The sequence below is a fragment of the Streptomyces sp. NPDC039424 genome (genome assembly GCF_055639495.1).
The window spans coordinates 1-84,611 of sequence record NZ_JBVKAI010000031.1; the positions used below are offsets into that span (position 1 = coordinate 1).

79 protein-coding genes and 11 pseudogenes are annotated in these 84,611 nt (G+C 68.9%); 41 read left to right on the forward strand and 49 right to left on the reverse strand.

Translation table 11 applies throughout. The features are described 5' to 3' along the window. Window positions 1-431: 431 nt before the first annotated feature. From ACZ7L0_RS41245 to ACZ7L0_RS41260, 4 genes are all read right to left on the reverse strand, one after another. A complete protein-coding gene (locus tag ACZ7L0_RS41245) occupies window positions 432-809 on the reverse strand; it encodes a WhiB family transcriptional regulator (protein WP_471247738.1) in 378 nt (125 codons plus the stop codon). A 250-nt stretch (window positions 810-1,059) separates the two neighbouring features. Further along, complete coding sequence (locus ACZ7L0_RS41250; protein WP_471247739.1) at window positions 1,060-1,680, reverse strand: hypothetical protein; 621 nt, start codon at window positions 1,678-1,680, stop codon at window positions 1,060-1,062. Beyond that, window positions 1,677-2,057: a hypothetical protein gene (locus ACZ7L0_RS41255; protein ID WP_471247740.1), complete on the reverse strand. Its 381-nt coding sequence runs from the start codon at window positions 2,055-2,057 to the stop codon at window positions 1,677-1,679. The genes ACZ7L0_RS41250 and ACZ7L0_RS41255 overlap by 4 nt, the downstream gene beginning before the upstream one ends. A 61-nt stretch (window positions 2,058-2,118) precedes the next feature. Then, the gene (locus tag ACZ7L0_RS41260) at window positions 2,119-3,183 is read right to left on the reverse strand and encodes a hypothetical protein (protein ID WP_471247741.1); all 1,065 of its coding nucleotides are present in this window, start codon (window positions 3,181-3,183) and stop codon (window positions 2,119-2,121) included. A 259-nt stretch (window positions 3,184-3,442) separates the two neighbouring features. Here ACZ7L0_RS41260 and ACZ7L0_RS41265 point away from each other — a divergent pair, with 259 nt between their 5' ends. Continuing rightward, window positions 3,443-3,595: a hypothetical protein gene (locus ACZ7L0_RS41265; protein WP_471247742.1), complete on the forward strand. Its 153-nt coding sequence runs from the start codon at window positions 3,443-3,445 to the stop codon at window positions 3,593-3,595. 660 nt (window positions 3,596-4,255) lie between these two features. On the opposite strand, the gene ACZ7L0_RS41270 is transcribed toward ACZ7L0_RS41265, so the two are convergent. From ACZ7L0_RS41270 to ACZ7L0_RS41280, 3 genes are all read right to left on the reverse strand, one after another. Beyond that, window positions 4,256-4,387 (reverse strand): hypothetical protein, encoded by a 132-nt coding sequence (locus ACZ7L0_RS41270; RefSeq protein WP_399412269.1) that lies wholly within the window; start codon window positions 4,385-4,387, stop codon window positions 4,256-4,258. Window positions 4,388-4,881: 494 nt separating this feature from the next. After that, the gene (locus tag ACZ7L0_RS41275) at window positions 4,882-6,603 is read right to left on the reverse strand and encodes an MFS transporter (protein WP_471247743.1); all 1,722 of its coding nucleotides are present in this window, start codon (window positions 6,601-6,603) and stop codon (window positions 4,882-4,884) included. A 442-nt stretch (window positions 6,604-7,045) separates the two neighbouring features. Then, entirely contained in the window at window positions 7,046-7,339 is a 294-nt protein-coding gene (locus ACZ7L0_RS41280; RefSeq protein ID WP_471247744.1) for an SH3 domain-containing protein, read from the reverse strand. Between the two features lie 437 nt (window positions 7,340-7,776). Here ACZ7L0_RS41280 and ACZ7L0_RS41285 point away from each other — a divergent pair, with 437 nt between their 5' ends. The 3 genes from ACZ7L0_RS41285 to ACZ7L0_RS41295 all read left to right on the forward strand — a co-directional run bounded on the left by ACZ7L0_RS41285 (window position 7,777) and on the right by ACZ7L0_RS41295 (window position 11,029). Further along, window positions 7,777-9,846, forward strand: a complete 2,070-nt coding sequence (locus ACZ7L0_RS41285; protein ID WP_471247745.1) for an NACHT domain-containing protein — start codon at window positions 7,777-7,779, stop codon at window positions 9,844-9,846. Between the two features lie 218 nt (window positions 9,847-10,064). Further along, on the forward strand, window positions 10,065-10,520 hold the full coding sequence (locus tag ACZ7L0_RS41290; protein ID WP_471247746.1) for a hypothetical protein: 456 nt from the start codon (window positions 10,065-10,067) through the stop codon (window positions 10,518-10,520). Window positions 10,521-10,693: 173 nt separating this feature from the next. Further along, entirely contained in the window at window positions 10,694-11,029 is a 336-nt protein-coding gene (locus tag ACZ7L0_RS41295) for a hypothetical protein (RefSeq protein WP_471247747.1), read from the forward strand. 282 nt (window positions 11,030-11,311) lie between these two features. On the opposite strand, the gene ACZ7L0_RS41300 is transcribed toward ACZ7L0_RS41295, so the two are convergent. After that, on the reverse strand, window positions 11,312-13,111 hold the full coding sequence (locus ACZ7L0_RS41300) for a pentapeptide repeat-containing protein (protein WP_471247748.1): 1,800 nt from the start codon (window positions 13,109-13,111) through the stop codon (window positions 11,312-11,314). 296 nt (window positions 13,112-13,407) lie between these two features. Here ACZ7L0_RS41300 and ACZ7L0_RS41305 point away from each other — a divergent pair. After that, a pseudogene (locus ACZ7L0_RS41305) lies at window positions 13,408-14,025 on the forward strand (recombinase family protein). Window positions 14,026-14,088: 63 nt separating this feature from the next. Here ACZ7L0_RS41305 and ACZ7L0_RS41310 read toward each other — a convergent pair. Next, complete coding sequence (locus ACZ7L0_RS41310; protein ID WP_471247749.1) at window positions 14,089-15,351, reverse strand: hypothetical protein; 1,263 nt, start codon at window positions 15,349-15,351, stop codon at window positions 14,089-14,091. Between the two features lie 628 nt (window positions 15,352-15,979). Here ACZ7L0_RS41310 and ACZ7L0_RS41315 point away from each other — a divergent pair. Beyond that, window positions 15,980-16,672 (forward strand): NUDIX hydrolase, encoded by a 693-nt coding sequence (locus ACZ7L0_RS41315; protein WP_471247750.1) that lies wholly within the window; start codon window positions 15,980-15,982, stop codon window positions 16,670-16,672. Between the two features lie 75 nt (window positions 16,673-16,747). Here the strand turns inward: ACZ7L0_RS41315 and ACZ7L0_RS41320 are convergent, their stop codons facing one another. Next, window positions 16,748-18,310: a hypothetical protein gene (locus ACZ7L0_RS41320; RefSeq protein ID WP_471247751.1), complete on the reverse strand. Its 1,563-nt coding sequence runs from the start codon at window positions 18,308-18,310 to the stop codon at window positions 16,748-16,750. A gap of 830 nt (window positions 18,311-19,140) precedes the next feature. Continuing rightward, window positions 19,141-19,287: a hypothetical protein gene (locus ACZ7L0_RS41325; RefSeq protein ID WP_471247752.1), complete on the reverse strand. Its 147-nt coding sequence runs from the start codon at window positions 19,285-19,287 to the stop codon at window positions 19,141-19,143. A 227-nt stretch (window positions 19,288-19,514) separates the two neighbouring features. Between ACZ7L0_RS41325 and ACZ7L0_RS41330 the strand changes: the two genes are divergently transcribed. The 4 genes from ACZ7L0_RS41330 (at window position 19,515) to ACZ7L0_RS41345 (ending at window position 23,562) form a co-directional block, all read left to right on the forward strand. Continuing rightward, a complete protein-coding gene (locus tag ACZ7L0_RS41330) occupies window positions 19,515-20,621 on the forward strand; it encodes a hypothetical protein (protein WP_471247753.1) in 1,107 nt (368 codons plus the stop codon). Window positions 20,622-20,811: 190 nt separating this feature from the next. Continuing rightward, entirely contained in the window at window positions 20,812-22,122 is a 1,311-nt protein-coding gene (locus tag ACZ7L0_RS41335; RefSeq protein ID WP_471247754.1) for an ISL3 family transposase, read from the forward strand. After that, complete coding sequence (locus tag ACZ7L0_RS41340) at window positions 22,065-22,409, forward strand: transposase (RefSeq protein ID WP_471247807.1); 345 nt, start codon at window positions 22,065-22,067, stop codon at window positions 22,407-22,409. Before ACZ7L0_RS41335 ends, ACZ7L0_RS41340 begins: the two co-directional genes overlap by 58 nt. Before the next feature lie 283 nt (window positions 22,410-22,692). Next, the gene (locus ACZ7L0_RS41345; RefSeq protein ID WP_471247755.1) at window positions 22,693-23,562 is read left to right on the forward strand and encodes an IS5 family transposase; all 870 of its coding nucleotides are present in this window, start codon (window positions 22,693-22,695) and stop codon (window positions 23,560-23,562) included. 107 nt (window positions 23,563-23,669) lie between these two features. Here ACZ7L0_RS41345 and ACZ7L0_RS41350 read toward each other — a convergent pair whose 3' ends face one another. Beyond that, a complete protein-coding gene (locus ACZ7L0_RS41350; RefSeq protein ID WP_471247756.1) occupies window positions 23,670-24,659 on the reverse strand; it encodes a GlxA family transcriptional regulator in 990 nt (329 codons plus the stop codon). A gap of 103 nt (window positions 24,660-24,762) precedes the next feature. Here ACZ7L0_RS41350 and ACZ7L0_RS41355 point away from each other — a divergent pair, with 103 nt between their 5' ends. Then, the gene (locus ACZ7L0_RS41355) at window positions 24,763-25,080 is read left to right on the forward strand and encodes a putative quinol monooxygenase (protein ID WP_471247757.1); all 318 of its coding nucleotides are present in this window, start codon (window positions 24,763-24,765) and stop codon (window positions 25,078-25,080) included. A gap of 448 nt (window positions 25,081-25,528) precedes the next feature. Here ACZ7L0_RS41355 and ACZ7L0_RS41360 read toward each other — a convergent pair whose 3' ends face one another. After that, complete coding sequence (locus ACZ7L0_RS41360) at window positions 25,529-25,825, reverse strand: hypothetical protein (RefSeq protein ID WP_471247758.1); 297 nt, start codon at window positions 25,823-25,825, stop codon at window positions 25,529-25,531. Window positions 25,826-26,521: 696 nt separating this feature from the next. On the opposite strand from ACZ7L0_RS41360, the gene ACZ7L0_RS41365 reads away from it, so the two are divergent. Next, a complete protein-coding gene (locus ACZ7L0_RS41365; protein ID WP_471247759.1) occupies window positions 26,522-26,794 on the forward strand; it encodes an integrase core domain-containing protein in 273 nt (90 codons plus the stop codon). Between the two features lie 181 nt (window positions 26,795-26,975). Here the strand turns inward: ACZ7L0_RS41365 and ACZ7L0_RS41370 are convergent, their stop codons facing one another. The 3 genes from ACZ7L0_RS41370 to ACZ7L0_RS41380 form a co-directional block, all read right to left on the reverse strand. After that, window positions 26,976-27,464: a methyltransferase domain-containing protein gene (locus ACZ7L0_RS41370; protein ID WP_471247760.1), complete on the reverse strand. Its 489-nt coding sequence runs from the start codon at window positions 27,462-27,464 to the stop codon at window positions 26,976-26,978. Continuing rightward, the gene (locus ACZ7L0_RS41375; protein WP_471247761.1) at window positions 27,461-28,078 is read right to left on the reverse strand and encodes an IS5 family transposase; all 618 of its coding nucleotides are present in this window, start codon (window positions 28,076-28,078) and stop codon (window positions 27,461-27,463) included. The genes ACZ7L0_RS41370 and ACZ7L0_RS41375 overlap by 4 nt, the downstream gene beginning before the upstream one ends. A 349-nt stretch (window positions 28,079-28,427) precedes the next feature. Beyond that, window positions 28,428-29,237, reverse strand: a complete 810-nt coding sequence (locus tag ACZ7L0_RS41380; RefSeq protein ID WP_471247762.1) for a DUF6585 family protein — start codon at window positions 29,235-29,237, stop codon at window positions 28,428-28,430. Between the two features lie 328 nt (window positions 29,238-29,565). Between ACZ7L0_RS41380 and ACZ7L0_RS41385 the strand changes: the two genes are divergently transcribed. After that, window positions 29,566-30,615: a protein-L-isoaspartate O-methyltransferase family protein gene (locus ACZ7L0_RS41385; protein ID WP_471247763.1), complete on the forward strand. Its 1,050-nt coding sequence runs from the start codon at window positions 29,566-29,568 to the stop codon at window positions 30,613-30,615. A 172-nt stretch (window positions 30,616-30,787) separates the two neighbouring features. Next, window positions 30,788-31,810 carry an NAD-dependent epimerase/dehydratase family protein gene (locus ACZ7L0_RS41390; protein WP_471247764.1) on the forward strand — a complete coding sequence of 341 codons (1,023 nt, stop codon included), beginning with the start codon at window positions 30,788-30,790 and terminating at the stop codon, window positions 31,808-31,810. A gap of 95 nt (window positions 31,811-31,905) precedes the next feature. Here ACZ7L0_RS41390 and ACZ7L0_RS41395 read toward each other — a convergent pair. Next, window positions 31,906-32,780 (reverse strand): annotated as a pseudogene (locus ACZ7L0_RS41395) (glycosyltransferase family 2 protein). Between the two features lie 86 nt (window positions 32,781-32,866). Here ACZ7L0_RS41395 and ACZ7L0_RS41400 point away from each other — a divergent pair. Further along, window positions 32,867-33,562: an LbetaH domain-containing protein gene (locus ACZ7L0_RS41400; RefSeq protein WP_471247765.1), complete on the forward strand. Its 696-nt coding sequence runs from the start codon at window positions 32,867-32,869 to the stop codon at window positions 33,560-33,562. A gap of 1,493 nt (window positions 33,563-35,055) precedes the next feature. Here the strand turns inward: ACZ7L0_RS41400 and ACZ7L0_RS41405 are convergent. Beyond that, the gene (locus ACZ7L0_RS41405; protein WP_471247766.1) at window positions 35,056-36,012 is read right to left on the reverse strand and encodes a proline dehydrogenase family protein; all 957 of its coding nucleotides are present in this window, start codon (window positions 36,010-36,012) and stop codon (window positions 35,056-35,058) included. 140 nt (window positions 36,013-36,152) lie between these two features. Here ACZ7L0_RS41405 and ACZ7L0_RS41410 point away from each other — a divergent pair, with 140 nt between their 5' ends. Together ACZ7L0_RS41410 and ACZ7L0_RS41415 are read left to right on the forward strand one after the other, a co-directional pair. Beyond that, on the forward strand, window positions 36,153-37,112 hold the full coding sequence (locus ACZ7L0_RS41410; protein WP_471247767.1) for a GlxA family transcriptional regulator: 960 nt from the start codon (window positions 36,153-36,155) through the stop codon (window positions 37,110-37,112). Between the two features lie 33 nt (window positions 37,113-37,145). After that, a complete protein-coding gene (locus ACZ7L0_RS41415) occupies window positions 37,146-37,346 on the forward strand; it encodes an alpha/beta fold hydrolase (RefSeq protein ID WP_471247768.1) in 201 nt (66 codons plus the stop codon). Window positions 37,347-37,604: 258 nt separating this feature from the next. Here the strand turns inward: ACZ7L0_RS41415 and ACZ7L0_RS41420 are convergent, their stop codons facing one another. Together ACZ7L0_RS41420 and ACZ7L0_RS41425 are read right to left on the reverse strand one after the other, a co-directional pair. After that, complete coding sequence (locus tag ACZ7L0_RS41420; protein ID WP_471247769.1) at window positions 37,605-38,141, reverse strand: hypothetical protein; 537 nt, start codon at window positions 38,139-38,141, stop codon at window positions 37,605-37,607. A gap of 1,103 nt (window positions 38,142-39,244) precedes the next feature. Further along, a protein-coding gene (locus tag ACZ7L0_RS41425; RefSeq protein ID WP_471247808.1) for an IS5 family transposase occupies window positions 39,245-40,050 on the reverse strand; the annotation gives its coding sequence in 2 pieces (ribosomal slippage) (window positions 39,245-39,717 and window positions 39,717-40,050; 807 coding nt in all). A 123-nt stretch (window positions 40,051-40,173) separates the two neighbouring features. Here ACZ7L0_RS41425 and ACZ7L0_RS41430 point away from each other — a divergent pair. Continuing rightward, window positions 40,174-40,994: pseudogene (locus tag ACZ7L0_RS41430) on the forward strand (IS5 family transposase). On the opposite strand, the pseudogene ACZ7L0_RS41435 reads toward ACZ7L0_RS41430, so the two are convergent. The 4 genes and pseudogenes from ACZ7L0_RS41435 to ACZ7L0_RS41450 all read right to left on the reverse strand — a co-directional run bounded on the left by ACZ7L0_RS41435 (window position 40,984) and on the right by ACZ7L0_RS41450 (window position 43,749). Next, a pseudogene (locus ACZ7L0_RS41435) lies at window positions 40,984-41,340 on the reverse strand (hypothetical protein). The pseudogenes ACZ7L0_RS41430 and ACZ7L0_RS41435 sit on opposite strands and share 11 nt — an antisense overlap. A gap of 710 nt (window positions 41,341-42,050) precedes the next feature. After that, window positions 42,051-42,182, reverse strand: a complete 132-nt coding sequence (locus ACZ7L0_RS41440; RefSeq protein ID WP_471247770.1) for a hypothetical protein — start codon at window positions 42,180-42,182, stop codon at window positions 42,051-42,053. 487 nt (window positions 42,183-42,669) lie between these two features. After that, window positions 42,670-42,999 (reverse strand): hypothetical protein, encoded by a 330-nt coding sequence (locus tag ACZ7L0_RS41445; RefSeq protein WP_471247771.1) that lies wholly within the window; start codon window positions 42,997-42,999, stop codon window positions 42,670-42,672. 192 nt (window positions 43,000-43,191) lie between these two features. Then, on the reverse strand, window positions 43,192-43,749 hold the full coding sequence (locus ACZ7L0_RS41450) for a winged helix-turn-helix transcriptional regulator (protein WP_471247772.1): 558 nt from the start codon (window positions 43,747-43,749) through the stop codon (window positions 43,192-43,194). A 92-nt stretch (window positions 43,750-43,841) separates the two neighbouring features. Between ACZ7L0_RS41450 and ACZ7L0_RS41455 the strand changes: the two genes are divergently transcribed. From ACZ7L0_RS41455 to ACZ7L0_RS41465, 3 genes are all read left to right on the forward strand, one after another. Continuing rightward, complete coding sequence (locus ACZ7L0_RS41455; protein ID WP_471247773.1) at window positions 43,842-44,603, forward strand: methyltransferase domain-containing protein; 762 nt, start codon at window positions 43,842-43,844, stop codon at window positions 44,601-44,603. A 645-nt stretch (window positions 44,604-45,248) separates the two neighbouring features. Continuing rightward, on the forward strand, window positions 45,249-45,674 hold the full coding sequence (locus tag ACZ7L0_RS41460) for an IclR family transcriptional regulator domain-containing protein (RefSeq protein ID WP_471247774.1): 426 nt from the start codon (window positions 45,249-45,251) through the stop codon (window positions 45,672-45,674). A 146-nt stretch (window positions 45,675-45,820) separates the two neighbouring features. Then, the gene (locus tag ACZ7L0_RS41465) at window positions 45,821-46,435 is read left to right on the forward strand and encodes a hypothetical protein (RefSeq protein WP_471247775.1); all 615 of its coding nucleotides are present in this window, start codon (window positions 45,821-45,823) and stop codon (window positions 46,433-46,435) included. Here the strand turns inward: ACZ7L0_RS41465 and ACZ7L0_RS41470 are convergent. The 4 genes and pseudogenes from ACZ7L0_RS41470 to ACZ7L0_RS41485 form a co-directional block, all read right to left on the reverse strand. After that, window positions 46,371-46,712, reverse strand: coding sequence for an ISL3 family transposase (locus ACZ7L0_RS41470; RefSeq protein WP_471247809.1), 342 nt, complete (start codon window positions 46,710-46,712; stop codon window positions 46,371-46,373). The genes ACZ7L0_RS41465 and ACZ7L0_RS41470 overlap by 65 nt on opposite strands. Before the next feature lie 562 nt (window positions 46,713-47,274). After that, a pseudogene (locus tag ACZ7L0_RS41475) lies at window positions 47,275-47,991 on the reverse strand (ISL3 family transposase); the annotation flags it as partial. Window positions 47,992-48,574: 583 nt separating this feature from the next. Further along, the gene (locus ACZ7L0_RS41480; protein WP_471247776.1) at window positions 48,575-49,420 is read right to left on the reverse strand and encodes a caspase family protein; all 846 of its coding nucleotides are present in this window, start codon (window positions 49,418-49,420) and stop codon (window positions 48,575-48,577) included. A gap of 359 nt (window positions 49,421-49,779) precedes the next feature. Beyond that, window positions 49,780-50,376: a PadR family transcriptional regulator gene (locus tag ACZ7L0_RS41485; RefSeq protein ID WP_471247777.1), complete on the reverse strand. Its 597-nt coding sequence runs from the start codon at window positions 50,374-50,376 to the stop codon at window positions 49,780-49,782. A gap of 96 nt (window positions 50,377-50,472) precedes the next feature. Here ACZ7L0_RS41485 and ACZ7L0_RS41490 point away from each other — a divergent pair, with 96 nt between their 5' ends. Beyond that, a complete protein-coding gene (locus ACZ7L0_RS41490; protein ID WP_471247778.1) occupies window positions 50,473-51,339 on the forward strand; it encodes an SDR family NAD(P)-dependent oxidoreductase in 867 nt (288 codons plus the stop codon). Then, a complete protein-coding gene (locus tag ACZ7L0_RS41495) occupies window positions 51,339-52,166 on the forward strand; it encodes an SDR family NAD(P)-dependent oxidoreductase (protein WP_471247779.1) in 828 nt (275 codons plus the stop codon). Before ACZ7L0_RS41490 ends, ACZ7L0_RS41495 begins: the two co-directional genes overlap by 1 nt. 115 nt (window positions 52,167-52,281) lie before the next feature. On the opposite strand, the gene ACZ7L0_RS41500 is transcribed toward ACZ7L0_RS41495, so the two are convergent. Beyond that, a complete protein-coding gene (locus ACZ7L0_RS41500) occupies window positions 52,282-54,435 on the reverse strand; it encodes an MMPL family transporter (protein WP_471247780.1) in 2,154 nt (717 codons plus the stop codon). A gap of 125 nt (window positions 54,436-54,560) precedes the next feature. Between ACZ7L0_RS41500 and ACZ7L0_RS41505 the strand changes: the two genes are divergently transcribed. The 5 genes from ACZ7L0_RS41505 (at window position 54,561) to ACZ7L0_RS41525 (ending at window position 57,157) form a co-directional block, all read left to right on the forward strand. After that, the gene (locus ACZ7L0_RS41505) at window positions 54,561-55,367 is read left to right on the forward strand and encodes an AfsR/SARP family transcriptional regulator (RefSeq protein ID WP_471247781.1); all 807 of its coding nucleotides are present in this window, start codon (window positions 54,561-54,563) and stop codon (window positions 55,365-55,367) included. A gap of 208 nt (window positions 55,368-55,575) precedes the next feature. Next, window positions 55,576-56,181, forward strand: coding sequence for a TetR/AcrR family transcriptional regulator (locus ACZ7L0_RS41510; RefSeq protein WP_471247782.1), 606 nt, complete (start codon window positions 55,576-55,578; stop codon window positions 56,179-56,181). Beyond that, the gene (locus ACZ7L0_RS41515) at window positions 56,175-56,498 is read left to right on the forward strand and encodes a hypothetical protein (protein ID WP_471247783.1); all 324 of its coding nucleotides are present in this window, start codon (window positions 56,175-56,177) and stop codon (window positions 56,496-56,498) included. Before ACZ7L0_RS41510 ends, ACZ7L0_RS41515 begins: the two co-directional genes overlap by 7 nt. Before the next feature lie 210 nt (window positions 56,499-56,708). Next, window positions 56,709-56,939 carry a M20/M25/M40 family metallo-hydrolase gene (locus tag ACZ7L0_RS41520; protein WP_471247784.1) on the forward strand — a complete coding sequence of 77 codons (231 nt, stop codon included), beginning with the start codon at window positions 56,709-56,711 and terminating at the stop codon, window positions 56,937-56,939. Further along, complete coding sequence (locus tag ACZ7L0_RS41525) at window positions 56,936-57,157, forward strand: hypothetical protein (protein WP_471247785.1); 222 nt, start codon at window positions 56,936-56,938, stop codon at window positions 57,155-57,157. Before ACZ7L0_RS41520 ends, ACZ7L0_RS41525 begins: the two co-directional genes overlap by 4 nt. Window positions 57,158-57,244: 87 nt before the next feature. Here the strand turns inward: ACZ7L0_RS41525 and ACZ7L0_RS41530 are convergent, their stop codons facing one another. Next, complete coding sequence (locus tag ACZ7L0_RS41530; RefSeq protein ID WP_471247786.1) at window positions 57,245-57,670, reverse strand: MarR family winged helix-turn-helix transcriptional regulator; 426 nt, start codon at window positions 57,668-57,670, stop codon at window positions 57,245-57,247. Between the two features lie 41 nt (window positions 57,671-57,711). Here ACZ7L0_RS41530 and ACZ7L0_RS41535 point away from each other — a divergent pair, with 41 nt between their 5' ends. Next, the gene (locus tag ACZ7L0_RS41535; RefSeq protein WP_471247787.1) at window positions 57,712-58,227 is read left to right on the forward strand and encodes a hypothetical protein; all 516 of its coding nucleotides are present in this window, start codon (window positions 57,712-57,714) and stop codon (window positions 58,225-58,227) included. Between the two features lie 114 nt (window positions 58,228-58,341). Here ACZ7L0_RS41535 and ACZ7L0_RS41540 read toward each other — a convergent pair whose 3' ends face one another. The 5 genes from ACZ7L0_RS41540 to ACZ7L0_RS41560 all read right to left on the reverse strand — a co-directional run bounded on the left by ACZ7L0_RS41540 (window position 58,342) and on the right by ACZ7L0_RS41560 (window position 63,705). Beyond that, entirely contained in the window at window positions 58,342-58,656 is a 315-nt protein-coding gene (locus ACZ7L0_RS41540; protein ID WP_471247788.1) for a hypothetical protein, read from the reverse strand. Beyond that, a complete protein-coding gene (locus ACZ7L0_RS41545) occupies window positions 58,653-60,269 on the reverse strand; it encodes a transposase (protein WP_471247810.1) in 1,617 nt (538 codons plus the stop codon). Before ACZ7L0_RS41545 ends, ACZ7L0_RS41540 begins: the two co-directional genes overlap by 4 nt. Window positions 60,270-60,587: 318 nt before the next feature. Next, window positions 60,588-61,085, reverse strand: a complete 498-nt coding sequence (locus ACZ7L0_RS41550) for an AAA family ATPase (protein WP_471247789.1) — start codon at window positions 61,083-61,085, stop codon at window positions 60,588-60,590. Window positions 61,086-61,165: 80 nt separating this feature from the next. Then, window positions 61,166-61,672: a hypothetical protein gene (locus tag ACZ7L0_RS41555; RefSeq protein WP_471247790.1), complete on the reverse strand. Its 507-nt coding sequence runs from the start codon at window positions 61,670-61,672 to the stop codon at window positions 61,166-61,168. 590 nt (window positions 61,673-62,262) lie between these two features. Further along, window positions 62,263-63,705, reverse strand: coding sequence for an aldehyde dehydrogenase (locus ACZ7L0_RS41560; RefSeq protein WP_471247791.1), 1,443 nt, complete (start codon window positions 63,703-63,705; stop codon window positions 62,263-62,265). Between the two features lie 198 nt (window positions 63,706-63,903). Here ACZ7L0_RS41560 and ACZ7L0_RS41565 point away from each other — a divergent pair, with 198 nt between their 5' ends. Continuing rightward, the gene (locus tag ACZ7L0_RS41565; RefSeq protein ID WP_471247811.1) at window positions 63,904-64,476 is read left to right on the forward strand and encodes a TetR/AcrR family transcriptional regulator; all 573 of its coding nucleotides are present in this window, start codon (window positions 63,904-63,906) and stop codon (window positions 64,474-64,476) included. Between the two features lie 10 nt (window positions 64,477-64,486). Here ACZ7L0_RS41565 and ACZ7L0_RS41570 read toward each other — a convergent pair whose 3' ends face one another. From ACZ7L0_RS41570 to ACZ7L0_RS41585, 4 genes and pseudogenes are all read right to left on the reverse strand, one after another. Continuing rightward, the gene (locus ACZ7L0_RS41570; protein WP_471247792.1) at window positions 64,487-64,672 is read right to left on the reverse strand and encodes a ricin-type beta-trefoil lectin domain protein; all 186 of its coding nucleotides are present in this window, start codon (window positions 64,670-64,672) and stop codon (window positions 64,487-64,489) included. Window positions 64,673-64,747: 75 nt separating this feature from the next. Continuing rightward, window positions 64,748-64,978, reverse strand: a pseudogene (locus ACZ7L0_RS41575) (transposase); the annotation flags it as partial. Further along, a pseudogene (locus ACZ7L0_RS41580) lies at window positions 64,964-65,649 on the reverse strand (helix-turn-helix transcriptional regulator); the annotation flags it as partial. The pseudogenes ACZ7L0_RS41580 and ACZ7L0_RS41575, both read right to left, overlap by 15 nt. 168 nt (window positions 65,650-65,817) lie before the next feature. Then, on the reverse strand, window positions 65,818-66,306 hold the full coding sequence (locus ACZ7L0_RS41585) for a TetR/AcrR family transcriptional regulator (protein WP_471247812.1): 489 nt from the start codon (window positions 66,304-66,306) through the stop codon (window positions 65,818-65,820). A gap of 199 nt (window positions 66,307-66,505) precedes the next feature. Between ACZ7L0_RS41585 and ACZ7L0_RS41590 the strand changes: the two genes are divergently transcribed. The 6 genes and pseudogenes from ACZ7L0_RS41590 to ACZ7L0_RS41615 all read left to right on the forward strand — a co-directional run bounded on the left by ACZ7L0_RS41590 (window position 66,506) and on the right by ACZ7L0_RS41615 (window position 70,749). Further along, window positions 66,506-68,053, forward strand: a complete 1,548-nt coding sequence (locus tag ACZ7L0_RS41590; protein ID WP_471247793.1) for an MDR family MFS transporter — start codon at window positions 66,506-66,508, stop codon at window positions 68,051-68,053. 257 nt (window positions 68,054-68,310) lie between these two features. After that, a pseudogene (gene tpg, locus ACZ7L0_RS41595) lies at window positions 68,311-68,718 on the forward strand (telomere-protecting terminal protein Tpg); the annotation flags it as partial. A 65-nt stretch (window positions 68,719-68,783) separates the two neighbouring features. Then, window positions 68,784-69,499 (forward strand): annotated as a pseudogene (locus ACZ7L0_RS41600) (IS6 family transposase). Between the two features lie 110 nt (window positions 69,500-69,609). Next, on the forward strand, window positions 69,610-70,083 hold the full coding sequence (locus ACZ7L0_RS41605) for a hypothetical protein (RefSeq protein ID WP_471247794.1): 474 nt from the start codon (window positions 69,610-69,612) through the stop codon (window positions 70,081-70,083). Further along, entirely contained in the window at window positions 70,083-70,220 is a 138-nt protein-coding gene (locus tag ACZ7L0_RS41610; protein ID WP_471247795.1) for a hypothetical protein, read from the forward strand. The genes ACZ7L0_RS41605 and ACZ7L0_RS41610 overlap by 1 nt, the downstream gene beginning before the upstream one ends. Further along, window positions 70,205-70,749 (forward strand): annotated as a pseudogene (locus ACZ7L0_RS41615) (GNAT family N-acetyltransferase). Before ACZ7L0_RS41610 ends, ACZ7L0_RS41615 begins: the two are co-directional and overlap by 16 nt. 201 nt (window positions 70,750-70,950) lie before the next feature. Here the strand turns inward: ACZ7L0_RS41615 and ACZ7L0_RS41620 are convergent. From ACZ7L0_RS41620 to ACZ7L0_RS41650, 7 genes are all read right to left on the reverse strand, one after another. Next, a complete protein-coding gene (locus tag ACZ7L0_RS41620) occupies window positions 70,951-71,910 on the reverse strand; it encodes a hypothetical protein (protein WP_471247796.1) in 960 nt (319 codons plus the stop codon). Window positions 71,911-72,190: 280 nt separating this feature from the next. Further along, window positions 72,191-72,982 (reverse strand): replication-relaxation family protein, encoded by a 792-nt coding sequence (locus ACZ7L0_RS41625; protein ID WP_471247813.1) that lies wholly within the window; start codon window positions 72,980-72,982, stop codon window positions 72,191-72,193. Between the two features lie 62 nt (window positions 72,983-73,044). Beyond that, on the reverse strand, window positions 73,045-73,320 hold the full coding sequence (locus ACZ7L0_RS41630; RefSeq protein ID WP_471247797.1) for a sulfurtransferase TusA family protein: 276 nt from the start codon (window positions 73,318-73,320) through the stop codon (window positions 73,045-73,047). Continuing rightward, window positions 73,317-73,982 (reverse strand): class I SAM-dependent methyltransferase, encoded by a 666-nt coding sequence (locus ACZ7L0_RS41635; protein ID WP_356685790.1) that lies wholly within the window; start codon window positions 73,980-73,982, stop codon window positions 73,317-73,319. Before ACZ7L0_RS41635 ends, ACZ7L0_RS41630 begins: the two co-directional genes overlap by 4 nt. Window positions 73,983-74,140: 158 nt before the next feature. Next, entirely contained in the window at window positions 74,141-74,863 is a 723-nt protein-coding gene (locus ACZ7L0_RS41640; RefSeq protein WP_471247798.1) for a cation efflux transmembrane domain-containing protein, read from the reverse strand. After that, entirely contained in the window at window positions 74,863-75,198 is a 336-nt protein-coding gene (locus ACZ7L0_RS41645; protein WP_356685786.1) for an ArsR/SmtB family transcription factor, read from the reverse strand. The genes ACZ7L0_RS41640 and ACZ7L0_RS41645 overlap by 1 nt, the downstream gene beginning before the upstream one ends. 108 nt (window positions 75,199-75,306) lie before the next feature. Beyond that, entirely contained in the window at window positions 75,307-75,774 is a 468-nt protein-coding gene (locus tag ACZ7L0_RS41650) for a hypothetical protein (RefSeq protein WP_471247799.1), read from the reverse strand. Window positions 75,775-76,034: 260 nt separating this feature from the next. Between ACZ7L0_RS41650 and ACZ7L0_RS41655 the strand changes: the two genes are divergently transcribed. Further along, entirely contained in the window at window positions 76,035-76,499 is a 465-nt protein-coding gene (locus tag ACZ7L0_RS41655; protein WP_471247800.1) for a hypothetical protein, read from the forward strand. Between the two features lie 499 nt (window positions 76,500-76,998). Here the strand turns inward: ACZ7L0_RS41655 and ACZ7L0_RS41660 are convergent, their stop codons facing one another. Both ACZ7L0_RS41660 and mobF read right to left on the reverse strand, forming a co-directional pair. Then, entirely contained in the window at window positions 76,999-77,346 is a 348-nt protein-coding gene (locus ACZ7L0_RS41660) for a hypothetical protein (protein ID WP_471247801.1), read from the reverse strand. Continuing rightward, a complete protein-coding gene (gene mobF, locus ACZ7L0_RS41665) occupies window positions 77,343-79,157 on the reverse strand; it encodes a MobF family relaxase (RefSeq protein ID WP_471247802.1) in 1,815 nt (604 codons plus the stop codon). Before mobF ends, ACZ7L0_RS41660 begins: the two co-directional genes overlap by 4 nt. 441 nt (window positions 79,158-79,598) lie before the next feature. Here mobF and ACZ7L0_RS41670 point away from each other — a divergent pair, with 441 nt between their 5' ends. Further along, window positions 79,599-80,027, forward strand: coding sequence for a hypothetical protein (locus ACZ7L0_RS41670; protein WP_471247803.1), 429 nt, complete (start codon window positions 79,599-79,601; stop codon window positions 80,025-80,027). Between the two features lie 408 nt (window positions 80,028-80,435). Here the strand turns inward: ACZ7L0_RS41670 and ACZ7L0_RS41675 are convergent, their stop codons facing one another. Then, the gene (locus ACZ7L0_RS41675; RefSeq protein WP_471247804.1) at window positions 80,436-80,966 is read right to left on the reverse strand and encodes a hypothetical protein; all 531 of its coding nucleotides are present in this window, start codon (window positions 80,964-80,966) and stop codon (window positions 80,436-80,438) included. 359 nt (window positions 80,967-81,325) lie between these two features. Between ACZ7L0_RS41675 and ACZ7L0_RS41680 the strand changes: the two genes are divergently transcribed. The 3 genes and pseudogenes from ACZ7L0_RS41680 (at window position 81,326) to ACZ7L0_RS41690 (ending at window position 83,840) form a co-directional block, all read left to right on the forward strand. After that, complete coding sequence (locus ACZ7L0_RS41680) at window positions 81,326-82,642, forward strand: metallopeptidase domain-containing protein (RefSeq protein WP_471247805.1); 1,317 nt, start codon at window positions 81,326-81,328, stop codon at window positions 82,640-82,642. Window positions 82,643-83,398: 756 nt separating this feature from the next. Then, window positions 83,399-83,548 (forward strand): annotated as a pseudogene (locus ACZ7L0_RS41685) (IS1380 family transposase); the annotation flags it as partial. Further along, complete coding sequence (locus ACZ7L0_RS41690) at window positions 83,505-83,840, forward strand: hypothetical protein (protein ID WP_471247806.1); 336 nt, start codon at window positions 83,505-83,507, stop codon at window positions 83,838-83,840. The pseudogene ACZ7L0_RS41685 and the gene ACZ7L0_RS41690, both read left to right, overlap by 44 nt. Window positions 83,841-84,611 lie beyond the last annotated feature (771 nt).

The window sequence follows — 84,611 nt, forward strand, 5'->3', positions numbered from 1 at the left end:
CGCTGCGCTCACTGCCCAGTTCGCCTGCTCCGCAGGCGAACTGACACTCCCTCCGCTGCGCTCCGGGAGTGAGTCGGACTGCATTGCAGTCCGATGCTGGCCTCCGTCCGGCCAGAGGCTTCCGCTGCGCTCCAGCCTTCACCGCGCTGCGCGCGGCAAACGGGCCTCCGGCCCTTGCGGCAGCAAGGGGGGAGGGGTCGTGGGTTGGGGGAGGGAAGGAACGTGACGATGAGTCGGAAGGCGGCTTCGGAGGGAAGAAGCCCTGGGGTGCTCCCGTCCCGGTACTGTGGAGACCTGGGTTGGGTGCTCAGATTTGTGCTTCAAAATAGAATCCGGATCGAATCTGGATCACGTTTCCCCTGCCGCCCCGCCTCGCACGGCTCCCGCCGACCACTGAAACTGCGCAGTAACCAATAACCCTGCACAGCCCATCAGCCCGTTGCGGCTGAGCGCTCGCCGCCCGGGGCGGAGTGTCGGTCATGCTCCGTGCGCGCTGCCTCCAGAAGGCTGCGCCAGGAGCTTACCGTGGGCCGGCGCCGCAACAGTGCGCGCCGTTCCCGTTCGGTCATGCCGCCCCAGACTCCGTGTTCGATCCGGTTATCGAGGGCGTAGGCCAGGCACTCGGTCCGCACCACGCAACCAGTGCAGACGGCTTTCGCTCTGCTCTGCGCGACGCCTTCGACGAACAGCTCATCGGGGTCGGCTGCACGGCATGCCGCGTGCTCGCTCCACTCCTGATCCGTGCCCACCCCTGATGCCGTCCTCTCCCCGAACCGGCCTGCCACCGTTCCCATTTGCGGGACATGCATTCGAGACCGTACGCCAACCACCCGCGCGCAGGGAACATCGTTCCCGGGCGGCCATCCCATCGGGTGACGCGCGCCTCGGTCCCGCGGATGTGGCGGGACCTAGCCGACAGCCACGAGGCCACCGACATCTCCTGCTGCGCTACTGCGCAGAGCAGACGCCGAAGTGCGAGCGCCGGATCAGCGAGTAGCCCGACACCCGGATTCGCGACGACGAGGACTGACCGTGGCGACGGTCGACGCCCGTCTCGGGTCAGGCGCCGCCCAGGGCCCAGCCGCCGTCCTGCGGCACCGCGAAAGCGAGCTTCCAGAGCTTATGGCCCGGAGCGGTGCACTCCGCCCAAAGCCGGATGGGGGCGGCGCGGTACTCGTCGCGCCAGCGCTCGTCGCTCTGGTACCAGGAGGGTCTCAGGGAAGGGTCGACGGCGAGCCGGTGACGGTCACCGGCGAGAAGCGGGAAGGCCGGGACCGAGCGGCCCAGCTCGTCCGCGTCATCGACTCGGGGCCGGAACCGGTACGGGCCCCAGATCACTTCCGATCGCTCCTCGGGCGTCGGAGTACCCGCCAGGTGAGGAAGCCGAGAGCGGTCGAAGTCATCCCGGATGGTCAACTGGACGGCGAGTTCGCCGAGCGTCGCCGGGCCGTCGAAACGGACGTACAGCACCTCTTGGGGATCCGTCTGGAGCTTGATCCGCAGCTGGGGCGTCAGTTCCCTGTGCCAGCGGTCCCGTTCGATCTGTGCGACGGCGGCCGCCGTCTCATTTGCGTTCCAGGCCGCCCTGTTCGCCTCGCGGGCGGCCTTCCATGCACCGTAGGCCGCAGCACCGCTGAGCGCTGCTGAGGCCGCGGCTATGGACGTGTCGACGATGCTCATGCCGGACTGTATAACTCAGCCACTCCCTGACCGAAGAGGCTTTCACTGCCGAGCAGCGCAGGCGCGTCCTGGACCTGGTCGCGGCGCAAACGCCCGTTGCCGAGGCGGCGAGGGAGGCCGGGGTCACGCTGCACCAGGTCTACGGGCGGGCGAAAGAGCCCGAGTTGACCGCGACCGGCTTTACCGGCCGACGGCCATCTTGGGGCGGTCAGGTAGATGCCCGAGGGAGTTCTCCAGCGCTGGGGCCGCAGGATTTTGTGTCCGGGAACGGGCTTCACCGTGCCGGTGAGACGGATGATGTTGCTTTCGACGAGCGCGGCGAGCGCGGTGGGCGTGGTGGTGTCCGCGTCGAAGGTTTCGGTCCAGCCGTTCGGCATGACGTCGCGGCTGAGGTAGGGGGTGTGGCCGGCTTCGCGCAGGTGCTGAAGGCAAGCCTGTTCAACGGCGTGGGCTTCGGCGCCTGTGGCGAAGTGCCAGTCCTGGACGAGTGTCCATCAGTGGTGCCAGCCTGTCCTGGATGGCGCGTGCGTGGGAGTCTTCCGGTGCCGTGTGCGGGTGCGTTTGGTCTGTGGCCGTGCCGGCTTGCGAGTCCTGTGCCGTGCCGGTGTGCTCGGCCCCGGGGAGGGCAACGAGAAACTGCCGTTTGGCTTCCAGGCCTACCCAGGGGTCCGAGATCCCTGCCGATCCGTCCTGGGTCACCCAGAAGACTCCGTCGGAGTCCGGCGGGAAGGAGACGGGGCCGGAATCCGGCACGTCCGGCTGCGTCCCGCGCAGCTGCCTCCATGCCGCCTGGTAGGACCGCCCGCGGTCAAGCGCCTCTTCGCTGAGAGCTGTTGGCTCGGCCGGAGTTGTGGTAGGGGTGAGCGACTCCCCCGCAGCCCATTCTTGCGCGAGGGCTTCTGCCCGGTGGTCCGTCTCGCGCGGGATCCAGGCCGGCTCCCAGATCTGCTGGGCCTGCCAGGACGGGGATTGCACCCGCCTGGCGATCGGCCCCGGCGTGTCCGGTCCGTTGTTATCCATCGCCGCGGGCGCCGGCATGAAGCCCGCTGCCGTGATCTTGCGGAACCGGGTGGTGTAGGTGTCGAGGCTGTCGCTGCCGTAGGGGTGGCGGGCGACGACGAGATGCCCGTGGAGGCTGGCGTCCCGGGCCGCGGCGCGCAGCGGCTCCACCATGTCCTGGCTGCGCAGGACGTCCCCGTAGACGGCCAGCACTCCGTCCGGGTCGAATCCTGTCGGCCAGCTCGCGGCCTGCGCGGGAGACAGGAAGGTGTGCTCGGCCAGACCAAGCTGCCCGGCCAGGCGGGCGGTTGCCTCCCTGAGGAATTCGGCGTCGACGATCGTCAGGGTCTTGCCGGTGGTCGCCGCGATCCCCACGGCAGCCGCCACGAGCGTCTCCCGGCCCCCCAAGCCCTGCCCGTAGACGACCAGTCCGCCCCGGCCGTCGACGAGCGCATCGACACAGCCGCGGATCACGGGGTGCTTCAACAGGTCGGCGTCCAGCATCTGCCTCTCCCCCTCTTTGTGGCTGCGTTGTGCCGGTGGGCTGTGCGGCTGCCAGCATTGCAGGTCATCGGGCGTGCGGATGCCGGGCCGGTGAGTTGTCCCCTGGTACGGACTGGGATCGCCCACCAGGGTCCGCGCCTTGGGAGGCTGGACAGGGCTTTCAAGGCGGCGTCTGCTGTGGGTACGCGGGCGGCAGGGGACCTCATTGGTCGGCCAGGTGCGGTGGTGCCGCTGGGCGTGGTGGCCGGGGGCATCGCTCATGGTCACCCGCTGGACGCAAGTGCCGGCCGACACGGTGGAGCGGCGGATCAGCAGCGTGCCCACCACTGGCGCCGCCGCCATCACCGGAGTCGAGCAGAAAACATGGAGCGCCTACGTCGCGCGCGGCCAGGCACCACCGACGATTACGTAGGCCGTGAGCCGGTCTGGCACCTCTCGACCGTGCTACGCCACATTGACACCCGTCCCGGCCGCCCCGGTCGCCCGTCCAAGCACGTCTGACACGTTGGCCCCGGATCCCCCGGCCGCTGCCACGCCACCTATCCCAGAGCGGCCACAACGGGGGGTATCAGCGGGCCGACCACGGCTGAACCGTGGGGTGGCCTGCACAGGGGACGCTCCTGGTCGCCCAAGGCGTGCCGTCTCGTTCGTCAGGTACCAGCGCATGGCCACGACCGGATCGTTGATCAGCAGCCCGGGTCCGTCGGGGCCGGACAACCAGGGGTGCTTGTACGTGCTGGACAGGGCGTAGAGGCGGTCGGTGTCGGGCACGCGGCGTCTCCCTGGTCCTGGTGGTGTGCCGTCTGGCTGGGCTGTCGGTTCAGGCTGCCGCGCGCCGTGCCGCGCCGGGCTGTCGCGGGCGGCCGTTCCCGTGGTGCGGGAGCGCGGCACGCGCGGCTGCCTGCGGCGATCCGCCAGGCGGTCCGCAGGCGGCGTTCACCGCTGTGGCGGCCCGGGGGCGAGGCTGGACGCAGTGGCCGGGGAGGGAGCCGCGTGGGGCCCCGGACGCGTCGGCGCCCGCCCGGGATGTGTTGAGGGCCCGGGCGGGCGCGTGGACTGGAGGGGCGTCGTCTTACGGGCGCGCCGCGGACGAGGTGAACGGGCGCGCGGCGAGGTCCTCGGTGGGGCGGGCACACGGCTGGGCGGACTCGGCGGGGCGGATGACGGAGAGCGGGCGGGAGGTGGACGGGCGGCGCTGGTTCATCGAAGGCTCCTCGAGAGGGTGACGCATCGGTCGGACAGAGGTGATCTCAGCAGCAGCGGCCCCGGATCGCCAGGGACAGAAGCGGGCAAAATTCGCTTATCCCTGGGGGTGGGAAAAGAGTTGGTGCAGCGGTCTGGGATGCGGGACAGATCCGCGCTCACGCTCCCGGCCGGTCCGTACGGCGAACCTTCCGACAGGCCCGCCGCTCCCGGTGTGTTACCGCCGGGGTGCCGCCGTTGGCCATCTCGGGCATGCCTGCTTCCGGCGGAACTCGGGCGGGCGGCCGTCAGCCGCCGCGGGCACTGCGCGTGGGCGGTTCGCGGGGGCACGGCGCGCAGGCGGCAACGCAAGGGCCCGCGCCTCGGCACCCGGAGAGGGTGTGCCAAGGCGCGGGCCCCGTGCCGGCGGACGGTGTCAGTCGGTCTGCATCGGCACGTCGATGTAGTCGCGGCTCACCCAGCCCCACTGGCCCTTGTGCGCGCCGTAGTACGGCTTCAGGTAGCCCCAGCCGCCCTTGTAGCAGGCCCAGTAGACGCCCTGACCCTTGTTGAGCAGTCCCAGGCTGGTGTAGCCCTTGCCCGGCCCGGAGCGGAAGTTGACGGTGGCGGTGACCCGGGTGTCGAGCTTGACCTGATGGGTGCACGCCTTGGAGCCCGTCGCCGCGCTCGCCGGCGCGGCCGCGGCGAGCGACAGTCCGAGAACCGAGGATGCGGCCACGGCAGAGGCCACTGCCATGGTCCGGACACGGTGCGCGGGTGCGGTGCGGCGGAGGACGGACGGAAACGGCACGGCAATCTCCCCTTGCTCGGTGGTGGTACAGGGAGCCTCCAGCCGGGCAGCGGTCCACAACCGGTGCGGCGCCCAGACGTGCCAGGGCCCGGCATGGCGATCGGGGACGCCGTTGCGCGAGGTGGGACCACTCCCCCGGCAATGCGCCCCAACTCAGGCGGCGGCCGGTGCAGCCGCAGCAGGGGGGCCGAGAGCAGGAGCGCGCACAGGGCGGCGGCCACCAGCGGGACGGCGAAGTGCCCGCCGAGCGGACCGGCCAGAGCAGTGCCGCCGGCCACGCCCAGGCGGAGTGCGCTGGACATCCAGCCGACCGCCTCCGTCGAGGTGCCCGGCGGCGCGAGCGCGGTGACGGTCAGACTGGCCACGGTCAGCAGCGGGACGAACAAGGCACCCGGCGCCGCCGACAGGACGAGCACGGCCGGGGCCGGGAGCGGGGCGAGCAAAGGGAGCCACCCGGCCGCGAACAGGGCCGCCAGCACCAGCAGGTGCCGTGACTGAGGAGCGGTCGCGCTCTGGAGGCGGGCGAACAGCACGCCGCCGAGCAGTCCGGCCGCGGAGAACGTCGCCGGCAGCGCGCCTGCCAGCCATGCCGCGTCCTGCCGCCCGGCCACGGCGATCGAGGCGATGTCGAGGGCCCCGACCGTGCCGCCGAGAAAGACCAGCGCGCACAACAGCAGGCGCATGGCGGGCGGGCGCAGCACGCCCAGCGGGTCTGGGCGGCGGCTCACCGCGCGCCAGGCCCGGGCGGGGCGTGCGGTGGCGAAGACGAGGGAGCCGGCCCAGGTGGCGGCGGCCGCCAGGGCGAGGGCCGCCGCCGGGGTGAGCCAGGTGGCCGTGACGACGGCGAGGGCGGGGCCTGCGACGTAGACGATCTCCTGGGTGGAGGAGTCCAGGGTGTAGGCGGTGCGCACGTGGGCGGCATCGGGCAGCACCGCCGGGTACAGCGATCTCAGACCGCCTTCGAGGGGCGGGCATCCGGCTCCGGCCATGGCGACGCACACGGCCGTGAAGGGGAGGCTGGTGGTGCCCACGAGGGCCAGGGCGCTCAGCGCTGCCGCGACCAGTACGGCTCCCAGGTGGCAGGGCAGTGGCAGGCCGCGCCGCTCGGCCAGCCGCCCCAGCAGGGGCAGCCCGAGCGCCGGACAGACGCCGTACAGCGCGGCCAGCAGGCCTGCGGTCGCCAGGGAGTGGCCGTCGGCCTGCGCCTGGAGGATCAGCGCGACGGGCACGATACCCAGAGCCAGGCGTCCGGTCACCGAGGCGATCAGCAGGCGGCCGCAGTATCGGTGGCGCAGCACGGCGCGGAAGGTCGGCCCCTTGCCCGGTGCGGTCGCGGGGCGGGCCGGAACCTGGTGGGTGGGCGGCTGGGGTGCGAGGTCCGCCACTTCGGCGGTGCGGGGGACGTCGCGGACCTGCACCTGGGCCATGCCTGCCTGCCTCTGCAAGAAAAGTCGGGGTGTTAGGCGGAGGGCCCGCCCGCACGGCGGCCTTGTCAGGGGTGCACGCCGTGCGGGCGGTGGGATGCAGCCCGGGGAAGAGCTGCTGGTGGCACAGCCCAACAGGCCCACGGGCACCGCCTCAACGCCGCGTCCCCGACAGCGGTCGGTGCCTGGTGCCAAGTCCCAGCATCTGGTGCGGCGTTCCCTCTCGCCGGTCCGCCTCGCGGCCCCGCAAGGGTGGCAACGCCGGTGGGCGGCCTCCGCGAGGGGCGCCAGTGTCGGGGCTGCTCGCCCACAGCAGCGGCCGGTGGCCAACCGGCCGGCACGGGCTCACCGCGGCGTGCGCCCCGGGCATGGCACACGGCGGCACCCCCCGAGTGGGGTGCCGCCGCGGTGATGGCGCACGGTCGCGCTGCTGCGACGAGCAGGATCAGCCGGCCAGCTCCAGCAGCCCGTCCTGACGCACCCAGCCCTTGGCGCCCTTGGGCAGGCCGGACACCGAGCGGCGCGAAAGCTGGGTGTACACCCAGTCGTTGCGGCTGCAGAGCACCGTCAGCTTGTCGCTGCGGTAGAGCAGCCCGCGGCTGGCGTAGCCGGTGCCCGGGCCGCTGCGGTAGTTCCAGCCGTTGTCCAGCTTAGGGAGTGCGGAAACGTCGGTGTTGGCGCTGAACTGCGGTGACACGTCGCGTATGTGTCCGTGACGTTGGAGGGTGCTGGTGTTCAAGACTGCAACCGTGAACGCCGCACACCCGCTCCCGCGCCGCAAGCGACCCGAGGCTGGCTCTCTGCCACCTCGCCGACATCGAGGCGGCGGAGGACTCGCTGCGGGCGGCCGACCATGCCTTGACGGTCACGCTGTCCGTACTGACTGATCCCGCCCATACCTCAGTTTGGGACGGTGGCGGCTGGGCCGGCAATTGCCAGCGTCGGGACGGGAGCGAGACCGGCCTCGGGACTGGCAGAGTCGCGTATTAAACCGTCGCGCATACCCCTCCTCTGCTCGAACCCCTGTTACAGGCCGTGATCCGTCCCTCGGCAGCGTGGAATCCACGACGTTCGAATACGCGACTCTGCCAGGCCCGAAGCCGTCCACGCGTCGTCCACCGGCTAAAGGTTGGAAAGGACTGTGGGATGGGGTGGGTGGGGGCCATCATCAGGTTCATGAACATCGGGGGGCGCCGGGACCGGCTGGTGTGGCGAGCGGTGAGTTGGCTGGGCGGGGCCGCAGTGGCGACGAGCGTGCTGTACACCCTGGTGCAACTGTCCCGGGGCGGCTTCCAGCCGCAGGACGCCGCGAGCCTGCTGGGCTTGCCGATCGGTACTGCCGCCCTGCTCCTGTCGGGCCTGGCTCTGCGCAAACCACCAGACGGCAACTCTGCCAACCTGGTCCGCGGCTGGGCCGAGACCCTAGCCGACCAAGTGAAAACCGGTGAAGGCCGTGTTCACGGCCAGCTCCTCGGCGATGACCATGTGCCCATCAGCCTCACATTCACCCTTCATCCGGCCCCCGGCCGCAACGCCACCGCACCCCCGCGGGGCCGCCTCCAGCCCACTCCGACGGCAGCGGGTGTACCGCACGTGGCCGCGTACTGGCGGGACACCCGACCCCGCCGACTGGTGATCACTGGCCCACCCGGGGCAGGCAAGACCGTCACTGCCCTCACGCTCATGCTCGCGCTCCTCAAAGACCGTGCCGCCGATGACCCGGTGCCGGTCCGCATCCCCGTCTCGTTGTGGGACACCAGGGACTCCCTGGACGCCTTCCTCACCCAGCATCTGGCCCGGGCCTACGGCTGGCCCAAGGCGTACGCGGCCGCCCTGGTCGGGCACGGCATGGTCCTGCCGGTGCTGGACGGGCTGGACGAGATGGACCCGACCCTGCCTGACGGTGCCCCAGACCCGGCCGCGCCGCGGGCCCGGGCGGCGCTGGAGCATTTGGACGGCTATCGAGTCCAAGGTGCGCCAGGGCAGGTGGTACTGACCTGCCGCACCACTCACCTGGAGGCGCTGGATGGCCGCGGCGGCCTGCGGGATTCCGCCCAGGTCACCATCGCCCCCGTCACCCGGTCTGATGCCGTGGCGTACCTGTCCGCACGGGCTAATAACCTGGCCCGCTGGCAGCCGCTGATCCACCACCTGATGGCGCATCCGGCCAGCGCCTTGGCGACGTGGCTTTCGACACCGTGGCGGTTGTGCCTGGTCGCCACCGTGTATCACCTGGTCGGCGACCCCCACGAACTCACCGGCCACACCACGGCGCAGGCCCTGGACGAACATCTGTTGGCCCGCTTCATCCCCGCCGCCAGCCGCCTTCATCCCCACCCCCGCTCCAACGGCAGATTCCGCCGTCAACGGACCTACCATCCCGGCCAGGTCCACCAGTGGCTGCACCACCTCGCCCACGCCCTCACCCCCACAACCGGCACCAGCCCAGCCCCCGGCACGCCCGGCTTGGCCCGTGCGGGCACGGACCTAGTCCTCCACGAACTGTGGCCGCTGGCCGGCCGCACCCGCGTCCTCATCGTCGACGCCACCCTGACCGCCGCAGCCGTTCTCCTCACCCTGCCCCTGGCCTGGAGCACCGGGGACCCCGCGCTCCCGGCAGGCGTGGTCGGTGTGACTGCCGTCATGGCCGCGCTTCTAGTGTTGGAGCAGCCAGAGCCAAACCGGCTGGGGCTCTCCGGGCATGCCAACCCGAGCGAGGCACTGGTGTACGGGTTGGTGTTCGCGCTGCCGGTTGGGTTGGTGTTCGGGCTGATGGTCGGGATGGTGTCCGGGCTCAGCATCGGACTAGTGACAGGGCTGGCGGCCGCCAGCGCGACCGGGCTGGTGGGCGTGCTGGGGACCGGGCTGGAATCTCCGCCCTCCAAGGAGGCGCGTCCCTGGGAACTTCTGCGAGACGATCTTCCGGTCGCCGTGGTGTACACGCTGCCTGTTGGGTTGGTGTTCGGGCTGATGGTCGGGTTGGTGTCCGGACTGAGCGTCGGGCTAGTGGCCGGGTCGGCGTTCGGGCTGATGTTCGGGCTGGCGTCTGCCGTGGTGCGTCGATATGTAGTGTTCCTGTTGTGCTCCACGGGACGGCTGCCGTTCCGTTTAGTGGTGTTTTTGGAATGGGCGTGCGAGGCCGGGCTGCTGCGCTACGCAGGCTCTGCCTATCAGTTCCGCCACCGTGAGCTCCAGCAATGGCTGACCGCACATCCTGAGCACGTAAGAGCACCGTCCGCGCTCTGACCAGGCGCTTGGAACATCCGCCCGGAAACCGGCGCTAAGCCGTCCGCCACTCAAGCCAGATCGTTCTCAGCGCCAACCACGGTTCCGTTGATCCCCGGGGCCGCCATGGCGCCACACTTGAACCGCCCGGGTGCGGGTGGCCAGAGCTGTGTGTGGCGCCTGGCAGTGAAGATCCCCCTACGACATCGTGTGCCTCGGAGAGTAGCGGGGAGCTTGCAATGTCGCGTTCCTACTGGGACTTCGTCTTGGCCATGGCGTATGGCACGAGCACATTGGGCCCAGCGATCGACGTATGGCAAACGGTGCGTGGCCGGACGCCTCAGCGGCTCGTCGCCGCGCACACGTCGCTTTCTGAGCTGGCCGGGGAGACCGGAGGCCTGACACTGGCCGGCCTTGGATTCGCGGTAACGGGCTGGATTTGGATCCCGACTGACGACGCCGTTGAGGATTGGGCTGCGTTGGGTGGCACCTTCGGCCTTCTCGCAGGCTTGTGGGTGTGGAGCGTACGGCGGCTTGCCCCGGACCCATGGGCACCGGGTTTCGAGGAGGGCCTAACCAAGCTCAGTGTCCTGCTGCGACGTGGCTTCGTGTTCGCCGCCTCTGCTGCGTTCATCCTTGGCCTGAGCTGGCTGCAGATGTGGGCCTCCCGCTTTGTTTGGTGGCTCTTTGGCTGATGAGGCACCCAGCTCCATCCGCCGCCTATGGCGCAGAAGAGGCCAGCTGGCTACTGCGTGGCCTGCCGAGGGCGACCTCCAGCAATCGCGGCTTCAAGATCATTTAACTTAGTGCTAATGGCTGTTCCGTTGTTCTGGGTATGGGTGAAGGCCCCGGAGAAGCCGGAGTTGCCGTGGAGCTTCGTGATATCACGCTACTTGCCCAGCCGCCAGCTCGTCCCGATCGACGGCGCGCTGCTGATTGGGCGCTGCGCAGCGGCTGCCCCGCGCGGATCGGGACTGCAGAGCCCCTGCTGCAGTTGTTGGGCGTCTATCTCATGGCGCACAGCGATCCGTCTTCAGGCGACGGGCTGCGCGAAATCGACCGGGTCATTCGCGAATGCAGCATTCCTGAGCAACTGCTCGCCGACGGTCTGGACAATCTGAGGGATAGCGGTGTGCTGGAACGGTGGCGGATCTGTCCGGATTCGGAGGACGTGCACTGGACTCTTGTGCCGGGGCGCCGATGAGCGTCCGGCGACCTTGACGATGGGGCCCTGCATCGTGGAGGCAAGGGTATCGCCGGAGGCCAAGGGGCCGGGCCTCTTGGCGGCACGACGCTTGGCGCGGCCCTCCCTGCCAGGTCTCGCACTTCAGCTGACGACGCCGAGGACGTCGAGGCATCCCGACCATGATCGCGCAGTACAGTCGGAGGGGCGGACGGAGCGAGCTGCAATGGCTCTCCTCCAGCGTGGGCGTGGGTGCAGGATCCTCGGTCAACGACTGGGAGTTCTCGCCCGTTCCCTGGCCCGCTACCGCTTGATGCGGCCCCGGATGGCAAGGACGGCGAGACCGAGCAGGACCGGTTCGCTAATGCGGGAGGCCATTTCGGTGTAGGTGCCGATCGTCGTAAGGTCTTGCCCGCTGCTGCGGAAGACCACAGAGTTGATGACGACACGCAGCGACTTCTCGAAGCGTTCGGTCGTCAGGCGCTGGTGCAGGGGGCCGTCTGGGTTGACAGGGTCGGGGGTCTTGGTTGTGAGGGAGATCTCGGTGCCCCTGAGCGTTCCTCTGCTCTGCGGTTCCGGATTGTCCCTGGCCAGGCCCCAGAGCATCATGGCCAGGGTGGTGGCGATCATGGCCAGCAGTAGCCAGGCCAGGGCCCGTGAGGCGCGCAGTCCATACCCGGACAGGGCCCAGTAGCAGGCCAGCAGCCACCGCTCCGCCCGTGGCGTCTCACTATCGGCGCGGCGCATCTCCATTTCTCCGTAGTAGAAGTCCGCCGCCCCCGGCTCGTTCTTCCCGTCCTCGAAAGCCTTGCGCAACGATCTGTACAGACTTGCCAACGCGGTCGGCCCCACCGGGTCGGCTCCTTCCAGTGCCACTCCCCAACCAGGGACCCCTGTCGGCTGGGCGGCGCGCCAGTGCTGTTCTTCAGCAAGGATTCGCCGCTGGGTGAACCGCACCGGCAGCCATCGGTGCCAGTGGAGCCCATTCGGTACCTGGGCGAACGTCGTGCGTCCCTCCAGACGCAGTTGGTCCAGGTGGACCGCACCCGCGAATCGGCAGCTGCTCATGTCGAGGTCAGTGAGGACCATGTGGGCTGCGTCCACTCCCTGAAGGGACAGCATGCGTGCAGTCGCGGGTACTCCGGAAAAGGAGGTTTCCTGCAACACCCCGCCGCCCTCGGGCAGGGCGAAGCGGCGGGGGTGAGTGGCGATGCTCAGCGGATACTCGAAGACTGCATCGGTGAAGTCGACCTCGGCGTACCGCAGCCTCAGGCTGGCCGATGACGACCAGCGTGTGCGATGGCACACCACTAGCCGTGCAGCCGCCTCGACCGTGACCGGGCCCCCGAACGACGCGGACGACAGATCGAGCTCGCCGCATGCCAGCGGGCCTATTTGCGGGGACCGCTCAAACACGGCCGACTCGAACCAGGCCCTGTCGGTGAAGGTGGTGGAGTCGAAATGGGCCTTGCGGGTGAAGGTGGTTCCTCTGAATATGGCGCTGCCAGCGAATTTTGCCGAGTCGAACCTGGCGTCGTCGGCGAAGGTGGCAACGGTGAACTCGGTGTAGCCGCTGAAGGTGGCCGATGGGAACCCGGTATAGCCAGTGAAGGTTGCCAAAACGAACGAGGCGCCGCCAGCGAAGGTGGTGTATCCGAACGAGGCGTCGCTGTGGAACGTTGCCGAGTGGAACGTGGCCTTGCCGGTGAAGGTTGCCAAATAGAACGAGGCGTCGCCAGCGAAGATGGTGCAGGGGAACGAGGCATCACCGAGGAAGGTTGCCGAGTTGAACTGGGCGTCGCCAGTGAACGTGGCCCAGCCGAATGAGGCGTTGCCGATCCTCGGACTTCGGGTATCGGAATCGAATACAGCGTCGAGGAGTCGTTGGAGGAGGGGCTCCGCGAGTTCTGTGCCGCGGTGATCGAGGTCGCTGCCGGGGGCGAGAGTAGCGAGATAGGTGTCTCGCTGGTTGGCAGCGAGGTGAGCCAGGCACGCGGCGTAGGGCTCCACGCGACGGCCGCGGCAGCCGACCGGATCGCCAGCGGTCAGGTCGGCTCCATCGCCGCAGTGCGGCCAGTCCGGCGGATCGGCAGCTGAGGTCATGAACTGAGGGACACGCGGCAGACGTGGGTGGTTGCATGTCTGTCCTCGGGACTTCTCCCCGGCGACCTGCGTCCGCTGCTGTTCTTCAATCGACCGATTGATGAGCAAGATCGATAAGCGGCGGCGCGCGGCCAGATCGGCGTCGGGTCATGCCCATAAAACGGTGTCAGAAAGCCGGTGTGCTCAAGAACTTGAGTAGCACCCTTTTCTGTACGATCTGGCAGGTGCAGCAGCCTCCGGACGACGACACCGCCGATCTCCTCGCCCCCGTTCCGGCCGTACGGACCGGCGGCCTCGTGGGATACGCCCGCGTGTCCACCAAGGGGCAACTGCTCGACCGGCAGATCCACGCACTCACCGAAGCAGGGTGCATCCGGATCTTCTCCGACAAGAAGTCCGGCAAGAACGCCGAACGCGAGGAGCTATGAAAGGCCCTCGACTACCTGCGCGAGGGTGACACTCTCGTCGTTCCGTCGCTGGACCGGCTCGGACGTTCCATCCAGGACCTCATCGCCATCGTGTCCGGCCTGCGCAAGCGCGGTATCACCTTCACCTCACTGCACGAGGCGCTCGACACCTCCACGCCCGGCGGGCGCCTGGTCTTCCACGTCTTCGCGGCCCTGGCGGAGTTCATCCGAGAACTCATCGTCCAGGGCACGAACGAGGGCCTCGACGCCGCCCGCGCCCGCGGTGCCCGACTCGGCCGCCCGCCGGCGATGACCGAGGAGCAGGTACGTCACGCCCGCGACCTACTCGCCCGCCCGGAGAACACCGTCACCTCGATCGCGAAGCTCCTCGGCGTCTCCAGGAACACGATCTACAACTACGTGCCCGAGCTGAAGGGCGGTCGCCTCGCACTCGCCGAGACGACCAATACGCCGGAACTGCCCCGACCTGCCAGGGCCAAGGACTGATCACCGCCGCTTGCGGCTGGTGACAGCGTTCTTACCGGCACCCCAGCTCGTGACCTCAGCCGCTCACGGACTCGACCGCCTCTCCCACCTTGAAGGGAAGAAGCCGGCACGGTCGCCTTCTTGCAGGCCGAACCGGTGGGTGCGGGCTTGGGCGATGACGTCGTGGGGCGGGTCACCGTTCTCGAAGATGATCACCTGTCCTGGGAAGGTGAGCATGTTCCGGTAGAAGTGATCGACGACGGTCGATGTCATCGGTACGTCGTCACCTGGGGCGTCGCCCTGGGGGTCGCTGTGGGGCCCGCGGTAGGTGACGACGGGCGAGTCGAGGACGACAAGCCCGGGGTGCGGCCGGTCGTGCTCGCGGCAGTAGTGGGCCAGGGCCGTGGTGAATGCGGAGTGCAGCACGGAGCGGACGCCCTTGCCCCGAGAGGCCCGCAGTCGGTTACCTGCCCTGATCTCCATCTGGTACTGGTCGTACTCCGCGTACTCGACGGAGGGCACCTTCCACGCCTCCAGCGTGTGCTGGAGGACCTGGTCAAAGGCGGAGAGTGCCCGGTTCGGAATGTAGTCGGTGGGCCGGTGGGCGGGGGTTGCAGCTTCACCGTCCAGCTGCGACCGGCGTTCTTCCAGTTCCTCGATGCGCTGGTGAAGGTCCAGGTCGCGTTCGATGGCCGAGCGGACCTCAAGATGCTGGTCCATGTCCTCGCGCAGCGGGGCGAGCCGTTCCCGGGTGACGGAGATGTCCGCGTCGAGGCGAGCAGCGGATGCCTTCAGCTCCTCCCTGCGGCTGCTGAGTTCTTCGAGCTGACTGCGCAGGTCGCGCATGGTCGGCCGAAGGTCATCGAGGAGGGAGGTGGTCTTGGCCATCTCGGTCTCCACTGCGAGATGCAGCTGGGTCGTCTCGCGTTCGCTGTGGTCGGGGTGCTGGTGTTCGGGTTCGGCGCCGCAGAAGACGCAGGTGCCGACCTTGAAGAACCCCAGGAGGTTGCCGGCCTCGGTGACCATGACGAGCCGGTCGATGTCGGAGCGGTACTGCCTTTCCAGCAGGGTGAACCGGGACATGAGGTCGCCGACCTCGGCCAGGCGCGCTTCTATCCCGGCCAGCTCCTCCGTGACCGACATACGTTCGGCCACGGAGTTCAGGTGCTGTTGGGTGATGGTCTCGACTGCGCGGGAGTAGCCGTCGATGGTTGTCTGCAGGCGACGGTGCCGGTCACGGAGTTCCTGGACGTTCTCGGAGGTGCTGAGCTTGTTCTGCAGGTCGACGATGATCCGGTCGAGGAGGCTGACCTGCCCCTTGTTGACGCGGCGCTGGCCGGCGTTCATGCCGGTGGTGACCTCGGCGTCGCCTTCTCCGGTCAGACCTTTCAGGCGGGAAGGACACGGAGCACGGTGGTGCCCGGGGTTCGGGCGGGGCGTAGCCGATGCTGAGTGCTGGCGTACTGCCGCTGCCGGGCCCGGGCCGCGCCCTCCCGAGGGCCGGGTCAGCAACCCGGCGGCCCGTCCCGCCGGGCGGAAGAAGCAGGGGGCAGGTGCCCGGATCCCCGCCGCGGGTGCAGTTGGCCGACAGCAGGTACGGGGGTGCGCGCAGAGGCACAGCAGGGACCGGCGGAAGGGTCACGGGGCCGCTCTGCCGAGGATCCGGTCCTCGTGGCCGGGGCGGCTCGCCGAGCGCCTCGCCTGCATCGCGCAGTCCGTCCGGCGGGAGGCTCAGCACGGTTGTACGCCTCGATCCTCCCGCCAGACGGCGTCCTTGCGGCCGGATCGCCCGCGCGGCCCGCAGGCGCGCGTAGATGGGTGCACATCTGCTGCCGACCGACCCGTACGGAGCCGACGACGTGAGTTCTCTCCACGATGCGACCTCGCCCGCTGCGACACGGGCCACCAGGTATCAGCTGTCCGGCGCCGCGCCTGTGCAGTTCGCGCGCTGCCAGGACGTGTGTGAGGCCTTCGCGTGATCCGGGCCGTGCCCCTGCGCCGCTCGCTGCTCACCGAGTCTGCCGAAGTCGGTGACCTGATGGACCACACCCCGCAGTCCGCCTACGCGCATCTGCGCGACACCCAGCCGCGGTGGTTCCTCACCCCGCAGGGCGACAGCGCGATCGGCATCATGCGCTGGCCGATGGTCGAGGGGCAGGTCCTGCACCGTGACGAGGAGCGGGTGGTCCTCGAGGACCCGGTGGTTCTGCCGGACGGGCAGCACGCGCGCCGGCTGCGTCTGCTCTCCGCTCGGCCGGAGCATCAGGTGGCCGTGCTCCCGTTGCTGGCGGACAGCGTGGTTCTCACCGAGCGGTTCCAGCACGCTACCCGCACCTGGCACTGGGAGATCCTGCGCGCGCCCGGTGTGGAGGGCCTGGCCGATACCGACAACGCGGCCGGGCAGTTGCAGGATGAGCTCAGCGCTTCGGCCTCGGAGCTGATCGGCCTGGGCCAGGTCCACCCGGACCCTAACGTCCTGGCAGATCCGGTGCTGTTGTACGCCGGGCGGATCGACACGGTGGGCGAGGTCGCTGCGGCAGGCGGCATCCGCCGGGCCTGCACCGTGCCCTTCGCCGAGGCGGAAGAGATGGCCCTGACCGGCCTGATCACCGATGCCGTGACCATCAGCGCACTGTTCAGAGCGCGCCAGACCGGCATCACCGGCTGACGCATTGGCGCCATGGCTTCCTGCCGGCAGCCCACGGGAGGCGCGCTGCTTGCCCCCCTTCACGTTCAGCGCAGGTCACGGCTGCACCCCGTGGACCGTGGCACCGGCTGCCAGAGCCTGGGTGTGAGCCTGGTCGTGGTCGTGGTCGCGGGCCGCGCGGCCGAAGGAGACGGCGGAGCGGGCCATGGCCTGCTGCGTGCGGGCGCGGATGGCCTCTGCGTCAAGGGGCGCACCCGGGTCGGTGAGCTGGTTCAGCGCGCCACGTACCCGGGTCAGCAGGTCGGCCTCGGCGCTGGCGGCGGCGCGCAGGCGCGCCGGAACCGGCCTGCTCAGCTGGTAGCTGATCTGTCCGTCCAGCACGTGTCGGGCGCGGTCGGTGGTGCCGAAGGCCTCGATGACGCGGCGCTGCGTCTGGCCGGTTGCCACCGCGGCGAGCTCGGCGGGCAGCTCGCGGGGGGCCGGTACGGGATGGGCGAGACGCCCGAGCGCGTCATGCATGAGGTGCAGCTGGCTCTCCCGCGCGGCCAGGTAGGAGTTCTTGGCGTGCAGCAGTTCCGGGTCGGCGAAGTAGACGGTGCTGTCCTGCGCCGTGGCCGTCGCCCGCTGCGCTTGCAGGGCGCCGACGGCATCCTGCGCGGTGCCCGAGTCTTGGCGCCAGGCGGTGGCCGGACCGCTGGCCTGTACGCAACGGCCCGGGACCGGGAAGGCGTCCAGAAGCCGCTGGGCCTCCGTCTCCCGCCCCGAGTAGGCCGCGGCGGTGTACGCCCGCACCGTGTCGCGGGCCTGGGCCAGGTGCGCGGTGCGGGCCTCATCCAGCGCGGGCGCAGCGATCCCCGGCTGGTGTCCGTCGCCGCGCCGGTCAAGGAGGTAGTCGGTGATGTCCGGCTCGAGGACGGCTCGCAGTTGCTGGGCGTTGGCGTCGCGCAGGGCGACCTGGTCGAGCAGCCAGTCGGCCAGTTCCCGTAGCGCCGGGACGTCGGCGGCCAGGGATTCCACCGCGTGCCAGTCGTCGACGAGCTCGGTGCGAGGACGGTGCGCGTGCTCCAGCCGGTCCAGGAGGTCGGCCATCTTCAGCCCGGTGCTGACCACCAGGTCCTCGATGGCCTCGTCGACTTCGTCGGCGCGCTCCAGGCTCGCACGCAGGACAGAGGGCGGCGGGTAGCCGGTGAGGGCGCGCATGTGACAGGTCCAGGCGGCGGCCGCGGCGATCCATCCGAGTTCGAGTCCCTGGGGTGCGTCGGCGTAGCGGCGGTACAACCAGCCGGCCAGTTCGCCGGTGAGACGGGCATCGTCGGTGCCCGGATCCTGCCTGAGCTGTGCCGCCAGTTCCCCGGGCGGGTGTTCACGCAGGACGCCGGAAGAGGCGCTGACGATGGCCAGCTGCCGTTGCCCGTCGTCCAGTTGAAGCCACCGATGCAGGGTCTCGCGCAGGCCGTGAGCGACCTCGTGCAGCGTGAGGCGGGTCAGATCGGCGCCGGGACCGGCGATCCCGCTCTCCCCCACCGTGGGCGCCGGGGCAGCGTCCACACTGACGGCGCCCGTCCCTTCGCTCACCCAGGCCAGCGCGTACGCATCCGCTCCTCGCTCGCTCAGCCACGTACGGAAGTCGTCGGCGGCGGGGGTGGGTTCGTCGCTCATGGGGGCCTTCTGCTCGGCGGCGGGCGGTGGCCGGGCGCCGATGGCGGCGGCTGGCGGAAGCTTGCCTGCCACCCTGGGGCCGGTGAAGCGACCGGCCAGGCCCGTTCCGTCACGAGGGAGCACGAAGGCGGACATGGAACACGGCATCCCGCCGGGCGGGCTGTTCAGGATGGCCGAGGTTCATGAAGTGCTGTCCATGCAGGCAGTGCAGGGGTCTGCCCTATTTCGGCGGACACCGCCGTCGCTCGTCATCTGCGGCCCTAGGGTGGATCAGTGAAGAACACTTCAGGCCAGATCGGGAGGGTCGCTCCCAGGTGGGTCCTGTTCGACACCGAGGACCTCTCGTACGGCGCTGAGGTATGCCCTCCATGCTGCGGATTGCCTCTCGCGGTGCGCCGCGCCCCGGCCAACGGCCGTAACGCAGTCGCCCACCTCTTTGGCAGCCAGGGCCACGGGCCATGGTCCTTCAAGGACCAGCTCTACCAAGGCTTGCCCCAGAGCTGTCGCTCTGGAAGGTCTAGGGTCACGCTCTACCTCTCTTGCGAGCTTCCAAAACGCGACGTACACCTGTCGGCGTCGGTCCTCGATGCGAGTGCGCCTTTGGTCATCCAGGGTGGCCTGAACCGTGTGCAGCAACGCGTCCGCCTGTCTGTCTCCCGCATGCTTCGCGGCCTCGGCCTGACGCAGGCCGGCGGAACGCGTGTACCAACCCGTGACGATGCTCCCCGCCACCGCTGAACCGGCCGCGATCAGCGCGACCCCCCACTCACTCATGGCGGGCATTGTGCCCTCTCCGGCGTCGTGGGGGTCGCCGTGTGCGTATACAGCCGTCAGGCGGCCCGTACTGCGTCCTCGTTCTTGCGTCGGGCCCACTCGGCCTTCATGAACTCGGAGAGCCGGGCCCGCACTTCCGGTGTCTTCGCTGCGGACATCCGAGCCTGGGTCTCGGCGTCCGGGGTGATGCTGGCTTCGTTCACGAGAATGGGCAGCAGATGTTCACCACTTCGGGAGGCGCCACAGTACACCGGGAATTCGGACACTGAGTGAGTCGCTTGCCGCAGTCAGAGGCGGCGGCTGGCACTTACCCGCACTGCGTTGATACTCCACGACGGGGGCAGGTGACGTTCCCGCAACGGATGAGAAAACATGTTGGCCGGCTGCCGGCGAGCTGCGAAGATGCGTCTGTTTCCCAGGCGGAGGACATTTGTTCGTTTTCGTATGTGCGGGATGCGGCGCCGAGTTGACCACCCCGCTGTCCCAGGTCTCACTGCCGGTCCACGCCCGTCAGCAGTACGGGAACGGGACCCAGCTTCCGGTGCTCATGCAGTCAGGGACGTTTGCCGTGGACCCGGACCCCTGGGGAGGGCCGTGGCGGATGTGGGACGAGATCGATCCGGGCGAGGCGGAGGCACGCGGCATCTACGCGCCGGTCTACGCCCTTTCCGACAGCACGCCCGGGGCGAGTGTCATCGCGCCAGGTGATATCCGTGGAACCCGGCTGATTCCTGAGAAGCGCGGCGGTGCCTGCTGTGGCCTCGACGGAGCCGACGGGCCCAACATGGCCTGCGAGGCATGCGACCTCCCCGTGGCGACCAGGGTCGACGACTGCTCGCTCTGGCAGGCAGTGCGGCTCAGCTCAGACGCCGTGTACCGCGTCCCCGTTGCCGGTATCCACGCTGCGCCCCCCTCCTGGGCTGAGCTGGCAGAGAAGGGGGAGAAAACGCCCCCGTTCGAGCCGATTGCCACGTGGGGAGGACGGTTGGGGCCGAACCACTACTGGTCGTGGAGTCCGCAGTGGGAGGCGGCAGCCGGCCACGCGCTCGCCCACCTGCTGGTTGCCTCCGAAGGGCAGCCGGTGAAGGTCCCGGGCGGTCTGACCGCGGACGTCTTCCAACGCGCGCTCGACGCCCTGCTGCCCGCGGGCCCCCCGAAGCGGCGCGCCGTCCTGGCTGGACCGGGACAGCCCTCCCCGGACGCGGGCGTCGACATCCTCCTCGTTCCGGTCCATCCCCAGACGGGTCAGACCTGGACCCCCGCAAGCCCGACTGCGCCGGCATACCTGGTACCACTGCCGCTGGGGGTATGGCTGTGGCTGGTCTCTCCCCAGCCCTACTTGCCGGTTCCCGCGTCGGGCCGCATACCCCAAGACGTCCTCCGCGACGACCCGCTCCCGCTGCTCCCCAACTACGTGTTCCGGGCCGACCGGGGAACGTTCCAGCACACCTTGGTCCGGCTACCAGCCGTGCGCAGCCCGTGGCTGCGCACGATCCTCGAGAACCTCACGCAGGGCACCTCGGCCAACCTCTTCTAGCCGCCCGGCAATCGAACAGCGCCAGACTCTCGTACCTCCCAAAGCGGTCGACATCTGCTGTCCAATCTCGGGCTCTGGCTCACTTGTTGTGGCCGCGTACGCTGAGTGCCTATTCATCTTCTCGTGATGGTGGCTGAGGTCGCCTGAAAATCGCCCGGCCGGTGGACAGCGTGGCCGACAGTGCTGCGCCGTGAACGAAGTACGGCCGCAACTCGCAGAGTTGCTGTTCTCCTCGGTGGAGGACGTGTTGGTGGAGTCGGTCAAGGTGACCGACACGGTCGTCCGGGTCGAGGCCCGGAGCGCGGTCCGGCAGGCGGCCTGCCCAGGGTGCGGGTGTCGGTCAGGGCGAGTACACGGTTCCTACCTGCGGTTTCCCCGTGATCTGCCAGCGGCAGACAAGTTCGTCGTGGTGGCGTTGAGAGTGCGGCGGTTCGTCTGCACGGAAGAGTCCTGTCCGCGCAAGACCTTCGTTGAGCAGGTGCCGGGGCTCACCCGCCGGTTCGGCCGGCGAACGGAACGGCTACGATCGACACTCTTCTCGGCCGGTCTCGCGCTCGCGGGCCGAGCTGGGGCCCGAATCGCGGACGCCTTCGGAACACCGGTCAGCCGGAACACCCTGCTGAGACTGATCACTTCGCTCCCGGAGCCACCCGCCGTCACGCCCCGCGTGGTCGGCGTGGACGAGTACGCCCAGCGCAAAGGCCGAATCTACGGAACCGTGCTCGTCGACGTCGAAACACGTCGCCCCATCGACCTCTTGCCAGACCGGGAGGCGGACACACTCGCGGCCTGGCTGGCCGAGCGACCCGGCATCGAGATCATTTGCCGCGACCGGGCACCCTTCTTCGCGGACGGGGCCACCCGTGGTGCCCCGCAAGCACTCCAAGTGGCCGACCGGCGGCACCTCTGGCACAACCTGGGCGAAGCCGCCGAGAAGTGCGTCTACCGGCACCGCGGCTGCCTGCGCCCCATGCCTGCACCGCCGGACGAACCGCACGAGAAAGCGGAGACGACGGCGTCGTCGCCCTGGCCGACGGGCCACCGGTTCGCCGAACGAACCCGTGCCAAGCACGCGACCGTCCACGCGCTCCTGGCCGCCGGACACAGCAAGCGGTCCGTGGCCCGACAGCTCGGTATGGGCCTCAACACCATCATGCGATTCTCCCGCGCCGCCACCCCGGAGGAACTGTTCACCGGCCAGTGGCAGAACCGCGCAACCAGGCTCGATGCCTTCAAGCCCTACCTCGACCAACGCTGGCAGGACGGTTGTACCAACGCCTGGAAGCTCTGGGGGGAGATCAGCGAACAGAGGGCTACCCGGACGGCTACAGCAGCGTCCGCGACTACGTCAGGAGGACCCTGCGGGGCAGGCCGCAGCCCATCGGGCCCCGGCCACCCTCAGCCCGCGCCGTCGCCCGGTGGATCCTCACCCATCCCGACGCCCTGGCCGAACACGACCGGCTCCAGCTCAAGGTTGTCCTGGCCAACTGCCCTGAGCTGACGACACTCGCCGAGCACGTGCGCTCCTTCGCCTGCATGGTCACCGAGCTGGAGGGCGACCGGCTGCCGGAGTGGATCGAGTCCGCCCGAGCGACCACCGACCTGCCCAGCCTCAGTCGGTTCGCCCAGCACCTCGAACGCGACCTCGACGCGGTCATCGCCGGCCTCACGCAACCGTGGAACTCGGGGGTCGTCGAAAGCCATGTCAACCGGATCAAGATGCTCAAACGACAGATGTTCGGCCGCGCAGGATTCGAACTCCTACGCAAGCGGGTCCTGTTGGCGTGACCGAGCGTTACGACACCACAACAAGTGGGCCAGAGCCCATTCTCGTGGACAAAGCCAGCCGTGGGGTTTGACGCGGAAGCGGTCGACGACCTTGGGGGCGAAGCCGTGCATCTGTAAGAGGTCGTTTTCATCTATGGTGCCCTCTTATCGGGCGATTCTTCGGATGGGGCGGAAGAGGCCGTAATCCTGTCTCATCCCAGGATGCCCGTCTTCGAGGCTGTGTGCTTCGGCCGCCGTTGGCGTGCGACTGGGCGCACTGGGGTCGCGGCAGTACGCCGGAAGCATGTCGAAGCGACGCCCGTATCCGAGTGATCTGTCCGATGCCCGCTGGGAGTTGATCGAGCCGGTCCTGGCGGCTTGGCGTTTCGAGCGCCGCGGCCGAGCCCTGGACTTCGGCCGGCCGCCGGAACACGACCTGCGCGACATCATGGACGCGATCTTGTACGTGGACCGTACCGGGGTTCAGTGGCGCTACCTTCCGCACGACTTCCCCCACTGGAACACGGTCTACGGCTACTTCGCCAGGTGGCAGCAGGAAGGCGTGTTCGCCCAGCTCAACGGCCTGCTCAGGCAACTCTTGCGGCGGAAGGAAGGACGGGAGGCCGAACCGTCGGCCTGCATGATTGACGCGCAGAGCGTGAAAACCTCCACCAGCGTGCTCGCCTCCGGCCAGGGCATCGACGCCGGGAAGAAGATCGTCGGGCGGGAGCGGAGCATCGTCACCGACACGATGGGCCTTCTCCTTGCCGTGCTGGTCACCGCGGCGAGCGTGCAGGACTCCATCGCTGGCACCCAGCTCCTGGACCAAGTCGCCACCGAACATCCCCGCATCCGCAAGGTATGGGTCGACGGCGGCTACCGCCAGCACCTCGTCGAGCACGCCGCCGGCCTCGGCATCGATATGGAAATCACTCAACGCAAGCCCGGGATCAGGGGGTTCACCCCGATCCCGAAGCGGTGGGCGGTCGAGCGGACCTACGGCTGGCTCATGCTCCACCGCCGCCTGGCCCGCGACTACGAAACCCGACCCGCCCGCTCCGAAGCCATGATCCATATCGCGATGGCAGACCTCATGGCCCGCCGCCTCACCAGCGAGAACACCATCTCCTGGCGCGACCCGGCACCGCAGACCAAACAGCAGATTCCGGGATGAAACAACGGGAGAAAACGACCTCTAAGTTGCGCGGCTGCAGGTCACAGTAGTCCGTCGGTACCTCCCCTTCCGGTGAGGCAGCGGCAGGAGAGGTGGATGCGAGGTGCTCACTGTCCGGCCGGGGTTGCCGTGCGGCGGAGTCGGCCTGGGCTAGTGCCGTGACGGCGGCGGAGCAGGGTGGTCAGCGTGGTGGCGTTTTGGTAGCCGACGCGGCGTGCCACGACCTCGGTGGGCAGTTCGGTGGTGCGCAGCAGGTGGATGGCTTGCTCGAGACGGAGTTCCTGGGCGAACTGCAGGGGGGAGATGCCGAGGACTCGGTCGCAGGCGCGTTGCAGTGTGCGTTCGCTGCTGCCCAGGGCGCGTGCGGTGTCGGCGACGCTCAGTGGCTGGTCGAGGTGGGTGCGCAGCCAGCGTTCGAAGGCTTCGATGAGTGGGTCCGTGCGCGCGAGGTGGCTGGGGATGGCGTAGGTGGACTGGGTGGGCCGGGCGTCGATGACCAGGTAGCGGGCGGTTAGCTCGGCCAGGGTTGGGCTGCGCTGCCGGATCAGGGCGAGGGCGAGGTCGAGGTGGGCGAAGGCTGCGCCGGCGGTGGTGACGCCGTCGGAATGGGTGAGCATGTGTGTCTCATCCAGGTGCACCTGCGGGTAGCGGCGGCGGAAGTGGGGGGCGAGCCACCAACTGGTCGTTGCTTTCAGGCCGTTGAGGATGCCGCTTTCGGCGAGGAGGAAGGTCGCGGTGCATGCCGCGGCCAGGGGCACGTCTTGGGCGCGGTAGCGGCACAGTAGGTCACGCGCGGGCTGTTGGGACTTGGCCTGCGTCCACTTCATCAGTGGCTCCGGCTGCTTGTGGGTGATGCCGGGCACCACCAGCACATCCGGCATTTGGGACGCGCCGAACAGATCGGCTGGGGTCGTCTTTACGACGAGTCCTGCGCCGGTGCGTACCGGGGCGCCACGGACGCCGACGAGGTTCACCTCCCACGGCGGCGGAGGCTGCAGCAACTCTGCGCGCAGTTCGTTGGCCGTATGCAGCACATCGAGTACGGACGTCAGCCCCGAGTCGAACACGTCATCCAAGACCAACACGGCAACCTTCATGACGGAAACGCTAACCGATCTGTCGGATCCGCCACTAGGGAGCCCTACTGAAGATCCCTAGTTTGGGAGCACATCCCAACGAGAGCCAAGGAGTTCGTTCCTCATGCACCCCACCCTCGGCCTGCTGGCCCGCATCGAAGCAAAGCCCGGCCACGCCCAGGACGTCCACGACCTCCTCACCGGGGCGCTGGCCCTGGCGGAAGCGGAGGAAGGCACCCTGACTTGGTTCGCCTTCCGCCTCGGCCCCACCACGTTCGGCATCTTCGACGCCTTCGGCACCGACGAGGCCCGGCAGGCTCACCTGGAAGGCGAGATCGCCCAAGCGCTGCTCGGCCAGGGGGCGCGCCTGCTCGCACAGGCACCGGACATCCAGCCGGTGGACGTCCTCGCCGCCAAGCTCCCGACAGCCACTCGCGTCTGACGGCAGCACCTCAGTCCGGGCACGGTGCGGCCGCTTCTCCGCACCGTGCCCGCGTCTCGCGTGGGCACGCCAGCACACAGCATGGTGGACGTCGGCGGAATGCAGTCCCTCTTGATGCTGTTCGTCCCCTCGCGATGGTCCGCCTTCGGCAACTCACGCGCCCTCAGCGCCCGATCAGGCTGGGCGGCCCACACTTTGGGCAAGTTAGCCGAGCACCCAGCCGCCTGCCTCCGACCAGCGAGCGCACACGTCTGTGGCGCGCATGTACGGCTGAGTGGTGCGCTGAGCCAGTCCTCCGCCCTGCCGTTCCGGTCTTGTCCATGTCTCCTAGCAGATGAATCACCCGACAAGGAGTGATCCACCCATGGCAGCAAACAGGCGCCGACCTGCCAAGGGCGTCCAGCCCTCCCCGATCGGCCCTGCGGGCGCGCGTCTCGCGGCGATCCCGTTACTCGCGCTGGCCGCGCTCGGCTGCCGGCGTCGACAGGCCGCGTTCCGTCATCTCGCACTCTTCCAGGCCAAACCATTCGGTGGGCCGTGCGAACGCCTCCGTGCCGATCGTCACCCGGCGAGCGGTGCCCTCACTGTCGAGTCGGATGCGGTGCACGTACCAGCGGCTGATCAGAATGTCCCGATCCACCGGCACCGACACCCCCAGCACCGGCTCCCTCTCGCCGTCCCACACCAGGGCGACGGCCTGGTCCAGGTGCATGCGCAACCCGCGGTCCTTGAACTGGATGTCCACGACGGAGCCCACCGGGACACCGCCGGGCTGGGTGAAGTGCTGGCGCCGACACCACCAAGCCGTTGCCCGACGATGCCACTACCGAAGAGGGACCAGCTCAAGACACGAAATCTGACTGGAGTATTAAAGATCTCTAGTCAGAATGCAGTGGGGATCGTCGTTGTCTTCGTCGCCCACGCGGGTCCAGAGCATCAGAGTCTTTCCTTGCCGCAGAGCGCTAAGGACGTCTCCCACGTCATCACCCTTGGGGCCTTTTGCGTCGAACGACCGCCAGACGGCGGTCCCTGTCTTATCGGAGTCGTCTTTCCAAGTGCCCGATCCTGACCGGGGTCCTGTCCAGTTCCAGTCCGAGGCGCCCATCCAGTCGCCGCATACGTTGTTGGCCGTGAAAGTTCCATCTGATTCAGCGTTAGGGTGCCGCCGTTGGCGTCGGTCCATGTGGCCGTGAGCTCGGCTGGCTTCAGCACGACGGATTCGCCCTCGGGCGGCGGCCGGTTCCAGATCCTGCCGCAGGCCGTGAGTGCGAGAGCCATGGCAAGGAGGACCAGCGCGGTCCGGCAGGAACGCAACACACTCCACCTCCGGCGGTTTCTACAGGTCGCGTGCGCGACCGGGGAGATCAAGGACGTGTTCCGCAGCCTGGGATAGTATTTGAACACGTTCAAGTCTGAGTTGGCGGAGACGGAGCCCACGCTCATGGAGTCCCAGATCGGCCTCTACAAGGCGGAGTTGATCAAGCCCCGTCGACCCTGGCATGGCCTGGCCGACGTCGAACTCGCCACCGCGGAATGGGTCGACTGGTTCAACAACCAGCGCCTCCACAGCACCATCGGAGACGTCCCGCCCCACGAATACGAGACCAACCACTACGCTCAACACCAGCCCCAACTGGCAGCTGGATCAACGTATAGAGCCTCCACCGATCCCGGAGCGGTTCATGCGGTGCTGACGCCGGTCTTGACGCCGTAGTCGTACTGGCCCTTCTCCGGGAAATGCGGGTCTGGGGCGAGGTTTCCTGCCATGCGTTCCTCAATTCCTTGCGAAACGTCTCGGAATCAAGGGTGAGTGGCATTTTGGAAATGTGTTATGGGTAGCGGCAGGCCCCGCTCATCTGCCACGGGGGGCGGACGAGCGGGGCCTGCCTCCGGGTCTACCAACTGATGGTCTGGCCGTGCGGGGTGACGGTGATGGTGAACTCCGTCAGCGCTGGGCTGGCAGCTGCGTACCAGCGGCCGACATGCTCCTCGACAGCGTCCCAGAGTGCTTCGGATCCTTCCTGCCGCACGACCCAGCGGTCGTTCTCCTTATAGAGTGCGGCCCAGGAGCCGGAGTCGACGTCGATCAGGATGTCCTCGACATGTCCGTCTCGCTCCAAGGTCAGGCGCTGGGCGCGAGGCCCGGCGGACTGATCCTGACGACCATCGGTGGCTGGCTCTACTCCTCGGAACTCGCACACCTGACGGGCGGTGCGGCGCTCTGTACCACGAAGCGGGTCGTCCAGTCGTTCAGGACGTCGGCACCGTTGATGGCCTAAGTTGACCTGCCCGCCCAGCAGAGGCCCTGATGCCGTGCCGTCGTCGTGAACTGCAACGAGCACTCCGACGGCATCTTCGCCCCCATCGCCGCCCGCTTCGATCACGCGGCTGGGGACAAGAGGACCAAGACCAGCCGCTGGCAGCACGCCCGGTTCGCCAGGACCAGGGCGAACGCGGCCAGGCAGTGCTCGACGAGGCTGCCGGTGTAGCCGCCGTCCGCCCAGGTGAGGGCCAACCGGTGGTGCGCGCCTGCCACTTGCCCAAGCAGCACCCGGGCGGCGGTGCGGTCGCCGACATCCGCGGCGGTGACCATCACGCCCAGCAGCAGACCGAGCGTGTCGACCACGACGTGCCGCTTGCGGCCGTTGATCAGCTTGCCGCCGTCGAAGCCGCGGCTGTCCGATCCGACGACGGCATCCGCCTTGACCGACTGCGAGTCGATCACCGCGGCCGTCGGCTCCGCATCCCGGCCCAGCTCCTCGCGGACCTGTCCACGCAGCCGGTCGTGGAACTCCCTGACCAGACCATGGTCACGCCAGCGGCGGAAGAATGCGTAGACCCGCTCCCACGGCGGGAAGTCGGCGGGCATCGCCCGCCACTTGATCCCGTTGTCCACGAGATACCGGATCGCATCGAGTATTGCCCGGTGGCAGTACCCCTCCGGGCGGCCACCCCGGCCACGCAGCCAGCCCGGCACCGGCAGCAGCGGCCGGGCCACGGCCCACTCCGCGTCCGTCGTGTCCGAGGGATACCGCCGAACACGTTCCGGATGATCGGCAGCGTTCCCGAACCGGTGAGCAACACAATCACACGTCGGTGCAGCCGAGTTGAACTCCACCGGCGCGAGCACATACAACTGCGGCAACAGGGTCTCCGGGATCTCGGTTGGCTCCGCAACCCCGAGCTACCAAGAGGCCCTGTTCTCATACCCGCGGCCAGCTGCGATCACCCGATCGAGACTCCCGTTCGACGCGCACCCCTCAAGACCGGAACGTTGGAAGGTGGTTGGCGCGCTGCGGAGTGAGCGGGGGCCCTGCCCCAGCCGGTATGTCGCCGTTACGGGCTCCTCATCCGGCGGAGGCCGAGCGTCTCAACGCGTCGGCGAGGTTCAGGAAGACCAGTAGGTTCGGGAAGCCGGGCGCCGGTACCTTGAGCCAGGCCGTGAGCTGGCCCCGGCGGTGGATCCGCACGTCGCCGTGCTTGACGTCGATCCGCTCCACCTCGTCCCAGCCGATGCGCTTGTCCTCCTGCCCCACACCGCCCAGCGTCATGTCCAGGACGCCGAACCACAGGCATTCGCCGGCCTCCAGACGGGCAGCGTCCTCCGCCACCCGGGCACGGCTGAACGTTTCCGTCAGGCCCTCGGCGAAGGGCACCATCCCGGCGTATTCGTCGTCGCTCACGGTGAACGACAGGCCATCGGTCGCCCGCACGTGCAGCTTGCGCGTCGTGGCGCTGACGACGCCGTTGGTGACCTTGACATCGTGCCGAGCGAGGGAATCGATCTGCGCCCACGGGTACGCGTGGATCTCGAAGCCCTCTGCGTGGTAGACCACCCCGCCCTCGTACCAGGCGATCCACCTCTGGTGGTCGCGGCCGCGCGACCACGCGACCAGGAGCCACACGAGGACCGCCGGCGGCACCATCGCCAGGATCAGCAGCGGCAGCGAGTAGTACCAGGCACCGTCCGTCCGCTGGTCGTTGACGGCGAAGGTCACCGCCACGGTCAGCAGAAGCACGCTCACCAGCGTCAGCCCGATCAGGGGTGCCCAGGGGAGGGACCTGGGGGAGTTGGCCACCAGCCCTTTGCGGGCGCCGAGGCCGAGTTCCTGCGCCGCGTCGCGCATCGAGCGCGGCGCCTCTCCGACGTCCCTCATGAGAAACCCCCTCCTTGCATACGGTCCGCCCGGACCGGTCCGGTGTGTCGCCGGTATCGGGCGAGGCATCCAAGTATGGGTGAGCGCCCAGGAGTTGAGCGAGAGCGAAGAGGAACGGGAAGGAGTGGTACGTCACGCGAGCGCGATCATCGCAAGATCACCCCCGGGGGAACCCCTTCGTCTTGAAGGTGAGACCCATCACCGTGCCGGGAGGTCGAGGTCGTGGCCGAAGCCGAAGCCCACCTTAGTCCTCGTGACGTAGACGCCGCTCACCTGCACCGAGGACATCCTGCGGCCGGAATCCCGCTGGCACACTGCCGTGGCCAACGTGCCACGGCACCAGTTCGTACCCCGCTGGTGGGAGCCGGACGGCGGCATCTGGACACTGCGCACCGGCCCCGACGACCCCGACGCCTGGCTCAAGGCGGCGTATAGCGATCAGACCCTGGTGACCCGCGTCGACGCCTGTCATGCCGACGACGCGGAGAGCGGCGACGTCGTCGATGGCGTGCCTACCTCCTCGTCGACGCTGCCCAGCCTCGTCGTAGGGATGTACCGGCACGCCATGATCGGCGACGACAACGAGGTCCTGGTCACCACGGGCACGGGCTACGGCACTGCCCTGATGTGCGCGCGGCTCGGCAGTGACCGGGTCACGAGCGTCGATGTCGATGAGCACCTGGTGAAGCGCGCCACGGACCGGCTCGCCCTGATCGGCGAGAGCCCGCGGATGGAGGTCTGTGACATCACGGGCCCCCTGCCCGACGGCGAATACGACAGGATCGTCTCCACAGTGTCCGTACGGCCCGTTCCCGTCTCCTGGCTCCGGTCGCTGCGTACAGGCGGACGGTTCGTGACGACGATCGCCGGCACGGGCCTGATCCTCACCGCGGACAAGACCGCGGACGGCGGCGCTGTGGGGGTCATCGAATGGGACCGGGCCGGGTTCATGCGTACCCGCCACGGCGACGACTACGACCACCCATCGGAAACCGTCTGGGAGGGGTCTGCCAGGGACGAGGGAGAGGAGGTCTCCACCAGCCGGTACCCGCTGCTGTACCCGCCGGATGCCTGGGACGTGATGTCGATGCTTGAGCTGAAGCTCCCCGGCATCGAGTACCGGCACACCACGGACGGCGACACCCGCACGGTGTGGCTGCTGTACCCCGACGGCTCATGGGCCCGCGCCACGGCGACCGGGTTCCTCGACTCGCCAGTCGTCCACGAGAGCGGCCCCCGCAGACTGTGGGCTGAACTGGACCGCATCCGCAACCGCCTCAACCGTGACGGCGCTCTCCCCGTCTATGGCGCGAAGGTCGCCATCTCCCCGGACGGAACGACCACCCTCACCCGCGGGTCCTGGCAGGCCGTCCTGTAGCCACCTGACCCGCCCTCCGCTGCGCCCCGAGCTTCCCCCGCTCTGAGTCGGCACGGAGGCAAGTGCGGCGCTGGGGTAACGCCCCCTGTCGTGCCCCAGCTCCGGCACAAACCACAGCGCGGCAAGGACCACTGCGACTTGTGCGCGCTCGAACTGCATACCTCACCACTGTATGGAGGCCACTGTGCACGACACCCAATTACAGAAACTCACAGGCCAGACCGTACTGGTCACCGGCGGGGCAGGACTGATCGGCAGCCGGATCACCGGCTACCTGCGTCAGCTCGGGGCCCGCCCGATTGCCCTGTGCACGAGGGACGCCTACCCGCGGCGCACCTACCGGGACCTGTTCGGTGTCGACCCGGCCGACCCGGACGTCATCATCGGGGACATCCAGGATCCGGGCCTGGTCAAGAAGGTGGTGGCCGAGTCCGATTACGTGATCCACGCTGCCGCCCTCGCCGACGTCGCCGCCTGCACCCGCACGCCCATGGCGGCGATCCACACCAACATCACCGGCACACAGGTCCTGCTCGACGCGATAGCAGCCTGCGAGCGGATTCGCCGGCTGGTGTTCGTCTCCTCGGCCAGCGTCTACGGCAACGGCAACCCGGAGGACTGGGCGCGCCCGTGCGAGGAGTACCGATCGGTGCGGAAGCTGCTGGAAGCCGTCTACGGGCGGGTGCCGCCGCAGTTCCACGAGCACGCGCAGCTGCGGCCGATGTCCGTCTATGGCAACAGCAAGGCGTGGGGCGAGACGCAGACCGCTCTCACGCTGGGCTCCGTGGGCACCTCGTACGCGATCGTGCGGTACTTCTCCGTCTACGGTGATCCGCAGGTGGTCAAGGAGAACAGCCACTCGTGGGTGGTGGCCTGGTTCGCCACCCGCGCCGCGCTGGGGCTGCCCCTGCACCTCAATGGAGGCGGCCACCAGATCAGGGACCTGGTCCACGTCGATGACATCGGCCGCCGCTACCGTGCGGGCGCTCCTCGCCCCGCGAGCCCACAACGAGACGGTCAATATCGGCACCGGCACCCCCACCAGCATCCGCAAGGTGGCGGAGCTGGTCACCACGCGATGCCCGGGAAGTCGACTGGTGGAGACGCCGATGCCGCCCGGGGACCCGCTCGGCGGCTACGCGTCCACCCGCCACATGGAATCGGTGCTCGACTGGCGACCGGCGATCACCCTTGAGGAGGGGGTGGCCCGCTACGCGGACTGGCTGAGCCGAACCCCCGCGGCGATCCCCGCGTGGCTGAGGTCCGAGTCCAAAGACGGCGACCGCCTGATCAGATGACCGGCGGCCGGCCCAGCCGGGTCATCCGCCACACCGTGGACCACCGCATCGGCCGGCGGGGCGGGCACGGAGTGCGTAGCCCTTCGGCGAACCCCCCGAACCAGGCCCGCAGCCCCGCCGCCGACCTGGTTCGGGCCACGGTCATCACAGTCCAGACACCCAGGTAGACGGGGACGAGGGGGGCGGGAAGGTGTCTCTTGGCGAGCCAGACCCGGTTACGGGCCACCATGCGGTGGAACACCGCGTGCCGGGTCGGCGACGTCCACGGATGCTGAAGCACCAACTCCGGCTCGTAGAGCACCTTCCAGCCCGCGTCCAGGGCCCGCCAAGCCAGGTCGGTCTCTTCGTGCGCGTAGAAGAACGGCTCCGGCCAACCGCCGATCTGGTCCAGCATCCGCATGGACAGCCCGTGTCCGCCGCCCAGGAACGTCGTCACCGGGCCGCCCCGCATCGGGTCCGATGCGCGCAGGCGGGGGACGTGACGGCGCTGGGTGCGGCCACGTTCGTCGGCGATACGGAAGCTAACGATGCCAGCTGGTCATCCGCCCCGTACAGCTGCGTGAGCCGGGTGAACACGTCCTTGCTGATCAGCAGGCCGTCATCGTCCAGATCCACGACCACATCGACGTCCCCGAACTCCCGCAGCCGGGCCAGAGCGACGTTACGGCCGCCTGAGACCCCGAGGTTCTCCGGCAGTTCGACACCGGTCACCCAGTCCGGGAGGGGCGGCAGCGGCGTGCCGTTGCCGACGACCACCACCCGCACGGCGGACGTGTCCTGCCCGGCGACCGACTCAAGAAGGGCAGCCAGCTCAGCGGGCCGCGTGCCCATGGTCAAGATGGCGACGCCAACGCGCAGGTGACGCACGGATGAACTCCCCGTTCCTCGACTCCGGTGCCGGTGATGCTAGCCGTCCCGGAGCCGGCCACCGACCACCTACCGGAAGGCCCCCTATGCCCACCATCCGCCTCGGCAACTACCTCACCGCCCCCACCAGCGAAATGCTGGCCGGCACCCCCTACCAGCAGATGGAAAAGACGGAGCTCGCCGACTTCCTCGCGCTCCGGGAAGACTGGCACCGCCAGGCCCTGCCCCGGCTCCCCCAGCGCATCCACCCCACCGCGCAGATCCACCCCACCGCGAACATCGGCGATGACGTGATCATCGGACCCCGGGTGCGCGTGTGGGAGTTTTCCACCGTCCGCGCCGGCTCCGTGTTGTGTGCCGATGTCTCGGTCGGCTTCAACTGCGAAGTCACCCGCACGTTCCTCAGTGAACGGGCTACCCTCGGCCACCGTATCGGCGTCAACCGCACCATCGTCGGCGCCGATGCCCACCTGTCCGCCAACCTGACCGTCGCGGCCATCAGCATGTGGAGCCCCCACATGAGCAACCCCGAGCGGGAGATCGTCCTGCGCACACCCGACGGCCTCTACCGCTGCGGCACACCACAGTTCGGCGCCCTGATCGGCGACCGGGTTCAGACCGGCAACAGCATTAGTCTCGGCCCCGGCCTCGCGGTCGGCCGTGACAGCCGGATCGCCAGCGGCGTCACCCTCGCCGCACGCACCATCCCCGACCACAGCGTCATCACCGCACCGCACACCGCCGATGCCCACGTCCGCCAGCATCCCGCCCGACACAGATGAGGGGAAAAGTGCAACAGAACACGGTCGCTGACGTAGGTCCCCCACCACCCTCGCACAGCGCCCGCCTGGCACGGGCCGCGCATCAGGAGGACGCGGCACGCAACCCGATGGTTCACGAAGGTGCGCGGGCACACCGGCTCCTGAGCCAGTCAACTGAGTCAGTGCAGTCAACTGACCAGGCATGGCAGGCTCGCCGACCCAACCCGGCGCCCACCCGACGCGACGGCCGGGCCACCGGCTTGCCGCAATCAAGCTCGAACACTAAACGGTCCGCCGAAGAAACCGACGGACCGTCACGAAAGATCGAGGCTAACGAGTCCTATTAGGTGTCCGGCGAGTCGCAGGAGACACCAATGGCATTGACCTCTTCGGTTTTGCTGCCCGGGTATCCATCGGCAGGAACGGTCGGCGGTATCGGATCAACTGCGCAAGTGTACCCGTGGTAAAAAAGCCCCATATGTAGGGCCGTACAATGGATCGCTGTTTATCATCCAAAACGCATTCGTGACGCCTTCCGTCCCTCCCCAACTGATCGCAGCATCGGTGGTGGGTGCGCAGGCATAGGAGACGACGTGGAATGCCGGGAAACGGTCAGCAGATGGATCCAGGGCGTCAGCCGCAGCCACGGCGGCACGCATCCATGCCGCGCGAGTGTTATCCCGCCACAGACCCATTGCCAGACCAGGGTTGGCGGAGAAAGAGTCTTCACCCACAGGCTGGAAACTCCCGTCGGATTTCCTCAAGAGCATTCCTATGCCGTAATCCGGTTCATCAAGGTGGAGATTCGGACTCAGAAAGTGTTGCGTGACATCGACGCCGGTAGTAGCCCTAAAACGTATAGTCCCTATAGCGTGGTGATACTGGCCGAGGGGTGCCGGTACGAAGTCCTCGACGTTGCCCGTGCAGGTAAATATCTTTCCGGGCTCCAGTATATAGCCCATAGCGCATACCTTGGGTTCCCCGACTCCTGGTTCATACTCGGTATGTAGTGAAACCAAGACGGACCGGATAGGAGGAGAGATTTCTTATCGTCGTCGACGCCTGAAATTTCCAGCCTTCATTGTCAAGACAACTCCTAGCCTGAAGGCCAGACCAGGCATCAGCCAGTTGTGTCCATGTGCCACATTTCGGGTAGTCGCTAATGGCTTGGGCGGGGGGGTGCTAGCATGAACAGAGCGGAGGTAAACGAAAGCAATGCAAGCAGTGCGCTGAGCATTTTCATTCTTAGCATGCGATCTCCTTCATTGAGGGTTCGAACGTTAAGCCGACCGGCGCAGGGGGCGGTTCGTGTAGGCCGTCAACCGCGACCGGTTGAAAGCCGGTTTTGCGGTGTCAACGATTCGGTCGTCGCGTCGGCGCCACCGACCACGCCGCGCTGGCAGCCGGGTGGCCGACTGCCGCCGCACGGTCAACCGGCCGCCCGCATCGGGGCGCATGAGCAGCTTTTACTCACCCGTTTACGGGGTGGAGGAGTCACACCGTTGGGGTGGTCGTCAGGAAGCCGCGTCGATGAGGGCCTGGAGCAGGCGCTGGGGGTCTTCGGCGAGCCTGTTGCAGACGTAGAGCCACCATTCGGTGCCGAAGACAACGTACTCGCGGGTGGGATGGCCTTGCCCGGCCATGGCGTCGAGCCGGTCGGGCCCGAGACCGAGGAGGGTTTCGAATTCCCAGGGCGCGGTCTCGTGACCCGTGCCGCCGAGGTGGCGGTCAATGCGGTGGATCAGCTCCCAGTCGTGGGTGGCGAAGGAGCACAGGTGGCCCGAGTCGGCAAGCTGCTCCGCGTAGGAGAGGTAGGCAGCGGTCAGGGCGGGGGCTTCGCGGGGGTGGGCGATGGTCTCAGGTTCGAGGAAGGCGCCTTTGACCAGGCGGATGCGGCCAGGGAGGGCAAGGAGGTCCGGCAGGTCTTCGACGGTGCGGTGCAGTCTTGCCTGGACGGTGATGCCCACGTGGTCGAACCGTTCACACAGAGCCCGGTGCACAGCCAGCACAGCGTCGGTGCGGTCGGAGCCCTCAGCCGAGACAATCATCTCCCTGCCGGTCTCCGCGGTTGCCCGGGCGATGCGGGAGGCGTTGGCCAGAGCGAGTTCTTCGTCGGCGGCGAGGCCGATGTGGGAAAGGTCCAGGGAGATCGAGCAGCCGGACGGCAGGAGCCGGGCAGCCTCGAGGAACACATCGGTCTCTTCCGTGGCCCGTTGCGGGTCGCGGCAGCTCTCGCCCAGGTACTCGACACTCACGCGGTGGCCGTCGGCAAGGATGCCCTTGGAGCGGTCCAGCGCATCGGTCAGGATTTCGCCCGCGACGAAACGCCGGGCGATCTTGCGGGCCAGGGTGCCCAGGACCGGGTCTTCCGGTACGCGCCACTTCAGCTCCTCGTCGAGTGCGAGCCTCCGCAGGATCTGCGCAGCCTGTGATGACAGGGCGGTGGTGACGTCAGGAAGTTCGGGGGCCATCGGACGCCTCACTGTGGGTGTCGTACGGGGAGCGGCTGCAAGTCTTCCAAGGGCAGGCACACAGCGGGAGTGGCAGAAATGACAGGTAAGCTGGAATTACCGCCATGGTGGTCGCGGTTTGCGAGAGGAGACCGGAACCGATGCTGCGCGACGTCGCCGTTGTCGCTCTCGAAGGCAGCCACGCCTTCGAGCTGGGCGTGTTCTGTGAGGTCTTCGGAATCGACCGCAGCGACGACGCGCTGCCCGCCTACAACTTCGCCCTCGTCTCAGCCAAGGGCGGCCGCGTGCCCACACGGCACGGCTTTGACGTCCAGGCCCCTCATGGCCCGGAGCGGCTCTCCTGCGCAGATCTCATCTGCGTCCCGGCCTATGACACAGGGGTGCGGCAGCCGGACCGCCTGGTCGATGAGCTGTGTGCAGCCGTCGAGCGCGGCGCCCGCGTACTGAGCATCTGCACCGGCGCCTTCCTCCTGGGCCAGGCGGGCCTGCTGGACGGACGCCGCTGCACCACACACTGGCGCTACACCGAGGAACTCGCCCGCCGCCACCCGCTCGCCCGGGTCGAGGTGGACGTGCTCTATGTCGACGAGGACCCGGTCATCACCGGGGCCGGCACCGCCGCCGGTGTCGACACCTGCCTCCACCTGATCCGCAAGGAACACGGCAGCACTGTCGCCAACGCCATCGCCCGCCGCATGGTCGCCCCCCCGCACCGGGAAGGCGGCCAGCGCCAGTACCGAGAACGCCCTCAGCCAAGAGAAGGAATCGGATCCCTCACCACACTCCTGGACTGGATCGAAGCCAACCTCGACCAGAACCTGACCGTCGAGGATCTGGCCCGCCACGCCCACCTGTCCCCGCGGACCTTCGCACGCCGCTTCCAGCAGGAAACCGGAACCACCCCGCTGCAATGGCTGACAGCACAGCGCGTCCTGCTCGCCCAGCACCACCTGGAAACCACCGACGCCCCCATTGCTGCCATCGCCCGACGGACCGGCTTCAACACCGTCGAAAACCTGCGCCACCACTTCGCCCGACGCCTGGGAATCACACCCCAGGGCTACCGACGCACCTTCCGCCCCTCACACCCGGAGCCCTGACACTGCTCGGCACAGCCGGTCCCGGCTTGGGCTGTGCCCGCCGGAATCGACCAGCCGACCCTGTTGTACAACGGGGTGTTCGACCTACCGGAGTTCCTGCGGACCGCCCGCACCGTCGAAGCGGGCATGCCGAACGCGACCAGGGTCGAGCTTGCCGACGCCGGTGGGTTCCCGCTCTGGGAGCGACCGGACGCCGTCGTCCCGCTGGTCATCGACTTCTTGACGAAAGTCTGATCGCGGCAAGGCGCCCGTCGTGCCGTGCGCATGTGTCTCAGGACCCAAGCTTCCAGATCCCCGGCCCACAACCTGACATCAGCAAGGTCCCCTCCCATAACCACACCAACGACTGAACTGCCCAGCAGTCACGGCAAGCACCGTTGCAGTACTACGACGTCGTTTCCTTTGGCATGATCAACTGCAATGACGTCTAACTCGGTTCGTATCCACCGCTGTGCCCGATGCATTGCCGGCTTCTGAAGGCCGCCCGTTGCATCAATGAGGAGGGTCGCCCTCGGGGGCGGCCCCTCCAAGTGGACGCTGACTGGTCGGGATCGGCGATTCGTTGATATTTGCCTCGGGTCTCGTCATAACGTGAACCGAGTAGTTGTAGTTGAACATGGTACAGTTCAGCAAGCCGATTGCTGCATTAAGGACCAGACACAGAGGACTGCCAGCAATGCCGGGGAAGGTCTGTGCTTCCAGGCGTACATTCGCTCCATCGACAGCGAAGATATTCGCTTCGTCTTCGAATGGAGCCAAGGCCCCTAGAGACGCGACAACGGTTCTATCGATGATCCCGCCAGGCTTCGCTGAGTCCTCGGTCGGGTAGAATCTAACCTGGCCTGGCTCGACGGGAAGGAAGCTCTTCATCTCGAAGTGCTGGGTAGTTGAGACAATGGCGACTTCGCACTGAACCCACCCCGTATAAATTTCGATCAGGCGGTCCTCTCCACTGGCAGCGCCTTTGACCACGTAGCGCATGTACCTGACATCATGGACGGATTCCAGGCCTCTTCCGTAGCTGACCATTTGAATATCCCTTCGTTCTGCAGGTGAGCCCGCCAGGCCGAGGGTCTGAGGGGGCGATGCGCACCTACTTGACGTTCAGCGCGACTTTGTCACTTTCGGTGAGGTTGTCCTGTGTGATCGTTCTGGTAAAGGTTTAGGCCTTCTTCCCTAGTGCTTTGCATGTGACGTCGACCGTGAGGGCGAATGACGAGTCCAAAGGCGCGGCGAGGCTGATCGGGCCGAACGTCGCCCTGCGGTTGGTTGGGTTGTTGGTGGGACCCGACGCATCATCCTCACCGCTGTCCAGCGATACCCGGGTGGGGACAGAGTTGTTGAGGGCCGGGAATGCATTCTTGCAGGTCACCTTGCCGCTGAAGGAAACCTGCCCGACTGGAGGCGCCGCCGAAGCAGGAGAGGCCGTCGGAGGAGCTCCGGCTAGCACGATCGGGGCCATGGCCGCGAGAGCTCGAATTTGCGTAGGCACGGGAATCACCTGCTCATTGGTGTATGCGTAGTTCTGAGCGCAGCGACCCGGATGCCGGAATGACAGGCGTGGCTCCGAGAGTGCCAGGTTTCGCGGGGTGGTCCGTGAATGGGCTGGGAGCCGGCCGTCGCGCTTTCACCAGCGATGCGGCAGCCCCAGAAGCCCTTCTCCACCACGCTCCTACAGCGCCTGCGGACCCGCAACTCGAACAGATTCCTGGTGTACCACGCGCCCCCATGACGAAGGGGCGTGCATCTAACACGCTGTCATGAAGAGCGGGCGCTTCTTGCCGCGACGTCGTTCGAGTGTGTCCAATACTCGTCGAGCGGGAGAGCTGGCGCCATAGAGCTCGCCGGAGGCGTCCGTGGCGGGACCTTGAGGATTCCGCAGGCCCACGCCCCGTTCCTGACATCGACAGTTGACATCAACAGTGGCGTACAGCTGCATACGGTGGCACACCGGCCCTCGGCGGTCGCGCCGCCATATCCAGCATGCGATCACGCGGCATGCGCCTACGGATCAGAAGGTTGCAGGTTCGATTCCTGCCGAGTGCACACAGGTGAGAGGCCCCGGAGAGATCCGGGGCCTCTTGCGTTTCCGAGCCGTACAGCAGCGAAGTACAGCAACCGTCTTACAACGCTTAACACAATGAGCCGAGTCGTCGGTGAGTGATGAGGCAGCAGGCGAGTTTGAGGAACGCTTCGTGGGTGTCGGCTCGCCGTTCCCACCGGATGCGCAGGCGTCGGAAGCCGTGCAGCCAAGCGAAGCTCCTCTCCACGACCCAGCGGTAGGTGCCCAGTCCTGTGCTGTGCCGGGTTCCGCGGCGTGCGATGGCCGGCACGATGCCGCGGGCGCGGACCTGGTCGCGGTAGATGTCGTGGTCGTAGCCGCGGTCGGCGAAGAGTGAGTCGGGTCTGCGGCGGGGGTGGCCGACCCGGCCGCGGACCGGTGGGATCGCGTCGAGCAGGGGCAACAGCTGGGTGACGTCGTTGCGGTTGCCGCCGGTCAGCAGGACTGCGAGCGGGGTGCCGTGCCCGTCGGTGATCAGGTGGTGTTTCGAGCCGGCCCGTCCTCGGTCGACCGGCGAGGGACCCGTGTGCTGCCCCCTTTTAAGGCCCTGACATGGGAGGAGTCGACGACGCACCTGGACCAGTCCAGCCGCGAGGCCGCGTTCAGTTCGGCCAGCAGGACCTCGTGCAATCGCTGCCAGACGCCGGCCTCGTTCCAGTCCCGCAGCCGCCGCCAGCACGTCATGCCCGACCCAAAACCGAGATCCTGCGGCAAGTACTCCCACTGGATCCCTGTGTGCAGCACGTACAAGATCCCGCACAGCACCTCCCGGTCCGGCAACGGCTTGCGACCCGGATACCGAAACCGCCGCTCACGCTGCGGCAACAGAGGTTCAAGGCGGTCCCACAGGTCATCCGACACGATCCACGGCGACATCCCCACACCGGAACGAACGCTCAACCACCGTCCTGGACACGGCAACCAGGGCCGATCCACCTCATTGTGTTAGCCGTTGTTAAGACGTCGTTTCTTATGGCGTGATCGTTCGTTGAGCCGTGCATGACGGATCTGGTTGAGCGGTTGGTGCCGGACGAGTTGTGGGTGCTGTTCCGGCGGATTGTGCCGCCGGTTGAGGTGAAGCGTCCGCAGGGAGGGGGCCGGCGGCGGGCGGGCGATCGGGAGACGCTCGCCGCGATCATCTTCGTAGCCACCTCGGGTTGCACCTGGCGGCAACTGCCGCCGGTGTTCGGGCCGGCCTGGCCCACGGTCTATCGGCGCTTCGCCCAGTGGAGCCGGGAACGAGTCTGGGCCAGGCTGCACCGCGTCGTCCTGGACGAACTCGGCAGCCGGGGTGAGCTGGACTGGTCACGGTGCGCGATCGACTCCGTCAGTGTCAGGGCTGCAAAAGGGGGCCACTGACCGGACCCAATCCGACCGACCGCGGAAAGTTGGGGTCGAAGATCCATCTCATCACGGACCGGAATGGACTGCCGCTGTCGTTGGGTATCTCCGGCGCCAATATGCACGACAGCCTCGGTCTGAAGCCGCTCGTGCGCGGGATCCCGCCGATCAGCTCCCGTCGCGGTCCCCGCCGCCGTTCGGCCTGCCAAGCTCCACGCCGACAAAGGCTACGACTATGACCACCTGCGCAAATGGCTTCGTGAACGAGGTATCCGCCACCGCATTGCACGCAAGGGCATCGAATCATCCACGCGGCTCGGCCGACATCGCTGGGTGGTCGAGAGGACAGTGTCGTGGCTGGCGGATGCCGACGCCTGCACCACCGCTACGAACGGAAGCCGGAACACTTCCTCGCCTTCGTCGGCCTGGCGGCGCTTCTAATCGGATACCGCCGTCTGACCAAGACGGTCAGGGCCTGAGCCGATTCTGCTGAGGCTCGAAGCAGACCAGCCCCATGGACTCCGCGAGAGCCGCTGCTCAGCCAGAGACTTCCTCAGCCCTGCTCCAACTCATCGGGAAGTAGACGAGCGGGCCACCAGCCCCGCCGATCAACGGCCCAGCCGCCCAGGGCGAGGCGTCCTCCACGTCCTCAGTCAGGACACCCCATCGCTCCACAAGCGCGGCAACGTAAGCCGCAATGCGCTCAGTCGGGGGATCGCCCACCTCTGTCTCCAGGTAGCGGTCGAAGAGGCCAGTGAAGACACGACAGGCGGTCCTGTCATCCGCCGGCCGCTCTCCTTCCCACACAGCCAAGTCGTAACTCATGCCCGGAGGCTCTCACACCGCAACACAACACTGATGGCCGACAGGCGCCAAAGGAAACGTGGTCTAAGGGGGTTGCGCTTTACGTCAACCCCGCAGTGATCCCGAGGAACGGTGACGACCGCGATAGCTCCTCTTTCGTCCGAGACTGGCGGGTCGCTCCTGCAGGATCCTCTGTTGTCTTGGCTTGCCCCGCGAGACCGCACCACCGGTGACTGAGACCAAGCCCCTTACAGAGTCCGATCCCGACGGCCCTCCATTGCTGCCTCCCATGGAAGAGAAGCCGGACCGTGGGTCGTGGCCGCGGAGGTCGAGGCCGTACCGAAGATCGCCAAGGTGGCCGTGCTACCGGGGCAGCTTCAAGGCATCCATAGGGCGGTGCATCGACGCGCTCGAGGTCTACTGCAAAGGATGCCGGGGCCCGTACGACGAGGTCACCGGTCCAGACTGCACAGCAAATCTGGGACCCGGTATCCGCCGAAGCGGCTCATGCTGCATTCGTCGTACGGCATGTCTCTCTTGGTACGGGTCGGCCGTCATGGCCCGGACATGGTTGTCGGTGAAGGCTCGCGGCTTGTTCGGTGCACGGTGCTGGAAGCCGAGTGGATGACGGCCCGGCTGGTTCCCCGTTGGGGCCTGCCGGGCCAAGCATGGGCGGCGCAGTGGTCGCTGATTTCCGGCCTCGCCATGAGGGGCGGGCCCGGAAAGGGCCCCTACAGGTGTTGCTGGAGCCACCAGGACGCCAGGCCCGTGACGCCAGTGCCGATGCCGTAGCACAGTCCGCGCAGCAGATGGGCGGTGGCGGCGCGGCGGCGGCGCCGAATCCAGGTCAGCGTCCGTGCCACGGGGCTATTACGCTGGTCCGAGCTGGTTTTGGTGGCCGGGGCAGGGGTCGGGGCTTACTCTTCATGTGGGAAAGCTCCTTCTGGGGGCTTTGCGGGAGAGCCTGTTGGGCGGTCGGTGGCCTAGGAACCTGTGACCGTTCGGTGGGCTCTTCTCACGTCCAGGGCGGTGTCAGTGCTGGTTGGTGCAGTCTTGTAGGCGGTCGGCGAGTTCGCGTTCGGGGAGCAGCAGGACGTCGCCGGTCTGGCGGGTGGCGAGTCGTTCGACCTCCTCGGTCAGACCGGGTACCGGTGTGGCGGTGCAGTTGCGGCGGACATATCGGCGAACTGTTCAACAATGTCTAGTGACCTGAGTCAGAAGTTCTTCGTCAGATCGACTGCCATCAGCCGATGCCGTACGGCCGCCAGGTCTTGCCTGACCTGCTCGTGTCCGGTCTCAAACACGATGGGCGGATCACGAGAACTACCCGAAAATCTCCGACTCAGGTCACTAGGAGTTCATCGTCGGGGCCGTCGATGTCCTGCTGGAGCTGCTTGCGCCACTGGTGTGCTTCTTTGACTTCGCCGAGTTCCAGATGGTGCAGATACAGTAGGCGGCGGTCCGGTGCCCGGCGCCGGCGGCGAGCTGCCACCAGAAGGAGGCGCTTTCGGGGTGTCCGGCCAGGTAGAGCATGCAGGCGAAGACCTGGGCGCCGTCGACGTCCAGGTCTTCCACCGAAGCTTCGTGTAGTTCGACTGTGTCCTCGTCGCCGATCTCTTCGGCCAGGCGCTGGACATGGTCGGCGGCTTGGGGCTGGTTGAGAACCCATCGGGCGACCACGGACAGTTTGAAGCACCTCCTCGCACCACACCAGCGGACGCAGTCCGGTGCTGCGGTGCAGAGCCACCGGGGCCGTCCATGCGCCCGGCCGGAGGTAACGCGCGCAGCACGGTCACACGTGGACACCGCCTGCTGGAGGAAGCACGGGCGCTGCACCAGCGCCGCCGTGCCGGTTCCTGGGAGGTGTTGTGCTCAGCGGGCTGGTTGCGGAGCTGCGGCCGGGTCCGGGGCTTGGCTCGGGGCAGGGACTTCGCCCCGAGCGGCGATCAGCGGCCCCAGCAGCCGGGTGCCTGGCCCCACCTGGCCGCCCGGGCCGGGCAGTTGGGTCGTGCCGGCCACCGTGAGGGGTTCCCGGCAGGCGTCGCAGCACACGAGTGGGGTGGCGACATGCCCGCAGGCGTCGTGACGGATCCGGGCTGGGGGTCCCTCGGGCCCCGCGTACCACTTGTCGCCCCAGGCCATCAGCGCCAGCAGGACGGGATACAGTTCACGGCCCTTCTCCGTGGCCACGTACTCCTCGCGCGGCGGGCCGGTCTGGTAGCGCTCGCGGGTCAGCACCCCTTCCTCGACCAGCCTGGCCAGCCGAGCGGCAAGGACCTTGCGGGACAGACCGAGATCCTCCGCCAACTCGTCGAAGCGGCGGATGCCGACCAGGACGTCGCGCATGATCAGGGCCGTCCAGGCGTCACCGAACAGGTCGGTCGCCCGGGCGATCGAGCACGCGACGTGAGCAAGGGAGGTGCGGGTCACGCCGCCCACGATACCCCGATGGGTTCCCCGAAGGAACTCGCCGATGCTAGGTTTACTCAGTGAATCCGCCACGAGCGACGACGGAGTCTGTCATGACCGCCGCCCCGCACATCGCCCTCGACACACCCGCGGCCGTCGACGGCCGCCACATCCGGGCCCTGACCTTCCAGTCCGTACGCCTGGACTACCTGCGGCAGGTCAGCGCAGAGCTGGGCATCACTGCGGCCGGCAGCCGGGCACTCGTCGTCGGCAGCGGACGCGGCCTGCTGGCCCGCACTCTCGCCCGGCTCGGCTTCACGGTTGTCGCCGCCGACCCCTCCCCCGCCGCGACGGCCCTCGCCGCGGAAGCCGACGACGGCCTCGGCGTCACCTACCTCACCGCCCCCGCCGAGGAACTGGACCTGCCCGACGCCTCCTTCGACCTGGTCTACGCCGCCGACACCCTCGAGATCACCGAACGGCCGGACGCGGTCCTCGCACACGCGGCACGCCTGCTCCACCCCGGCGGGGCCTTCATCTATGACACGGTCAACCGCACCCCTGTGTCCCGCCTCATCTACCTCGGCGCTTTCCAGGCCTTCCCGGGCACACGGATCATGCCCCGCGGCCGCTACGCCGCACACCGGCTGCGCCGCCCTGCCGAACTCGCCGAGGCCCTCGACCGGGCGGGCCTGTCGGCGAAGGACGTCTGCGGCTTCAAACCGCGCGACGTACGCAGCCTGGTCCGGGCCGTGCGCGGCCGCAGGCGCGGCACACTGACCGACGAACAGCTGCCGGCACTGGTCGACATGGTGCTCGAACCACAGGGCAGCCCCTTGGTGACCTACCTGGGCCACGCGGTGCGCCGGCCATGAGCCACCCGCCCCACCGCGCCCGCTCCAAGCCACCATCACGCACCGGACGGCCCGCCCGGCGGTGCGGCGGCTGCGGCTGACGTGCGGAGCGCGGCGGATGTCCCGCGTGCTCAGACAGGTCGTGCCCGGCCCGCAGGCCGCGTCGCGCACATGCCGCCCGCCAGGTCAGTGCCGGCTCCGGTGGCAGACCGTGTATCCAAGGAGGGGGAATCATGGGCAAGCCGAGCGCTCAAGGGGGAAGCCTTCACGCAGGCCGGGTGTTCACGGTCCAGCGGGCCTTCACCCGGCTCGAAGGGCAGGCACACGGCCCCGGGGAACTCGCCGGGGTGACCGGACTGGACGACTCCGCAGTCCACCGCATTCTGCAGGCCGGTGTCTACGACGGCACGTTCGTCCGCGAGTCACGGGGGCTGTACCGGCTCGGTTCCGGAGCCGCACAACTCGGTCTGAAGGCACTCATGCACGAGCCCAACTCCGCGGTGGCACACGCCGTGCTGGAGAAGCTGCGCGAGCAGACCGACGGGGGCCTGGTCTTCCTCTTTGCCCTGGCCCCGTTCGTAGGCGCCAGGAAACAGTGTCTCGACATGGCCGTGGGTGACTCCGACTTGTCCGAACTGGGCATGCCCCCCCGGCGCGTTCCTGGGCGTGTCCCAGTCGCTGCGCACAGGCGCATCCGGCCGGGCGATCCTCGCCCATCTGCCGGAGGTCATCCAGGAACAGGTGCTGGCTGAGCCACCGCCCGCGGAGGCCGGGCCGGGCGTGCACCGCGACGAAGAGGATCTGCTCATCTCGCTCAAGAACGTCCGGGAGCTGGGGATCGCCATCGAATCGGAGGAGTGCGCGGCCGGCTGGAACGGCTGCGCTGCCCCCGTCCGCTGGGACGGCCTGGTCATGGGATCCGTCCTCGTCCTCAAGCCCAAGGCCGTCACGCCGCGCTGGCCGGTGGCCACCATCGAGGCCGTAAAAGGAGCTGCCGCCAAGTTCACCCAGACCGGCGGCTCCGGTGCCTGGTCGTCCAGGGTCCCCGCGGGCTTCGGCAGTGTTCCTTGGGGTCTGACACAAGTTCCGTGAGCTGGCTGCGTAGCGTCACGCGCAAGAACGCACTTGCGGAGGAGACGGAAGCCGGCGCGGCCGAATATTCACGGTAGCCCTTGGGCAGTGCACACCTCGGGCCGAGCCGCGAGCCTATAGCCGCACAACCTCCGGGGGCAGGCACGATGAACGATCAGGTAGTGACGGCGTTGATCTCTGGCCTGGTAGCGCTGCTGGTGGCTGGCGTCAGTGGGCTGCTGACGCTGCTGCAGATTCGCCGGGAACGCCGGAAGTGGCTGACGGACCTCAAGGCCGCCTGGGCGCTAGAGAACCACAAGACGCGCCTGGCGTCTTACCCTGATGTCTTCGCCATTCTCCGGCGCCTGTCGCATGGCAGTGCCGAGGCTGTGACGGCGCAGGTTGCCGCCAGGGTCGCCGCCGAGCTGAACGACTGGCTGTACTCCACCGGCGGCATGTGTGCTGACGCCGCTACCCGGGGTGCGCTTCTGGGGCTGCGTCATCGCTGCCGCAGGTGGGCCAGGAACGGAGGCCAGCGGCCTGACGACCTCTACACCTGGCGCAATCTGGCGCTCGCGTTCCTCCGGCGCGACCTCGACATTGTGGGGCTCGAGACCTATGAGTCCGACCCAGACGCCACAATGCTGAAAAAGCTGCAGCAGGAGCTGGAAGCCTCATTGGGGTCTGATACACGCTTCGCGAGCCGGCTACGAAGCGTTACGCGAGGAGAACGCGTTTCCGGAGGAGGGGGAATCCGGCGCGGCCGAACATCTGCCGTTTGAGCATTTTGATCCGGTTGACTGCTCCTTCGACCGGGCCGGAGTTCCAGCCGGTGGTCAGCCCTGCGGTCACCGCGTCGAAGTCGTTGTCCAGTCCGGCGGCGAAGCTACTGATGCCTGGCAGGCGGGCCGTGGTGGCCTCGGTGATCCAGTCGGGCAGGCGGTCGCCGGTGAGAGTGGTGAGCATCTCCGCGAACGAGCTGGTCAGTTCTGCGGCCGATGCGAGTTCCGGGCAGCGGTCGAGTACGGCCTTGCGGTGCAGTTTCTCCTCTTCGGTCAGGGTGGCGGGTGAGCCAGCCGGTCACTTGTCGTACCGACGGCGGTGGCGGTGCGGGTGTGAAGCCTTCCCGTTGCGGCAGGTCGCGCCGGATCCAGTCGCGGACGGTGGAGTAGTGACCGCGGAATCCATGTTCGGTGATCTCCCGGTGGAGATCGAGGATGGTCACGTTCCCTTCGGTTTCGGCCCAGCGCCCGGCCAGGTAAGGCTTGAACGCATCGAGTTTGCTGGGGAGTTGACGCTTGCGGTCCTTGACCATGTCCTGCCAGCGGGCGGCCCGGGCGTACCTCTGCACGGTGTGCCGTCCCCAGCCCAGGTGGTGGGCAACGCCCCGCAGACTCATGCCCTGGGCGAGGAGATCGTGGACGAGGGCGTGGTGGGCGCGGGCCCGTTCGGCGAACTTTCCGGTCGGGTCATCCGTCTCGGCGTCCTGTCCGGGTGCCGCCTCGGCGGGTGTCTCCCATGCGGGCTCGTGTTCCGGGCTGGGCGGCGGCAGGTCGCGCAGGCAGGAGCGGTGGTCGGCGACGGTCTCCTCGACCGCGGAGGCAAGGTTCTGCCAGAGGTGGAACCGGTCGGCTACCTGGAGAGCCTGGGGTGCGGCGGTGTCGGCGGCCTCAGTGTAGGCGCCGGCGCGGTCGCGGCAGATGACCTCGATTCCGGGGTGGGCCCCGAGCCACGGGGCGAGGGTGGCGGCGTCGCGTTCGGGCAGCAGGTCGAGGACCCTGTGTGTCTCGGCGTCGATCACGACCGTCCCGTAGACGTGACCGCGTCGGAGCGCGAAGTCGTCCACGCCGACGGCGCGGGGCTGCGTCGCTGCCGGGTCGGGTAGGTCCATTACGCGCCGCAGCAGCGTGGTGCGGCTGGTCGCGATGCCCATGACCCGGGCGAGGCGGGCACCGGCCCGGCCCGCCAGGGCCAGCCCGATCTCGCTCATCGCCCGGCGCAGCCGCTCGGTGACCCGGCCGTGGCGGCGGGTCAGCCCCGTCACCTGCTCCACGAACGTCCGCCGGCCACAAGCCGAGGCCGTGCAGAAGAACCGCCGGACCCGCAACGCGAGCTGTGCTCTGCGCCCGGCAGCGGGCAGATCTGCCGGAAACCGGAGGTACGAGCTGTGGACCCGTTCCGTCCAGTGGTCGCAGTCGGGACAGGCAGCCCCGGCGGGTGTGCACCGGGCCTCGACGCGTATCGTCTGGCCGTGCGCATCTACGGCCACGACGGCGACGCCGGGGACCGACGGGAACAACAACTCCTGGAGCCGGGACAACACCTCGTTCACGGCCACCGAATGTCGGCCGTGCCACCTGCACGAGGAACGTTTTCAAGGCGACTTCCGTACATGCCGCAAGAAGATCAACAACTACAAGGCGTGACCGGCTCACGGAAATTGTGCCAGACCCCAGGGATGGCGCCGGGCTCAGCCCTTACCGGGCTCTGGTGATGCCAGAACTGACCGACATTTCTGCAGCCGAACTCCTTTACCCGTTCCTCGAACTCACCATCACGGGTTGCTGCTTCCCGCAGGCACAATCAAGCTGTTCCTGCAGCAGTGCAGAATCAGCCGTGCTCAGCTGTTCAGGAACCGACACGGTCCGATCGCTGAGAGAGTCTGCCTGGTAAGCCGTCGCACTGAGCGGGGGATGTGTAGCTGTGGCGCAGAATCGCAAGGCGTACTACCGAGCAGGGCATTATGTGAAGCCGTCGTCGGCTTCCAGCGGGTGGAAGAAGCCGTCCACAGGCCTTGTCCTCGTGGCCGCTCTTGTGGCCATAGCCGGATGGAACACCCTGTTCGGAGACGAGTCCGACGACTCGGGGACGACGCCCCCACCACAGCCGTCAAGCTCCTCGGCACCTGCCGTACCTGGTCGCTAACCCCGCTCCCGGCGGAAGACCGAGAAGGTCCGCTGCCACGCCCTTCCCCTGTCGCGCCCGTCACGAGGTGGAGCTGCGGGGCCCATCGCGTCCACTTCCACTGACGCGGCTTCCGCACGCAGATGCTGCCAGACAGCCTGCCACTGCGTGATCTGGTCATCGGGGACACCACAGGCCGAAAGGTAGGCGGCCGTTGTGCCCCAGGTGGTGGGAAGCGTACTGCGGTTGAGCAGACGGCCGATGGTGCCGGCCGATATGCGTCCGGCCGAGCGCTGGCTGACTGCCTGGTGGGTCAGCCCGCTGATCACGCGTACGTCCGCGAGGGCTGTGAAGAACCCCGTGACAGTGCGGATCGAACGCGGATCCGGCCACGGACGCTCACCGCTCTCCGCACCAGGCGAAGTGGTGACCGGTGGGGCGGGGAGATCCGCGTGGTTGCGTCCAAGTGCCACCTGGGCGCCGCTGTTGCGGTCCCTGGCCTGCGGAACGGGACATCCCTGGGCCTCCAGCGTCAGGCGCAGGTGCCGGTAGAGGGCTCCGAGATCGAGCAGGGTGGGACCACCGGGTATGCCGTACCGCAGTGTGTCGAGCAGTGCGCCGGTGAAGGCCGTGTAGGTGTCCCCGACCGGCGCCAGGGCGGTACGGGTCTCGGCGGCGGCAGCCAGGAGGAAAGTGCCCTCCACGGCGGCCTCGTCGGCGAGCCCGGGCGAGGCGCTCATCCTCCCCAGAGCCAGGCCGCTGTAGCAGCAGTCCAGAATCACGACGTGGCGCTCGGCCCGGGAGTCCAGGAGGAGGACCTGGCGCAGACTGATACCCCACGAACCCGCACGCGTATGTCTCACCTGGCAGCCCTCCGGCCCGCTGAGTAGCCGTTGTGACAGCGGATCAGCGGTCCGCGTTGCTTCCGCAGACTGCTCTCGAGCTTGCGCCGGCCGGGAATGGGGGGCGTCAGGAGGTCGGAAGAAGCTGGGAACCGGTCGACACTGCGACGTAGGCCAGTCCGTCGTACTCCTCGGCCAGGGAGACGGAGCTCAGGTTGAAGCGATACGTCCAGCGCGGCACCATGGCGCCGAAACTACGCGTGTGATGCCGGCCGTTGAGCCACGCCCGTACTGCCGTCGGCGCGTTGGCTGCGCTGCTTGCGGCGCCGCCACCGCCGCGTTCGTGAACTCCCCGGGGCGGGGCGGCGATGAGGTTGCGGCTACGTATCGGTGGAAGGGAGTTCCTGCGACGGCTGGGCATCCGTCGGCTGCTCCGGGCCGGAGGCCGCAGAGGTGGCCGGAGGCACGGTGCGGGCCCACTTGGCCCAGTCGGCAAGGGCCTGGTAGAGACGGACACCGGCCTCGACGGCCACGCGCGTGGATCGGGTCTGAGCGCTGTCGCCGAAGTCGCCGCGGTCCTTGGCCGCGGCGTAGGCACGGTACTGCTCTGCCATCGCGGTGAAGAACCGCGCCTCCTGCGCGAGGTGCCGCTGCAGCTCTTCGGGTTCCATCAGCCAGAAGAAGAAGGACCGGAGCAGTGGCTGCAGCCGCACTGTGTGGTCCACTTCCCCCTCGACGAGCCAGGTCCGCACTTCGGTCAGTCCCGCGTCAGTGATGCGGTACGCCTTGCGGCCGCGCGGCCCTTCGCTCTCCACCTCGATCAGGCCGGTGTCGGCCAGGCGACCAAGCTCGGCGTAGATCTGGGGATGCTTGGCCGGCCACACGGCCCCCAGGACCTCTTGGAAACGCTGGGCCAGGTCGTAGCCGCTCGCCGGTCCTTCGGCGAGCAGGCCCAGCACGCCGTGACGCAATGACATGCGGCTCCTTCCTCTCTCCTCGGACAAGCTTGACACGCACTTCCGACCTATGGAGACTGACATGTAAAGTGTTACATGTAGAAAGAGAGGGTTGTGATGCCCGAGAATCGACGCAAGCGCGCGGTATTTCTGACCGGGGCAGCCGGGGGCATCGGTGAAGCCCTGGTCAGAGAGCTGATCGAGAGTGGCTACCTGGTTTTCGCCGGCGTCCGCCACAATCGCGGCTCACTGGACGCGCTGCCGCATGTCGTGACCGTGCCCGTGGACGTCACCGACCCGGACAGCGTGGAAGACGCTGCCAAGGAGGTGAGCGATCACCCCGCCGCGGCGCACGGGCTGCATGCGGTGATCAACAATGCGGGTGTGATCGTGCAGGGCCCGCTCGAGCTGGTGCCGCCTGCCGAGCTGCGGCGCCAGTTCGAGGTGAACACGTTCGGCCCGACGCACGTCATCCGGTCCTTCCTGCCGCTGGTGCGGTCGGGCGGCGGCCGGGTCATCAACGTCAGCGCCCCCACCGCACGCACCCCGCTGCCGATGCTGGCCCCGATCTCCGCGAGCAAGGCAGCCCTGCAGGCGCTGTCCGACGCCCAGCGCCTGGAACTGGCCGCCTGGAACATCCCGGTGATCGTGGTGGAGCCGGGCGCCACCGAGACCCCGATATTCGCCTCGGCCGACGCGGCCGCGAAGGCGGCGACCGGTTCCGCAGACCCTCACCTCCTGGCTCTGTACGCCGGCCACCGGGCCGCGCTCGCCGAAGTGATGGCCCACCAGAAGAACGGTCCCGTCGACCGGGTCGTCAAGACCATCGTCACGGCCGTGGAGGCCCGCCGTCCCAAGCGCCGTTACGTGGCCGGCTCCGATGCCCGGGCCCTGGGAATGCTCTCCCGGCTGCCCGCCGGACTGCGCGAGCGGCTCATCACGAGCAGCTTCAAGCTCAGCAAGGTCTCCGCGGGGGCCGCCTGATGAGCAGCGGCCCGCGCACCATCGTCGTCATCGGCGCGACTTCCGGCCTGGGCCGGCAGGCCGCCCACGCCCTGGCCGCCGACGGCCACCGCCTGATTCTGGTCGGGCGCGGGCCGGACCGCGCCGAGAGCCTCGCCCGTGCACTTCCCACGGCCCATGTGATCAGTGCGGACGTGGCAACGGCGGACGGCGTCGACTCGGTTGCACGCCAGGTGCACGAGGTCACCGACACGGTCGACACCTTGATCAACAACGCAGGTGTCATGCGGCCCCGCCGGGAGACCACAGCAGAGGGCTTCGAACTCAACTTCGCCGTCCACCACCTCGCCCCGTACTCGATGACGAGCCGGTTGCTGCCCCTCCTGCGAAGAGGAGACGGCCGGGTCGTCAACGTCAACTCCGAAGGCCATCGCACCCCCATGCGAGGCGGCGGCACCGTCACCCTCGACTTCGCCGACCTGCAGAGCGAACGGGACTACGACCCCTTCCTGGTCTACAGCCGCACCAAGCTGGCCAACCTGATGTTCACCTACCAACTCCATGCACGCCATCCGGAGCTGACGGTGGCAGCGCTTCATCCAGGCGTCGTACGCACCAGCCTGGGGCGGGAGTTCCCCACCGTCCAGGTACGCCTGGTCCACGCCTTCGCCCTGTCCGCACGCCGCGGCGCCGAGCCGGTGGTGCGCTTGGCGACGGGAAGCGTGGCCGCCGGTAAGTACTACAACCGCTTCACCCCGGTGGCCTCGTCATCCCATTCCTACGACACTGCCGCCGCCCAGGCGTTGTGGTCCGCCACCGAGGACCTGCGCGGCCCGTTCGCCTCCTGAGCCGGACCGCATCGCCTCGCCCGGTGTGCGCGGTGAGCGCGCATCGGGCGAGGTCCTGCCCGTGCCTGCCCTTCGCAGGCACCCGGCCGCGGGCGGCGTCACCGGGGCGCGGTGATCACACGTACTCCGCGGGGGGTTCGCCCACCGGCGCTCGCGCTTCCCGGATCCGCAGCCGCCGCAGCTTCCTGGGCGCCCACCAGTTGGCCCGGCCCGCCAGTCGCATCACCAGCGGCAGCAGCACCAAGCGGATCAGCGTCGCGTCGACGAGGATGGTCAGGGCGGTGCCGAGCCCGAGTTCCTTGAGGAAGACGACACCTGAGCCGACGTACGACAGGAACGACAGGGCCAGGATTCCGGCTGCTCCGGTGATGAGTGGCGCACTGCGCCGTATGCCCTCGCCGACGGCGCGCATGGTGTCGCCGGTGCGGTCGTGCTCCTCCTTGATACGGGCCAGCAGGAACACCTCGTAGTCCATCGACAGCCCGTAGGCGACGCAGAACATCAGCACGGGGATGCTCGGCTCGATCGACCCGGTCGCCGTGAAGCCGAGTGTGCCGGACAGATGGCCGTCCTGGAAGACCCACACCAGGCAGCCGAACATCACCGACAGACTGAGCAGGTTGAGGATGGTGGCCTTGACGGGCAGCAGCACACTGTTCGTCATCAGGAAGAGGATGCCGTAGGTGGCCGCCAGTACGATCCCGATCGCGTACGGCATTCGCTCCAACAGCGTCGAGCGGAAGTCGGTCGTCTCACCGGGATAGCCGCCGACGAGTGCGGGTTCCGGGGACGGGGTCTTCCGGATGCTGTCGACGAAAGCGGGCACGTCGCCGTACATCGCCTGCTGAGTCGGTATGACGGCCAGCCGAACACGTCCTGATGGCGCCGTCAGCCGGTCCTGGCCCGGGGCGGCAGTGCGTTGCCCGTCCCGGTAGGCCCCGCCCGGCGCGTCCACCTGGTACACGCCGGGCAGGAGGGAGAGCGCGGCGGCGTAGGCGCGCGTGTCGGTGGACTTGCCGAGGACGACCTGCACGGTGTCCGTCGGCTCCGCCGCGAACTCGTGGTGGATGATCTCGGTGGTGACGCGCGAGGACGTTCCCTGGGGCAGTGCCCGTTCGTCGGGCAGTCCGAAGCGCAGCCCGAGCAGGGGCAGGGCCGCGACCGTCAACACGGTGAGGACGCCGCCCCCGGCGAGCAGCGGTCGGCGCAGGGCGCGCAGCGCAGTGCGATGCCAGAAGCCCGACGCAGGTGCGGCGGGTCGTTCCACGCGTCGGCCCCAGCGGCCGAGCGCGGCGGGCAGGAAGAGCACCGCTCCCGCGACCGCGGTGAGCACGACCAGCACACCGGCGTACGCGAACGACCTGAGGAAGAAGAACGGGAACACCGCGAGGGAGCACAGCGACACCGCGACCGTGACTCCGCTGAAGACGACCGTGCGGCCAGCGGCCGCGGTCGCCCGCACGACCGCGTCATGGTTCGCGTGCCCGGCGGCGCGCTCCTCGCGGTAGCGGTTGATCACGAAGAGCCCGTAGTCGACGCCGAGGCCGAGCCCCAGGACCAGGGCGAGGTTCGCGGCGAACGTCGACACCTCCGTGAACTGCGCGAGCAGCCGCAGACCGGCCAGTGTGCCGAGCACCGGCAGCAGACCGGCCGCGACGGTCAACAGGGCCGCCACGGTGCGGCGGTACACGAGGACCAGCAGGAGCAGCACGACCGGCAACGCGAATGCCTCGGCGCGCAGAAAGTCGGTACGGGCCTGTTCGCCGACCTGCCGGGAGATCTCCTCCTGACCGCCCACCTGTACGTCGAGGGCGGCAGTGGTCCGCGTCAGCTTCGGAGCGAGCGTGCTCAGCCGCGCGCGCGTGGCGGTGGCGGTGCCCTCCAGGCGGGCGAGTATCAGAGCGCGATGGCCGTCCCTGCCGCGCAGGGCGTCGCTGCGGGTGTCCCAGTACGAGGTGACGTCCGTGACACCGGGTGCCCGCGTCACTTCCGCGGCGAGCGCACGAGCGGCCCGCCGGCTGGCCGGGCTGTCGACGTCGCCGTCGCGGGCGGTCACCAGGACGGCCAGGTTGGGGTTGCCGGTGCGGAAGTCCTCCCGCAGCCGCTCGCCGGCCCGCACCGACTCCGTACCGGGTGCACTCCAGCGGGAGAGATCCAGGTCGTCGGCGGCGCCTGCGCCGTACGCGGCCAGTCCCAGGAAGACGAGCAGGACAGCGACCAGCACGGCGCGACTTCGCCGCACGGCCAGCCGGCCGAGCCGAGTGAGCATAACGGGCCCTTCTGGTGACAACGGGTGTGGCCTCCGCGCGGGTTGCGCGGCGTCAGGTTCGCCACAGCCGCTGACCAACCGCTGGAAGATCCACTGGAAGGCCCGCCGAGGGATATCCTCTGCCCATGGGTGTGCCGACGTCGGGTGAGAGGGCCGTGCACGGTCTGCGCTTTGAACTGCTCGGCCCCCTGCGCGCACTGCGCGACGGCGCCGAGATCCCCCTGGGGCCGCCCAGGCAGCGAGCGGTGCTCGCCGTTCTGCTACTCCAAGAAGGCCGCGCGATGCCCTACAGCAGCCTGGTCGAGGCGGTCTGGGGCGGGGCGCCGCCCGCCCACGTGCGCAATCTCGTGCAGAAGTACGTCTCCGGGTTGCGCCGCGCCCTCGCAGACGACGGCCCAGGGCTGGTGTGGACGGGCAGCGGTTACCGGCTGAGCGGGGCGACCGTCGCCGACTTGCGGGAGCGGCGGCACCTGGTGGACGAAGCGCTCGCGGCTCGGGGTGCCGGCGAGCTGACCCGGGCGAGGGATCTGGCGCGACTGGCCGAGGAACTGTGGCGAGGTGAGTTCGCCGAGGGGCTGCGGGCGCCATATCTGGAAGCTGAGCGGCTGCGCTGGGCGGAGAAGCGGCTCACTGTGCTGGAGGCAAGGCTGGCGGGCGAGATCGAGCTCGGCCACGCTTTCGAGTACGTGCACGAACTGGTGAGACTCGTTGCCGCGCACCCGCTCCGTGAGCGTTTCGTCGAGCTGCTGATGCTTGCCCTGTGCCGCACCGGTCGCCCGGCCGACGCGCTCGCCGCCTATGAAGCGGCGCGGCAGCGGCTGTCCGAGGCGATGGGCGCCGACCCCGGCCCGGCGCTCCGCTCCCTGCACACGCGCATTCTGCGCCAGGACGTGACGCTGCTTCCCGCACCGGCGGCACTGCCGGTGCACTGAGCGGGTCCCGGCGACGCGGCGTTCTTGCATGTCGGTGATCAGCACCAGACGATCACCCGTCTCCGGTCGGAACCCTGAACGTCGTGGGTGACGGGTGCGGGAACGGCCCCCGGACGCCGGTGCGACCACCGGTCCGTACGCCGGCACCACGGACCCGGGCGACCGGCGCCGCATTGCCCGCCTGACAAAAAATACCTACAGTGTCAGAATGTCAGACACGCTGGACGCCAAGCGCGTTCAAATCGTCACGGCAGGCGTCAGCGTCTTCGGCAGGTACGGCTACCGTCGAACCTCCATGGACCTCATCGCCCGGACAGTCGGCATGTCACGACCTGCCGTCTACCAATACTTCAAGAACAAGCAGGAAGTGTTCCGTGCCGTTGCGCAATGCGTCTCCGCCCAGGTGACCACTGCCGCACGTGAGGCGGGCCGGAAGGCACGAGCGCTGCCGGCCGAAGACAGGCTGTACCTCATCCTGGCCGTCAAACTGGACGTGCTCACCGAATCGGTCCGGGCCGAGTCCCATGCCGAACTGTTCCGCGAAGCCGCGGACATCGCCGCGGACACCATCCACGCCTTCGAAGAGAGCTACCGCAACGTCATCGAGGACGTCCTCCATGACTGCGCCGACGAACTCGACCTGCTCGGGTCGGTTCTGTCCCCCCGCGATGCCGCAGCACTTCTCTGTGATGCCCTGGAAGGCATTGCTCAAGCCCGCCAGGTACCGCAGGTCAAGCACGCGCGCCTGCGTCACCTGGCTCAGCTCATTGTCCGTGGCCTCACCCGCACTCCCGAGGATGTGTCTACATGCTGACCATGGTTCTGAGCTTCTTCGCCGGAATCTTCGCCGCCAACGCCACCCCGCACTTCATCAAGGGCATCACCAAGGAACGGTTCCCCACTCCCTTCGGCGATGGTCCCCTGGTCAACCTGATCGCCGGCTGGGCGATGTACGTCATCACCATGCTCCTGGCCGTGGCAGCCCGTGCGACCGAGCACCCGGTTCCCGCCTTCGCCGCTGCCGCCCTAGGCGTTCTCGGCATGGGAATCTTTCACGCAACCATCGGCGCCTTCGGTCGGGGCCGGACCCCTCTTGCTGCCGATGGGGCGAGGCCAGCGGCCCGTTCATGAGCGGGCGACCGCCGGCCGTCAGCGCTCCGGGAAGCCCGGGTCCGCCCGAGTGGACGAGGACCGGCGGCTGACTCGTCCATCGCCGATCCCTAGGAGCCGTAGGCCGGATGATCGATGACCGCTGTTCGCTGTCCATTACTGCCGTAGCCGCCGCCCTGGACGCCGACCGGCGAACCATCTGCCGCTTCGTTGCCGCTGGGAAGCTGCCGGTTGTCGACCTGGCATCAGAACGCGACGGGACCGCCCTATGCCTCCACCGACACCGCCGTCGGCCGCGACGGCGAGCCGACCCCGATGATGCACGCCTGCGGCCACGACCTGCACGTCACCTCCCTGCTCGGCGGCGTCGAGCAGCTGACACGGCACCGGGACGCCTGGCGCGGCACGGTCGCCGCCATCTTCCAGCCGGCCGCGGAGACCGGGAGGGCGCGCAGGCCATGACCGCGGACGGGTTCCTCGACCGGTTCCCGCGTCCGGACGTCTGCCTGGGCCGGCACGTCGGCCCCTTTTCCGTCGGCAGGTCGGTGCCCCGGCCGGGCGTGATCATGTCGGCGTCCAGCAGCCACCGTGTCCGCCTCTTCGGACAAGGCGGACACGGCTCCTCGCTCGAGAGCGCGGTCGACCCCGTCGTGATGGCGGCGGCGACGGTACTGCGCTGAGGGGCGTATTGGGTCACTGCGAGGGCGGTCCGGCTCGGTCTGGGGCGGTTGTCTCCCCGGCGGGCCGGGGTGGGCTCGCTTGCGCCGCTATCCGCCGGCAGGGATACCGCTGGCGGAAGCCACCTGGCTCAGCACTCGTCTCAGGGCGGTTGCCTCCTCGGCCGTGAGTGAGCTCAGAAGTTCCTCGTCGGTCTCTCTCGCCAGGAGCACGGCTTTGCGCCGCAATTTCTGCCCCTCAGCGGTGAGCTTGATGAGCTGGCGGCGTCGGTCGACGGTGTCCCGCACACGCCGCAGGGCGTGGAGTTTCTCCAGCTCGTCGAGCATGTCGACGACAACGCTCGGGGTCACGCCGAGGGCCCTGGCGAGTTCCAGCTGCGCCTTCGGCCCAACGGCCAGGAGTTCCAGCACCGCGCAGTGGCGGGGCCGCAACCCGTGGGACGCCAGCCGGTCTGCGAACCGTCCCGTCGCGACCTGTCCCAGCTTGCCCAGCTGGAACGCAAGCGTGCGTGTCACCGAATCTTCCGCCTTCACGGCACCGATGCTACCGTCCCCGTATGATTCGGCAACCGAATGATATGGGTCCCTCACGAAACTTCAGGCTATTTGCCGGGGGGGTCATCGCTGCTGAGGCAATCGCCTCCGGCTACCTCACCGTGGCCGGACTGCTGGATCCGGGCGGCCTGGTGCCCGGTGGAGACAGTGCCGCCGCGAAGACGTACGCGGCGTACGTCGCGACCCGCAGCCTCGTGCTGCTCGGCGCACTGATCTGGCTGATGGCTGTACGGGCATGGCGACCGCTCGGCCTGGTGTTCACGCTCAATGCCGCCGTGCAGATCGGAGACGCCACGATCGGAGTCGCCCACCACCAACTCGCCCAAACCATAGGCCCCCTCGTCTTCGCAGCCCTGCTGCTCGCGGCAGCCCGTCCACTGGGCGGCCTCACGTGGAAACCCGAAGGACGTTCCGACGGTGACATGCCAGCGATCGCAACCCCGCACGCACCGGCCGGACATCAAGAGGGACTTCACCCTGGACCCACAGCGGACCGGCAAACCAGCCCGGAGGGGTGACAACTCGATGTCCCAACCTCCTATCAGCGCGACCTCTTAGAGGGCATCTGATCAGTGTTCACACGGATGTGAGTGGGATGTCCTAGGTGCGGGGGCGTTCGGCCAGGGCCGTCTTCAGCAGGCGGTCGAATTCGCTGGGGTGGCGCGGTGGTTCCCCGGCCAAGTTAGGGCGGTGAACAGTTCGTAGCGCACCGCGCGGGCGGTGGGCCGGGCCCGGAAGGTGATTTTGCGGACGTCCTCGCCGGGTTCGAGTTCGTGCAGGCAGGTGTTGACGGCGAGGGTCTTGCCGAAGCCGGCGCCGCCGTGGATACACATCATGGCGCGGGCGGCGACGGTGTCGGTGATGTTGTCCCGGGCGGTGAGCACGGCGCGGGTGGTGACCACGGAGGCGTCGGGCAGGTCGACGTACTGGTAGGTGGCCGCGGTCACGAGGGGTCTCCGTCTTCGTCGGTGGTGGGAGGTGCGGCCCGTCTGTCCGGGCTGTCCGGGGCTGTTGCGGTGACGTCACGGCTGGCCGGGGGTGGGGCGGGCCTGCTCGGCGTGGTCAGCGCGACCAGGGAAGCCGGGGTGCGCCAGTCGGCCGGGGGTGCAGCGGGCGGGATGACGTCTGGCAGCGCAAGCTGCGACAGACCGGTGCCGGCACTCTGGGCGAGTTCGGCGTCGGCCTGCGCACCGGTCAGCGCGCCGAGCCGCCGAGGGGGCTCGGCCTGGGTGACGGCGGCGTAGCGCTCCCGCTGGGATGCTTCGAGGTCCTTCTTCAGACGGCGGCTGCGGGCGGCCCGTGCCCGCCGTACGGCTCTGACCTGTTCCTCGGTGGCCTGATCGGCCAGATCCGCCGGCCCCAGGTAACGGCCGGTGACCGCGTGGTAGACCTCGATGCGGTGGTCGTGGTGAGGCATGAACCGGACCCTGACCCGGATCCCGGCCTGACCGGTCATCCACGCACCCACGTAGTCGCGTCTGCGGAAACGGACTCCGCGGGTGGTCAGCGTGCGGGTACCGGCGTCCTCCAGGGTGAACGTCCACAGATCCGCGGCCGGCACGTCCCGCAGCGGAGTGGGATCGTCCTGCCACGCCTGAAGCGGGGTCCTGCCCCGCAGCGGTTCGGGGCGGTGCTCGGTGTTCCACCACCGTGTCCAGTCCAGCAGCCGGGCGGTGAAGTCCTCGAAGCTGAGCAGCACCTCGTCCTTCGGCCGGGAGGGGCGTTTGCCGGGGCGGGGCTGGCGGGCGTAGCCGGGCAGCGCGGCCAGCAGCATCGGCTCGACCGCCCGGTTCAGGCCCTCGACCGTGCCCTTGAGGTGCGGGGTGTAGGCGGGCAGGTCCTCCACGGTGACGTCCAGGAGATCGAGCGCGGCGGTCACCGTCCTGGACAGGAAATCCTTGCCCCGGTCCACCCGCACCTTTTGAGGCAGGCCGCCGAACGGACCGTAAGGGTCCTCGCGCAGCACCGCGGAGCGCAGCACGGCCAGCACCGACTCCCGCGACGGATGCACCGGCGTGACCGCGACGCCGGTGATGCCGTTGGTGGCGCAGTCGGTGAACCACGTGATCCACGGCCTGCGGGGCTTGCCGTCGACATCGACCAGCACCGGAACCTGCATGTGGTCGGTCTCCCATGCCTGGTTGCGCCAGCCCCGCGGTCGGGCCAGGAACACATCATGCTTGCGCGCCGCCCGCTCGCCACCGGCGAGCCCGGCCCGCTCCCCCGGCGTCAGATCACGGCGGATCGCCCGGTGCAGCGTCGTCAGTGACGGTGCGTCTGCAGGCGGGACCTGCCGAGCAGCACACCGGACCAACTCGCGGTGAACTGCCCGCACGTTCCCCTTCCACAGTGCCAGCAGTCCACGGACCTCGGGCGTGACCGTGAACCTTGCATCGACCCGGGAACGTGCGCCGGGGTAGGCGGCTGCGGTCTCATCGCTCTGAGCGGTGGCCAGCCAGCGCCACACCGTGCGCTCCGACACTCCTAGCGCGTCCGCGGCCACCCGTACATGGACTGCTGTCAGCTTCTTCCCTGCCCGCAGTGCGAGCAGCCGCCGCACGGCCGGACCGCGCAGTGCCATCCTCGACGCCGCAGGCAGTCCGCCGTCTGGGCGGATGGCGTCGCCGTCCTTCATGTCAGCTCCCCTCACGCGGGTGGGACGTCGTGTGCTTGCCGGTGGCCAGGAGCATGCGACCGCCCTCCCGCCCCTTGCAGGAGCGCTCCGTTCACAGCGGCGGCGCGACCCGCTGGAACAGCCGCCTCAGCAAGGCCCGGTCGACGGATGCTTCAGCGGCGGTGAGCAGCGCGTTCTGCAGGTGCGCAGTCAAAGCGGCCCATGTGCGGAACGTGCCGTGGGCGCACGACTGGTCGATCCACGTCAGTCCGGGGCCGGGACGGTGCGCCACAGCGGATGGAAGCCGGTCACCACGGTCGCCACTTCCGCTCCGGTCAAGCGTGGAACTTCCTGCCACGCGCCGATCCGTGATGCCAGCTGCGGCAGCCGGGACAGCGCCCGCTCGCTGCCCGCCCCGCACAGCACCAGCGTGATCCGCGTATCGGGGTGGTCCCACAGGCTCTGCAGGTACTCCAGGCACGACACGGGCAGGCGCTGTGCCTCATCGACCACCAGCACCCGCGCCTCACCCAAAGCTTCCGTGACCGCGGCGGCGGCCAGCGCCGACGTGTGCGGGAAACGGCCCGCCAGCGCCAGCGCGTCGAACACCGCCCGCCTCATACCGACCACCGACGGGCGCACCGGCACCGGCACCCACGACACCTTCCACCCCGGAGGCACTTCACGTAGCGCCATCCGCACGGCGGCGGTCTTGCCCCGGCCCGGATTGCCGAACAGACACACCGCGCCCTGGGTCGCCATCGCCTACCCGACCGCCTCGGCCACCGCCCGCACCGACGACGTCCGCACCAGCTGCGCGCCCGCCGGCAACGCCACACCCGTCACCGCGCCGCTCTCCCCCGCCGACGCGCCCGCGACCGCCCCTGGCTCGGAGGGCGGCAGCCGCCGCGCAGCCACTTTCGCCGCGCCGCCCTCACGCGGCCCGGCCAGGGCGAGGTCAGCCAGTGCCTGCCGCGTTTCTGCTCCTCCCGCTCCCGCCGCACCACCGCGCGGTCCGGCAGGACCCTGCCGGCCTGAAGGTCCCGGCGCACCACCCGGTGCAACGACGCCAGCGAGGGCACCTCGCCCCCGGCCTCCCTCAGATGCCGGTGCAGCGCCGCCACGTTCCCGCCCGCCTGCGCCAGTGCCTCCCACGCCTGGTCGGACAACTCCAGCCGGGCCCGCGGCCTGCGCTCCATGCGGCCCTCCGTCCGCGCCGCCCCCAACCAGCGCCACACCGTGCGCACATTCACCCCACCGACCTGGGCGCCCGCACGCACATGCGCCGTCGTCAACGCCCCGGCCGCCTCCAGCTCCAGCAACCGCGCCACCAGCACCGGCCTGGACACCCTCAACCCCGCCGTGACCTCACCCCACGCGCCCGACTCCCCCACCCCACACCCTCCCGCCCGCGCAAAACCGACACCGACCACCGCGCCGCCGCGCAGCCCTCGGAAGGATCAGAAGTGCCGTTCTCAAGACAGTGGAGCGGAGTGGGGTGTACCGCCCCATGACAGCCGCAACGGCAGCACGCACCGTCCCACGGCAGTGACCTCGCCCTTCCTCAACACCCGACCAGCGAAAACACCCCGACCTGACAAGCCGTCACTGACACCCACCCACCGACACCTAACCAGCACATCGCATCATGGGCATGAGCCACCAGGCCGGCCTCGACTGCAAGCGCATCGAAGACGGGCGAGGACGGACCGTACTGGGTCGACGCCGGACACAGCCGAGGAGAAAGCCGCGACGGGCTGCTTCCCGTCGCGGCTGCGTCGTGTCGGCGCACACGGGCGGGCGGCCTCCTGGTGCCGGGGAAGCAAGCGGGAAGCGACGGACGCGGCGGCGGGCAGCCGAAAACGCCGCGTCGGCGGCAGGTGGCCGGACCACGTGCCGCCGTCGGCGGATCATCTTGTGTTCTGTGTCGTACGAAGAGTCAGACGGTGATGGTCTTGTACTCGGTGTAGGAGCCGAGGCCGACCGCACCGTACTCGCGGCCGATGCCGCTGGCCTTGAAGCCGCCGAACGGGCCGTCGAAGGCGACGGAAGCACCGTTGACCGTGATGGTGCCGGTGCGGACGCGGCGGGCGACCGCCAGAGCGTGCTCCTCGTCGGAGGACCAGACACCACCGGAAAGGCCGTACTCGGAGTCGTTGGCGATGCGGACGGCGTCGTCCTCGTCGTCGTAGGCGATGACGACCAGGACCGGGCCGAAGATCTCCTCCTGCGCGATCCGCATGGAGTTGTCGACGTCGGCGAACACGGTGGGCGTCACGTAGTTGCCCTTCTCCAGACCCTCGGGGATCTGCGGGCCGCCGGTGACCAGGCGGGCACCCTCCTCGATGCCGAGCTGGATGTAGTTGCGCACCCGCTCCTGCTGGTCGGGGCGGATCATCGGGCCGATGAAGGTGTCCGGGTCGTTGGGGTCTCCGACCTTCAGCGACTCCACCACCTCCTTCAGCGCCGTCACGACCTCCTCGTACTTCTCCCGCGGAGCCAGGATGCGGGTCTGCGCGATGCTGGCCTCGCCGTTGTTGAGCAGGGAGCCGAACTTCAGGCCCGCGACCGCCTTCTCGATGTCGGCGTCGGGGAGGATGATCGCGGCGGACTTGCCGCCCAGCTCCAGGCTGACCCGCTTGAGCTGCTCGCCCGCGATCGAGGCGATACGGCGGCCTGCCCGCGTCGAGCCGGTGAAGGCGATCTTGTCGACCTCCTTGTGCGACACCAGGTACTCACTGGTCTCCCGGTCCGCGGGCAGAACGCTGATCACGCCCTCGGGCAGGCCCACCTGCTCCAGCAGCTCGGCCAGGAAGCCCATGCTCAGCGAGTTCTCCGGGGACACCTTCAGGACCACGGAGTTGCCGGCGACCAGGGCCGGGATGATCTTCGCGGTGGCCGCGGAGAACGGCGAGTTCCACGGGATCACCGCGGCCACGACGCCGACCGCCTCGCGGCGCACCACGCTGCGCACCGGGGACGCCGGGTCGGAGGGCACGAGCGTCTCCTCCCAGCCGAACTCCTCCGCCGCCTTCAGGTAGGCGTTCGCCTGCCGGGTCAGGCCGGGCTGTCCGGCTCGGGTGAACCAGCCGGCCGAGCCGTTCTCCAACGAGATCAGGTGCGCGATCTTCTCCGCGTTCTCCTCGCGGAGCGTGTTGAAGCGCCGCAGGACCGCGATCCGCTCCGCCGGCGGGGTCAGACGCCACTCACCCGCCTCGAAGGATGCCCGTGCCGCGGCGACCGCGCGGTCGATGTCCGCCGGCTGCGCCTGCGCGGCACGGCCGACCACCGACCGGTCGTGCGGCGAGGCGATGTCGAGCAGTTCCGGGTTGCTCGACTCCACCCAGGAACCACCGATGAAAAGCCGGTCGTAGGTGATCATGTGCTTTCTCTCTTCCGGTGCTGTCGGTTCAGTTCTTCGGACGTGGCACCCAACTGCCACTTCAATGTAGCGCTTCTCATCATTAGCTGCACGCAGAAGTAGCGATAAAGCTCTGATTATTCGCGTCAACGGTACTCTTAAGGGATGAGAGTCGACGCAGCACGCAACCTGGAAGCAGTTCTGACCACCGGAGCACGCATGCTCGCGGCCGACCCCGGCGTGAGCATCGCGAACATCGCCGCCGGGGCGGGTGTGGACCGGCGCACCGTCTACCGGCGCTTCGCCTGCCGCGAGGAACTCCTCGCCGCCATCCACGAGTCCCGGGTCACGGCCATCGAGCGGGCCATCGAGGACGCGCGGTTGCGCGAAGCACCCGTCGCCGTGGCCCTGCACCGCTACGTCGAGAACATCATCACCGTCAACCGCACCTGGCCGGTCGACCTGGCCCGCATGCTCGCCGACGACGCCATCCGGCGGCGCCGGGAGGCCTGTATCGCCGAGGTCGAGCTCTACCTCGCGCGGGCCACCGACGAGGGACTGCTGCGCCGGGACCAGCCGGAGGGATGGGCGGGGCCGCTTCTGCCGGAACTGGTGAACCTCGCCTCGCACCAGCAGGCACACCTGAGTCCCGGACAGGCGGCCGACGTCGTGGTCAACACGTTTCTGCACGGCATCGGCACTCCGCGCCCCCGGTTCCAGGACCCGACGGAGGACGCGCGGCCACCGGACGGACGTGACCGGTTCGCCCCTGGGGATCAAGCATGTCGATGAGGGGCTCCCGTCAGGCCGGAAGCTTCCAGAGCTGGTTGGCGGAGGCCGCGCAGGTCCAGATCTGCAGCTTGGTGCCGTTGGCCGAGCTCGGGCAGGTCGCGTCCAGGGACTTGCCCGACTGCGTCCCGCCCAGTTGCCCCTTGGAGTCGGACGTCCACTTCTGTGACGCCGGACCCGTGCACGTGGACAGCTGCACCTGCTGCCGTCCGCCGTCGCACCACCGGCGACCGTCATGCACTTGCCCAACGCCCGCATCGTGCCGTCAGCGGTGGTCGCCGGTGTCCCGTCGGCGGTTGTAGTGGTCGCGTGCTCCGGGTGAGGCGGTCAGCGCGGCGAATGCCCAGTGTCGGCCGGTCGCGGCCAGTCGGCTGTTCTTGATCCGCCGGTGGGCGACGTGGCGGCTCTTGCCTGAGTGGCGGGTCACGGGTGCGCTTCCGGCATAGGCTTTCAGATTGCCGGCGTGGGCGAACCGGGCGCGGTCATCGCCGATCTCGGAGCTGACGGTGCGGGGCGACTGGCTGAGCCTGTCCACGTGATAGGCGGCGGCCAGCCGAACCACGTCCCGCGGCTCCAGCGAATGCAGGTCGGCGAAGGCCCGCTCCACTCGCTCCCGCACCCCAGCGCCGCGCAGGACCACGTCACCCCCGCGTCCTGGTAGATACGCGAGTGCTCGGGCACCAGGTCGCCCAGGCTGTCCAGCAGCTCGTGGACCCGCAGCCACCATGCCTCGTCACTGCCGTACTGGCTGATGGCCAGCAGCAGGTCGATCAGCCGCGTGAGCACCTCGTCCGGCTCCCGGATCCCGCGGTCGCGCATGCTCTCGATCGCCGCGAACACCTGGTGCTACGAGGACCGGATGTCCCCGTCCTCGAAGAACGCGACATAGCCCGACGCGACCACCGAGGCGGGAGAGCCGTCGGTACCCGCGCCGGCGCCCTCGCGGACCAGCTGCCGTGCCTGGTCCAGCCGGCCCGAGTGCCCGGCGACGTATGCCGCGCTGCCCAGGCGGCGGGACCGGTCCTCGCGGTTCTCGCTCAGTTCGGCGGCGCGGGTCAGCCAGGCGACGGCGGCGACTGCGCCGCCGCGTCGGGTGGCGGACTCGGCGGCTGCTTCCAGGGTGGCGGCGACCTCTTCGTCCGGGTCGATGGTGGAGGCCGCCAGGTGGGTGGCCCGGCACCGTGCCGTCGCCCTCCACGGCGGCTCCGCGCCCGCGCGACGCGGAGGACAAGCGGGAGGCCTCCGACACGGACACGGCCCGGCAGGTCGTGGAATGAGGGGAGCCCCGTGGCGACGGCCCTCGCAGACACCTGGACTCAGGTCTCTGCGAGGGCCGTCGCTATGTCAGGACGCCCCGAGACCGTTCAGGAGGGTGTCGACGACCACGTCGGCTGCCTGTCCCGGGCTCAGCTGGGGCAGCTGCCGGGACACGAGGTGCATCAGCTGCGGCAGCAGCGCGCTAGCCCACCCTTCCGGCAGGCCGATGCGCAGGAGGCCCTCGTCGGTGGCGCGCTGCAGGAAGGTGTCGACTTCGTGGACGGAGGCGTCACGGCGTGCGTGGACGCTGTCGTCGGCGAGCATGCGGGTGAGGTCGACGGGCCAGGTCCGGTTGACGGCGATGATGTTCTCGACGTAGCGGTGCAGGGCGACGGCGACGGGCGCCTCACGCAGGCGGGCGTCCTCGATGGCGTGCTCGATAGCCGTGAGGCGGGCCTCGTAGATGGCCGCGAGAAGGTCGTCGCGGTTGGCGAAACGCCGGTAGACGGTACGCCGGTCGACACCTGCCTCGGCGGCGATGCTCGCGATGCTGGCGCCGGGATCGGCGGCGAGCATACGTGCCCCGGTGGTCAGGACGGCTTCCAGATTGCGTGCTGCGTCGGCTCTCACCGGTCCGAGTCTAGTGCCGGAATGTGATGCCTGAGACATCTAACGCCCCCCGAGAGTAGAAGTATGACTTGCAAGTGCTACAGTATAGTGACAGATAGAGAAGGTTCCGTCATTCACCTGTTCCCTTTACAGAAAGGCAACTTCCATGTCGAAGACATCCGAGTCCTCATCACCCCAGGCGGGAGGCGGGGTTGCCGCCGCGATGAGCGCGCTGATCCTGGCCGTCCTGCTTGCCGCGCTCGACCAGACGATCGTCTCGACCGCGCTGCCCCGGATCGCGCAGGACCTGAACGGGTTCGACGACATCGCGTGGGTCAGCGCCGCATATCTGCTCGCCTCGACCGCGGTCACCCCGCTGTGGGGCAAGCTCGGCGACATGTTCGGCCGTAAGCGGCTGTACCTGGCCTCGACCTCGATCTTCCTGATCGCCTCGGTGGCCTGCGGCCTGGCCCAGAACCTGCCTGAGCTGATCGGCGCCCGTGTCCTCCAGGGCGTCGGAGGCGGCGGCATGATCGTGTTGACCTTCGCCCTCGTCGGCGACATCGTCGCGCCGAGCGAGCGCGGCCGCTATCAGGGCATGTTCGGTTCGGTCTACGGCATCGCCAGCATCGTTGGCCCGCTGCTGGGCGGTGTCTTCACCGACCAGCTCTCCTGGCGGTGGGCGTTCCTGGTCAACCTGCCCGTCGGCATCGTTGCCCTGGCCATCGCCGCCCACGCCCTGCCCGCGGCCACCCGGGGCGCCAAGGCCCGCATCGACTACCTCGGCGCGACCCTGCTGGCCGCCATCGCCACCGGCCTGGTCCTGGTCACCTCCTTCGGTGAGCGCTGGGGCTGGGGTTCGCCGTCTATCGTCGGCCTGATCGTCGCCACCGTCACGCTGGCCGTACTGCTGGTGCCCGTCGAGCGTCGCGTCTCCGCCCCGGTCCTGCCGCCGGCCATACTCGGCTCCCGGACCGTGGTGTTCTCCTCGCTGATCGGCTTCTTGGCCAACGCCGCCATGTTCGCCGTACTGGTCTACCTGCCGACCTACCTCCAGATCGTCCACGGAGTCTCGGCCACCCTGTCCGGCGTCTACATGCTGCCCCTGGTCGCCGGACTGGTCATCAGCCAGTCCCTGGCCGGACGCTGGGCCGCACGCGTCGAGCTGCTGCGGAGGATCCTGCTGGGCGGGCTGGTCGCCAACCTCGCCGGACTGCTTCTGCTCGGCACCATCGGCGGCGCCACCACCACCCTCGTGCTCAGCGTCTACTTCCTGATCACCGGTGTCGGCATCGGCATGGTGCCCATGGTCGTCCTGACCACTGTTCAGAACAGCGTGCCCGCCGCCGACCTCGGCGCCGCCAGCGCTGTGGTCACCTTCGCCCGCTCCATCGGCGCGGCCTTCGGAGTCGCCGTCTTCGGCACCCTCCTCAACACCGGCTTCGCCGACCGCACCCGCGCCCTGCCGACCGCCGACGGCTTCGACGCCGCCCGCCCCGACACCATCGGGCAGTTGCCTGCCGCCCTGCGCGACACCGCCCTGGACGCCTTCGCCCACGCCACCGCCACCGGCTACCTCTGGATCGCCCCCACCCTCGCCGTTGGCATCCTCCTCGCCCTCTTCCTCAAGCCGTCCCGCAAGGGCGGCGACGCGGACCGCACCACCGCCGACTCCGCGGCCGCCGACGCCAAGGACGCCGTCCCCGCTGCCTGACCCGCCCGATCCCACCCTCGCCTCGACCGGCCGACGCCCTCACGGGTGCCGGCCGGCGGCGTTTTCAGGGCGCACTCTCCGAAAGCCTCTTGAGCTGGGCCAGCCACAGGGAGACGCCTCGGGCCCACCCCGTGCCTGGCGAAACTGGAGGGCGTCCAGTCGATGCTGTGGGCGGTCGACCTCATGGAGAAGGGCTACAACCCCGCCCGCCACATCAAGGGCGGCGACGCCGTCCTGGACGAAGGAGAGTAGGCGCTGTGGGAGAGATCGACGACGCCATCGAACGCGCCGACCGGGAGAGCTTCACCCGCCAGCCGCCCAAGAGCCTCCAGGCACGCATCAACTTCCTGATGAAGCAGCTCAAGACGACCAAAGCCGTTGCCCAGGAGATCGGGGTCAGCCAGCGTTCGGTGGAGCGTTACCGCAAGGGCGAGCGCAAGCACCCGACCCAGGGCATCGCCGAACGGATCGACGCGGCCGTACGGGCGCGCTGGCAACCCCAGGTCCGCAGACGTCGCCGGAAACAGGCCGCCACCACCGGCGGGATCACCGTGGAAACCCGGGCCCGCTTCGGCTACACCGCACCCATCGGCACCACCGACGACGGGCGCTTCCGGCGTCTGACCGTGCATCTCCCCCCGGCGTACGCACAACGCCTCTTCAACGGCGCTGTCACGTTGGCTGGCCGGTGGGATGATCTTCGGGTCGATCAGGCTGGGAGGGGGCGTCCGTGGGGAGCGCGTCGCTGTCGTACAAGGGGCACCGGTACCCGGTCGAGGTCATCTCCCACTGCGTGTGGCTGTACGCTTCCCCCTGTCGTTCCGCGAGGTCGAGGAGCTCATGCTCGAGCGCGGGATCGTCGTCTCCTACGAGACGGTCCGCCGCTGGTGTGTGAAGTTCGGCCCGGCCTATGCCCGCGAGTTGCGTCGCCGCTGGCCCCGGCCCGGGGACAAATGGCATCTGGACGAGGTGCTCATCAAGATCAACGGTGAGCAGAAGTACCTGTGGCGGGCTGTCGACCAGGACGGGATGGTGCTCGACATCCTCGCACAGAACCGGCGGGACACCGCCGCGGCCAGGCGATTCTTCCGCCGCCTGCTGAGAAACACGGGTGCGGTACCACGGATGATCGTCACCGACAAGCTCCGCCCCTACGGCGCCGCCCACCGCGAGGCCATGCCCTTTGTCGAGCACCGGCAGTCGAAGTACCTGAACAACCGGGCGGAGAACAGCCACCAGCCAACGAGGCAGCGTGAACGCGCGATGAAGGGCTTCCGCTCGGTGGGCGGGGCCCAGCGGTTCCTGTCCGCGTTCAACGGCATCTCGCCCCACTTCCGGCCCCGCCGCCACCTGATGCCCGCACACGACTACCGAGCCAAGATGACCGTCCGCTTCGCAATCTGGGAACAGATCACCGGCGTCGCCAACCTCGCCATCGCGGCCTGAGCACAGCCCGGAACCGGGCTCCACCACGCCACGACGCACCATCAGACATCTACCCGCCCAACAACGTGACAGCGCCGGCGCTGAGGCTGGCCGGGCTGTCACAGGACCCCGTGGCACTGATGCGAGTGTGGAACTCCACCTCCATCCTTGCGCACCAACTCGGTCACCACGCCGAAGGTGTCGCAGCAGCACAGGCCGCCTGCGCGATCACGCGCCGCGATCCGCTGTTCGGATCCCTCGCGCACGCCCGTGCCGCAATCGGGCACGCCTACCGGGGCGACCGGCAGGCCGCCCTCCGCTCGATCGGATACGCCGAAGAGGCCCTGGTACGAGCCGAGGAACGCCCCCGTCCGTCCTGGATCGCCTTCTACGGGCCCGCAGAACTGCACGCCCTGACCGGGATCGTCCGCAGCCGTCTCGGCCAGCCCGCGGAGGCAGAAGCAGCCTCACACCGCGCCCTGTCCGCGCTCCCGGCTGCCTACCGGGGCAACCGCGCCATGACCACCGTGGACCTCGCCATCGCCCAGCTCCACCAGGGCGACGCCGAACAAGCCTGCGCCACGACCGAGGACGCTTCACCGTGATGTCCGGAAGCCCCCTGCCCGGCCGACTGCGCGTCCTGCTGGGCGACTTCTACCGTGATCTCCTCACGCTCGCGCCCTCCACCACCGTGGCGCGCGAGTGGGCCGACCGTTACCGATCCGAATGGAGCCCCGCGTGACCACGGCACCCGCCATCGACCTGCGCCGCTACGGACACAACGACCTGCCCGACATCCGGCAGACCCTGCTCGACGTCCACGCAGACGCCTACTTCGAGCGGCGGCACGAAGAGTTCGTACAGCGCTTCCCCTGGTTCGTGGACCACTGGGGCGGGCGTGAAGGATTCGCGTGCGTGGTCGCCTACGCGGGCGGTGAACCCATCGGGTTCACCTACGGGGCGCCAGGCGAGCCAGGCCGCGAATGGTGGCGTGAGTACCTGGCCGAAGAGCCGGCCGACCCGTCGACGTTCTCCGTCTCGGAACTAATGCTCAGGCCGAAATGGCGCAAGCAGGGTCTCGGGCAGCGGCTGCACACCGCGCTGCTCGCCGACCGGCCCGAAGCCCTGGCCGTGCTCACGGTGGACACCAAGCGGCCCGGCTCCAGGCGATGTACGAGGGCTGGGGATACAGGAAGGTCGGCGAGCGCCAGCCGTTCCCGGACTCCCCGCTGTATGCCGTGATGCTGCTCGACCGGAAGCACACGGCCTAACCGGTGCCACCAGATTGCGGCCCGCTCCCACCCGGAGCGGGCCGTCGTCGTGTACGAGGCGATCCCCGCTCAACACCACCGCGAGCGCGCTGTACGGGAACTACGCGACGTCGCGGCAGGCTGACAACGACTACGCCCACAAAGGAACGAGAACGCCTGAGGGCTGGCCCGCGGGCCAGGGGGCGGGCCAGCCTTCCCAGGTCAGTTCCTGCTGGCTGGACGGGCGTCCAGTGCTGTGCGCAGGCGTCCCGCGATGGGCTGGTACCGCTGGACGAAGGAGGGGTCCTTCAACTGGTCGGGCTCGGGCAGCTGCTTGTGCGGGGCAGGCAGGCGCCCGGTGATCGTCCAGCCCAGGGGGCGGAGTCCGGCGCGGTTCATGTCCCGGTCGACGCCCGCCAGGTAGTCCGCGTCGACGGGCAGCTCCCCGCTCGACTGCCAGATCACCCCGTCCAGCTGGATGGGCAGATGCGGAAATCCGAAGAGGAAGCCCAGACAGCGCTCGCGCAGAACCGCCGCGCTCTGCTCGGGGCTCAGTGGGACACCCTTCTCTTCGCCCCTGGGGCCGGGGAGCGCGGTCCTGCAGTCGGTGTGCGGGAAGATGTCGATCTCCCCGAGAACGACGTGCGCTGTCGCGGTCTCCCGGTCGGGGTAGGACCAGTGCCTCGGCAGGAGGACGATCACGTCGTAGACGTCGAGGGCGTCGGCCACCGCCGCCGTGAGCGGGCTGCGGTCGGTGCGGGGGAAGCCGCGGTCGCTCTCCTGTGTGGGGTGGCGGGCCTCCCACATGCAGGTATGGCGTGTCAGGAGGCCAGGGCCGTCCGGCGAGGCCCACAGCGTGCTGGTCGTCGGCTCCGGCGGGGTGGCCGGCTCGATCTCCTTCTTGCGGCGGCCCCGGCGGCGACCCACGCCGCTCATGGTCCAGCGCCAGTAGTCCTCGGCTTCCTCGAGGAGCAGGACCCGCTGTCCGCTGTGCGCCCAAGCCGCCGCGATCCCGCCGGCCAGGTGGTAGAGGTTCCCCGAGCGCTCAGCCAGGAACCGCAGGACGTGCGGTGCGTGCGGCGCATCGCCTGTCCTGGCGCGGCGCAGGGCTTCGGTGTACTTGTTCCCGTTCCGGCTCGCCCGGCGGGCGCTCTGCGCGGCGGTGGACTGGTTCTTCGGCATGACGTACTCCTTGGCCGTGCCGGGCCACGCCCCCGACACAGGCTCGTACGACTGCCGTAGACACGACGGAACGCAAGAACGGGAAGGGGCGGGCCCCGCAGGACCTTGACCTCCGCGCCCGGCGGCGTGGCTCCGGACGCGGGCGGTGATCGGCAGTACGCCACTAGCCGGGCAGGATGCTAACCGGCGCGAGCGCAGCGGCCGAAGCCACGAGCCGCCCATTCCCTCGAACGGGCGAGGTCTCCGGTCGGCCGTGCGTGCTGGGCGAGCTGCGCTGCCGTCAGCGCCCTGCCGGTTCGGGGTATCGGGCGCGGCGCCGGTCCGGGTCGTCGACGCCGATCTCGTACCAGGGTTCGCCGCGCTGGAGCCGGGGCAGGGTGTTCACCCACACCGCGACGGCGATGGCCTTCACGTCGTCGGCGAGCGCCTCCAGGCGGTTGTCGAGCAGGTGCTCCTCCTTGCCCGCCAGGACGACATGCAGCCGCGGGAAGGTCTGGGAGCGGGTGTAGCGGTGGCGCTGCCAGAACGGGAACGTGTTGCCGATCGTGCCGCGGGCGGCTTCCCAGACGCGGTGCCCGGCGTAGCGCTCGTAATCCCAGACCTCCTTGGCGAGCCGGGCCTGTGACATGGTGCCGTTGTCGAGCTCGAAGAGGCGCACCTCGCTGGTCTTCGTCGGCAGGGCCAGGACTGCATCGGTGTTGAAGCTCAGGCCGGTCTCCTTGATGGCGTGGTTGACCTCCACCTGCCAGTCGGTCAGGTGCTTGCGGCCGCCGTAGGCGAGGATCATGTCCGTCACCGCGACGCCGTGCGGACCGAACCCGGCCTTCACCGCCTTCGCTCCAGTGCCGGCCTTCGGTCGGGCAGGCAGCTCGTTGCCGTCGGCCAGAGCCTTCTGCCCCGCCGGAGTCAGGTTCCAGATCGAGTGCCCTCCGTCCTTGCCGTTCGTCTCCGCCAGCCCCAGCTCCGCCAGCCTGTTCATCGCCCTACGCACGTACGACCGGCCGTCGGCATCCTCCGCCGTGATCACCTCAGCCATCTGCCGCACCGTGGCTATCCGCACGCACCCCAGCATCCGCAGCGCATCGGCCCGCACCTTCCCGGCCGTGGGAGTGGACTTCTTCCCCTTCGCCGGTGTCAGGGCGCGTCGGGTCGGGTGGGGACGGCGTCGGGGGCGAGCCGCAGCGCGTACACCGGCCGGCCGCCGGGGACAGGCCCGAGGTATTCGTGCCCGGTCATGTGGCACCAGGCCGGGAGATCGAGGGGGGCGGCCGGGTCGGTGGCGAGGACATGGACGACCGTGCCGGGTCCGGCGGTGGCGATGCGGGCGCGGAGGCGGAGCAGGAGTGTCACACGGAGCAGGCCGGTGCCGTCGACGGTGATGTCCGCGGCGGGTATCGGCTTGGGGGTCACCGGGGCAGGGTCTGGGTGACGCGCCACAGGCGGCGGGGCAGGTCGCCCTCCTCGAAGGCGTGGACCTCGTTCAGGGTCCAGCCGTCGGCGAGGGCGTCGACCAGGGCGCGGTCGAAGAAGTGGACGGCGAAGCCGCCGTGCTCGTAGATGTCGTCGCCGTGCGCGGTGCCCGCGCCGTAGTGGGCGTCGCCCGTGTGCCGGACGGTGTAGACGAGCACGCCGCCGGGCCGCAGGACGCGGCGGATCTCGCCCACCGCCGCGTGAATCTCCCGGGTGGACAGCGCCATGCAGAGCAGCATGTGCGCGAACACGGCGTCCACGGAGCCGTCCGGAAGCGGCAGCGCCTCGCGGACGTCATGGACGGCGGTGGTGACTTGCTCCGCGACGCCCTGGGCGTGAGCGGCCTCCCGCAGCTGCTCCAGGCCGACGGGGCTGAAGTCGGTGGCCTGCACGGTGAAGCCTTCGCGAGCGAAGTAGAGGGCGTCCCGGCCATGGCCGGCACCGAGCTCCAGCACCTCACGCGCGCCGGCGGCCCTGAACATCTCCGCAGCATGGACTGCGGGCGCGGAGGGCTGCTCGCCGTACATGCCCGGGTGGGCGGCGTAGGTGCCCTGCCAGTGCTCGCGCTGCGCGCCCGCCAGGTCGTTTTCGGTGTTTGCCACGCCGCAGCGCCTTCCTGTTCCAATCCACGGCCAATGCCCGGGTCAGCTTAGGACCCCGGTCTCCGAGCATCCGATGTCGGTTCGTGCCCGTGCCCCATGGACAGCAGCGGGCCCCGACGGTGTGCTCGCCGGAGCCCGCTGTGTTCGGTGGGCGCGGTTCAGCCGCAGCAGTCGCAGCCGGGGCGGCACCCGCAGGTGTCGCTCTGCTCGGCACCGGCAGGCGGCACCGCCGCGGCCGGGGCCGCGCAGCAGCCCATGCCCTGCCAGGCGTCGCGGCCTTCCTTGACGGCGATGGCGGCGATGACGAGGGCGGCGATGGGATCGGCCCAGGACCAGCCGAGGGTGGCATTGAGGACCAGGCCGACAAGGAGCACGGCGGACAGGTACGTGCACAGCAGGGTCTGCTTGGAGTCGGCGACCGCGCTGGCGGAGCCGAGTTCGCGTCCGGCCCGGCGCTGGGCGGCGGACAGGAACGGCATGACCGCGAGGGAGAGGGCGGCGATGACGATGCCGGGGATGGAGCGTTCGGCCTCGCCGGTGCCGGCCAACGCGCGGACAGCGTCGATGCCGACGAACGCGGCGAGCGCGAAGAACGACACCGCGATGATCCGCAGCGTCCGCTTCTCCCGCGCCTCTCGGGTGGCGTGGTCGGAGGCGGAGAACTGCCAGGCGACCGCGGCGGCGGAGGAAACCTCGATGACGGAGTCGAGCCCGAAGCCGATCAGCGCGGTGGAGGAGGCGATCGTCCCGGCGGTGATCGCGACGACCGCTTCGATGACGTTGTAGGTGATGGTGGCCGCGACCAGCAGCCGTATCCGCCTGGCGAGGACGTCGCGGCGGGCCGGGGAGGGGCCGATGCCGACGGATATCTCCGCGGTCATCAGCAGCAGCCCTTCTGCTCCGCGTCCGCACACGTCTTGTCGGTTTCGACGGCGACCACGGCGGTGCGTAGGTCGTCCAGCGCGTGACCGAGGCGTTCGTCGGCGAGCTCGTAGCGGGTGCGCCGGCCCACCGGCACCGCGACGACAAGGCCGCAGTCGCGCAGACACGCCAGGTGGTTCGACAGCCGGGTCCGGGAGATCTCCAGAGCGTCGGCCAGGTCGGCGGGGTGGGCCGGCGCCTCGCGCAGGGTGAGGAGAATCCGGCAGCGGATCGGGTCGGCGAGGGCGCGGCCGAACCGCGCCAGCACCTCGATGTCAGCAGCGAGAGTCAGCACACCCACGACAGTACACGGATTGCTGAATTCACCAAAGCCTGCACTATCGGAGTCCTCTGCCGCCTGCACAGCGGTCCAACCTCGATGGCAATCGGTCCAGGTTCCGTGTCACAGGACAGCGGTGCAGAGTTCGGAGACGATCGTGAACGAGGTCGTCACCATCGGGATCGCCATGGCCGGTGGCATCACCGCGTGCGTGGTCTGGCCGCGCGCCATGCCGTTGCGGATCTGCCGACCATAGTCGAGGTACTCCGCCTGCCGTGCCGTCAGGATCCCGTCGGCGGCGCCCTGCTTGATGAGCTGGTGCAGCGGCTTCTTGCCCGCGTCCGGGATCCGGTCGCGCAGCACGATCTCCACCGCGATCAGGGAGTGCATGACCGCCACCGTGGAGAACTCGTAGCAGTAGTACGACTGGCGCAGCAGCTCGCGGACCGTACGCAGGACGGTCGCTGCGGCCCCGGGAGCGCCGACGGGCACGACCAGGTCCTCAACGAGGTCGTGCATGTCGGCGTAGCTGTCGACGAAGTAGTGGGCGCGTTCGTCCGGGACCGGGAACGGCAGCCGCTGCGTGGTCATCCCCGCAGTCTCCCAGCGGCACGCCCCGGACGGCAGCGGCTTTTCCCCCGGGGCGTCGCGCAGCGTGCCGGGACGGAGATTTCTCCCCACCGGAATGGGCGGAATGTCGCAGGTAGCGGAACTGGACAAGGGGCAACGCAGGCGCCAGCCAGGCGAGTCCACTCACCGTCGGTGCGCGAAATCTATCCACAGGCGTCTGCTCTGAAGATCGCTTATGAGCCGCCGCGATCGGCGCGGCGCCCCGTACGTGAGGAGCCATCATGCCCACCACCAACATGCCGCTCGCCCCGATGACCCCGGACGCGGCCATCAGCGCGTTCAGCTACCTCCGGGCCGTCCAGGCCGACGACGCCGAAGCCGCCCGCGAGTTCGCCAGCGGCGAGCCGCGGATGCCCGAGCTGCTCGTCGACGTCGTCGAACGGATCGTCGTCCCCGTCACCGCGCTGCCCGGCCCGGAGGCGGGCGAGCCGTGCGCTGACACCTTCGCCCTGGAGGCCCTCGGACGCGTCTTCGTGACCTCGCTGCGGACCTGGGCGCAGGCCGGACCGGACACGGCGGAAGGCATCGCCCGCGCCGTCATCGACTTCGCCGCGCAGTTCCTCACCGAGGACCACGAAGACGTCGCCGACACTCTGCGCCAGCTGGAGGCCGTCGGAGTGGGCCAGGCCCTCGATGCCCACCCCGCACCGGCCGGCTCGCACCCGGTGCGCCTGACCGTCGTGTAGGCGCACCCGATGCGCGCCACCGCCGCGCGCCACACCGCATCGCCCATCGTGGTGCGTTCCATCGGCATCACCGCAGCGCACCTGGCGCGCGCCACGGCCGGGCGGGCTCCCCTATCACGCACCCCCTTGACCACGACCTGATCGCCAGCCGAAACGGGCTGTGTCAAGGAGAAACGTCCTCGGTAGCGGACCTGGTCAAGGGGTCAAGCACGCCACCGGCCGCATCTGGTCAAGGGGTCGGTCGGCGGTGGGCACACCGGTGCGGCGCACCGGGCGCGCGCGAGAGTGCCGGGCATCGTCGGGTGGTGCGCCGCCGGATGCGGTGGCGGACATCGCGGTGCGCACCACGTGGCGTGCATCGTCGTCCGGCGCACGGAGTGGAGTCCACTCGGTGGATCCCATCGGGTGGCGTCCACTGAGTGGATTCCACCCGATGTCGTGCATCGCCACTGGATGCAGAACATCGTGGGCTCCACTCGGTGGACGATGCCCGGCATCGTCACCACAGCCAGGCGGTGGAGTGCCGCACCCGGGACAGGGCACGGGCATCGCGGCGCGCGGCCGCGTTGCCGATCCGGTTCTGCCGGGACCGGGGCCGGCGCGACTGCGCGGCGGCGAGGCGGCGCTTCCCGGCGTCCTGGAGTCGCCGCCGCTGCTTGCGCAGCTCCTGCTTCTTCGCCGCCTTCGACTTCGGCTTCCGGGGGCGCTTCCAGATCGGCTGCCACACCAGGAGCTCATCGGACTCGGGCTCCTGGTCCTCATCGACCGCGGCGGATATGTCCTTGGCGGCTGCGCGGGCGCGGGCGAGGGCGTCATCAAGGCTGGGTTGGTCTTCCGGGGTGCTCACGCGACTCCTCCTGTGGTCCGGCCCGGCGTGTGCTGGGTGCCGGGCTGCTGGGTGTGCGGCGGCGGGGCCGTCGCCGGGGCGGGCTGCGGTCGGGGGCCGTGGGCGACGGCGCGCGCCCGGATGCCGTCCTGGAGCTTGGCGGCGGCGGCCTCAAGGGTCCGGCGGGTCTGCTCCACCGTGTCGACGCCGGTCTCCTGCTCCAGGACGCGGCCGGCCTCCCGGGCGGAGTGGAACGGCCGCGGGTGCGACCTCGAGGCGGCGGGCGCGGCGACGGCGTGCGGCCGGGTGCGGGAGCTCAGGCGCTCCGCACGCCGCGCTGCGCGGACCCGGGTGGCCAGGGCGCCGGCGGCGAGGCGGGCCCGCTCGTACTGGGGCGCGGACCGCTTCCGGGTCAGCGGGCGCAGCACGGCCTGGTCCTCGGTGTCGCGCGGGTACAGGGCGCGCAGGTCGGCGGTCATCTTCAGGCCGCGCCCGACGGGGTGGGTGTAGTCGTCGACGACTGTCTGCACGATCTGTTCGTCCAGCCCCGCCTGGTGGGGCCGGCCGCGCAGGACGTAGGAGAGGTGGCCGCGGGCTTCGGCGAGCAGGTGGTGGCGCTTGAACGCGCCGCGCATCACGTACACCACGGCGACGGTGTCTACGGCGGCCAGGGTGACGTCGACCACCGGCCGCACCCGCGCCCAGACCGCTGCGGCCGCCGCCCGTGCCCGCTCCGCCAGCTTGTAGATGGTGCAGGCGCCGAACGCCCGGATCGCTGAGGCGCGCCATCGCTCGCGTAGCTCGGTCAGCGACAGCAGCTCCGTGCGCTCCGCAGGGCGGGTCTGGTCGGCGGCCTGGCAGCCCAGCGCGTAGGCGGCCTGCTCCCCCTGCGGGCGCCCCTGCCGTTCCTCGTAGTCGGCCGTGAGGACGGACAGCGCGTCCTCGATCTGCTGGCGGCGGGTCGACTGCCAGCCGATGAGCCGCTGGTCGATCCCGGCGATCTCCATGACGGGCCGGCGGCCAGGCGTCACCTCGCGCGGCTCCCAGGCCCACCCGAGCCGGGCGGACACCTCCTCCATGAAGTAGAGGGTGTAGAGGGTGTCGGCCGCGACAATGTGGGCCAGCATCGAGTCCGCCGACAAGTTCTCCCACGTCCCCTTGTCGTCCGGCCGCCGGGCACGGATCGACACCACCGCATGATCGTGAAGCAGCGGCTTCGACTCGGTAGCTCTCGACTCGTAGTGCCGGAACACCGCGACGATCAGCCCATCCCTGATCGGCTTGCGGATCTTGCCGCCGCTCCGCCAGCGGATCTCCGCGACCGAATCCTCAAACCACGCCAGCGCCTTGTCCCTGGCGATGTCCTGGCACAGCTCCAGCACCAGCCGGGTCTCGTCATCCCCGAGCGCCCACGCGATGTGCGCCGTCGACGGCGCCCGGAACACCAAGTCCATAGCCAGCCAGGGCGTCCGCTCCTTGGCCTTCTCGGTCTTCGGCGAGCGGTTGTGCTCGATGGGCCTGCCCAGCACGGTCGCCCGCCGCGCCTTCGCCGGATCGTCGCCCGCCTCCAGGCACTCGCGCTCGATCCGGTCGGCATCCGGGTGCCGGCCTTCCCCCAGGAGCAGTTCCGCCTGCCGCTCGGTCACCACCTCCCCGGCCACCAGGCCGACTGCGGCCAGGCCCCGCCCCTTCCAGACACCGGGTGGGACACCGGCTTCGTCCTGGGCGGCGTACAGGGGCGTGCCCGCAGGGCGGTGGCCGTCGCCGACCATCACGCCGCGGAAGAGGTAGCTCCACCCGTTCCCCGGGCGGACCTCCGCCTTGCTGATCATCGGGCCATAGAACCTTGGCGTTGACCTGCAGAAAAGCGTGATCAAGGTTCCCTCCCGCCGGACGGGAGGCCATCACCAGATCTTTACCGGGAGCGCCCGCCAGGCGGGCCGCCACGGCAGCCCGCGACGGTAAGCCGCCGCACGCACGGAGGGCTCCGTGCTTCCCCGGCGGGGAATCGTGCGCCAACGTATAAGGCCTACCGCTGAAGAAAGGTGTCAGGTGCGCGAGGTGCCTGGACACCCGCAATGGACTGCCACGTCCTGATGACATCCGACACCGCCGTGCTGAGTCTGTCCGTGTCCCAGCCGTACTGGGCGAACAGGCGCTGGAAGACGGCGATCGCAGCCAGCGGGGCTCCCCCGCACCGCAGGGCTGTGTCTTTGGAGCTTGCCTGCATCCGTGCCGCAGCATCGCCGTGCGCGGGGTCGACAAGTTGGTCGGTGCTCTCGAAGAACATAGTGATGCCGTGCTGCTGGCCGTGCGTTACAGCCGAGCCGAGGCGCCAGAAGAGCGGCCCGAGCACCGGAACTTCTGGCGATGATCTGTGCCGCCAGGGAGGTCGTACGGGGCATCCGCTCGCCCAGAAAGGGCGGGTTGTACTTGTCGCGTTCCCCGCGCACCTCGAAGCGGTGTGCGCGGGCAGCTTCCAGGATGAGACGGATGCGGTTCTTGGCGTGGTCACGGATGGCCGTGGTTTCTGCACCGTTCTCAAGCTGCGTCTGTTCTTTGAGGCTCTGAAGTCGGAGGTTCATGTAGCGGCGCACACGTTCCCGTTCGCCGATCTCCGGCTCGAGAAGGAACCACTGGGCGATCGCGATGTCGAGAGTCGCTCGGGCGACGGTGTGCGAGGCCGTGATCCCTCCTGGTGACCTGAACAGGGTCCCAGGCTGTCCAGGTGATCGAGCATGACGAACACGGATGACAGCGGGGTGTGTTGGCATCACGTACTGGGTGCGCTCCCCAGGAGCCTGCCAAGGTGTCTCGCTGGCACTCTTCGCTCGCCGGGAGCCAGGGAGGAATCCGTGGCTCGCCCCGTAGCTGTCGTTGAACGCGGCGCGGAGCCCCTCCAGGGAGCAAGCGAGTTCGGCCCACGGATCTTTACTCATGCTCCATGACGGTAAACACGAGTCGTTTGAGGTGCTGAGATTTTTGACAACCGCCTGCCAGCCGTAGATGCTGCGCAGCTGACTGACCGCGCCGTGCGAATGCTGCGCTGCGGCACACCGGCTGGGCTGTTACCCGAAGTTGGGGACCCAGCCCAGCCGGTCAGATGCGCTTCAGCGCGTCGCGGCAACGAGCTGATCCTTCATCCGTTGATACACCGCGGTGTCACGCACTGGCTCTTTCAGCTTCTGGAGCCAGTATTCGTACATGCCGATGTCCTCGCCGGGCACGGTCAGGCGGTACTCCTTGTCACTGGTCCCTCTGATGCAGCCGTGTGCTTCACCGACGTAGAGGGCGTTTTCGACCGCCGCGTCCGAGAGGCTGGTGGCCGCTGCCAACTCAGTCACTGTGCAGGTCACGCCGCGAGGGTCGATCAGAGTGCCGGTGCCCAGACGGAGAGTGAGGGCATACAGGCAGACCTTTACCAGCTCCGGGAGACATGCCCCCTTCTCTGACAGGTCGAGCAAGTAGATCTCTTGGGTGTCGCGGAGTTCTTCCGGGCTGTGGAAGAGAGCGCGTGCCGTCTCCAGCCACGCAGCGCGTTCGTCGTTCAGAGCCCGGGAGGCCTGGCGGTAGGTCATATCTGCCTCGTCCGCCTGGGCGCGGATGCGGGCCTTGCGGGCGTTGGAGCCGTTCTTCGTCATGGGCTTCTCCAGGGGACCCACGCTCCTCCCAGGTCAGCCGAACGAGTCTGGCGGCGGGAAGTCTGCACGGGCCCTTGCCGACGGATGCCGGGGGAGCCTTGGCCGGGCTGGGTCGCGAGCGGCGTGGGCGCTGCAACAGCGGCGGTAGGCGTTCGTGTCATGCCGGCTCTCGTTCCGGGAACCGACCGGCTTGCTACCGCCGCCCTGCGCCGACGCCGTGCTGCCGGGTGTGCGGCCTTCACTGTCTCCACTCGACGAGTGTCAGATAACGGCACGATAACGGAGCGGGACCGGTAGCCGCGACGGTGCTTCATGGGGTTGAGACACACTCAGCATTCGACTGCAAGGAGCCCCACACCATGCGCCTGTCCAGGCATGCTCTAGCCCTGTCCGCCGCCTGCGCCTCAGCCGCGCTCGCCGCCGGAGTCCCCACGCCTGCCGCCGCGGCCGACGGACCGGATCATCGCCGGCTCCAGGTCGTGATGGTGAACTTCACCGACGGCTCCTTCAAGGATCCGGCGAAGACCAGGGCTGCCCTCCACGACGTCTACTTCGGCAAGAAGCACTCCTTGACCTCCTACTACAACGAGGTCTCCAAGGGCGCCACCACCTTCGAGCCCGGCTCCGGCGACGCGGGCGTGATGGGGCCCATCGACCTCCCGATAGCAGGGGCCGGTTGCGACAACTCGAGGATCTTCGACGAGACCCAGGGCGCTCTTGCGAAGCAAGGGCTCGACTGGGACGACTACGAGCACCTTTCGGTCGTCTTCCCGGGCGATGTGGCCAACTGCGGCTACGGCGGCTTGGGCGCGCTGGGCGGCGGCAAGAGCTGGGTGCCCATATTCAGCGACGGGCGCGGCGCGGATCAGACCGTCCTTGTTCATGAGTTCGGCCACAACTTCGGATTTCAGCACCAGGATCGGGCGAAGTGCACCGGCACCGACCTCGCGACCTGCAAGGACACCCTTGACAACAGCTTCAAGACGCCGATGGGTGGCGGCGGCGTTGGCATGGGTCTCACCGCGCCCGAGCTCATCAAGGCGGGGTGGCTGACCGGGAAGCAGGCGCCGAAGGTCACCAAGTCCGGTACCTACAGGCTGACGCCGCTCCACGCCCACAGCGACGGAGTGCGAGCGCTCGACATCCCGGTTGGCGAGGACCGGCTCGTCGTGGAGCTGCGAAGCCCGTCCGGCAGCCTGGACCAGCAGCTCCAGGGAGTCTTCGCCTACCGGGTGCCGAAGGGTGACTACAGCAACGCCAAGATGGTCGAGCTTGCACCGAAGGCGGATCACCCGGCCGGCTTGGACAAGCCCGCCGGGGATGCGATAGCGGCAGGCCGCTCCCTGACCGATAAGGCCCACAAGGTCGAGGTCAAGGTCCTCGCGTCCGCGAACGGCGAGGCGACGGTGGCCGTCAGCCTGGACGGGGTTCCCGCCCCCGCTGCAGACGCCTCGCGGCCGGGCAGTGGTGCACACCTGGAGGGCCAGACCGGTAGTTCCGGCCACGTTGCGACAGCTGGCCCCGAGCATGACGAGGAGCTTGCCGCGACTGGCAGTGACAACGACACCGCGGTCCAGGTAGCCGGTGGTGCCGCGGTATTCCTGGCCGTGGGAGGCTTCTTCGTAGGCAGGGCCATACGCGTACGGGTACGTCCGGCGTCGCGTCACGCGCGGTGACGGGCCGCCTCGTGGGGGAGCCGCGTTCACCTCGGGACCGCTGATCAGGAAGCGGATGTGCTCGAACATGGCCCGATGGTGACAGGCGATGCGTGACATGTCCTTCGGCTCCGGCGGCCGCGCTCGGAAAGGGGCGTGCCGCCGGATTCGGGACTTGCCGACTGGGAGATCGCCGCATGGGCCGGTCGCGGGGAAGCCCGGGCCGTCGAGCTCATGATGGCCCGGCACTGGGGCGCTGTCGCCGCGTATCTGCGCACCTGCACCGCTATCTGTCGTACGTGGCGGACCTCGCCGAGCGCGTGTTCTCGCAAGCCCGACCGCGGACGAGCAGCGGATCGGTGTGGCGCTCCCGTTGCGGGTCCGGCTGCTGGTCATGGCCGAGGGGTGGCGGTGCAGGTGGGTTTGCCCCCGTTTGCGGACATCTTTTGAAGATCGGATCGTGGGGTCCGAGGAGGAGGTGTCCGGGTGGCTCAATGGCCCAATTCGACGGCCCGCGTGGCGAGTGCGTCCACAGTGGCATCGCGAACTTCTGGGCGTGCGACGGCGAGGCAAAGGGCGCCCGCCACCAACGACATGCCGAGGAAACTTCCTCGCGTGCGCAGGTGTTATGCCACCAGCATGAAAGCCCGGCATTCGTCGGGCCATCCGGCGATCGGCGGGCGGACCCCCGCCGAGCGGCTGGTTCGAACAGTCTGCACACCGGAGTACCCGCAACATGGCCCCACTGCGCCGCATGCTCTCGGACTTCATCGCGATCAGCTCTTCTACCGGCTGCTGCACGCAGCCGCCCGCATGACTCGCGGCGGCCGCCGCCTTCGCCTGCGGATCGCCGCGACCTGGCCCTGGCGGCACGAACTCATCAATGCCTTCGCCCGCCTCGCGGCACTACCGCGACCGGCCACCTAACCTGCGGCACTGTCCCTGCCCGCCCAGCATCGACCAGTACATCGACCGGGTGCTCGCCGGGCCCGGCGGCGCCATGACCGACGAAGTCGGCGTCATCACCGGCGACCTCACCGTCGCCACTACCCTCCAGCCTGACCGCCAGACTGCCCGCGTCAGCATCCAGTACACCGGGGCGGAGGAGTGGTACACCCTCACCGGCAGCCCCGCACCCATCCCGCCCGGTGGCCTCGCCGCCTACCACCGCGACCTCCTCGGACGCATCCGACGCGGCGCCGGCACCCACGCCACCTGATGTTGCCTGACCCGCTCGCCTGGCCTGGCTGATCCGGCAGTTACGGCGACACGGTTGTGCACCGTGCGCGGCTACACCCAGTAGGCCACGCCGCTGCTACGCGGCTTCGACCCCCATCGCCGACTCCTGACGACGGGCCCGCCGCTCGCTCAGCGGGCCGGGCGCGGCGGCCTCGCCGACACGCAGCAACTGTGCGCACTACGGTCCCCGGCTGCGTCCGCGCCACCCATTCCGCTGTTTCCCACTTCTAGACCATGTGTCTGTAAGCAGTTCTTTCCTGATCCTTCTCGTTCACTTGTCGGTTCAGTAACTGAAAACGTTTGATCTGATACTGACCGTAATATTTTTTGTTGGTCGGCCTGCACGTTTCCGGCTCTCCAAACGCTCTATTTACCACTTCCCATGGGGAGGGCACGTGCACGACGCTCCTACGGCGTTGCTGCTGACCACGCTGGCCATCCGGGTCTTCGGCCCCGACGCGCTTCGACTGTCCAAGCGGATCTCACCACCGGCGTCCGCGTAGGCCTCACAGGCCTGCGCCCGTCCGCACCGGACGAGGAGCACACTCCCAGGGGGGAGCTGACCAGGGGGGCCGGTGAGTGAGGGCGGGCCGGAGGAGTCCGGCGGTGCCGTCGGCATCCCGAGCCGACGGCGGAAGACCGTGCCGATGGCACAGTGAGCCTTTTCCATCTCGATCAGGTGGCGAGTTCGAGTGCGACGACGGCACGGACGACGGCGGTGATCCGGGTGGTGCTGCAGCGGAGTTTCCTC

Excerpts from the sequence above, each read along its gene's own strand:
- ACZ7L0_RS41245 (WP_471247738.1), bottom strand. The coding sequence starts at position 809 with ATGCATGTCCCGCAAATGGGAACGGTGGCAGGCCGGTTCGGGGAGAGG.
- ACZ7L0_RS41250 (WP_471247739.1), bottom strand. The coding sequence starts at position 1,680 with ATGAGCATCGTCGACACGTCCATAGCCGCGGCCTCAGCAGCGCTCAGC.
- ACZ7L0_RS41255 (WP_471247740.1), bottom strand. The coding sequence starts at position 2,057 with ATGCCGAACGGCTGGACCGAAACCTTCGACGCGGACACCACCACGCCC.
- ACZ7L0_RS41260 (WP_471247741.1), bottom strand. The coding sequence starts at position 3,183 with ATGCTGGACGCCGACCTGTTGAAGCACCCCGTGATCCGCGGCTGTGTC.
- ACZ7L0_RS41265 (WP_471247742.1), top strand. The coding sequence starts at position 3,443 with ATGGTCACCCGCTGGACGCAAGTGCCGGCCGACACGGTGGAGCGGCGG.
- ACZ7L0_RS41270 (WP_399412269.1), bottom strand. The coding sequence starts at position 4,387 with ATGAACCAGCGCCGCCCGTCCACCTCCCGCCCGCTCTCCGTCATCCGC.
- ACZ7L0_RS41275 (WP_471247743.1), bottom strand. The coding sequence starts at position 6,603 with ATGGCCCAGGTGCAGGTCCGCGACGTCCCCCGCACCGCCGAAGTGGCG.
- ACZ7L0_RS41285 (WP_471247745.1), top strand. The coding sequence starts at position 7,777 with ATGAACATCGGGGGGCGCCGGGACCGGCTGGTGTGGCGAGCGGTGAGT.
- ACZ7L0_RS41290 (WP_471247746.1), top strand. The coding sequence starts at position 10,065 with ATGTCGCGTTCCTACTGGGACTTCGTCTTGGCCATGGCGTATGGCACG.
- ACZ7L0_RS41300 (WP_471247748.1), bottom strand. The coding sequence starts at position 13,111 with ATGACCTCAGCTGCCGATCCGCCGGACTGGCCGCACTGCGGCGATGGA.
- ACZ7L0_RS41310 (WP_471247749.1), bottom strand. The coding sequence starts at position 15,351 with ATGAACGCCGGCCAGCGCCGCGTCAACAAGGGGCAGGTCAGCCTCCTC.
- ACZ7L0_RS41320 (WP_471247751.1), bottom strand. The coding sequence starts at position 18,310 with ATGAGCGACGAACCCACCCCCGCCGCCGACGACTTCCGTACGTGGCTG.
- ACZ7L0_RS41345 (WP_471247755.1), top strand. The coding sequence starts at position 22,693 with ATGTCGAAGCGACGCCCGTATCCGAGTGATCTGTCCGATGCCCGCTGG.
- ACZ7L0_RS41350 (WP_471247756.1), bottom strand. The coding sequence starts at position 24,659 with ATGAAGGTTGCCGTGTTGGTCTTGGATGACGTGTTCGACTCGGGGCTG.
- ACZ7L0_RS41355 (WP_471247757.1), top strand. The coding sequence starts at position 24,763 with ATGCACCCCACCCTCGGCCTGCTGGCCCGCATCGAAGCAAAGCCCGGC.
- ACZ7L0_RS41365 (WP_471247759.1), top strand. The coding sequence starts at position 26,522 with ATGGAGTCCCAGATCGGCCTCTACAAGGCGGAGTTGATCAAGCCCCGT.
- ACZ7L0_RS41380 (WP_471247762.1), bottom strand. The coding sequence starts at position 29,237 with ATGAGGGACGTCGGAGAGGCGCCGCGCTCGATGCGCGACGCGGCGCAG.
- ACZ7L0_RS41390 (WP_471247764.1), top strand. The coding sequence starts at position 30,788 with ATGGAGGCCACTGTGCACGACACCCAATTACAGAAACTCACAGGCCAG.
- ACZ7L0_RS41400 (WP_471247765.1), top strand. The coding sequence starts at position 32,867 with ATGCCCACCATCCGCCTCGGCAACTACCTCACCGCCCCCACCAGCGAA.
- ACZ7L0_RS41405 (WP_471247766.1), bottom strand. The coding sequence starts at position 36,012 with ATGGCCCCCGAACTTCCTGACGTCACCACCGCCCTGTCATCACAGGCT.
- ACZ7L0_RS41410 (WP_471247767.1), top strand. The coding sequence starts at position 36,153 with ATGCTGCGCGACGTCGCCGTTGTCGCTCTCGAAGGCAGCCACGCCTTC.
- ACZ7L0_RS41420 (WP_471247769.1), bottom strand. The coding sequence starts at position 38,141 with ATGGTCAGCTACGGAAGAGGCCTGGAATCCGTCCATGATGTCAGGTAC.
- ACZ7L0_RS41455 (WP_471247773.1), top strand. The coding sequence starts at position 43,842 with ATGACCGCCGCCCCGCACATCGCCCTCGACACACCCGCGGCCGTCGAC.
- ACZ7L0_RS41465 (WP_471247775.1), top strand. The coding sequence starts at position 45,821 with ATGAACGATCAGGTAGTGACGGCGTTGATCTCTGGCCTGGTAGCGCTG.
- ACZ7L0_RS41485 (WP_471247777.1), bottom strand. The coding sequence starts at position 50,376 with ATGTCATTGCGTCACGGCGTGCTGGGCCTGCTCGCCGAAGGACCGGCG.
- ACZ7L0_RS41490 (WP_471247778.1), top strand. The coding sequence starts at position 50,473 with ATGCCCGAGAATCGACGCAAGCGCGCGGTATTTCTGACCGGGGCAGCC.
- ACZ7L0_RS41495 (WP_471247779.1), top strand. The coding sequence starts at position 51,339 with ATGAGCAGCGGCCCGCGCACCATCGTCGTCATCGGCGCGACTTCCGGC.
- ACZ7L0_RS41500 (WP_471247780.1), bottom strand. The coding sequence starts at position 54,435 with ATGCTCACTCGGCTCGGCCGGCTGGCCGTGCGGCGAAGTCGCGCCGTG.
- ACZ7L0_RS41505 (WP_471247781.1), top strand. The coding sequence starts at position 54,561 with ATGGGTGTGCCGACGTCGGGTGAGAGGGCCGTGCACGGTCTGCGCTTT.
- ACZ7L0_RS41510 (WP_471247782.1), top strand. The coding sequence starts at position 55,576 with ATGTCAGACACGCTGGACGCCAAGCGCGTTCAAATCGTCACGGCAGGC.
- ACZ7L0_RS41515 (WP_471247783.1), top strand. The coding sequence starts at position 56,175 with ATGCTGACCATGGTTCTGAGCTTCTTCGCCGGAATCTTCGCCGCCAAC.
- ACZ7L0_RS41525 (WP_471247785.1), top strand. The coding sequence starts at position 56,936 with ATGACCGCGGACGGGTTCCTCGACCGGTTCCCGCGTCCGGACGTCTGC.
- ACZ7L0_RS41535 (WP_471247787.1), top strand. The coding sequence starts at position 57,712 with ATGATTCGGCAACCGAATGATATGGGTCCCTCACGAAACTTCAGGCTA.
- ACZ7L0_RS41550 (WP_471247789.1), bottom strand. The coding sequence starts at position 61,085 with ATGGCGACCCAGGGCGCGGTGTGTCTGTTCGGCAATCCGGGCCGGGGC.
- ACZ7L0_RS41560 (WP_471247791.1), bottom strand. The coding sequence starts at position 63,705 with ATGATCACCTACGACCGGCTTTTCATCGGTGGTTCCTGGGTGGAGTCG.
- ACZ7L0_RS41565 (WP_471247811.1), top strand. The coding sequence starts at position 63,904 with ATGCTCGCGGCCGACCCCGGCGTGAGCATCGCGAACATCGCCGCCGGG.
- ACZ7L0_RS41585 (WP_471247812.1), bottom strand. The coding sequence starts at position 66,306 with ATGCTCGCCGCCGATCCCGGCGCCAGCATCGCGAGCATCGCCGCCGAG.
- ACZ7L0_RS41590 (WP_471247793.1), top strand. The coding sequence starts at position 66,506 with ATGTCGAAGACATCCGAGTCCTCATCACCCCAGGCGGGAGGCGGGGTT.
- ACZ7L0_RS41610 (WP_471247795.1), top strand. The coding sequence starts at position 70,083 with ATGTCCGGAAGCCCCCTGCCCGGCCGACTGCGCGTCCTGCTGGGCGAC.
- ACZ7L0_RS41620 (WP_471247796.1), bottom strand. The coding sequence starts at position 71,910 with ATGCCGAAGAACCAGTCCACCGCCGCGCAGAGCGCCCGCCGGGCGAGC.
- ACZ7L0_RS41625 (WP_471247813.1), bottom strand. The coding sequence starts at position 72,982 with ATGCTGGGGTGCGTGCGGATAGCCACGGTGCGGCAGATGGCTGAGGTG.
- ACZ7L0_RS41640 (WP_471247798.1), bottom strand. The coding sequence starts at position 74,863 with ATGACCGCGGAGATATCCGTCGGCATCGGCCCCTCCCCGGCCCGCCGC.
- ACZ7L0_RS41650 (WP_471247799.1), bottom strand. The coding sequence starts at position 75,774 with ATGACCACGCAGCGGCTGCCGTTCCCGGTCCCGGACGAACGCGCCCAC.
- ACZ7L0_RS41655 (WP_471247800.1), top strand. The coding sequence starts at position 76,035 with ATGCCCACCACCAACATGCCGCTCGCCCCGATGACCCCGGACGCGGCC.
- mobF (WP_471247802.1), bottom strand. The coding sequence starts at position 79,157 with ATGATCAGCAAGGCGGAGGTCCGCCCGGGGAACGGGTGGAGCTACCTC.
- ACZ7L0_RS41675 (WP_471247804.1), bottom strand. The coding sequence starts at position 80,966 with ATGACGAAGAACGGCTCCAACGCCCGCAAGGCCCGCATCCGCGCCCAG.
- ACZ7L0_RS41680 (WP_471247805.1), top strand. The coding sequence starts at position 81,326 with ATGCGCCTGTCCAGGCATGCTCTAGCCCTGTCCGCCGCCTGCGCCTCA.
- ACZ7L0_RS41690 (WP_471247806.1), top strand. The coding sequence starts at position 83,505 with ATGCCTTCGCCCGCCTCGCGGCACTACCGCGACCGGCCACCTAACCTG.